The organism is Novosphingobium sp. (genome assembly GCF_037133355.1).
Classification (GTDB): domain Bacteria; phylum Pseudomonadota; class Alphaproteobacteria; order Sphingomonadales; family Sphingomonadaceae; genus Novosphingobium.
Genome location: NZ_JBAXOI010000018.1, coordinates 1 through 106,103, shown reverse-complemented (window position 1 = coordinate 106,103; position 106,103 = coordinate 1). Strand labels below are relative to the sequence as shown.

General features: G+C 65.5%; 103 protein-coding genes, 3 tRNA genes and 2 pseudogenes. 63 read left to right on the top strand and 45 right to left on the bottom strand.

All coding sequences use genetic code 11. The annotated features are described in order from the left end of the window. Positions 1–52 precede the first annotated feature (52 nt). Positions 53–1,224, bottom strand: a protein-coding gene (locus tag WCL10_RS16710) for an IS3 family transposase (protein ID WP_336896793.1) whose coding sequence is annotated in 2 segments (ribosomal slippage) — positions 53–972 and positions 972–1,224 — 1,173 coding nt in all. Because the reading frame shifts where the segments join, the coding sequence is not laid out codon by codon here. Between the two features lie 65 nt (positions 1,225–1,289). Here WCL10_RS16710 and WCL10_RS16705 point away from each other — a divergent pair. Next, positions 1,290–1,406 (top strand): annotated as a pseudogene (locus WCL10_RS16705) (IS5/IS1182 family transposase); the annotation flags it as partial. 324 nt (positions 1,407–1,730) lie between these two features. On the opposite strand, the gene WCL10_RS16700 reads toward WCL10_RS16705, so the two are convergent. Next, complete coding sequence (locus WCL10_RS16700) at positions 1,731–1,922, bottom strand: CsbD family protein (RefSeq protein ID WP_336896789.1); 192 nt, start codon at positions 1,920–1,922, stop codon at positions 1,731–1,733. Between the two features lie 119 nt (positions 1,923–2,041). Next, a complete protein-coding gene (locus WCL10_RS16695; RefSeq protein WP_336896788.1) occupies positions 2,042–3,394 on the bottom strand; it encodes an amino acid permease in 1,353 nt (450 codons plus the stop codon). A 141-nt stretch (positions 3,395–3,535) separates the two neighbouring features. Between WCL10_RS16695 and WCL10_RS16690 the strand changes: the two genes are divergently transcribed. After that, on the top strand, positions 3,536–5,179 hold the full coding sequence (locus WCL10_RS16690) for a calcium-binding protein (RefSeq protein WP_336896787.1): 1,644 nt from the start codon (positions 3,536–3,538) through the stop codon (positions 5,177–5,179). A 21-nt stretch (positions 5,180–5,200) separates the two neighbouring features. Here the strand turns inward: WCL10_RS16690 and WCL10_RS16685 are convergent, their stop codons facing one another. From WCL10_RS16685 to WCL10_RS16625, 13 genes are all read right to left on the bottom strand, one after another. Then, a complete protein-coding gene (locus WCL10_RS16685; RefSeq protein ID WP_336896786.1) occupies positions 5,201–9,043 on the bottom strand; it encodes a hypothetical protein in 3,843 nt (1,280 codons plus the stop codon). After that, positions 9,040–9,921: a hypothetical protein gene (locus WCL10_RS16680; protein ID WP_336896785.1), complete on the bottom strand. Its 882-nt coding sequence runs from the start codon at positions 9,919–9,921 to the stop codon at positions 9,040–9,042. Before WCL10_RS16680 ends, WCL10_RS16685 begins: the two co-directional genes overlap by 4 nt. 171 nt (positions 9,922–10,092) lie before the next feature. Continuing rightward, positions 10,093–10,626, bottom strand: a complete 534-nt coding sequence (locus WCL10_RS16675) for a DUF4402 domain-containing protein (RefSeq protein WP_336896784.1) — start codon at positions 10,624–10,626, stop codon at positions 10,093–10,095. Positions 10,627–10,700: 74 nt separating this feature from the next. Next, entirely contained in the window at positions 10,701–11,198 is a 498-nt protein-coding gene (locus WCL10_RS16670) for a DUF4402 domain-containing protein (RefSeq protein WP_336896783.1), read from the bottom strand. A gap of 463 nt (positions 11,199–11,661) precedes the next feature. Then, on the bottom strand, positions 11,662–12,180 hold the full coding sequence (locus WCL10_RS16665) for a DUF4402 domain-containing protein (RefSeq protein WP_336896782.1): 519 nt from the start codon (positions 12,178–12,180) through the stop codon (positions 11,662–11,664). An 85-nt stretch (positions 12,181–12,265) separates the two neighbouring features. Beyond that, positions 12,266–12,763, bottom strand: a complete 498-nt coding sequence (locus tag WCL10_RS16660) for a DUF4402 domain-containing protein (RefSeq protein WP_336896781.1) — start codon at positions 12,761–12,763, stop codon at positions 12,266–12,268. 339 nt (positions 12,764–13,102) lie between these two features. Further along, positions 13,103–13,600 carry a DUF4402 domain-containing protein gene (locus tag WCL10_RS16655; RefSeq protein WP_336896780.1) on the bottom strand — a complete coding sequence of 166 codons (498 nt, stop codon included), beginning with the start codon at positions 13,598–13,600 and terminating at the stop codon, positions 13,103–13,105. A gap of 142 nt (positions 13,601–13,742) precedes the next feature. Continuing rightward, positions 13,743–14,306, bottom strand: a complete 564-nt coding sequence (locus tag WCL10_RS16650) for a DUF4402 domain-containing protein (RefSeq protein ID WP_336896779.1) — start codon at positions 14,304–14,306, stop codon at positions 13,743–13,745. Continuing rightward, positions 14,303–14,872 (bottom strand): DUF4402 domain-containing protein, encoded by a 570-nt coding sequence (locus WCL10_RS16645; protein WP_336896778.1) that lies wholly within the window; start codon positions 14,870–14,872, stop codon positions 14,303–14,305. The genes WCL10_RS16650 and WCL10_RS16645 overlap by 4 nt, the downstream gene beginning before the upstream one ends. 127 nt (positions 14,873–14,999) lie before the next feature. Continuing rightward, on the bottom strand, positions 15,000–20,108 hold the full coding sequence (locus WCL10_RS16640; protein ID WP_336896777.1) for a hypothetical protein: 5,109 nt from the start codon (positions 20,106–20,108) through the stop codon (positions 15,000–15,002). A gap of 157 nt (positions 20,109–20,265) precedes the next feature. Then, positions 20,266–21,336, bottom strand: a complete 1,071-nt coding sequence (locus tag WCL10_RS16635) for a hypothetical protein (RefSeq protein ID WP_336896776.1) — start codon at positions 21,334–21,336, stop codon at positions 20,266–20,268. 74 nt (positions 21,337–21,410) lie between these two features. Further along, positions 21,411–21,920: a hypothetical protein gene (locus tag WCL10_RS16630; RefSeq protein ID WP_336896775.1), complete on the bottom strand. Its 510-nt coding sequence runs from the start codon at positions 21,918–21,920 to the stop codon at positions 21,411–21,413. Positions 21,921–21,939: 19 nt separating this feature from the next. Further along, on the bottom strand, positions 21,940–22,929 hold the full coding sequence (locus WCL10_RS16625; RefSeq protein ID WP_336896774.1) for a hypothetical protein: 990 nt from the start codon (positions 22,927–22,929) through the stop codon (positions 21,940–21,942). A gap of 428 nt (positions 22,930–23,357) precedes the next feature. On the opposite strand from WCL10_RS16625, the gene WCL10_RS16620 reads away from it, so the two are divergent. Both WCL10_RS16620 and WCL10_RS16615 read left to right on the top strand, forming a co-directional pair. Next, positions 23,358–24,107, top strand: coding sequence for a phosphatidylserine decarboxylase (locus WCL10_RS16620; protein WP_336896773.1), 750 nt, complete (start codon positions 23,358–23,360; stop codon positions 24,105–24,107). Continuing rightward, positions 24,104–24,940 carry a phosphatidylcholine/phosphatidylserine synthase gene (locus tag WCL10_RS16615; RefSeq protein ID WP_336896772.1) on the top strand — a complete coding sequence of 279 codons (837 nt, stop codon included), beginning with the start codon at positions 24,104–24,106 and terminating at the stop codon, positions 24,938–24,940. The genes WCL10_RS16620 and WCL10_RS16615 overlap by 4 nt, the downstream gene beginning before the upstream one ends. Here WCL10_RS16615 and WCL10_RS16610 read toward each other — a convergent pair. Continuing rightward, a complete protein-coding gene (locus WCL10_RS16610; RefSeq protein ID WP_336896771.1) occupies positions 24,885–25,187 on the bottom strand; it encodes a hypothetical protein in 303 nt (100 codons plus the stop codon). The genes WCL10_RS16615 and WCL10_RS16610 overlap by 56 nt on opposite strands. Before the next feature lie 903 nt (positions 25,188–26,090). Between WCL10_RS16610 and rpsB the strand changes: the two genes are divergently transcribed. The 26 genes from rpsB (at position 26,091) to WCL10_RS16480 (ending at position 49,755) form a co-directional block, all read left to right on the top strand. Then, a complete protein-coding gene (gene rpsB, locus WCL10_RS16605) occupies positions 26,091–26,864 on the top strand; it encodes a 30S ribosomal protein S2 (RefSeq protein WP_336896770.1) in 774 nt (257 codons plus the stop codon). A 123-nt stretch (positions 26,865–26,987) separates the two neighbouring features. Next, on the top strand, positions 26,988–27,914 hold the full coding sequence (tsf, locus tag WCL10_RS16600; protein ID WP_336896769.1) for a translation elongation factor Ts: 927 nt from the start codon (positions 26,988–26,990) through the stop codon (positions 27,912–27,914). 168 nt (positions 27,915–28,082) lie between these two features. Then, a complete protein-coding gene (gene pyrH / locus WCL10_RS16595) occupies positions 28,083–28,808 on the top strand; it encodes a UMP kinase (RefSeq protein WP_336896768.1) in 726 nt (241 codons plus the stop codon). A 15-nt stretch (positions 28,809–28,823) separates the two neighbouring features. After that, positions 28,824–29,381, top strand: a complete 558-nt coding sequence (gene frr / locus WCL10_RS16590; RefSeq protein ID WP_336896767.1) for a ribosome recycling factor — start codon at positions 28,824–28,826, stop codon at positions 29,379–29,381. Between the two features lie 89 nt (positions 29,382–29,470). Continuing rightward, positions 29,471–30,115 carry a polyprenyl diphosphate synthase gene (gene uppS, locus WCL10_RS16585; protein ID WP_336896792.1) on the top strand — a complete coding sequence of 215 codons (645 nt, stop codon included), beginning with the start codon at positions 29,471–29,473 and terminating at the stop codon, positions 30,113–30,115. Continuing rightward, positions 30,102–30,863, top strand: a complete 762-nt coding sequence (locus WCL10_RS16580) for a phosphatidate cytidylyltransferase (RefSeq protein ID WP_336896766.1) — start codon at positions 30,102–30,104, stop codon at positions 30,861–30,863. The genes uppS and WCL10_RS16580 overlap by 14 nt, the downstream gene beginning before the upstream one ends. Further along, positions 30,860–32,017, top strand: a complete 1,158-nt coding sequence (locus WCL10_RS16575) for a 1-deoxy-D-xylulose-5-phosphate reductoisomerase (RefSeq protein ID WP_336896765.1) — start codon at positions 30,860–30,862, stop codon at positions 32,015–32,017. The genes WCL10_RS16580 and WCL10_RS16575 overlap by 4 nt, the downstream gene beginning before the upstream one ends. Beyond that, positions 32,014–33,138 (top strand): RIP metalloprotease RseP, encoded by a 1,125-nt coding sequence (rseP, locus tag WCL10_RS16570; RefSeq protein WP_336896764.1) that lies wholly within the window; start codon positions 32,014–32,016, stop codon positions 33,136–33,138. Before WCL10_RS16575 ends, rseP begins: the two co-directional genes overlap by 4 nt. Positions 33,139–33,450: 312 nt before the next feature. Further along, positions 33,451–36,060, top strand: a complete 2,610-nt coding sequence (gene bamA / locus WCL10_RS16565) for an outer membrane protein assembly factor BamA (RefSeq protein ID WP_336896763.1) — start codon at positions 33,451–33,453, stop codon at positions 36,058–36,060. After that, positions 36,060–36,785: an OmpH family outer membrane protein gene (locus WCL10_RS16560; protein ID WP_336896762.1), complete on the top strand. Its 726-nt coding sequence runs from the start codon at positions 36,060–36,062 to the stop codon at positions 36,783–36,785. Before bamA ends, WCL10_RS16560 begins: the two co-directional genes overlap by 1 nt. A gap of 22 nt (positions 36,786–36,807) precedes the next feature. Then, positions 36,808–37,293, top strand: coding sequence for a 3-hydroxyacyl-ACP dehydratase FabZ (gene fabZ / locus WCL10_RS16555; RefSeq protein ID WP_336896761.1), 486 nt, complete (start codon positions 36,808–36,810; stop codon positions 37,291–37,293). 304 nt (positions 37,294–37,597) lie between these two features. Further along, entirely contained in the window at positions 37,598–37,822 is a 225-nt protein-coding gene (gene rpmE / locus WCL10_RS16550; RefSeq protein WP_336896760.1) for a 50S ribosomal protein L31, read from the top strand. Between the two features lie 106 nt (positions 37,823–37,928). Continuing rightward, the gene (locus tag WCL10_RS16545) at positions 37,929–38,369 is read left to right on the top strand and encodes a MarR family transcriptional regulator (RefSeq protein WP_336896759.1); all 441 of its coding nucleotides are present in this window, start codon (positions 37,929–37,931) and stop codon (positions 38,367–38,369) included. Positions 38,370–38,579: 210 nt separating this feature from the next. Beyond that, the gene (locus tag WCL10_RS16540) at positions 38,580–40,964 is read left to right on the top strand and encodes a TonB-dependent receptor (RefSeq protein ID WP_336896758.1); all 2,385 of its coding nucleotides are present in this window, start codon (positions 38,580–38,582) and stop codon (positions 40,962–40,964) included. A 34-nt stretch (positions 40,965–40,998) separates the two neighbouring features. Further along, entirely contained in the window at positions 40,999–41,460 is a 462-nt protein-coding gene (locus tag WCL10_RS16535; protein ID WP_336896757.1) for a type II toxin-antitoxin system RelE/ParE family toxin, read from the top strand. Further along, a complete protein-coding gene (locus tag WCL10_RS16530; RefSeq protein ID WP_336896756.1) occupies positions 41,457–41,747 on the top strand; it encodes a helix-turn-helix domain-containing protein in 291 nt (96 codons plus the stop codon). The genes WCL10_RS16535 and WCL10_RS16530 overlap by 4 nt, the downstream gene beginning before the upstream one ends. Positions 41,748–41,807: 60 nt before the next feature. Then, positions 41,808–42,125 carry a hypothetical protein gene (locus tag WCL10_RS16525; protein ID WP_336896755.1) on the top strand — a complete coding sequence of 106 codons (318 nt, stop codon included), beginning with the start codon at positions 41,808–41,810 and terminating at the stop codon, positions 42,123–42,125. 173 nt (positions 42,126–42,298) lie between these two features. Beyond that, positions 42,299–42,375: transfer RNA gene (locus WCL10_RS16520), tRNA-His, on the top strand. A 147-nt stretch (positions 42,376–42,522) separates the two neighbouring features. After that, complete coding sequence (ccmC, locus tag WCL10_RS16515) at positions 42,523–43,251, top strand: heme ABC transporter permease CcmC (protein WP_336896754.1); 729 nt, start codon at positions 42,523–42,525, stop codon at positions 43,249–43,251. 10 nt (positions 43,252–43,261) lie between these two features. Beyond that, positions 43,262–43,402, top strand: a complete 141-nt coding sequence (locus WCL10_RS16510) for a hypothetical protein (RefSeq protein ID WP_336896753.1) — start codon at positions 43,262–43,264, stop codon at positions 43,400–43,402. A 10-nt stretch (positions 43,403–43,412) separates the two neighbouring features. Then, positions 43,413–43,868, top strand: a complete 456-nt coding sequence (ccmE, locus tag WCL10_RS16505; RefSeq protein ID WP_336896752.1) for a cytochrome c maturation protein CcmE — start codon at positions 43,413–43,415, stop codon at positions 43,866–43,868. Next, positions 43,865–45,814, top strand: coding sequence for a heme lyase CcmF/NrfE family subunit (locus WCL10_RS16500; protein WP_336896751.1), 1,950 nt, complete (start codon positions 43,865–43,867; stop codon positions 45,812–45,814). The genes ccmE and WCL10_RS16500 overlap by 4 nt, the downstream gene beginning before the upstream one ends. After that, positions 45,811–46,359, top strand: a complete 549-nt coding sequence (locus tag WCL10_RS16495) for a DsbE family thiol:disulfide interchange protein (RefSeq protein WP_336896750.1) — start codon at positions 45,811–45,813, stop codon at positions 46,357–46,359. Before WCL10_RS16500 ends, WCL10_RS16495 begins: the two co-directional genes overlap by 4 nt. 191 nt (positions 46,360–46,550) lie before the next feature. Continuing rightward, a complete protein-coding gene (locus WCL10_RS16490; RefSeq protein ID WP_336896749.1) occupies positions 46,551–46,955 on the top strand; it encodes a cytochrome c-type biogenesis protein in 405 nt (134 codons plus the stop codon). Continuing rightward, a complete protein-coding gene (locus tag WCL10_RS16485; protein ID WP_336896748.1) occupies positions 46,952–47,641 on the top strand; it encodes a tetratricopeptide repeat protein in 690 nt (229 codons plus the stop codon). Before WCL10_RS16490 ends, WCL10_RS16485 begins: the two co-directional genes overlap by 4 nt. A 158-nt stretch (positions 47,642–47,799) precedes the next feature. After that, complete coding sequence (locus tag WCL10_RS16480) at positions 47,800–49,755, top strand: KUP/HAK/KT family potassium transporter (RefSeq protein WP_336896747.1); 1,956 nt, start codon at positions 47,800–47,802, stop codon at positions 49,753–49,755. 35 nt (positions 49,756–49,790) lie between these two features. Here WCL10_RS16480 and WCL10_RS16475 read toward each other — a convergent pair whose 3' ends face one another. The 7 genes from WCL10_RS16475 to WCL10_RS16445 form a co-directional block, all read right to left on the bottom strand. Further along, positions 49,791–50,072, bottom strand: a complete 282-nt coding sequence (locus tag WCL10_RS16475; RefSeq protein WP_336896746.1) for an entericidin EcnAB — start codon at positions 50,070–50,072, stop codon at positions 49,791–49,793. Positions 50,073–50,193: 121 nt separating this feature from the next. Next, complete coding sequence (locus WCL10_RS16470; RefSeq protein ID WP_336896745.1) at positions 50,194–50,766, bottom strand: urate hydroxylase PuuD; 573 nt, start codon at positions 50,764–50,766, stop codon at positions 50,194–50,196. 114 nt (positions 50,767–50,880) lie between these two features. After that, positions 50,881–51,528 (bottom strand): inner membrane-spanning protein YciB, encoded by a 648-nt coding sequence (locus WCL10_RS16465; RefSeq protein ID WP_336896744.1) that lies wholly within the window; start codon positions 51,526–51,528, stop codon positions 50,881–50,883. Then, positions 51,525–52,472, bottom strand: coding sequence for a signal recognition particle-docking protein FtsY (gene ftsY / locus WCL10_RS16460; RefSeq protein ID WP_336896743.1), 948 nt, complete (start codon positions 52,470–52,472; stop codon positions 51,525–51,527). Before ftsY ends, WCL10_RS16465 begins: the two co-directional genes overlap by 4 nt. Further along, positions 52,469–53,635 carry a MiaB/RimO family radical SAM methylthiotransferase gene (locus WCL10_RS16455; protein ID WP_336896791.1) on the bottom strand — a complete coding sequence of 389 codons (1,167 nt, stop codon included), beginning with the start codon at positions 53,633–53,635 and terminating at the stop codon, positions 52,469–52,471. Before WCL10_RS16455 ends, ftsY begins: the two co-directional genes overlap by 4 nt. Positions 53,636–53,643: 8 nt before the next feature. Then, a complete protein-coding gene (gene dapF, locus WCL10_RS16450) occupies positions 53,644–54,453 on the bottom strand; it encodes a diaminopimelate epimerase (protein WP_336896742.1) in 810 nt (269 codons plus the stop codon). Between the two features lie 40 nt (positions 54,454–54,493). Next, positions 54,494–56,164, bottom strand: a complete 1,671-nt coding sequence (locus WCL10_RS16445) for an EAL domain-containing protein (RefSeq protein ID WP_336896741.1) — start codon at positions 56,162–56,164, stop codon at positions 54,494–54,496. Positions 56,165–56,474: 310 nt separating this feature from the next. Between WCL10_RS16445 and ffh the strand changes: the two genes are divergently transcribed. The 3 genes from ffh to rimM are packed head-to-tail and all read left to right on the top strand — an operon-like array spanning position 56,475 to position 58,975. Further along, positions 56,475–57,962: a signal recognition particle protein gene (gene ffh / locus WCL10_RS16440; RefSeq protein WP_336896740.1), complete on the top strand. Its 1,488-nt coding sequence runs from the start codon at positions 56,475–56,477 to the stop codon at positions 57,960–57,962. 41 nt (positions 57,963–58,003) lie between these two features. Continuing rightward, positions 58,004–58,480, top strand: a complete 477-nt coding sequence (rpsP, locus tag WCL10_RS16435; RefSeq protein WP_336896739.1) for a 30S ribosomal protein S16 — start codon at positions 58,004–58,006, stop codon at positions 58,478–58,480. 6 nt (positions 58,481–58,486) lie between these two features. Beyond that, complete coding sequence (rimM, locus tag WCL10_RS16430; RefSeq protein WP_336896738.1) at positions 58,487–58,975, top strand: ribosome maturation factor RimM; 489 nt, start codon at positions 58,487–58,489, stop codon at positions 58,973–58,975. On the opposite strand, the gene WCL10_RS16425 is transcribed toward rimM, so the two are convergent. Then, complete coding sequence (locus tag WCL10_RS16425) at positions 58,960–59,163, bottom strand: hypothetical protein (RefSeq protein ID WP_336896737.1); 204 nt, start codon at positions 59,161–59,163, stop codon at positions 58,960–58,962. The two genes, rimM and WCL10_RS16425, sit on opposite strands and share 16 nt — an antisense overlap. Positions 59,164–59,263: 100 nt before the next feature. On the opposite strand from WCL10_RS16425, the gene WCL10_RS16420 reads away from it, so the two are divergent. From WCL10_RS16420 to WCL10_RS16365, 12 genes are all read left to right on the top strand, one after another. Continuing rightward, complete coding sequence (locus WCL10_RS16420) at positions 59,264–60,202, top strand: LysR substrate-binding domain-containing protein (protein WP_336896736.1); 939 nt, start codon at positions 59,264–59,266, stop codon at positions 60,200–60,202. Between the two features lie 26 nt (positions 60,203–60,228). Beyond that, entirely contained in the window at positions 60,229–60,792 is a 564-nt protein-coding gene (locus WCL10_RS16415) for a hypothetical protein (RefSeq protein ID WP_336896735.1), read from the top strand. Further along, positions 60,789–61,616: a TIGR04222 domain-containing membrane protein gene (locus tag WCL10_RS16410; protein WP_336896734.1), complete on the top strand. Its 828-nt coding sequence runs from the start codon at positions 60,789–60,791 to the stop codon at positions 61,614–61,616. Before WCL10_RS16415 ends, WCL10_RS16410 begins: the two co-directional genes overlap by 4 nt. 148 nt (positions 61,617–61,764) lie before the next feature. Then, positions 61,765–63,267: a serine hydrolase domain-containing protein gene (locus tag WCL10_RS16405; RefSeq protein WP_336896733.1), complete on the top strand. Its 1,503-nt coding sequence runs from the start codon at positions 61,765–61,767 to the stop codon at positions 63,265–63,267. A 47-nt stretch (positions 63,268–63,314) separates the two neighbouring features. Next, positions 63,315–63,608, top strand: coding sequence for an AbrB/MazE/SpoVT family DNA-binding domain-containing protein (locus WCL10_RS16400; RefSeq protein ID WP_336896732.1), 294 nt, complete (start codon positions 63,315–63,317; stop codon positions 63,606–63,608). Next, positions 63,605–63,979 (top strand): type II toxin-antitoxin system VapC family toxin, encoded by a 375-nt coding sequence (locus tag WCL10_RS16395; RefSeq protein ID WP_336896731.1) that lies wholly within the window; start codon positions 63,605–63,607, stop codon positions 63,977–63,979. Before WCL10_RS16400 ends, WCL10_RS16395 begins: the two co-directional genes overlap by 4 nt. Before the next feature lie 22 nt (positions 63,980–64,001). Then, positions 64,002–64,349 carry a hypothetical protein gene (locus WCL10_RS16390; protein WP_336896730.1) on the top strand — a complete coding sequence of 116 codons (348 nt, stop codon included), beginning with the start codon at positions 64,002–64,004 and terminating at the stop codon, positions 64,347–64,349. Next, positions 64,346–65,086 (top strand): tRNA (guanosine(37)-N1)-methyltransferase TrmD, encoded by a 741-nt coding sequence (trmD, locus tag WCL10_RS16385; protein WP_336896729.1) that lies wholly within the window; start codon positions 64,346–64,348, stop codon positions 65,084–65,086. Before WCL10_RS16390 ends, trmD begins: the two co-directional genes overlap by 4 nt. A gap of 3 nt (positions 65,087–65,089) precedes the next feature. Continuing rightward, complete coding sequence (gene rplS, locus WCL10_RS16380) at positions 65,090–65,470, top strand: 50S ribosomal protein L19 (protein ID WP_336896728.1); 381 nt, start codon at positions 65,090–65,092, stop codon at positions 65,468–65,470. A 122-nt stretch (positions 65,471–65,592) separates the two neighbouring features. Continuing rightward, positions 65,593–67,854 (top strand): DPP IV N-terminal domain-containing protein, encoded by a 2,262-nt coding sequence (locus tag WCL10_RS16375; protein WP_336896727.1) that lies wholly within the window; start codon positions 65,593–65,595, stop codon positions 67,852–67,854. Positions 67,855–68,028: 174 nt separating this feature from the next. Beyond that, a complete protein-coding gene (locus tag WCL10_RS16370; protein ID WP_336896726.1) occupies positions 68,029–69,054 on the top strand; it encodes an aspartate-semialdehyde dehydrogenase in 1,026 nt (341 codons plus the stop codon). Between the two features lie 14 nt (positions 69,055–69,068). Further along, entirely contained in the window at positions 69,069–69,809 is a 741-nt protein-coding gene (locus tag WCL10_RS16365; RefSeq protein ID WP_336896725.1) for an alpha/beta fold hydrolase, read from the top strand. A gap of 90 nt (positions 69,810–69,899) precedes the next feature. Here the strand turns inward: WCL10_RS16365 and WCL10_RS16360 are convergent, their stop codons facing one another. Next, positions 69,900–70,661, bottom strand: a complete 762-nt coding sequence (locus WCL10_RS16360; RefSeq protein ID WP_336896724.1) for a molybdopterin-dependent oxidoreductase — start codon at positions 70,659–70,661, stop codon at positions 69,900–69,902. Position 70,662: 1 nt separating this feature from the next. After that, the gene (locus WCL10_RS16355) at positions 70,663–71,427 is read right to left on the bottom strand and encodes a cytochrome b/b6 domain-containing protein (RefSeq protein WP_336896723.1); all 765 of its coding nucleotides are present in this window, start codon (positions 71,425–71,427) and stop codon (positions 70,663–70,665) included. A gap of 173 nt (positions 71,428–71,600) precedes the next feature. On the opposite strand from WCL10_RS16355, the gene WCL10_RS16350 reads away from it, so the two are divergent. Then, entirely contained in the window at positions 71,601–73,580 is a 1,980-nt protein-coding gene (locus tag WCL10_RS16350) for an oligopeptide transporter, OPT family (protein WP_336896722.1), read from the top strand. A 323-nt stretch (positions 73,581–73,903) separates the two neighbouring features. On the opposite strand, the pseudogene WCL10_RS16345 reads toward WCL10_RS16350, so the two are convergent. Then, positions 73,904–75,346: pseudogene (locus WCL10_RS16345) on the bottom strand (AMP nucleosidase); the annotation flags it as partial. Between the two features lie 39 nt (positions 75,347–75,385). After that, positions 75,386–77,497, bottom strand: coding sequence for a penicillin acylase family protein (locus tag WCL10_RS16340; RefSeq protein WP_336896790.1), 2,112 nt, complete (start codon positions 77,495–77,497; stop codon positions 75,386–75,388). A 258-nt stretch (positions 77,498–77,755) separates the two neighbouring features. On the opposite strand from WCL10_RS16340, the gene WCL10_RS16335 reads away from it, so the two are divergent. After that, on the top strand, positions 77,756–81,934 hold the full coding sequence (locus tag WCL10_RS16335) for a LamG-like jellyroll fold domain-containing protein (protein ID WP_336896721.1): 4,179 nt from the start codon (positions 77,756–77,758) through the stop codon (positions 81,932–81,934). Positions 81,935–82,042: 108 nt separating this feature from the next. Here the strand turns inward: WCL10_RS16335 and rplI are convergent, their stop codons facing one another. The 7 genes from rplI to aroA all read right to left on the bottom strand — a co-directional run bounded on the left by rplI (position 82,043) and on the right by aroA (position 86,919). Next, positions 82,043–82,642 carry a 50S ribosomal protein L9 gene (rplI, locus tag WCL10_RS16330; protein WP_336896720.1) on the bottom strand — a complete coding sequence of 200 codons (600 nt, stop codon included), beginning with the start codon at positions 82,640–82,642 and terminating at the stop codon, positions 82,043–82,045. 12 nt (positions 82,643–82,654) lie between these two features. After that, the gene (gene rpsR / locus WCL10_RS16325) at positions 82,655–82,879 is read right to left on the bottom strand and encodes a 30S ribosomal protein S18 (RefSeq protein WP_054121790.1); all 225 of its coding nucleotides are present in this window, start codon (positions 82,877–82,879) and stop codon (positions 82,655–82,657) included. Between the two features lie 3 nt (positions 82,880–82,882). Beyond that, positions 82,883–83,245, bottom strand: a complete 363-nt coding sequence (gene rpsF, locus WCL10_RS16320) for a 30S ribosomal protein S6 (protein ID WP_067908416.1) — start codon at positions 83,243–83,245, stop codon at positions 82,883–82,885. A 207-nt stretch (positions 83,246–83,452) separates the two neighbouring features. Continuing rightward, positions 83,453–83,857: a PilZ domain-containing protein gene (locus WCL10_RS16315; RefSeq protein WP_336896719.1), complete on the bottom strand. Its 405-nt coding sequence runs from the start codon at positions 83,855–83,857 to the stop codon at positions 83,453–83,455. Positions 83,858–83,951: 94 nt separating this feature from the next. Next, the gene (locus WCL10_RS16310; protein ID WP_336896718.1) at positions 83,952–84,890 is read right to left on the bottom strand and encodes a GNAT family N-acetyltransferase; all 939 of its coding nucleotides are present in this window, start codon (positions 84,888–84,890) and stop codon (positions 83,952–83,954) included. A gap of 50 nt (positions 84,891–84,940) precedes the next feature. Next, positions 84,941–85,573 carry a d(CMP) kinase gene (locus WCL10_RS16305; RefSeq protein WP_336896717.1) on the bottom strand — a complete coding sequence of 211 codons (633 nt, stop codon included), beginning with the start codon at positions 85,571–85,573 and terminating at the stop codon, positions 84,941–84,943. Beyond that, a complete protein-coding gene (gene aroA / locus WCL10_RS16300; RefSeq protein WP_336896716.1) occupies positions 85,570–86,919 on the bottom strand; it encodes a 3-phosphoshikimate 1-carboxyvinyltransferase in 1,350 nt (449 codons plus the stop codon). Before aroA ends, WCL10_RS16305 begins: the two co-directional genes overlap by 4 nt. A gap of 199 nt (positions 86,920–87,118) precedes the next feature. Here aroA and WCL10_RS16295 point away from each other — a divergent pair, with 199 nt between their 5' ends. From WCL10_RS16295 to WCL10_RS16270, 6 genes are all read left to right on the top strand, one after another. Then, entirely contained in the window at positions 87,119–87,436 is a 318-nt protein-coding gene (locus WCL10_RS16295) for an FYDLN acid domain-containing protein (RefSeq protein WP_336896715.1), read from the top strand. Positions 87,437–87,609: 173 nt separating this feature from the next. Further along, positions 87,610–87,685, top strand: a tRNA-Ala gene (locus WCL10_RS16290). 255 nt (positions 87,686–87,940) lie between these two features. Next, complete coding sequence (locus tag WCL10_RS16285) at positions 87,941–88,543, top strand: hypothetical protein (RefSeq protein WP_336896714.1); 603 nt, start codon at positions 87,941–87,943, stop codon at positions 88,541–88,543. A 12-nt stretch (positions 88,544–88,555) separates the two neighbouring features. Continuing rightward, positions 88,556–89,263: a hypothetical protein gene (locus tag WCL10_RS16280; protein ID WP_336896713.1), complete on the top strand. Its 708-nt coding sequence runs from the start codon at positions 88,556–88,558 to the stop codon at positions 89,261–89,263. 55 nt (positions 89,264–89,318) lie between these two features. Beyond that, positions 89,319–90,641: an Hsp70 family protein gene (locus tag WCL10_RS16275; RefSeq protein WP_336896712.1), complete on the top strand. Its 1,323-nt coding sequence runs from the start codon at positions 89,319–89,321 to the stop codon at positions 90,639–90,641. Further along, positions 90,638–91,096: a GreA/GreB family elongation factor gene (locus WCL10_RS16270; protein WP_336896711.1), complete on the top strand. Its 459-nt coding sequence runs from the start codon at positions 90,638–90,640 to the stop codon at positions 91,094–91,096. The genes WCL10_RS16275 and WCL10_RS16270 overlap by 4 nt, the downstream gene beginning before the upstream one ends. Here WCL10_RS16270 and WCL10_RS16265 read toward each other — a convergent pair. Then, positions 91,093–92,028 (bottom strand): 2-oxoglutarate and iron-dependent oxygenase domain-containing protein, encoded by a 936-nt coding sequence (locus WCL10_RS16265; protein WP_336896710.1) that lies wholly within the window; start codon positions 92,026–92,028, stop codon positions 91,093–91,095. The genes WCL10_RS16270 and WCL10_RS16265 overlap by 4 nt on opposite strands. Before the next feature lie 61 nt (positions 92,029–92,089). On the opposite strand from WCL10_RS16265, the gene WCL10_RS16260 reads away from it, so the two are divergent. Together WCL10_RS16260 and WCL10_RS16255 are read left to right on the top strand one after the other, a co-directional pair. Further along, positions 92,090–92,524, top strand: coding sequence for an EVE domain-containing protein (locus WCL10_RS16260; protein ID WP_336896709.1), 435 nt, complete (start codon positions 92,090–92,092; stop codon positions 92,522–92,524). 103 nt (positions 92,525–92,627) lie between these two features. Continuing rightward, positions 92,628–92,876: a hypothetical protein gene (locus WCL10_RS16255; RefSeq protein WP_336896708.1), complete on the top strand. Its 249-nt coding sequence runs from the start codon at positions 92,628–92,630 to the stop codon at positions 92,874–92,876. A 10-nt stretch (positions 92,877–92,886) separates the two neighbouring features. Here the strand turns inward: WCL10_RS16255 and WCL10_RS16250 are convergent, their stop codons facing one another. Beyond that, a complete protein-coding gene (locus tag WCL10_RS16250; RefSeq protein WP_336896707.1) occupies positions 92,887–94,215 on the bottom strand; it encodes an MFS transporter in 1,329 nt (442 codons plus the stop codon). A 125-nt stretch (positions 94,216–94,340) separates the two neighbouring features. On the opposite strand from WCL10_RS16250, the gene pgsA reads away from it, so the two are divergent. After that, positions 94,341–94,934, top strand: coding sequence for a CDP-diacylglycerol--glycerol-3-phosphate 3-phosphatidyltransferase (gene pgsA, locus WCL10_RS16245; RefSeq protein WP_336896706.1), 594 nt, complete (start codon positions 94,341–94,343; stop codon positions 94,932–94,934). A 6-nt stretch (positions 94,935–94,940) separates the two neighbouring features. Here pgsA and WCL10_RS16240 read toward each other — a convergent pair whose 3' ends face one another. From WCL10_RS16240 to rnd, 5 genes are read right to left on the bottom strand one after another with little or no spacing between them, the layout of a single operon-like run. After that, entirely contained in the window at positions 94,941–95,279 is a 339-nt protein-coding gene (locus tag WCL10_RS16240) for an SMR family transporter (protein WP_336896705.1), read from the bottom strand. Next, positions 95,276–95,572 carry a type II toxin-antitoxin system RelE/ParE family toxin gene (locus tag WCL10_RS16235; RefSeq protein ID WP_336896704.1) on the bottom strand — a complete coding sequence of 99 codons (297 nt, stop codon included), beginning with the start codon at positions 95,570–95,572 and terminating at the stop codon, positions 95,276–95,278. The genes WCL10_RS16240 and WCL10_RS16235 overlap by 4 nt, the downstream gene beginning before the upstream one ends. Then, complete coding sequence (locus WCL10_RS16230; RefSeq protein ID WP_336896703.1) at positions 95,569–95,826, bottom strand: type II toxin-antitoxin system ParD family antitoxin; 258 nt, start codon at positions 95,824–95,826, stop codon at positions 95,569–95,571. The genes WCL10_RS16235 and WCL10_RS16230 overlap by 4 nt, the downstream gene beginning before the upstream one ends. A 55-nt stretch (positions 95,827–95,881) precedes the next feature. Next, on the bottom strand, positions 95,882–96,778 hold the full coding sequence (locus WCL10_RS16225) for a hydrogen peroxide-inducible genes activator (protein ID WP_336896702.1): 897 nt from the start codon (positions 96,776–96,778) through the stop codon (positions 95,882–95,884). Positions 96,779–96,792: 14 nt separating this feature from the next. After that, the gene (rnd, locus tag WCL10_RS16220; protein ID WP_336896701.1) at positions 96,793–98,085 is read right to left on the bottom strand and encodes a ribonuclease D; all 1,293 of its coding nucleotides are present in this window, start codon (positions 98,083–98,085) and stop codon (positions 96,793–96,795) included. Between the two features lie 156 nt (positions 98,086–98,241). Between rnd and aspS the strand changes: the two genes are divergently transcribed. From aspS to mltG, 4 genes are all read left to right on the top strand, one after another. Beyond that, positions 98,242–100,023 (top strand): aspartate--tRNA ligase, encoded by a 1,782-nt coding sequence (aspS, locus tag WCL10_RS16215; protein WP_336896700.1) that lies wholly within the window; start codon positions 98,242–98,244, stop codon positions 100,021–100,023. A gap of 177 nt (positions 100,024–100,200) precedes the next feature. Then, a complete protein-coding gene (locus tag WCL10_RS16210; protein WP_054121351.1) occupies positions 100,201–100,437 on the top strand; it encodes an acyl carrier protein in 237 nt (78 codons plus the stop codon). Between the two features lie 187 nt (positions 100,438–100,624). Next, positions 100,625–101,881 carry a beta-ketoacyl-ACP synthase II gene (fabF, locus tag WCL10_RS16205; protein ID WP_336896699.1) on the top strand — a complete coding sequence of 419 codons (1,257 nt, stop codon included), beginning with the start codon at positions 100,625–100,627 and terminating at the stop codon, positions 101,879–101,881. Between the two features lie 26 nt (positions 101,882–101,907). Continuing rightward, positions 101,908–102,888 (top strand): endolytic transglycosylase MltG, encoded by a 981-nt coding sequence (gene mltG / locus WCL10_RS16200; protein WP_336896698.1) that lies wholly within the window; start codon positions 101,908–101,910, stop codon positions 102,886–102,888. 7 nt (positions 102,889–102,895) lie between these two features. On the opposite strand, the gene WCL10_RS16195 is transcribed toward mltG, so the two are convergent. Then, on the bottom strand, positions 102,896–103,360 hold the full coding sequence (locus tag WCL10_RS16195; RefSeq protein WP_336896697.1) for a hypothetical protein: 465 nt from the start codon (positions 103,358–103,360) through the stop codon (positions 102,896–102,898). Between the two features lie 291 nt (positions 103,361–103,651). Here WCL10_RS16195 and WCL10_RS16190 point away from each other — a divergent pair, with 291 nt between their 5' ends. From WCL10_RS16190 to WCL10_RS16180, 3 genes are all read left to right on the top strand, one after another. Then, positions 103,652–104,206 (top strand): 2'-5' RNA ligase family protein, encoded by a 555-nt coding sequence (locus tag WCL10_RS16190; protein WP_336896696.1) that lies wholly within the window; start codon positions 103,652–103,654, stop codon positions 104,204–104,206. Positions 104,207–104,325: 119 nt separating this feature from the next. Next, a tRNA-Met gene (locus WCL10_RS16185) sits at positions 104,326–104,402 on the top strand. A 217-nt stretch (positions 104,403–104,619) separates the two neighbouring features. Further along, positions 104,620–105,507, top strand: coding sequence for a hypothetical protein (locus tag WCL10_RS16180; protein ID WP_336896695.1), 888 nt, complete (start codon positions 104,620–104,622; stop codon positions 105,505–105,507). A gap of 198 nt (positions 105,508–105,705) precedes the next feature. On the opposite strand, the gene WCL10_RS16175 is transcribed toward WCL10_RS16180, so the two are convergent. Next, on the bottom strand, positions 105,706–106,103 hold a 398-nt coding region (locus WCL10_RS16175; RefSeq protein WP_336896694.1), incomplete at its 5' end, for a TIGR02391 family protein.

The following is a 106,103-nucleotide window of genomic DNA, read 5'->3' as shown; positions in this document are numbered from 1 at the left end:
TCAATGAATCACCATACCCCCACAAACGCCATCGGTTTTTGCGGGTCTCCAGCTATGAGTAGAGCCTGTGCCCGGTTTGATGCCCATGCTTGGGCGTGATGGCAACAACCGGGTTGGGGGTTAACCCCCAACCCGGTTTGCCGACTGAACCGGTTCCCAGCTCGGCCGGGGTTCTGTTCCCGAGGCTCGAGTGGGGCCGGAAGTGGTTGTAGTCGTGCCGCCAGTGAGCCAACACCTGACGGGCATGGCCGAGGCTGGTGAACAGCGTCTCATTCAGGCATTCGTCACGCAGGCGAGCGTTGAAGCTCTCGATGAAGCCGTTCTGCTGCGGCTTGCCTGGCGCGATGTAATGCCACTCGACGTCGCGATCCCGCGACCATCGCAGGATCGCCATACTGGTCAGTTCAGTGCCGTTATCGCTGACCACCATGGCTGGCTTGGCCAGGCGCTCGAGAATTGCGAGGTCGAGCTCGCGGGCAACGCGCATACCCGAGATCGAGGTGTCGGCGATGAGCGCCAAGCACTCCCTGCTGTAGTCATCGACCAAGGCGAAGATCCTGAACCGACGTCCGCAGACGAGCGCGTCCGACACGAAGTCGAGGCTCCAGCGCTGGTTCGGCCCTTGAGGGATCGCCATGGGCGCCCGCGTGCCCAATGCCCGCTTGCGACCACCGCGTCGGCGCACCTGCAGGCGCTCCTCGCGATACAGCCGCCGAAACTTCTTGTGGTTCATCGTCCATCCTTCCCGGCACAGCAGCCAGTGCAGTCGGCGATAGCCGAACCGGCAGCGCTGCCCCGCCAACTCGCGGATGCGGGTTCGTGCCTCGGCATCATCCGGCCGCCGGCTGACATAGCGCACCGTAGTTCGATCCACGCCCAGAGCCTCGCAGGCCCGGCGCTGGCTCACCTCGAAAACCTCCTGGAGATGAGCCACCGCCTGCCGCTTGGCGCCAGGCGTCAGAACTTTTTTGCGCTGATCTCCTTGAGCATGGCGTTGTCGAGCATAGCGTCAGCCAGGAGACGCTTGAGCCGAGCGTTCTCCTCCTCCAGCGACCGCAGCCGCCGGGCATCGGAGACCTCCAGGCCGCCATACTTGGCCTTCCACTTGTAAAACGTCGCTGAGCTGATCCCGTGGCGGCGGCACACATCCGCCGTCGCCATCCCGGCCTCCTGCTCCTTCAACACCGCGATGATCTGCTCCTCGCTGAACCTGCTCCGCTTCATATCCATCCGACTCCTTCATGGGCCGGACTCTACTCAAACCTGGAGGAAATCCACGGGCTCAGACCATCAAGAACGCCAGGAGGCTGGCAACCCGCTACGACAAAACCGCTGACAGTTACCTCGGCTTCATCCACATCGTCTCAATCCGCCTGTGGACCCGCCAATTTGTCAACGCCTCCTAAGATTCTACTCTGGTTTGATTTTTAGTTTCGAAATTCTCCAATTACGTGGGAGGTTGTGAGGGAGAACAGATTTTGATCCCTCGCGAAGTCCAGTGTTTCCTATTTGTTCTCATCATGGTTCGACACCAGCCCTGTCCACCACCAGAGCCCACCACGAGTCCTTCCGGGCACATCCCGAAATCCGCCGGCATCCGAGCAAATCCGGCATCGGGAACAATCGCTGTCTCGGGCGCAGTCCGCCCAGGCTCGCAGCGCAGGTCCGGTTTTCGGCGCGGGCGGAGGCACAAGTGGGCTGGTCTTGTGCCTCCGGCCCGGTTTTGAGGCTTATTTCTTCAGCGCGTCTCGTGCAGCGTCCTTGAGGCCGCCCACTGCGCTGTGCACTTTGCCGCGCACCTTGTCGGCGCGGCCTTCGGCGACCAGCTTGGCGTCACCGACGACCTTGCCGACGGTTTCCTTGATGGCGCCCTCGGCCTGCTCGAGCGAGCCGGCAATCCTGTCCTTGTCCTTAATCTGCACTCCAACTCCGGCGCGCGCAGGAAGGTGCGTGCCGAAGGTCCCGCCTATGGCAGCGCGGCATGGGTTGGCACCTGTCGGAAACTACCCAGCCTCGCCCCTCGCGCAGCGCCGCGCTTCTCTCAGTCCTTGACCGTGAGGCGCAGGCCGGTACGCACGACGAGGCCGAGCGCCAGCATGCCGAAGCTGATCAGGCAGCCCGACCAGCCGACGTAGATCACGCTGCTGACCAGAACGCCCGCGCAGGAGGCAGCGAAGAGCAGGGGGAGGAGGGGGTAGAGCGGGACCTTGTAGGGGCGTTCCACCTGAGGCTGGCGGCGGCGCAGCACGATCACGGCGAGGCCGCTCATCGTCAGGAACAGCCAGTAGATTGGCGAGAGATAATCGACCATCGTCGCGAAGCCGCGGCCGGTAGCGGCGCCCCAGGCGATGAGGGCAAGTTCCACCGCGGTCTGCACGAGGATCGCGGCGCGTGGCACGCCTCGGCCCTGATCCCATTCGGCAATGCGGGCGAGCGCGGGCTCGTCCTCGGCGGCAGTATAGAGCGTGCGGCCGCCCACGATGATCAGCGCGTTGAGCACGGAGAAAGCCGCGACCGCGACGCCGATGACGATCACCGTTTCGCCCGCCTGCCCGAAAGCGCGGGCCATGAGCGCGGCGGCGGGTGCCTCGCTTTCAGCAAGACCCGCCATCCCGAGGCCGCGCACGTAGGCCCAGTTGGCGATCATGTAGAGCGCCGTGATCATCGCCATGCCGCCCACCAGCGCGCGCGTCATGTCGCGCGGACCGCGCACTTCGGCGGAAAGCGTGGAGGCATCGTTGAAGCCCCCGTAGGCGAGCATGATGAACACCATCGACTGGCCGAAGGCGGCGAGCGTGACGGGGCTGGTGGCGGAAGGGCCGGGAAGCGCCGGAGCAATGCCGCGAAACGCCAACCACAGCGCCGCTCCGCCCAGCGCCAGAAGCGCGGCGACATCGAGCGCGACCATGGCGATCTGCGCGCGCGTTCCGGTCTGCACGCCGCGCAGGTTGAGCGCAGTGAGGAGAATGACCATGCCGCCCGCCACCAGCGCGCGCGTGAAAGTTCCCATCGGGACGAGTTCGGCGAGATAGTCGATCCCCACGAACGCCAGCAGCGCGCCTGAGGCGGAGAAGATCACGGCAAAGCGCGACCAGGCAAACAGCCAGGCGGCATCGGCGCCGAACGCCTCGCGCAGGAAGCGGTAGTCGCCGCCGGTATCGGGAAAGGCGGCGGACAACTCGGCATAGCAGAGCGCGCCGATCAGCGCGAAGACCCCGCCCAGCGCCCAGGCCATCAGCAGCGCGCTTTCCCCGCCAAGGCTTTGCGCAACAAGCTGCGGCGTGCGGAAAATGCCCGCACCGATCACCATGCCCATGACCACGGCGGCGGCGGCGGTGGTGCTTAGCATGCGCTTGGGGATGTGGTGGGGCGAGAGCTCGGGCGGAGAAGGCATCAAGCGGAACGGTAGAGAAATTTGGCGGCGGGGGAAGCCCCGACAGCGTGTGGCGTATCGGTCCGATGCGGTCGGAAATCCGCTGGCGAGCATGTCGTTCCTCAGGCACACAACAAGCATGGCGCGGAGCCTGGAGGCAAGATGACGCTCACGGCGACCTATGATGTGGTGAATACGGCCGGCGTGGATCAGAACTCCGCCGATCTGCTTGTGGGACTGTGCAACGAGGCGCTGAGGCTGTGGGGAGACCAGCTCGCGGGCAGCGCTGATGTCCTGATCCGGCTCGAGATCATCCACGGCCAAGCCACGCAGGTGCTGGCCGATGCCGGGCCGGCGGCTGGCGCTGTCATCCAAACCGATGGTGACACTAAGTATTGGGTCAGCTCCCTTGCGCTGCGGCTGCAGGGCAATGTCATCAAGCGGGGGGACAACGCGCCGGATATCCTGATCAGGGTGAATGCCGACAATCTCTCGTCGGTCTATCTCGACCCGACGCCGGCGACGCGCGGAGACCTGCCGGCGGACAAGTACGACGGCCTTTCGATCATACTGCACGAGCTTGGCCACGGGCTCGGTTTCTACGGATTTTTCGACAACAGCACCGGGACCTACGCGGACAACACGAAGTCCGCGTTTGATTACCGGGTCCTGGCGGGCGATCCCAGCGCCAGTTTCGTCGGCCCCTCGACCAAGCACATCCTCAGCAGCGTGCCCATCACCAACGGCAACTATGGCCACTACGGCAACAGCCCGGCTGATCCGCGTGAAGGCAATATCCTGCTGGGCCTGATGACAGGGCTCGGCGCGGTGCAGGGATACGCTTATGGTATCAGCGCGCTCGATATCGCGATGCTGGCCGATACGGGCCTTGGCACGAACGGGGACGATGTGCTCGATCTCCCGTTCCTGCCCTCGATGCGCGGCGGTCCCGGCGATGACAGCATCACCGGCGGGGACGGCAACAACACCCTGATGGGCGAAAGCGGGCGCGACGTGCTTGTTGGCGGCGGGGGGAACGACCGTCTCTTTGGCGGGACCGAAAACGACAACCTGACCGGAGGGGCGGGCAACGATATCCTGAATGGTGGACGCGGCGCGGATGTCATGGCGGGCGCGGCGGGCAACGACACCTACTACGTCGATGACGTGAAGGACCTCATATACGAGACGGATTCGCAAACGGGGATCACGGTCGATCCTGGCGGAACGGACCTCATTCGCTCGACGGTTTCCTGCGATCTCACCGTCTATGGCCAGCAGTTCATCGATAACGTGATCCTGATAGGCCCGGCCGCAGCGGATGTAACCGGCAATGCGCTGGCCAACCGTATCGTTGGCAACGCGGCCGCGAACGTTCTTGTTGGCGGGGACGGCGGCGATGTCTTGGCGGGCGGTGCGGGCGGCGACACGCTGGATGGCGGAGCAGGGCGGGATGTCCTGACGGGCGGCGGCGGAGCGGACAGCTTCGTGTTCAGCACCGCGCCGATGCGGGGCCAGTCGCTCGACGTGGTCAAGGACTTCCACGCGGCCGATGCCGACTCCATTGCCCTGAAGCTGGCTGTCTTCGGCGCTGCCGGCCCAGCCGGCATGCTCGCGGAAGAGGCGTTTTACGCGGCTGCCGGCGCCAATCGGGGCCACGATGCCTCCGACCGGATCATCTACAACACCGACACCGGGCGGCTGTCCTACGATCCGGACGGCAGCGGCCCGCTGGCCAGCATCGCGTTTGCGCAGCTGCGCGGCGCACCGGCCCTTGCGGCGCATGATATCTGGCTGGTTGCCTGAACCCCGGTGCGGGCAGGTGCACTACTGCGCTGATTTCACATAGATCGACTGGCGCAGCACGCTGCTCTTTCCGCCGAGGGTGAGGGTGATCGGTCCTTCGAGCCGGATCTTGAGCGTGGCGGCTTGCTGCGGATCGAGTTCGAGGCGGTATTCGCCCGCGGGCAGACGCTCGAACAGGAAGAAGCCGTCGGATTCGCTGCGGGCGCGGGCGGCGATGGTGCCGTCGGGGCGCAGCAGGCGCAGCTGGAGGCGCGAGACCGCATGGGTGCCGGTGGCGGCGCGGAAATAGGCGGTGCCCTCGATGTCGCTCAGGGTCACGATCGCAAAGTCGCTGGTGTGGATGCGGCCCGGACGGGGCACGACCTCGATCCCCGGCCGCGCGGGCGCAAGCGCGATATCGGGCATCGAATCGGCATCGACGCGGACCGAGGCGCGGTTGCCATCGCCGAGATTGCCGATGAAGGCCTGACCCTTTGCATCGGTGCGGGCCTCCTCGGTGCCCGAGAGGAAGGTGACGCCCTCGACCGGTGTCTCGCCCGGATCGCGGCGGCCGTTGGCATTGGCATCGGCAAAGGCGCTGACTGCGACCGCGCCGCCGCTGGTGAGGCCCGGACGCGCGATGAAGCCGCGACCGACCACCGGATTACGCCCGAAGCTGAAGCCCACGCGCAGCGCGAGCGAGAAGTTGCGGTTGGGAAAGCCGTAAGACCCGTCAAAAGCGACATTGACCGGGCCGATGCGGCGCACCGCCGAAAGACCGAGCGTGGTCTGATGATCGTCAAGAGTGTGCGTCACCCCGGCGCGCACCAGCGTGCTCTGGCCGAAGCGGCGGTCGGCCTCGACCGTCACCGATTGCAGGTTGACCGTTGGGGCGAGGCCATAACCGATGCCGGCGCGGTAACGCGTGCGCGAGCCGGAAATCGTGGCAAGATCGAAAGTGCCGAGCAGGCGGCTGGTGGTCGGCGTGCCGGGCGCACTGGTGCGGTTGTAGTCGAAGGTGTTCGACAGGAGCACGCCGCCCAGCGGCAGGGTAGTGCGCAGCGCCGCACCCGTCTGGCGGCGACCATCGGCGAACTCGATGCGGCGGACCTGGCTGGTGATCGGCAAGATCCGTGCGCTGGGCCCGCTGCCGAGATGGAGCGTGGCGTTGAGGTTGAGCTCGCTGGCGCGGCGCAGCGGATCATTGGTGAAGGCGCGTACTTCGTCGCTGGCGCCGCCGCCGTATTCGGCGTGGTTGAGGCTGTAGGCCAGCCTGAAGAGCTTGCCGCCGAGGCCCAGCTCGACCGTACTGCCGCCGCCGTCCTGCAGGCCGAGATCGAGCCGCAGCGCGGTGGAGCCGATGCCGCTCCTGAGACCCGTGGCAGCCAGCCAGTGGCGGCGCCCGCCGCTGTCCCACAAGGCCCCGCCGAGCGTGGCGGTGACCATGCGCGAAATGCCGTAGCCCAGTTCCGCTGTGGCGCGCCAGGCGCCGTAGTCGGCGGCCGGGCTGAACTGGGGCCCGCGCACCCCGAACAGGTTCACGTCCTTCTGCGCCGCGCCAACGCTGTAGATGAACTGTCCGGGCGTTAGGCGGCCGTCGCCTACGCTGATCCGCCGCACCACTTCACGCCGCTGCCCCTGCGGCCCGTAGAACACGAGGCGGAACACGTTGAGCCCGAAATCCACCGGCACCTGGAGGAAGGCATACTGTCCGTTCACCGGCGTGCGGGTCGATCCGATCAGCGCATTGTTGCGATAGAGTTCGACCTCATAACCATCGAGCAGATCGCCGCGCAGATCGACCGCATCGAAGATCGAGGCCTGTTCGAGCGGGGCATTGGTGACAAAGGCGCCGCGCCCGCTGACCCCGCGCAGGCCGATCGGCAGTGCGCCAGTGGCAACGTCGCCGAGCTGGAATTCGGTGGCCTTCAAAGGGCCGAGCAGATCGCCATCGGGATCGCGGCGGCCAAGCTCGAGCCGGGCGGCGGTGAGCCCGTCGCGCGTGGAAAGGCTGGCATAGGCGCGCGCGGTCATGAAGGCGACATCGCCGGCGAGGCGCAAGTCCGCCTCCAGCCGCGTACCCATGTCATCGTCGGTCAGCGCGCGCAGTTCGGTTTCGCCTACTGGCAGCGAGAGCGCGCGCCATGGCGTTTCCTCGCGCGGGAAGCGAGCGGCGGGTTGGCCGGAATCGCGCGCGGCGCGGGCGCCGAGCTGTTCGCGGCTGGCCTCGCGGACCATGCGTTCCTCGAACGGGAAGGGCTCGTGGGTTTTTACCGCAATGGTCTGGGCGCGCAGATCGACCTTGAGATCGAGCGGGAACAGATCGGAAAAGCGCTCGGCGCGTACGTAGAGTTCGCCCTCATAGGCGACGGCATCGCCGCGTCCCAGCGCAACCGGGCGGCCCGCCACCACCAGCGTCCCGTCGCGCAAGTTGAGCGTGAGCGTGCGCTTTTCATCGAGGAACCAGCCGCTGGCATAATGGCCCTCATCGCTGACCGCGATGGGCAGATCGAGGAAGCGGGTCAGCGCGCCGAGCGGGAGATAGACGCCCTGGCGCAGGCCGTAGGCGACGATGGTGTCGCTCATTTCGCCTTGCGCGGTCTCGATCTGGAGAATGAGTTCATCATCCTCGCTGATTACCGGAACACGGGTGGCCGCACCGAGGCCGGACTGACCGTTGCCGTTGGCCTGCACTGGACTGGTGGTGAGTGCGGCGCGCGGTGCGGGCGCCGGGGGCTGGCCGAAGGCGGGTTCTGGGAGTGCGCGGTTGCTGTCCCCGAAACTGCGTGAGGCGAGGCGGGCGGAGGCGGCCTCCGGTGGCGCAGCGGCAACGGGCGGCGCGAACCGTGCGGGCACGGCGGCGGCCGAGGCGAGCAGAGTGGGGCGGGAAGCGGCGGGCGCTGCCCGCATTGGCGCCGGCGCGGGTGGTGCCGCTTTGGGTGCGGTACTAGCGGGCGCGGGCACGCTGGATGCGGGTGCGGCCGCCGGGGACGGGCCGCCGAAAGCCGGGCGAGGGAGCGCCTCGGCGAGGTTGGCAGCGGGCGCAGCGGGCTTAGCAGTTGGCGGTGTGGGCGCGGTGGGAGCTGAGGGCGCTGCCTCGGGCGCTGCCATTGCGGGGGCAACGGTGTCGGGCTCTGCCGCAGCGGGCGCGGGTTCGGCCTCGCGCACGGGCGGTGGCGGTGCGGTCTTGGGCGGCGATGCGTCGGCCAGGACGACGGAGGGTGGTGGCGGTGCCGGCTCTGCCGCGAAGGCCGGGGCTGCTGGTGGCGGCTGGGCGGCGGCAGGCGCAGGCGCGGCGGCTGGCGAGCTTGCGGCAGGCAGCGGCGCTTGCGTGGCGGCCGGTACGGCCGCAGGCGCGGGCGCTGCTTCGGACATGGGGGCGGGAGCCACCTCGCCGGGCACCGCCTCGGCAAAAACGCGCTGAAAGGTGGGGGAGGGCTGGTGCGCCGCCGGTACCGGTTGAACCAGCGCCGCAGGAGCGGGGATGCTCTCTGACGGCGCGGCGGGCGGCGTGAGCTGCGGGGCCGGCTTGACCGCCTCTTCTTCGGAATACGCGGGGACCGGCGCTGAGGGCGGAGCGGCGCTGCTGGCAAGCGCCGAGGCAAAGTCGGGCTCCGACGGCGGCGTCTGCCCGGTTTTGCGGCGCTTGCGGGCAGGCGCCGGGGCCTCGGGCGCGGGGCTCTCCACCGCAAAGCGCGGCTCGGGCAGCTTTTCGGGGCGGCGGGCCTTGCGCGCCTCGCGCTGGGGGGCAGGATCGGGAGCGTCGCCTTCAGGTGCGGTCAGCTCGCGGCGCGCGGCATCACCCGCGAGCGCGAGGGTGGCGCCCAGCACGACCCGCAAGCGACCGGAGGATCCGCGTGGCTGGTCCCCCTCGCGGCGTTTCACGGCACGACGAATTCCTGCCGGGCGAGGACTTTGCCGGGCGAGACATCGTCATCGACGTAGCTCACCGTCCAGCGGGTCCCCCGCGCGAGGAAGCGCGGTTCGGTGGCCGGATCAATCAGCACCTGCACCGCACGCTCGGGAATTTCGGTGTAGACGCCGATACCCTTGACTTCGGCCACCGGCTTCTTCGCGCCCGGTGCGGTGATCACGATATCACCGAAGGCCGAGCGCGTGCCCTCGCGCGTGATGGTCAGCGCCAGCGCCACCGGGGCGCCGGGCGATGCATTGAGCCGCAAGTCCTTGAGCCCTGCGGTCAGCGTCGTCTCGCCCACGCGCACGATCACCGGGATAGAGATGCCGAAGCGCGGCACGATACGCACGCCGATGCCCTGTCCGGTCTCACCGCCCGCAGCCTCGTCGATGCTGGTGCCGCCGGTTTCGGGCGGGACCGAGATCACGGTGAAGTGCGAGCGGTACTCGCCCGGCGGCAGATCGGGCGCGACGCGGGCCATGATCCGCACCATTTGCGCCTCGCTTGCGGGCAGGGTGACATGGCGCGGCGACCAGCGCAGGAATCCGCTCGCTGCATGGACTGCGGCGCGCGCGGCGGGGTCCTCGACCGTGGCGAGATCGACCAGCCGCCCGTCGCGCTGCATCGCCATGTCGGAAACCGTGATCTCGTACTCGCCCGAAGCGGCGGCGCGGTTGTAGAGCCCGACGCTGGCGATCCGTGCGCGGTCGTCGATCACCACGCGTTTGGGGAAGAGATTGATGTCGCCCATGCCGCCCACGGCGCCTGCAGGCAGCGCGGCGGGGCCAGGCGGTGCGGCGGCGGGGTCTTCGGCCGGAGCGGGGGCCGAGCCTGCCGAAATGGCCATGGGGGCGGTTTGGGCCGGGGCACTGCCGGGCAAGGCCAAGGCCAGCAATGCGGCACTCGTCAGCGTCGCTGCGAAGCCAACGGGTCTGGTGGTCTGCAAAGGAAACGTCCCGATCAAGCGAACTAGGTTAATCTCCTTATGGAGTCTCCCGGATTCGCTGGCAATCGCGGACTACTGATAAGTCACAGTTACGGCATATGTGCCAGTGTAGGTGCCCACCGTCTGGTTCGCCAGGACATTGAGCGTGGCCCCGACCGAAAGCGTGAAAGTGCCCGCGGCGCTGAATGCAGTGCCCGAGGTCCAGTTGCTGCGGAAGGCGCTGAGGCGCATGTTGCGCGCGCCCTGGCGCAGGATCGCAACTGTGGGCAGGTCGACCGTGAAGAGGCGGCCCGGATCGCCGTTGACCGCGAAGGTGCCGGGGCCGCGTGCGATGGTTTGGGTGATCGCGGTGCTGGTGAGCACGCCGCCGGTCGTCGAGATGGTGCCGGCAGGATCGAGCACGACCGTTCCCGCCGCAGTCGGGCGCGTCAGCTGCCCGAAGGAAAGGGTATTCACCGCTACGATGGTCAGCGGCTTGATGACGGCCGCCTGCGCCGCGCCGTTCACTGTGGAACTGCTCGGGGCTGCGAATGCGGTGCCGGGGGTGAACGACATGGCAAGCGCCATGATCGCCATCCCGGACAGGAATCGCGGGCGGAGGAACATCGGGGGTATCCGGAAAATGGTCAGAATGTGACCGGGGGCTGCCCGCCTTGGGCGCCCCCGGTCTGGTCAGGCGATCAGTTGTAGGTGACGGTCGCCGAGTACGAGCCCGTGTAGGCGCCCGCAGCTTCGGTACCGGCCAGGGTCAGCGTGCCGCCGACAGTGAAGCTGCCGGTGCCGGTTCCGCTCAGCGTGCTGCTGGAGGCCGAAGCGGTGGTGGTGAAGTTGATGGAGGTGGTGCCGTTCGACACGGTGCCCGCGCCGGTCGCGATCGAGAACGAGCGCGCGGCATCGCCGGTCACGCTGAACGCGTCGGCCGAGTTGGACGAGCCGGGCACGAAACCGACATCGCCGCCGACCGAGCCGACGCCGGCGACCGAGACGGTGACAGTGCCGCCGGTGCCGGTGGTGAAGCGGCCGAAGCCAAGGGCGGCGCCCGAGTCATGGGTCAGGACGATCGGCGAAACGATCGTGGCGGTGGCGCTACCATTGGCGGACGAGGTGTTGCCCGAAGCAGCGAAAGCAGGGGTCGCCGAGACCATGGCGATGACCGAAGCGAGGATGATCTTCTTCACGTGTATGCTCCCGAAAGGTAGTCCTGGCGCCTCCCCCCTGGGCTGCGACAGGATCACGAAACTGCCGTACTGCGAACTCGGGTCGAACAGCCCTTATCCGGTACGTAAATCTACCTATTCGGGGCGAGTTAATGGGTAGTTATTCAGCGATTTACTGATTATATGTCCCAGAATGGGAATATAAATATCTATTTAATCAGTCTTTATTGGCCGTTAACCATGCAAGTGGCCGAGCTATAGTCGTAAAAGTGGCTTTGATGCCGGCGCGCTGCATCGCCTCCAGATCCGTCCGATGACGCCCAGGTGCCGGAAAAATCGATGAAATTTTTTTTGGCTCAGGCTGATCCGCGGCAAGAATCGGTGTTTACCGGTCGCGCGGACGCAAAAAAGCCCGCGACCGGTGCGGTGCGGGCGGACTTTGGGGGCTGAGCCTTAAGGCCCCCTGGGACGTCTCAGCGAGGCGTCAGTTGTAGGAAGCGGTGATCTGGTAGGTGCCGGTGTAGGTGCCAACCGGCTGCGCGCCGCCCACGGCCAGCGTTCCGCCCACTGCGATATCGAGCGTGCCTACGGGCGAGCCGGTCAACGCACCGACAGTGAACAGCGTGATCGTCATCGAGGCGCCGGTGCGGGTGACCGTGGCGGCCAGCGGCAGGGTGACGAAGAATTGCCGGCCCGGATCGCCGCTGACGCGGAAGGTGCCGGCCTGTGGCCCCGCGCCGCCTTGGGCGATCGCGGTATTTCCGACCATGCCGCCGCTGGTGGACACAGCGCCGGTGGTGCTGACAGTAACCGTGCCCGCTGCGGTCGGCTGTGCCATCAGGCCGAAGCGAAGGGGCGCTGTGGCGGCAATGGTGATCGGCTGGATCAGCGTGGCGCTGGCCGTTCCGGTCATCGTCGCCGAGCCGCCGGGCGCAGCAAGCGCCGGGAGCGGCGCCGCGAGTGCGGCAAGCGCGATCAGGGAAGAGCGGATGGGGCCGGCCACGGACATGCCTTGTTTGGCGGAGATAGACGCTGGGGCGAGTGCCCGGCTGCCACCCGGGGGGAGCGGCAGCCGGGCAAACCCGGGCTCAGTTGTAGGTGACGGTAGCGCTGTAGGTGCCGGTATAGGCGCCAGCAGCCGCCGTGCCGGTCACGGTCAGCGTGCCGCCGACCGTGAAGCTGGCGGTGCCGGTGGTGCTCAGCGTGGCCGTCGCGGCCGAAGCTGCAGTGGTGAACGCGAGGCTCGTGCCGCCCGAGGTCACGTTGCCGCCGGTGGTCGAGATCGAGAACGAGCGGCTGGCATCGCCAGCGACGGTGAACGAGTCAGCCGAAGTGGTCGAGCCGGGCACGAAAGTGACATCGCTGCCGACCGAGCCGACGCCCGCCGAAGTGATCGTCACGCTGCCGCCGGTGCCGGTGGTGAAGCGGCCGAAGTTGAGGCTGGCAGAGGCCGGGTGCGTCAGCACGATCGGGGCGACGATCGTGGCCGTCGCGGTACCGGTGGCGGTGGAGGTGTTGCCCGAGCCGGCGAAGGCGGGGGTCGCGGTCGCGAGGACCAGGGTGGAAGCGAGAATGATCTTCTTCACGTGGATGCTCCTGATTGCTGTGTCGCCCCGCAACGTCCCGGTCTTGGAGCTGGTAAATGTCTGTTCATCAGGGCCCGTTGTTCCCGTGCTCTGATAGGTAAAAGTCCTAAGTGAATATGGTTAACAAAGGGTTCTCGGTCGGAAACCTTTTGCAAAGAACTGGCCGTAATTTAGTCCGTTTCGGACTTCATTCTCAGCAATCAACCAGATGAAATAGAAGGGTAATAGTCGAGACCCGGCGCGCGTGGCGCAAAGCGGGAAGGGCGGTCACGCATCGCGTACCGCCCTGTCTGATGTTGTGCCTGACGTTAACCAAATGCGGCGCCGTGCGCCGTCCTGTCAGTTGTAGGAGACAGTCGCCGTGTAGGTGCCGGAATAGGCGCCGGTCGGGGCCGTGGCCGTGACCGTGAGCGTGCCGCCGACAGTGAAGCTGCCAGTGCCGGTTGCGCTGAGCGTCGCCGTGCTGGCCGAAGCGGCTGTGGTGAAGGCAAGGTTGGTCGCGCCCGAGGTCACGTTGCCGCCGCTGGTCGCGATCGAGTACGAACGGTTGGCATCGCCCGCCACGGTGAAGCTGTCAGCCGCAGTGGTCGAGCCCGGAACGAAGGTGACATCGCTGCCGACCGAGCCCACGCCCGTGGCGGTGACGGTTACCGTGCCGCCGGTGCCGCGCGTGAAGCGGCCAAAATTGAGACTGGCGCTGGCCGGGTGGGTCAGGACGATAGGGGCGACGATCGTTGCTGTAGCCGTGCCTGTCGCGGTCGAGGTGTTGCCCGTTCCCGCTAGGGCCGGGCTTGCCACGGTCAGCGCGATCAGCACTGCGGGAAAAAACTTCTTCACCGGTTTGCTCCTGGTCCCGTTCGCCCCGCACCGGAGAGTTGGCGGAACTGGAGAGACCGGGCCTTCCGGCGTCCTCCTATGTATTTTTCCTAAGTAGAAATGGTTAACGGAAGGTTAGGACCCGGGAAAGAGGCGATCGATGCTAGCTGTACGTTACGAGAATGGTCAGCGTTGCGTGGTAGTGGGCCGCGCTCGTCCCGGCGGGAACGTTGAGCCTGCCGCCGATGGTGATCTGGTCCTGGCCCTTGGTATCGAGCTTGCCGGAGGTGGTATCGCCGCCCGTGTGGCTGTCGAGGTGGACCAGGAGCGCATCGATGGCCAGATCGGGTGCGGTCGCGCCTGAACCGATGAGCGTGCCGGTCGCGGTGATCGCTGCGGGTGCGTTCACACGGTAGCTGCGGCTGGCCTCGCCGCGCACGGCAAAGCGCGCGGGTGCGATCCCGGCGCAGCTGCCGCCCGGACAAGCAGGCGCTGCACCTCCGGCATAGCTTGCGCCGCCGCCCGGATCGACGGTCACCGAGCCGCTGGCCGTTGCCGATGCCGTGAGCGAGCCGAAATCGAGATCGTTGAGCGCGACGGCCACGATGGGTTCGACCACGACCGCTTCGGCCTGCCCTTGCGCCGTGGCGCTCTGGCCGCTCGCGGCCATGGCCGGGGCTGCGAGCGCGGCGGTGCTCGCGGCAAGGAGAAGGCGGGGCAGGATCACAGCTCGGCCAGCACGGTGACGACAATTGGCAATGCAATGGCAAGTTCGGCGCCGCCTGCCGTGCGCGTGACCTGCAGCGTGCCGCCCACGCGGAACGAGCGGCTGCAGATGCGCCGCTGGCAGCCGGTTATGGTGATTTGAGCGGTCTGGCCGGGGACAAGCTCCGAAATTCCGGGCAGATCGGTATCGAAGCGGGCGATCGTTCCGGTAACTCCGCCGCTTACCTGGCTTGCCACGCCTGGCACGAGCACGGCGATCAGCAGCGAGTAGTTGGTATTGGCATTATTGCCGCGATCATAGGTGAAGGTGAATTGTGCCGGCCCCGGCGCGGAACCGGTGAGCGGCACAATTGCTGAACCTGAAACCGATCCGGTTGCAGAAACAGTCCGAGTACCTGCTGTATCGGTGAAAAAACTGCCAAAGCGCAGCGCCTGGTCTGCGGAGACACTGACCGAAGGCGCGGCGGCATGAGCAGGGGGGCTGATGCCCGCGATGGCCATGCCCAGCAAGGCCGCAGCGATCGAGCGGCTCCAACGGGTCGAGGAAGCGGGGTAAACCCGGTGCACTGGCCATCCCTGCGCAAGCGACAAAGTGAATGGTGAAGTGATAGGCCCCGCCGTGGGCGGCGGCAAGTGTGCGTCGGCGCGTCGTCCCGCACCGGCACGAGCCAGCCACAGACCTTAATGGTTGTGCTTACCGTCCGATGCCGAGGAAGCCGAGGCTCTTGCTGTCGAACTTCATGCGCATTGTCGCAAACACGCCCTTGGTGGTCGAGCGCGCGGCGGCAAAATCGCGGTCGCGGAAGCCGGTTATGTTGTAGCCGATCACGACCATCACGTTGTCCGCCGGGACAATGCCGATCTGCGGGCCGACCGCGAAAGAGGTCGTGCCGTCCGAGAGACTGCGCCGCACGGTAGCGCTGCCGCCCACTTCGACCCGCTTGCCAATCCCGATGCGCGCGTCGATCCCGCCCAGCACGGTCGTGCCGGCAAGGTCAAAGCCTTGATAACGATCGAGATTGTGCCGCGCGGCCACGAACACACCCACTTCGGTGCGCTGGACCATCTGGCCATCGACACGGCCCGTGGGCGCCCAGTCCCCTGAGAAACTCGCGACAATGCGGCGCGAGCGGGCATCGCCGTTCACGCTGAGCGCGGTTCCTGTACTGGCCCCGGTCTGACCGCCCGCTCCGGGGGCCAGGCCGGTAACCCGGTCGCTGCGGTATTCAAGCTTGGCAAGGAATGCGAAGGCCGAGGTCGCGGGCCTGTGCGCGATCGAGAGCGCGGCGCTGCCGACCTCGCTCGCCGCGCCGCTTACGTCGCGCATCGACGCCCAGGTCACGCCGCCGCCGACGACGCTGCCTTCGCCCATCTGGCGGATCATGCCGAATGTGATCCCCTTGCGCCGCGTCAGTTCGCCCTGGCGCAGCTCGCCTCGCGCGGTCGCGCTCCAGCGGCCCGAGCGCCAGGTGGCGCCGAGGGTATAGGCGGTGAAGTCCTCTGCAATGGTGGTCTGGCTGCTTGCGCCGACCACGGCAGTGCCGCCGTTGGTGGCCAGTGCGCTCTTGCCGCCGATCACCTTGTTGCCATCGATCGTCGCGTCGATTGTCACCGACTTGCTGATCGGCAGCGACTGGGCAAGGCCATAGGAGGCAAAGGCGCGCTTGCCCTGTTCGGTGATGGCGGGCGCGGTGCCTGTCTGGTCGGCTGTGGCGGGGCCGCCCTGCGTCGTCTGCTGGCCGATCACCGTGGCGATCTTGGCGCCCGTCCACGGCGCAAGCTCGATCCCGCCGCGCAGTGTGCGCGTCTGGCCCTGACCGCCATTGCCGATCTCGTAGTCGGTGATGACACGGATGTCGGACGTGATCGCATACCGGGCGCCAAGCCTGTAGCGCGGCGCTTGATAGGAGGTCGCATCGCTGCGGCCGATCGAAATCGAACCGGCCGCGCTCAGTTCCAGCTTGTTGTCGAATAGGCGCTTGGTCGTGCCCGCCTCGATCAGCGTGGTGCTGCCGCCCGTGGCGCCATTGGGACCAGTCGCCGCGCCGGCCGCCAGTGTTTCGCTGTAGCGCGCGATGCCAAGCCGCATTTCGGTGCCGCGGGTGGTCCACGTCGTGCCGAGCTGGATCGCGCTGCGGTGCGAGCCGTCGACCAGCGAGGTATCGTGCCACGCCGTCGCGCTGACCAGCCAGCGCTCGGTCAGGCGGTAGCGCGTATCGACGCCGATCTTGCGGCGGCCAAGCTCGCCGATGCTGACCTGACCCACGCCGAAATTGGCATCGAGCGAGCGGATGTAGGCCAGCACGTCGAGCCGGGCATCGTGGCGCTCGGCCTCGATCAGCCAGGCCGCCTTGGTGCCGCTGCCGGCTGGGCTGCCGCCGGTCGCGTGGCTGAGGGCCGCCTCGGCGCGGATCTCGGTCTTTTTCCCGATATAGACCTTGGCATCGACCGCGCCGAGATTGGTGCGCGTGACCGCCGCACCCGCATTGGCGGATGCATCGCTGATTGCGGTCGCGCCGAGGCGCACCTTTTCCGATTTGCTCCGCCATTCACCGCGCACGCCGGCATTCCATGCGCCGCCGTTCAGCGTGTCTATTTCGTAGTCCACGACGATGGTCTGCGGATTGAGATCGGCATCGCGGCTCAGCACGGGTTCCTTGAAGGTGATCGTCCCGGCCAGAAGGTCGATGTCGTAATCGAGGAAGCGGGTGAGCGACCTGCTCGAGACCACCAGCTCCGAACGGAAGCGGTCACGCACTTCGATCGTCACGGTCTCGCTGTTGGGCACGATCGCGCGGCTGGAAAGCTGATAGGGCCCGCTGATGCCACTGCCGGGGATCTGGTCGCGCCGGTGCGTGGTGGCGACCTTGGCGGCATAGGCCTCGGCGCGCAGCTTGCCCGCGCGGCCTTCTGCCTTCAAACCGGTCATGGTGCGCTGGTAGCGGCCGAGCTGGGTGTGATCGAAGCCGGTATCGAAATCGCCGAACATCGCCCGCACTTTTGCGCTTTCGATGCGCACGTAGAGCTTGTTCACGCTCGCCGCATCGAAGCGGCGGTCCGAGCCGTCCGCAAACACGGTGTAGTAGGCCTTGGGATCGAGCCCTCCGAGCAGGCGCTGCTCGGCGCGCTGCTTGGCGCTGTCGTAAGCGACCGTGGTCAGCCATTTGCCCTTGATCCGACCCTTCGCGTAGAACGCAACGCGAGCATGATCTCCAAGATCGCTGTCAAAGCGGCCGCTGCGCTGCATGTGGTCGGCAATGGTCTTTGCCCCCACCGCGCCTTCGGCAAGGCCGACGAGCGTCCATTTCGCCTCGCCCGGCACGACCCAGGTTTCGAGCACCTGGTTGCGCTTCACCTCGCGGTCGGTGAACTGGAATGTAAGGTCGAGGCTGCCGCTGACCATCGTCGGGGCAAGTTCGATCAGCGCGACGCCGTCGTCGCCCTTGACGATCCATGTTGGCGGCGAGCGGTCGAGGCCCGACAGCACGCGGGTCTGCATGAGATCGAGCGCCTGCGCGCTCTCGTAAGGCGCGGAGAGCGTGATCGGCCCGGAAATGCCGGCGTGGACCGGGCGGCCGCTGCGATCGAGCACTCGGATCGCGACAACGGGCCGCGTCGCGCCATCGGCGACGAGGCGCGTGCGTTCGGGCACAAGCTCGACCCGCGCCGGGGTCGCGCCGAAATGGACGGTGCGGGTGAGTGTCTGCACCACGGCGCCCGCAGCATCGCGGATCTCGGCATCGAAGCGGGTGTCTTCGCCATTGAGCGGCAGGCCGCGCCATACGCTCACGGCAAAGCCATCGGGCGAGCTCTGCGCGCCGTCGAAGGCCAGCTTGTCGACCGGCTTGCCGTCGATCTTCAGCTGCGCGGTCTGCCCCTTGCGGTGGCGGATGACGACGCGGGTAGTGGGCGCCCGCGGATTGTAGTCGGCGGTGGGGAACAGGAATTCGCTCGGACCGTCGCCCTTGGCCAGCCAGTCGGTATCACCGCCAGCTGCGGCACGGTCGCTGGCCGCTGTGGGGGCGGCGGCGGCAGCAGCTGCCTTTGCGGCGGCGAGCGTTTCAGGCGGTACTGTGGCGGCGAAGTTGGCAACGACAAGACTGCCCCCCTGGCCGATCACGAAGCGCGAGGACGCGCTGCCGGCGCTGCGGGTGGAGCGCGTGCAATCGACGAACCTGCCCCCCTTGGGAAGCGTAACCTCTTGTGCTTCAACGACATGCGTGCCGGGCATCAGCCCTTCGAAGTGGTAGCGGCCTTCCGCGTCGGTAACCGCGAAACTGCCATCCTCGAGCACCAGACGCACCCCGGCAAGGCCCGGGCGCGGCGCCTTGCGCGTATTCGGCACCGAGCAATCGCCCAGCGTGATCCTGCCGATCAGCGTCATCGTCGCGGCGAGGTTGTCGCGTTCGATACGCACGGCTGCACTCGCCGTTGCGGTTAGTCCGCGTGCATCAACTGCGTCAATTCGGTTAACCGCCTGACCCGCAGGCGCTTCCGGTCGGACCGTCATGGCATAAGTCACGGTGCGCGTCGCGCCGGGATTGATTGTGCCGATGGCAATGCTCAGGGTGCGGCCGTCCGGTGCGACGGTAACCGTGCCTTTGGGCGCCTTCACCCCGTCGAGACGGACCGTGCCGCTACGCAATCGCAATGCCGTGGATGGCCGGTCGGTGAGGACGACGCCGCGTTTGGCTCTGCCTGGATCGGTGTTGCGCACGGTCACTGTGTAAAACACTGCGTCGCCCGGTTGGGCGACTTGGCGTGAGGCAACTTTTGACAGCGCGACCGCGATGGGTGGTCGGTCGACCGGAATATCCACGCGCACCGGGGATGGGTTCGACAGCGCAAGCGGTTCGCCGTAGGAGGCGGGTAGAATCACCAGATCGCCCCCATCGGGACGAACCAATCCGGCGAAATTCTTGGGTGTAAGCGCCGATGGCGCGGTATAGGGATCGGGTGGATCGACGACCAGTCGATAGGTGCCTAGCGGCGCGAGCGGGAAGCGGTATTCGCCCGCCGGCATTTGCCAGATTCTGCCCGAACCATCGGTGACGGCCGAGCCGGTCACGATCGTCGATGGCCACGGCGTAACCCCGTCATCGGCAAAGACGCGCGCCGCCTGGCCGGTAGCGGTGTCGATCAGAGTGACCCGTGCCCCATCGATCGGCGCGGCATCTTCGCTATCAAAAACAAGGCCATAGGGGTCGGCGAGGACGTCCACGTCGGTCTTGAGCACCGAGCCGTCGCCGGTTGCGCCGTTGTACTCGACGGTGACCTTGTCACCGCCGGAAACGCTGAGGTGGCAATCGCCGCGCGTAGGCTGCGGCGGAATCGCGCTGGTTGGAATGGCGCCATAGAACACGCCGCTGTCCGGGGCCGTTTCGGAGACGGTGACCTGCTCCTGATCGCCGCTGGCCGAGGTGATCGTGACCCTGACGGTGTCGACCCGGCCGGGATCAAGCGCGGCGTGCGCCAGAACGAGCCGGAAAACGACCGGCTGGCCCACGGTTATGCTGGAGATCGTCGAGGGGGCGTTGGGATCGGCGCCGGCAGGGTCGATCTCGACCCCGGGCAGCAGCTTCCCGCCGCAATGGCCGCCGTCCACGCCAAGCGATTGATTGCCGCTTGGCAGGGGAAGGACCGAAATCGTGGCGTTCTCGGACAGCACATCGAACGAGACGACGTTCGATGCGGTTGTCAGCACATCGTCGCCTTGGTTCCAGCGGGCGATGGCGGTGTTGGTGATGGTTTTCGCCGCGGCGGGAACGCTGGCCGCGACAAGCAGTGCTGCAAAAAGCAGCAAGGCTGTCGCCCAGATCCTGTTCCGCACTGCCGCCATGGCGTTGTTTTCTTTGTATTCAGGGCAATAGGAGGGTGGGGCGGCCGCATCCCCCCGGGGTTGCCGCCGCCTGCCAGTCCTTCATCCGCGATGTATTGAGCGGTGGCCTCCTAGGCCGCGCTCAATTAATCGTGGCTTGGAACACCACCGTCTTGGTTTCGCCGCCGGCGACTGTGGCCAGCGTGCCGCTGACCGTGTTCGAGGCCATCGAGCCGGTGCCGGTCGTGTCAGCCGCGCAGGTTGCGACGCCGCTCAGGATCGTCGCGGTGCCGCCCGTCTTCACGCCGAAGGCTGAATCGTAGGTCAGGTTGGTCGGGATAGGGTCGTTCACGGTAACCGAGGTTGCCGTGGCACTGCCCGATGCGTTGCTGATCGCGATGCAGTACTGGATCGTTGCGCCCGGGATCATCTTCGGGTTGGTACCGCCGTTGATCGGGTCGCTGATGATGCGCGAGGACTTGATCGCGCTCAGCGTGGCGGCCGAAACGGTGTAGTCGTCCTTGGCCGAGAACGATGCGTCGCGCGCCGAATCGGTCGCACCTGCACCGTCGGCGAAGACGGTATCCATGCCTGCGGTGTTGGCACCCGAGGTCTGGACCAGCGCCGCACCCTGGCTGCCCACGCCGCCGGCTTCGCGGCCCGTGGCGGTCAGCGTCACGGCAGCAACCGCGTTGTTGGCCTGGGCGAGCGGCACGTCGGCCACGATGAGCACCTGAACCGAGGCATCGGCGGCGACTTCATCGAGGTACGTCACCGCGGTGTCGGTCGCCGATTCGTAGGTGCCGTTGTTGTTCACGTCGCGGAAGATGCGAACGTTGGTCACGTCGAACGTGTCCGTGTTCGAGTGTGCGCCGGCGCTGCCCGTCTGCTGAGCTGCGGCGAGCGCGAGATCGAGCGGCGCGTTCGAGGTGTTGACCACGGTGAACGCGGTCACCTGATTGACCGCGCCCGGCGTCACCGTCGTTGTGGTCGTGCCCACTTCGGCCACGGTCAGCTGGACACGGCGGTCGACCGTGAGCGTATCGGAGGCGCTCGTGCCGGTCTGCGAGATGCTGTTGACGGAGAAGGTCACCGACACCGTGTTGGTGATCGTCGAGCCTGCGGTTGTCCCGGCCGCGTGAGCCGGATTTGCGCCGAGAACGGCAAGGGCGCAAACGCCCGCCGCGCCCAGCAGTCTGCTGCGATACGTCATTTCAAAGTGCTCCACTGGGTTGCCTGCGATTATTCTGGTCGCTCACAGGCTGTGCGACCCCCCGTTCCGCCATGTCAGCGAACGATGCCGTGATACTGGACCTCGCCCGAGCCGCCCGGGGCGATCTGTGCGATGGTCCAGCGAATATGAGTGACGTCGGCGGGCGCCGCGGCGCGTTCGGCGCCTTGGCTGTCGGCCACCTTGAGCGTGCCGAGCTGGCCCCAGGTCTTGCCGCCATCGACCGAAACCTCGGTGCCGGGCGAACCTTCGGCGGAAAGCGCGACTGCCTGGGGCAGCGGATTGGTGACCACGAAATTGGTGACCGGCTGCGCGCCGTCGTTGCGATAGCGCGTGGTGAACAGCAGATGATCGCCGGGAATGACGACCTTGGGCTCGACCAGCTGGATCTTGGTCACGCCGTTCTCGGTCACGCTCTTTTCGAGCATGACATCACCCTTGAGCGTGACGGGCGAGGGCGCGGGGGCCGCGGCAGGCGCGGATTGCGCTGAGGCGAGAACCGGAACCGCCACCGCCATCAAGGCCGCAGCGCCGGCGAAGGACTTGACAAGAAAGGAGACTTTCATGGTTGGCTTCCCTGGTTGATCAGTTGATCTTGACGGCGAAAACGACCGTGCGTGTGGTGCCTCCGGCAACCTTGCCGAGCGTGACGTCGATTCCGCCGGTGCCGCCCGTGCCTGCATCGCTGTCGGCGCCATCGGTGAGCGCGGCGGCATCGAGCTTCAGCGAACCGGGCACGTAGGTCGTGCCGTCGGGGATGGTGTCGATCACGTGGAGCCCGTCGAGCTCGCCGCTGCCGGTGACCTTGGCGGCAAGTGAATAGGTCACGACCGCGCCGGGAACGGGCTTGGCCGTGCCGAAGGGATCTAGAATCGAGGCCGACTTGGTCAGCGTGATGTTGGCAAGGCTGGCAATCAGCGCGGCGAGCGAGTTGGCCGATGCGGTGGTGATACCGACGACCGCATCGCCGCCGCCTTCGCCCTTGCCGGTAAAGCTGGTGCCGGGCGTGCCGGCGCCGGTCTGTGCGGTGGCGGTGAGGCGCACCTGGCTGGTCTGCGCATCGGTCGCGCCGGCGGGCAGAGTGACGAGGATGAAGACCTTGACGCTCTTGTCCGGTCCAAGCTCCGGCGTAGCCGCCGCGCCTGCGGTGAGAACCGTATCGACGCCGGGATCGTAGACCCCGTTGCCGTTGCTATCGAGGACAAGCGACTTCACCGCGCCGTCGAAGGCGTTGCCCGAAACTTTCGGATCGGCGGCGAGATTGAAGGCTTCGGGGCCATTGCCGCTGTTGGTGACCGAGTAGATCAGCACGGCCGGCGCGCTGGTGGCCGTTGCCGGCGCGGTGCTCAGCGTCGCCACCGCGACATCGAGCAGTTCGTCGACCTTGACCGTCACCTTGTTCGAGGTGACCGACCCGCTGCCCGCGCCTGTCTGGTAGGTCGCGGTCGCGGTGTTTTCGATCAGAGTGCCTGCGAGCACGCCTGTGGCGTGCGCGGGTGAGGCGAGGCAAAGGGCAACGAGCGAGCATCCAGCGATGCCCGCGACCCGGCGGAAAGGGGTGAGGTACGTATTCATACGTGGCCCTTTCCACCCGATGTGGTTAACAAGCCGTAAGGGCATGCCTGCAGCGCCGCCCGAAAACGGCTTGAAACGGCCCATGTCCTTCCTTCTGGGCATTAACCAACTTTGGTTAGAATGATTGGCAAAGCAGGGGTAAAAACCCTCGATTCATCCAAATCCGGCAACCTTGGCGGCACCTGCCAAGCACAAAGGTTACCAGCGGATGGGGCCTGAACGCACATCTGAGAGACTGAAATTTTTTTTGTTCGTGACCCGAACCACCTTGAGTTCCTGCGATTAGTGAAGGCGCTTAATGATGATCGGCAGGATTGGGCTACCCACAGGTCCTTGTAAGCAGCGTTTCAGGTGTTGCGCGATCGGGCCTGCGCGGCTGTGCCCGCACGGCGCTTGTCGCGGCGCACGCCAGGGCCTAGAGGAATGGCATGCCGGGAGACATTCTTGACAATCGTGGGCGCGGCTCGGCCGGGTTCACATGGCCCGCCATCCACCCCGAAGGCCGCACCTTCGGCGCGATCGCTGCGGCGTTGTGCCTCGCAGGCGCCTTGCTCGGCGGGTCTCTGCTGGGCTGGCCGCTGGCCATGCTCACGCTTGGGGTGCTGGCCTTTTTTCGTGATCCCGAGCGCGTCACACCGCGCGATGACAGCTTCATCGTGGCGCCGGCAGATGGCCTGATCACGCTGATCTGCACCGTTGTGCCCCCGCGCGAGATGACCGCCGACGATGGTACGGGCCTGCTGGGCCTGCCTGAAACGCCGGTTACGCGCGTATCGATCTTCATGTCGGTGTTCGACGTTCACGTGAACCGCACTCCGATCGGCGGCACGATCCGGCGCGTGGTCTATATCCCTGGCAAGTTCCTCAACGCTGATCTCGACAAGGCGAGCGAGGAGAACGAGCGCCAGCACTTCGTGGTCGAGCGCGGGGACGGGGTGCGTGTGGGCTTCACCCAGATCGCCGGGCTCGTCGCGCGGCGCATCATTCCCTTCGTCAAGGCGGGCGACATTGTCGCGGGTGGTCAGCGGGTTGGCCTGATCCGGTTCGGCAGCCGCGTGGATGTCTACTTGCCGGCAGGCACCGAGCCGCGCGTGCTGATCGGCCAGCGCATAGTCGCGGGAGAGACTGTGCTCGCGGTGCTTGGCGAGAGCCCGGTCATCGAGGGCGTGCGCCAGTGACCCCACCGGGGCGGGACGGGGCAGACCATGTCTACTCCGGTGAGGATTTCGGGCGGCGGCGCCTCCCGCGGGGCCTCACGCTGCGGGCATTGGTGCCCAATGCGATCACTTCGGCGGCGCTGTGCAGTGGGCTTACCGGTATTCGCTTTGCAATCGGCGGCGATTTCCATGCTGCCGTTCTGGCGGTCCTGCTCGCAGGGTTGCTCGACGGGATCGACGGGCGGGTAGCGCGGCTGATGAAGGCACAGTCGCGCTTTGGTGCCGAACTCGACAGCCTGTCCGACGCTATCGCCTTCGGCGTGGCCCCGGCGCTGATCCTCTATCTCTGGTCGCTGAGCGCGGTGCCGCGCTTCGGCTGGTTCGCGGCGTTGGCATTGGCAGTGTGCTGCGCACTGCGGCTCGCGCGGTTCAACGCCTCGATCGACCTGCCGGGCCAGCCGCACAAGTCCGCTGGGTTCATGACCGGTGTTCCTGCGCCGGCGGGCGCGGGCCTTGCCTTTCTGCCGCTTTATCTGTGGTTTGCGAGTGGATGGGAGCTCTTGCGCGCACCGCTGCTGGTCGGGCCGTGGGCGCTTTTGATCGCGTTCCTGATGATATCGAACCTGCCGACGCTTGGCTGGGGGTCGCTGCGGCCGCGCCGGGCGATCCGGCTGGAGGTGATCGCGCTGGCCGGCATGGTCACCGTAGCCTTGCTGACCGAGCCCTGGTTTACCCTGGTGGGGATCTGCGCCAGCTACCTCGCACTTATCCCGCTTGGCCTCTGGCGCTATCGCCGGATCAGGCTGCAGCGCGCAGCGGGCGCCCAGGCCCGGTCGTCGCCGGACCCTGCCTGACGAGGCGCACGGGGCCACGGCGCGGCGCGGCTGCGGGCAGGACCAGAGCGGTGATGCGCGGCGCGGCCGGGGCGGAAACCGCGGTGATCTGCACGAGGAATTCGCGGTCCCGCGCGATCGCGCGCGAATCCGCCAGAAGGCGATAGACTGCAGGCAGCTGGGCGCGCAGCGTGACCACGATTGCCGAGACCGCCATGCAGCCAGCGCCAATCATGACAAGCGAGGCGAGGAGCGAGACCATCGACATGCGAACTGCCTTTCGAACCTTGGGCTGCCCTGCCGGCGAGGCGAACTGCGCCTTGACAATCAGGGGAAACCCTGTGGATAACTTGGGGAGAGAATCGGGAAAACCAAGTCCCTCCCGCTGATGAGGACAATGTTCTCTTTTTGTTCCGGCCTGTCAACTGATTCGTTGCCACCTCGTCGGCGCACCTTCAAAAAGTTGGTCTCGCATGGGCATAACAGCCGCGCGCTTGCGTTGGCCTGAATGGATGGCGCGGCGGTGTGCGCAGGTGTTCTCGCGCGAAAATGTGGATAGGTTGCGTGAGCCGGGTAGCGGTCCCCGCGCGTTTGGGGGCGCGGGGACCGCGGCGGCGGCCGGGAGGTGCCTGGTCGGGCTCGGCCGCCATGGCCGCCAGGGTGCGCGGCCAAACCGATGAAACGCGTTCGTATTCGGGCGGAACCGCATCGCTGCGGCTCGGGATCGGCAATTGACATCCGGCGGCGAACCGGTTGGCGCCCCGCAAGATCCATTTGCAGGGTTTGAAAGCCAGGATAAGCCGCGTTCTATCCGGGGGCCCGGAAAGTACCGGTGATGTCATGACCGGCAAAATTGCCCGTCACCGACAATCTGCATCTGTAAAATCTTTTTGACAAGTATTCGGAGTCGCACTTTGGACATTTTTGGTTGGTGTCAGGTGCGATGGACACTTGGACGACCCGCCGCTGCGTCGGCCTTCGCGGCCAATTGCCTGTAGACGCTGCGGGAAACTGCGGCTAACGGCCCAATCGCAGCGATAACGATTCGGGCATGGTGTCCGGATCAAGTCGCGGCAATCCACATGGAATGCGCTCATACCGGTGCCGCGCTGGGGTTCCTCCCGACAAGCGGTTCCTGCATTCCAGAGGCCTAACCGGAAAGGAACGTATTATGGCGGCTCCCGTCGTCACCATGTCGCAGCTCATTGAAGCCGGCGCACACTTCGGTCACCAGACCCACCGCTGGAACCCGCGCATGAAGCCTTATATCTTCGGCGCGCGCAACGGCATCCACATCCTCGACCTCTCGCAGACCGTGCCGCTTTTCGCCCGCGCACTCGAGTTCGTTTCGGCGACTGTCCAGGGCGGCGGCAAGGTGCTGTTCGTCGGCACCAAGCGGCAGGCGCAGGAGCCGATCGCCCAGGCCGCGCGCGCTTCGGGGCAGCATTATGTCAACCACCGCTGGCTGGGCGGCATGCTCACCAACTGGAAGACGATCTCGGGCTCGATCAAGCGCTTCAAGGCGCTGGAAGAGCAGCTTTCGGGCGACACGACCGGCCTCACCAAGAAGGAAGTGCTCCAGCTCACCCGCGAGCGTGACAAGTTCGAGCTCTCGCTCGGCGGCATCCGCGACATGGGCGGCATTCCCGACGTGATGTTCGTTATCGACGCCAACAAGGAAGAGCTGGCGATCAAGGAAGCCAACGTGCTGGGTATCCCGGTCGTGGCGATCCTCGATTCGAACGTTTCGCCCGATGGCATCGCGTTCCCGGTCCCGGCGAACGACGACGCCAGCCGCGCGATCCGCCTCTACTGCGAGGCCATTGCCGCTGCCGCCACGCGCGGCGGCCGTGATGCCGCGATCGCTTCGGGCGCGGATCTCGGTGCGATGGCTGAGCCGCTTCCCGAGGAAGCCGTCGAAGTCGCCGAGCCGACCGACGCCTGATTCCGTCAGATCCGGTGACGGATGCTGTCAAGGCACCGTCACCGAACTGACCCGGACGGGCCTTACGGGCCGCAGCAGTGCTGCGGCCTAACCCCTATTCACGAACCAAGAAGGATCACCGCGATGGCCTATACCGCCGCTGACGTGAAGAACCTGCGCGAGCGCACTGGCGCGGGCATGATGGATTGCAAGAAGGCGCTGGACGAGGCCGGCGGCGATATCGAAGTCGCAGTCGACGCCCTGCGTGCGAAGGGCCTTGCGGCTGTCGCCAAGAAGTCGAGCCGCACCGCTGCCGAAGGCCTTGTCGGCATCGCCGTTTCGGGCACCCGGGGCGTTGCCGTCGAGGTGAACTCGGAAACCGACTTTGTTGCCAAGAACGAGCAGTTCCAGGACTTCGTGCGCAAGACCACCGAAGTCGCGCTGGGCCTCGTTGCTGACGACATCGATGCGCTGAAGGCTGCCGACTATCCCGATGGCGGCACCGTGACGGACAAGCTGACCAACAACGTCGCCACGATCGGCGAGAACCAGCAGGTCCGCCGCATGAAGACCGTTTCGGTTTCGTCGGGCCTTGTCGTGCCCTACATGCACAACGCCGCTGCCCCGAACATGGGCAAGATCGGCGTGCTGGTCGCGCTCGAATCGGAAGCCGGTGCCGATGTGCTCGAGCCGCTCGGCAAGCAGATCGCGATGCACATCGCTGCGGCGTTCCCGCAGGCGCTGAACGCGGACGGCCTCGACCCCGAAATGATCGCACGCGAGCGCAAGATCGCTGCGGAAAAGGCTGCCGAAAGCGGCAAGCCCGCCGAAGTGCAGGCCAAGATGGTCGACGGCGCGATTGCCAAGTTCGCCAAGGACAACGCCCTGCTCTCGCAACTCTTCGTGATGGACAACAAGACCCCCGTCGCGCAGGTCGTCGAGGCTGCCGGCAAGGCTGCCGGAACCAAGATCGCGCTGGTCGACTATGTTCGCTTCCAGCTCGGTGAAGGCATCGAAAAGGAAGCCACCGACTTCGCCGCCGAAGTGGCGGCAGCGGCCGGTATCAAGTAAACCTCTGGCGGCCATGGTGTCCCTGCCTGCGGCGGGGATGCCATGGCCCCGTCATGCGCCGGCGCAGGGCCCGCGCAAGGCCTTCGACAAAGCGTATCCGCGCCCTTGGCACGCGCCGCCCCTCGCGTATAAGGGCGGCGCCTTAGCCATAACGAGTGCCCCAGACCGATGAGCCTGCCCCCCCTCAAGCGCGTTCTCCTAAAGCTTTCGGGCGAAGTGTTGATGGGAAGCCAGCCCTTCGGCATCGACACCGATTTCGTCGCGCAGATGGCCGAGGAGTTGAAGGCCGCGCGCGACACGGGGCTTGAGCTGTGTCTGGTGATCGGCGGCGGCAACATCTTTCGCGGCATGGCTGGCGCGGCCAAGGGCATGGACCGCGCGCAGGCCGATTATATGGGCATGCTCGCCACGATCATGAACGCGCTGGCGATGCAGAGCGCGCTCGAAAAGATCGGTGTCGAGACCCGCGTGCAGTCGGCTATCCAGATGGACGAGGTCTGCGAGCCGGTGATCCGCCGCCGCGCCGAGCGCCACCTGCAAAAGGGCCGCATCGTGATCTTCGCGGCCGGCGTGGGCGCCCCCTATTTCACCACTGATTCCGGCGCGGCGCTGCGGGCCGCCGAGATGAAGTGCGATGCGCTGTTCAAGGGCACCAGCGTCGACGGCGTCTATGACGACGATCCGAAGAAGAACGCGGCCGCCATGCGCTACGACATCGTCGATTTCGACACGGTGCTGGCCGACAATCTCAAGGTGATGGACGCCTCGGCCGTGGCGCTGTGCCGCGACAATGCCATTCCCATCGTGGTGTTCTCGATCCGCGAGCAGGGCAACCTTGCCCGCGTGCTGGCGGGACAGGGCACGCAGACCATCGTCCAGAAAATAAGCGCTTAAAAGGAAGGCTGATCCATGGCCAAGTTCGACAAGGCTGACCTCGAGCGCCGCATGAAGGGTGCGGTGGAATCGCTGCGAAGCGATCTGTCCGGCCTGCGTACGGGCCGCGCCAACACCGCGCTGCTCGATCCGATCATGGTCACCGTTTACGGTGCGAACACCCCGCTCAACCAGGTGGCGACGGTCTCCGCGCCCGAGCCGCGCATGCTGACGGTGCAGGTCTGGGACAAGTCCAACATCGGACCCGTCGAAAAGGCGATCCGTTCGGCCGGCCTGGGGCTCAATCCGATCAACGACGGCAACACGCTGCGCCTGCCGATCCCCGATCTCACCGAGGATCGCCGGAAGGAACTGGCCAAGCTTGCCTCCGGCTATTCCGAGAAGGCCAAGATCGCCATCCGCAACGTGCGCCGCGATGGGATGGATGCGCTGAAGGCCGATGAGAACAAGAAGGAAATCTCGGAGGACGACCGCAAGCGGCTGGAGACCGAGCTGCAGAAGCTGACCGACGAGCAGATCAAGGCGGCCGACGAAGTCACCGCGCAGAAGGAAAAGGAAATCCTCGGCAAGTGAACGCAGCCTCGGCGCCTCGACCCGACGCGGAAGCCACCGGCCAGCAGGCCGGCGGCTACACGGGTCCTGCGCGCCATGTCGCGATCATCATGGATGGCAATGGGCGCTGGGCGAAAAAGCGCTTCCTGCCGCGCGCGATAGGGCACAAGCGCGGTGTCGATGCGGTGCGCGAAGTGGTGCGCTCGGCGCGGCATATGGGGCTGGAGGCGCTCACGCTCTACGCCTTCTCCTCGGAGAACTGGAAGCGGCCCGAGGACGAGATTGCCGATCTCATGTGCCTGCTGCGCGCCTTCATCCGCAGCGATATCGACGAATTCGTCGCCAACGATGTGCGGCTGAAAATCATCGGCGATTACAAGGTTCTGCCCACCGATATCGTCGACCTGATCGACGACGCACTGGCGCGCACCGCACACAATTCGCGCACCACGCTCGCCATCGCGCTCAACTATGGCTCGCAGCAGGAAATCGCCCGCGCGGCGGCGGCGGCAGCGGCCAAGGGTGATGTGACGGTGGCCTCGATCGAGGCCGAACTCGATACGGCCGATCTGCCGCCGCTCGATCTCCTCATCCGCACCTCGGGTGAAGTCCGCCTCTCGAACTTCCTGCTGTGGCAGGCGGCCTATGCCGAGATGTGGTTTACCGACGTGCTCTGGCCCGATTTCACCCCCGGCCACCTGCGCGAGGCGCTGGACCATTATGCCACCCGCGAGCGCCGCTATGGAGGGCGCTGAGTCCGCGCAATTGCCGGCCGCGCCGACACCGGCTCCTCCGGCGCGCAGTGACCTGCCGGTTCGCGTTGCCTCGGCGGTCGTCATGCTGGTCATTGCCGGAGTTGCGCTGTGGCAGGGCGACATCGTGCTCAAGGTGTTCATCGCGCTCGTGGCATTGGGCGTGTTTGCCGAGTATACTGCGCTTGCCGCGAAGATCGCACCTGATCCCGCGCGTATGGTGACAGCGGTGGTGACGGGCGCGGTCTACATCGGCTGGGCAGGACTGGCGCTGAGCGTGATGCCCAGGATCATGCTGGTCGGCGTGCTGGGCCTCGTGATCTGCACGGATACCGGCGCCTATTTCACCGGCCGCGCGCTGGGCGGACCCAAGATCGCGCCGAGCATCAGCCCGTCCAAGACCTGGTCTGGTCTTGTCGGCGGCATGCTGGCCGCCGCCGTCTGGACCAGCCTTTATGCTCTGTCGTTCGGCTATCTCCTTTCGGGCTTGTCGCCCATGGGCCCGAGTTTGATCGAGGCCGTGCGCACGACTCATCTGGGCACCGCCGCGCTTGTCGGCGCGGGGCTGGCGGTGGCGGCGCAGGTGGGGGATTTCTACGAAAGCTGGCTCAAGCGCCGCGCCGGAGTCAAGGACAGCGGCCGCCTCATTCCGGGGCATGGCGGCTTGTTCGACCGGGTTGACGGATTGCTGCCGGTCGCGATCATTGCAGGAACCGCCTGGGCGGCGGCTGGGGGAGCAGGCGGCGCATGACGCGCACGATTACAATTCTGGGCGCAACGGGTTCGGTCGGCGCTTCCACACTCGATCTGGTTCGGCGCAACCGCGACATGTTTCGTGTCATCGCGCTCACCGCCAACGGCAATGCCGCGCAGCTTGCCACGCTTGCGCGGGAATTCGGCGCGGAAGTTGCCGTTGTGGCTGATGAAAGCGCGCTGCCCGAACTGCGCGAGGCGCTCGCGGGGAGCGGCGTCGAGGCGGCCGGCGGCGCGGCAGCGGTCATCGAGGTGGCGGCGCGGGGAGCGGATATCACCATGGCCGCGATTGTCGGCTGCGCTGGGCTTGCTCCCACCATGGCGGCGATCGAATGCGGCAAGGCGGTTGCGCTTGCCAACAAGGAAGCGCTGGTCTCGGCTGGCGAGGTCATGACCGCCGCCGTGGCGCGCACCGGGGCGACCCTTCTGCCGGTCGACAGTGAGCACAACGCGATCTTCCAGTGCCTTGCCGGCAACGATCCGGCGCATGTCCACGCGATCACCCTGACGGCGAGTGGTGGCCCGTTCCGCGAATGGGACATGGAGCGCATCCACCGCGCGAGCCCCGCCGAAGCGGTCAAGCATCCCACCTGGTCTATGGGCGCCAAGATCAGCGTCGATTCGGCGACGATGATGAACAAGGGCCTTGAATTTATCGAGGCTTATCATCTCTTTCCGGTAGGTGTGGAGCGGCTGCGCATCGTCATCCACCCCCAGTCGATCGTCCACTCGATGGTCGAATACCGCGATGGTTCAACGCTGGCGCAGCTCGGTCCTTCAGACATGCGCGTGCCGATTGCCTCCGCGCTCGCCTGGCCCGCGCGGATGGATACGCCCTGCGCGCCGCTCGATCTCGCCGCGATCGGAAGCCTCAGCTTTTTCAAGCCCGACGAGGCGCGTTTCCCCGCAACCCGCGTTGCGCGTGAGGCGGTGATTGCGGGCGGTGCTGCGCCTGCGGTGCTCAATGCCGCCAACGAGATCGCGGTGGCTGCCTTCCTCGCCGGTCAGATCGGGTTCACCCGCATCGTGCAATGTGCCGAGGACGTGCTGGCGCGCGGCCTGCCGACCCCGCCTGCGACCCTCGACGAGGTGATCGCGGTGGACCGGGAGGCCCGCGTGCGGGCCCGTGAAACCATGGAGTTTGTGCCTTGAGTCCCGCCATTCACAGCCCTGGGCTGCTGATCACGCTGCTCGCCTTCGTGCTGGTGCTGGGGCCGCTGGTGTTCATTCACGAGATGGGCCACTACCTCGTCGGTCGCTGGTTCGGTGTGAAGGCGGACAGCTTTTCCATAGGCTTCGGCAAGGAAGTGGCCGGCTGGACCGACAAGCGCGGCACCCGCTGGCGGCTCTCGGCGCTGCCCTTGGGCGGCTATGTCCAGTTCGCGGGCGACATGAACCCGGCAAGCGTCCCGAGCCCCGAATGGCTCTCGCTCCCCGCCGAGGAACGCGAGCGTACCTTTCAGGCCAAGCCCGTGTGGCAGCGTGCCCTCATTGTGCTGGCGGGGCCCTTGACCAACCTTCTGCTCGCGGTCCTGATCCTTGCTGGCTTCTCGCTTGCATACGGCAAGATCGTGGTGCCGCCCGTCGTCGGCTATGTCGAGCCGGGCTCGGCTGCCGCCAAGGCAGGAATTCAGCCGGGCGACCGGGTCGTATCGATCCGGGGTGCGTCGGTTTCGAGCTTCCTCGACGTGTCGCTGGCCATCAAGCTGCACCCGGGTGAACCGCTCGATCTGGTCGTCGAGCGCGGCGGCAAGGCGCTTCCCCTGGCGGCGGTAGCTTCGGTCCGGGAGGATCCGGACAGATTCGGCAACAAGGAACGCCTGGGCTTCCTCGGCATCCGTCCAGCCGGTGCCAAGCTGGAGAAGGTAGGACCCGTTGCCGCCATAGGCGATGCGCTGGATCAGACCCGGACTGTGATCGGCGTCGAGGTAACGGCCATCACGCAGATTCTGACCGGCACGCGCGACGTCAAGTCGCTCGGCGGGCCGATCAAGATCGCCAAGACCTCAGGCGAACAGTTCGTTTCAGGCTGGGCCAGCTTCGTGTTCTTCATCGCCATGATCTCGATTAACCTCGGGTTCATCAACCTCTTGCCAATTCCCGTCCTCGATGGTGGCCACCTCGCGTTCTATGCAATCGAGGCGGTGCGCCGCAAACCGGTCAGCCCGAGCGGACAGGAATGGGCCTTCCGCACCGGCTTTGCGCTCGTGGTGGCGCTGATGCTGTTCGTGACCTTCAACGACGTGGCCTCGCTGCGCGTTTTCGGAGGCTGAGGATGGTACTGCCCGCTGGTCTTGCCCCTGCTTTGCGCATGGGCGGCGGGGGGGGCCGGCAGCGGCTCCGGGGGGAGCCGGATTTTCCACAAAATGCGGGGCAAATACGGTCTGCTGCGGCCTGCTTGCTTGATTGGCAGGCGCGCATCGGGCAGGGAGCGGCATCGCGGTCCATGTCTGAACATGTCCGCCGTGGTCCGCAGTGCTAGCAATTGGGTGCCGGGGTTTCCGGTTCCGGCAGGCTGGCTGCACGAATAGACGGGATGGCGCTTGGTGATGAATGCTTGGAACTCGCCCCGGACCGCAGGCGGCATGACACGGTCAGCAACGCTGGCGGCGCTCGCCGCCACGTCTAGCCTTGCCGGGATGCCGATGACGGCGGCGGCACAGGCCCAGCCCCAGCCCGTGGCTGCGGCGCCTGCGGCAGTGCCCGCTGCGGCACCCGCGCCCGCCCCGGTCGAGATCGTTCGCACGATCACCATTTCCGGCGCGCAGCGGCTCGAGCCTGATACGATCCGCTCCTACATCCGCCTGAAAGAAGGCGACAAGTACAGCCAGGCTGCGGCCGACCAGGTGCTGAAGGACCTCTACGCGACCGAGCTTTTCGCCGACGTGCAGCTGCGCGACAACGGCGGCGACGTGGTGATCGAGGTGAAGGAAAACCCGGTCGTCAACCGCATCATCCTGGAAGGCAACAAGCGCCTCAAGGAGGACAAGATCCTCCCCGAGATCAAGCTTGCGGCGCGGCAGATCTTCACGCGTTCCAAGGTGCGCGCCGACGTTGCCCGGATCATCGAGCTCTACAAGCGGCAGGGCCGCTTTGCCGCATCGATCGAGCCCAAGATGGTGATGCTCGACCAGAACCGCGTCGATATCGTGTTCGAGATCAACGAGGGCCCGAAGTCGCGCGTCCGCCAGATCAACGTCATCGGCAACGAGAAGTTCTCCGCCAGCCAGCTGCGCGGCGAGATGGTGACCAAGCAGGCGCGCGTGTTCCGCGCGTTCTCGAGCGGCACCAGCTACGATCCGGATCGCCTCGCCTTCGACCAGCAGAAGCTGCGCCAGTTCTACCTGACGAACGGCTATGCCGACTTCCGCGTCGTCTCGGCTGTCGCCGAACTGACGCCGGACAAGCGCGATTTCATCATCACCTACGTGGTGGAGGAAGGGCAGCGCTACAAGTTCGGCGACGTGAAGGTCGACAGCCAGCTGCGCGATTTCGACGGCGATGCGCTGGCCAAGCGCCTGCCGCTCAAGCCCGCGCAGTGGTACAACGCCAAGCTGGTCGAGGACACGGTCGACAGCCTGACCGAGACCGCCGGCAGCTTCGGCTATGCCTTTGCCGACGTTCGGCCCGACTTCAACCGCAACAAGGATGACCTGACGATGTCGGTCACCTTCCGCATCGCCGAGGCGCCGCGCGTCTATGTCGAGCGGGTTGACGTCAACGGCAATACGCTGACGCAGGACAAGGTCGTGCGCCGCGAGTTCCGCATTGCCGAGGGCGACGCGTTCAACTCGTTCCAGATCAAGCGCTCGTCGAACCGCATCAAGTCGCTGGGCTACTTCCAGGAAAAGTTCGAGGTCGAGCAGAAGCCGGGCTCGGCGCAGGACCGCATCCTGCTCGAAGCCAACGTCGAGGAAAAGCCCACCGGACAGCTTCAGCTTTCGGCCGGTTTCTCCAGCCTTGAAAGCTTCATTTTCCAGGCCTCGATCCAGCAGAACAACTTCCGCGGCCGCGGCCAGACGGTGGGCGCCAGCGTCGACTATTCGCGCTATTCGCGCTCGGTCCAGTTGAGCTTCACCGAGCCCTACCTGTTCGATCGCAACGTCTCACTCGGCGTTGACATTTATCGCCGCGATTTCAATAGCTTCAACTTCTTCAACGCCAACCGCAACACCACCTACAAGCAGTCCACCACCGGCTTCCAGGTGCGCGCGGGCCTGCCGCTGACCGAGTATATGTCGCTGATCGGGCGCTACACGCTCAATCTCGAGAACGTGACGCTCGACCAGAACACCTATTATCTTCCCGATGCGAACGGCGTGCAGCGCTGCTCGATCTATCTCGCCGGTCGCTATCTGTGCGATGCGATCGGCAAGCGCACCAGCTCGATCCTGGGCGCAAGCGTAGTCTATGACACGCTCGACAACCGCCTGCGCCCGACGAGCGGTTCGCAGGTCGTGGTCGGCGCGGATTTTGCCGGGCTTGGCGGCTCCGTGCGCTATGCCCGCATCAGTGCCAATGCTTCGCGCTACTTCTCCATCGGCAAGGGCTTCGTGTTCTCGCTGCGCGGCGAGGGCGGCGCGATCAAGGCGCTCAGCAACCGCACCAACGATCCCACGATCGACGACGTGCGCCTGACCGACCGTTTCTTCCTTGGCCAGCCGCAGCTGCGCGGTTTCGACATTCGCGGCGTTGGCCCGCGCGTGCTGCGCAAGTTCTACAGCGGGTTCGATCCCAAGGACGGCACCGGCGGCGTGACCAGCACCGATCGCAACCAGTGGGTCGACGACGCCTTGGGCGGCAAGTACTACTACCTCGGCCACGCCGAGCTCGAGATCCCGCTGGGTTCGGGCGCGCGCGAACTGGGCCTGAGGCCCTCGATCTTCCTCGATGCGGGCGCGGCGTTCAGCGTGGCACGGCCCGCCACCTTCGGCACGACCCTGCTCTATCAGGACAATGTCACCGGCCGCCTCACCACCTCTGCCGCCGATTCCACCGGCAAGGCAAACAATGTGGCCCAGAAGTTCGACGAGTCTTTCCTTGGCGACAGCCCGAAGCCGCGCATTTCGCTCGGGTTCGGTGTCAACTGGAACTCGCCGTTCGGACCATTCCGCATCGACGTCGCCAAAGTCCTCAGCAAGGTCGACGGCGACGATCCCCAGACAGTCAACTTCAACGTAGGAACCCAGTTCTGATGAACAAGTATCTTCTCTCCGCTGCGACTGCGGCGGTCCTCGCGCTTGGCGCCGCCGGTGCCGCCCATGCCCAGCAGCGGGCGGCCGCTCCGGCACCGGCACCGGCAGGCGCCGCGGTTGCGGGCATCGGCTGGGCCGATATCGAGCAGGCCGAAGCAGGTTCGGCAGCCTACAAGACCGCAGAGGCCCAGCGCCCGGTCCAGTACAAGCAGTACTACGACCAGGCCGAAACGCGCCGTCAGCAGCTCGCCGCGCAGCTCAAGCCGCTCTACGACAAGATCAAGGCCGACAGCGCGCTGCCAAACCCCAACCAGGCTTCGCTGCAGCAGCAGGCCGCCGCGATCCAGCAGATCGAGAACGCCGGCCGGACCGAACTTCAGCGCATCCTGCTCCCCGTCGGCTATTCGCAGGCCTATGTGGCCGAGCAGATCGAGGGCAAGCTGCAGCAGGCGGTCAACACCGCCATGGCCAAGCGCGGCGTGACCCTGCTGTTCAAGCCCGACGCGCTGCACCAGGTCAATGGCGCGGCCTACAACATCACGGGTGACATTGTCACCGAACTCAACGTGCTGATCCCGGCTGCGGTGCTGAGCCCGCCGGCGGGCTGGGAACCGGCGCAGGTGCGCGAAGCCAGGGCCCGCGAGGCTGCTGCTGCCGGCGGCCAGCCGGCGGCGGCCGCTCCGGCGCCCGCACCGGTCGGCCGGAACCAGCCGGACGGTCGCTAAGGCCAGACGGCGGGGCTGACGCATGGCTGAGACCGAGGCTGAAACTGCGGGCGGCGCTGCTGCCGCGCCGCTGAGCATGGACATCCGAGGGGTGATGGCGGCGCTGCCGCACCGCTATCCCCTCCTTCTGGTTGACCGCGTGGTCGAACTGGTGGCGGGGGAGCGCATCCACGCCATCAAGGCCGTCTCGATGAACGAGCAGTTCTTCCAGGGGCATTTCCCGGGCCGTCCGATCATGCCCGGCGTGCTCCAGATCGAGGCGCTGGCGCAGGCCGCCGGCGTTCTCGCGGTGGAAACGCTCGGTCTCGCGGGCACGGGCAAGCTCGTCTACTTCATGGCGATCGAGGAAGCCAAGTTCCGCACACCGGTCGAACCCGGCTGCCTCCTCGATCTCCACGCCGAGTTCACCCAGAAGCGCGCGCGGGTGTGCAAGTTCGCGGCGCGCGCGATGCTGGGTAACAAGATCGCGACCGAGTGCAGCTTCACCGCGATGATCGCGGACAGCTGAGCGACTTTCACCTCGGTGCGAGGAATTTGTTTCCCGCAGAGACGCAGAGGAAGCAAAGATCGCAGAGATGTAGCGTCGAGCCGCAGGCTCATTTGTCGCTGCTAAGGTCTTGTATGCGGCAAGTGGTTCATTCGTTGAGCGGCTTTGCCGCAATCACAACCTCTTCGAGTTCTCTGCATCCTCTGCGTCTCTGCGAGAAACGCCCCTTCAACCTTGCCTTTCCGGCGCGAACCGCTTAAGGGCGCGCCTTTCCGAGATTCCCTGAGGCCGGTCGGAACCGGCTTCGCATTGTGGAGCGAGACCCATGAAAGCCAATATCCACCCCGACTACCACATGATCAAGGTGCAGATGACCGACGGCACCGTGTTCGAGACGCGTTCGACCTGGGGCAAGGAAGGCGATACCATGGCGCTCGAAATCGATCCGCTGTCGCACCCCGCGTGGACCGGCGGCACCCGCCAGCTCGATCAGGGCGGCCGCGTCGCGCAGTTCAACAAGCGCTTCGGCGGGCTCACGCTCAAGAAGTGAGGGCAGAGGCCGGATCCGGGACAAGGGCGGCTTCGGTCGCCTTTTCTCGCGAAACGCGGCCCGGCGAGCCGTTGCTTTTGCGCCGGCTGGCCCTGAAAGTGTGCCCATGGCAGTTCTGACCTCCGCGCTCGACAAGCTGCTCGGTTACCAGATGCGCCGCGCGACTGCGGTGCTCATGGCCGATTTCGTGCGCACGCTGGCTGATTTCGACATGCGGCCCGCAGAAGTGACCACGCTACTGGTCATCTCCGAAAACCCCGATTGCTCGCAGAGCGAGGTGGGCGAGGCGCTGGCGATCAAGCGCGCCAATATGGTGCCGATCATTGCCCGCCTGATCGAGCGCGAGCTTGTCGCGCGCACCCGTGTCGACGGGCGCAGCCTCGCGCTCCGGGTCACGCCCGAAGGCGCGGCGCTGGCGGCGGAGGCCTGGCGGCGCATCGCCGTGCACGAGGCGCGATTCCGCGATCGGCTTGCCCCGGCCAGTCTCGAAACCGTGCTGGATGTCCTGCCGGTGCTGCGTTCCGCGGTGGACGACAGCGCCGCCTAGAGGGCGGGGCGGTTTCCTTTGCACAAGGCGTGCTCCTGGCAATCGACACTGTAACCTGAAAACACGTTCGCGGCGGAATCGTCGGCGGCCTCTCATTTTTGGTGGTTGTCCCTGTTCGGACCGCTGCCGCACCTTCCAGCACGAAGCCGGGAACTAGCACTGCAGGTAAACCGCAGGCCCCGGCCGTCCACTGGATGAGAGGATGATGCCATGCGGTATACGCGTGTTCTGGGCTTTACGTCGATTGCTGCAGTTGCGGTTGCTCTGGCCGTTCCGGCCCACGCTGCGGAGGCGGCGGATGGTGGCGCTGCGGCGGATGCGCCGGGCAAAGATGATATCATCGTCACTGCAACGCGCCAGGCGTCCGACAAGCAGAAGGTTGGCGTTGCGCTGACTGCGATCACCGTCGAGGACCTCGCGCTCCTCGCCCCGCGCACCTTGCAGGATATCCAGGGCTCGGCGCCCAACGTGTTCATCGGCAGCGGCACGGCCGCGCCGGGCCAGAGCGCCATCTTCATCCGCGGGCAGGGCTATGCCGACGTCGAAAAGACGCAGAGCCCGCCGGTCGGCGTGATCCAGGACGGTGTGTTCTTTGGCAACAACACCGGCCAGCTGCTCGACATGTTCAACGTCTGCTCGGTCGAAGTCGACCGCGGCCCGCAGGGCATCTTCTACGGCAAGAACACCACCGCCGGCCTCATCAACCTCACACGCTGCGCCCCCACGCGCAAGCTGGGTGCGAGCCTGGAGGCGGGCTACGGCTCGTTCAACGAGTTCTACGGTCGCGGCGTGCTCAATGCGCCGCTCGGGGCGAACGGCGGCATCGCCTTCTCCGGCCAGTATCGCCGGATCGACGGCATCTTGAACAACGTCTTCACCAAGCAGCGCGCAGGCAATTCGGAATACCGGGCCTTCAACCTCAAGATCAATTACGACCTCGCCGAGTGGCTGAACGCCGACCTCAGCCTCGATCACATCCACGAAACCGGCGGCGGCACGCCCGTCCAGTTTGGCAACATCCTCACGGCCAATATCCTCTCCGGCGGCAACCCGAAGGCGATCTGGCCCAACTATAATCCTGAAACGGGCAGCCCCGATGGCCTGAAGCCCCGCGAGATCGGCAACAACCTCGGTGCCGACACGGATCGCCTCAACACCAATATCGCCAGTCTCTCACTCAAGGCGAAGACGCCGATCGGCGATCTGGTCTCGCAGACAGTGTACATGTCCTCCGGCGATACGGTGAATCAGGACTTCGACGGCACCTGCAAAGGCGCGACGGGCTGCACCAGCGTAGGCAACCCGCTGCTCGCCGCCACCGGCAGCCAGCTCCTGACCAACCGCGACCAGACCTACAAGCAGTTCACCCAGGAAGTCCGCCTGCAGGGCAAGGCCGCCAATGGCCTGATCGATTACATTGTCGGCGCGTTCTACTACGATCACAAGATCACCCTGCACCAGAACACCAACAAGGCGATCGACCAGTACTCGGCCGAGAAGGACCACAGCTGGTCGTTCTTCGGCAACATCGACCTTAACCCGACCTCCACGATCAAGATCTCGGGCGGCGTGCGCAACATCTTCGAGGCCAAGCGCTTCGACACGCGCTATATCCTGCTCGGCTCGATCCCGCTGGTGGGGCCGCTCAACGATCGCCGCAGCTGGCAGAAGCTGATCACCCGCTTCAACGTGCAGTGGCAGGCAACGCCCGACGTGCTGCTCTATGTGAACCGCTCGGAAGGCTTCCGCTCGGGCGGCTTCTCGATCCGCGGTACGCTTTCGGAACAGCAGGCCAGCCAAACCAACTGTGGTGCGGCTTCCTCGGGATCCGAGGACCGCGTTGCGGCGGCCGCTGCCGCTGGCTGCCCGGGCAACAACTTCCTCTCGTTCCTGCCCGAAACCAACACGACCTATGAAGCCGGACTCAAGACCCGCTTCCTGAACCGCGCGATCACCTTCAACGCGGCCGGGTTCATCAACGACATCACGAACTTCCAGCAGTCGCAGGTCGTCGTGACCCCCGGCTTCGGCCCCGGTACCAACACTTATGTCGTGAGCCTCCCCAAGGTCCAGATCAAGGGCCTCGAGTTCGAGCTCGATTTCGATTTCGGCAAAATGACCGAATCGATGAAGGGCCTCTCGCTCTCGGGCACCCTCGGCATCCAGGATGCCAAGGTGAAGAACGGCAAGGTCAACGGCCAGACGTCCTCGATCGGCCCCGGGGCGCAGGCCGGCGCCCCGGGCACGACCGCCGATTTCACCGGCGTCCAGCTCCAGCGCGTGCCGAGCAACAACTTCACCGTGCGCGGCAGCTATGTCCGCGATCTTACGGATGATGCGAAGCTCTCGCTGACCGCCGGGTACTCATGGATCGACAGCTTCTCGCTCGGAACTTTCGGCACGCTCAACGACATTCAGCCCAGCTACGGCCTGCTCGATGCCTCGGCCGCGCTGAACTACAAGGGCTATTTCCTGCGCGTTGCCGGCAAGAACCTGACCAACAAGGCCTACCGCACCCAGTCGCTGCCTACCGTGTTCTTCCAGGGCTGGGCGGCCCCGGCGACGGTGACGGTTTCGGTCGGCGCGAAGTTCTGATTTGACGCGGTGCTGAAAAAGGAAACCCCGGCGGATGGCCTCCGCCGGGGTTTTTTTGTGCGACGAGGAAGGGTTCTCGCGCTTGCAGCCTGGATCCCGGCTGGATGGATTATGCGCCATTGACTTATGCGCCTTTGGCGTATATCTAACCAAAATGCCGAGACTTCAGACTGTTGTCGAACTGGAGTCGTTCCTGAAGCGCGCCAGAGCAATCATGTCGGATGAGGAGCGCATGGGGATCGTCACCTTTCTGGCGGCCAATCCGGAGGCAGGCATCTCGCTGGGCGGAGGACTGCGCAAGGTCCGCATTGCCCGCGAGGGTGGCGGCAAAAGCGGCGGCTATCGTACGCTCTATGTGTTTGGTGGTGAGGCAATGCCGCTGTTCCTGCTGACTGTCTTCGCCAAGAACGAAAAAGACAACCTCACCAAGGCCGAACAGGCCGCAGCGGTCGCGCTGAGCAAGGCTTTGCTGGAAACCTATGGAGCAAGGGCATGAGTGAAGTCTATGAGAGCCTGATGGAAGGCCTTAATGAGGCACTGGCCTTCGGCCGCGGCGAAGCGACTGGTGCGATTGTCCACGAAGTCGCCGTACCCGAAGTCGATGTCGCAGCGATCCGCGCCAGCACAGGCCTTTCCCAAAGCGCTTTCGCGCGCAGCATCGGCGTTGCCAAAGGTACGCTGCTCAACTGGGAACAAGGCCGCCGCCGCCCTACCGGCCCCGCGCAAGTGCTTCTCGCCGTGATTGCGAAGCGGCCTTCATTGGTAAGCGAGTTGCTGCGGTGATGCAGGCCTCGGCATCAGGTGATTGCGCCCTCCGGGTCTTGTCGGACCTATGGAGTCTCGATGAAGATTGAAGATCTGAACCGGCTTGAAGCGCTTCGCGCCGTGGCGACCCCGGGGCCATGGCATGTGTGTAGACTCGATGATCAATTGTGTCAGGGCGCCATTGCGATTTCGAACCATCCGCAAAGCCAACGTGTCCTCTCGATGCACGCCGGTGATTGGCCGGGACACGACATCATCGCGGCATGTCTGATTCAGGATCCGCCCTACGCCGTCATCGCCGACAACAGATTTGAGGAAAATGCCGCGCTGATCGCAGCGGTGCGGAATCATCTTCCGGAACTCCTTCGTTTGGCGAAACTGGCGCTGGAGCCTTAGGCGCCGGTCGATTGCCAAGGTGGCGGGGCGATCCAGCCATTGAACTTGGGGGCCGCAGGGGTGATAACCGGTGTGCGTCGTAGGCCCCACAAGATTCCGCTTCCCAATCCGCGCACATTCTGCAAAAGCGCTCGCCCGCGCCGCCGATGCTTTTGGCGGCCGCGCGCTGTGTGGCGATCGTAGCTCAGTTGGTTAGAGCGCCGGTTTGTGGTACCGGAGGTCGTGGGTTCGAACCCCATCGGTCGCCCCATTTGTCCCCATCTTGAGACATCCCGGCGCACCTGCACCTTCGTCCAGACGCGCTAACCCCTTGCCCCCTATGCGGGCAGGTGGCAGAGGAAGGCCCTGAGGACAGTATCGACTGTCCCGACAGCCTTACGGACGTACCTGCCTCCCCATGCACGGCTTTGCCAATCCTGCCCGGTTCCTGCGCATGGCGCGCTGGCTTATGCCGCTGATGCTGGTGCCGGGGCTGCTGCTTGCCTTCGGAGCGCTCGCCTGGGGCATGTTCATGGTCCCGCCTGACCGGCTCATGGGCCAGACGGTGCGCATTCTCTTCATCCATGTGCCCTCGGCGTGGCTCGGTATGGCCGGCTGGTCGACGATCGCGATCGCGAGCCTTGTCGAGCTTGTCTGGCGCCATCCGCTTGCCGGGATCGCGGCGCGCGCGGCGGCGGTGCCCGGCGCGGCCTTTACCGCGATCTGTCTCGCCACGGGCTCGATATGGGCCCGGCCTACCTGGGGCACGTGGTGGGTATGGGACGGGCGGCTGACGAGCTTCCTCATCCTGCTCTTCCTCTACTTCGGCTATATCGCGCTCGCCGGCGCGGCGCAGCGCGATGCCGCAGCGGGCGAGGGCGCGAGTCGGATCACGGCGATCTTCGGCCTTGTCGGCGCGGTCAATATCCCGATCATCAACCGGTCGGTGGTGTGGTGGAACAGCCTGCACCAGCCGCCTTCGATCACTGCGGGCAAGTCCTCGATCGACGGTACGTTCCTGTGGCCGCTGCTGATCGCAGCGATTGGCTTCACCCTGATCTTCGGCGGCGTCGTGCTGGCGCGCATGCGCATGCTGCTCGCCGATATCCAGACCGAGGCGCGTCTGCGCCGCAAGGCGATGGCGTAAGCGGCAAGAGATGCACGAGAGGCTTGATCAATGGCAGTTCGTTGTCGCCGCTCTGGTGATCGGCGTGGTCGGCACCCTTGTTCTGGTGGGCTGGACCCTCTTGGCGATGAAGCGCGCCGAAACGCGCCGCGACAAGGCGCGCGGGAAATGAGCGCAAAGTCATGAGTACGATTATCAAGGCCAAGCACCAGCGCCTCGTGCTGATCGTCTTCGCGCTGGTCGCGCTGATCGGAGCGGGGCTGCTCGCGGCCTATGCACTGAAGAACCAGGCGGCCTATTTCTATCTGCCGAGCGAACTCGCGGCGAAGCCTCCCGAAGCGGGCCGCGCGGTGCGGCTGGGCGGCATGGTCGAAAAGGGTTCGATCAAGACAATGCCCGATGGCGTGACGATCAACTTCTTCGTCAAGGACGACAAGGCCCGCGTGCCGGTACGCTTCTCTGGCATCACGCCGGACCTCTTCGTCGAAGGCTCGGGCGTGGTCGCCGAAGGCCGCATGGAAGGCACCACATTCGTTGCCGACAATCTCCTGGCCAAGCATGACGAGAAGTACGTGCCGCGCGAGATGAAGGACATGACCTCGCAGCAGGCCAAGGCCGTGATCGCGGAGACGAAATGATAGCCGAACTCGGCCTTGCCATGCTGTGGATGGCGGCGGCCCTTGCCGTGCTGCAACTCGTCGCCGGTGCGCTGGCGCTGCGGCCGGGAACCGCGCAGCTGGCGGGCGTGGTCCGCCCGGTGGCGATCCTGCAGGGCGTGCTGGTCGCCTTCGCGTTCGCGTCGCTGATCTGGCTGTTTCTCAGCACCGATCTCTCGGTCAAGCTCGTCGCGGAAAACAGCCATTCGGCCAAGCCCTTCATCTTCAAGCTGGCGGGCACCTGGGGCAACCACGAAGGCTCGATGCTGATGTGGGTGACGATCATGAGCCTGGCCGGCGGCTTCGTCGCGCTCATCGAAAAGCGCCTGCGCGAGGAAACGCTGATCGCGACGCTGGCAGGGCAGGCTTTTGTCAGCCTCGGCTTCTATGCCTTCCTCCTGCTCGCATCGAACCCGTTTGAACGCCTGCCAGAGCCCGCGCCGGAGGGCCTCGGGCTCAATCCGCTGCTGCAGGACATCGGCCTCGCCTTCCATCCGCCCACGCTCTACGTCGGCTATGTCGGGCTCTCGATCGCCTTCAGCTTCGCGGTCGGCGCGCTTGTCACGCGCGACGTCGGCCCGGCTTTTGCCCGCGCGATGCGGCCCTGGGTGCTGGGGGCGTGGATTTTCCTCACGCTCGGCATCACCGCCGGCTCGTACTGGGCCTATTACACGCTGGGCTGGGGTGGCTGGTGGTTCTGGGACCCGGTCGAAAACGCCTCGCTGATGCCCTGGCTTGCCGCCACCGCGCTGCTGCATTCATGCAGCGTGCTCGCCTCGCGCAATGCGCTGCGCACCTGGACGGTGATGCTCGGCGTGATCGCCTTTTCGATGTCGATGGTCGGCACGTTCCTCGTGCGTTCGGGCATCCTGACTTCGGTTCACGCCTTCGCGGTCGATCCGACGCGCGGCTCGTTCATCCTTGCGCTGCTCGCCATCTACATCGGCGGTGCGCTGCTGCTCTTCGCCCTGCGCGCCAGCACAGTGACCGAAGGGGCTCGGTTTGCGGTGCTTAGCCGCGAATCCGCGCTGGTGTTCAACAACGTCATGCTCTGCGGCATTCTCGGCATCGTGCTGATCGGCACGCTCTATCCGCTGCTGACGGAAGCGATGGGCGTCAAAGTCTCGGTCGGCCCGCCGTATTTCAACCCGGTCTCGGCAGTCTTCGCGATTCCGATGTTCCTCGTCATGGCGGTCGGCCCGGTGCTGCGCTGGCGCGAGGACAAGGGCGGGCGCATCACCTGGCCCGTGGCGATCCCGGCTCTGGTTTCGGCGGCGGCCCTGCTCGTTGTCGAACTGCTGTTCGCGCCGATCAATCTCCTGCCCGCGCTCGGCCTCGCTCTCGCGCCGGGGCTTGCTGTGGCCTCGGTCATGCCGCTGCGGGGGCGCAACCTCGCGCGCACGCCTCTGCCGATCTACGGCATGGTCATCGGCCACCTCGGTATTGCCGTCGCGCTGTTCGGCATGGCGAGCGAGGGCGCGTTTTCGACGGAGAAGCTCGCGGCCATGAACCCCGGCGACAGCCAGCAGGTCGGCCCCTTCAAGGTGAGCCTGCAGGCGATCGACCCGGTGGCGGGCCCTAACTGGACGGCGCTCGAGGCGACAGTTGCGGCAAGCTATGCCGGGGGCGCGGCCACCGTGCTCCACCCGCAGGCGCGCACCTTCGCCAATCCTCCGGGCAACCGCACCGAAAGCGCGCTGCTTACCCGCTGGAACGGCCAGCTGTACGCCGTGCTCGGCGAAGAGGGTGAAGACGGGCGCTGGCAGATGCGGTTCTGGTGGAAGCCGTTTGTGCCGATGATCTGGTATGGCGGCGCGCTCGTTGCGCTGGGCGGCCTGCTCGCGCTGCTCGGCCGCGTCGCGCGCGATGTGAAGCGGCTCGTGGCGGTCGACAAGATCGCCTACCGCCGCGAAAGGCAGGGTCGATGAGCACCGAAACCGCCAAGCGTCCCGGAATTGCGGTTTGGCTGCCGCTCGGGCTCTTCGCCGCATTTTTCGCCCTCGTCATCTGGGGGCTGTACAAGCCGGCCGACCGCGAAGTGGCCAGCGCCTTCATCGGCAAGCCACTTCCGGCCTTCGACCTGCCGCCCGCGACCGACGACCGCCCGGGCCTCGCCACGGCGCAGTTCAAGGCAGGCAAACCGCGCCTGCTCAATGTCTTTGCCAGCTGGTGCGTCCCCTGCGCAGTCGAAGCCCCGCAGCTCGGCGCGCTGGCGCAGCAAGGCGTGGAAATCGACGGCGTCGCCATCCGCGATCGCAAGGAGGACGTCGCGCGCTTCCTCGCGCAATATGGCAATCCTTTCAAGCGCATCGGCAAGGATGACCTCAGCCAGGTGCAGCTCGCCATCGGCTCGTCCGGCGTGCCGGAGACTTTCGTGGTCGATGGCAAGGGGATCATCCGCTACCAGCACATCGGCGATATCCGCGCCGAAGACGTGCCCATGATCCTGCGCAAGCTGGCGGAGGCGGAGTGATGGTCTGCCTCAACGCACCCCAGCTGTCCCGCCCCCTTCCTGATCGCATGCCCCGTCGTCCCGCCACCACGCTTCGTCATCCCTGCGGAGGCGGGGATCCAGTGCAACCGAGCGCCACGCCGCCCTTGGTCCCCGCCTTCGCAGGGATGACGAGGCTGTGGGCGGTTGGACTGCCAAAGGTCCTTTTGGTGATGCTGGTGGCGCTCGCGGCGTTCGCGCTCACCGCCCCCCTCGCCGCGCAGGACATGCTCCCGCCCGCGCCCTATGCCTACAAGCAGCTCGCCGATCCGGCGCAGGAGGCCAAGGCGCAGGCACTGATGGAAACGCTGCGCTGCCTCAAGTGCCAGAGCCAGTCGATCGCCGACTCCGATGCGCCGATGGCGGGGGACATGCGCCATCAGGTGCGCACGCGCATTGCCGCGGGCGAGGACCCTGAGGCAATCCGCCAATGGCTCATCGAGCGCTACGGCGATTATGTGAGCTATACGCCGCAAGTGAAGCCGATCACCTGGCCGCTATTCGCCGCGCCATTGGTGTTCCTCGCCCTCGCAGCCTTCCTGCTGCGCGGGCGGTTCCGCCGGGGGAAGCGCGCATGACCTGGGTACTGATCCTCCTCAGCGCCGTTGTAGCATTCGGCATCATGGCTTTCCTCCTGAAGCTGCCTCGCAGCGGCTGGGAGATCACCGGCGCGGCGCTGCTCTTCGGCATTTCAGGTTATGCGCTGCAGGGCCATCCCGGGCAGGCGGGCGCGCCGCAGGCGCCGGTGGAGAATGCCAGGCTTGCGGACCAGACCCTGCTCAAGCAGCGCCAGCAGATGGGCGCGGCGTTCGGGCAAGGGCAATCGTGGATGGTACTGGCCGATGCGCTCACGCGGCAAGGGCAGTACGGCGCCGCAGCCGATGTTCTGCGCAGCGCCATTGCCAAGTCGCCGAAGGATGCAGACCTGTGGGTCGCGCTCGGCAATGCGCTCGTCGGCCATACCGACGGCGTGATTACGCCGGCCGCGCAGTTCGCTTTCCAGAAGGCGGCCAACATCGCGCCCGATCATCCGGGACCGCCATTCTTCATGGGACTCGCGCTCGCGCAGACCGGGCGGCTGGCCGAGGCGCGCGCGCTTTGGGCCGAACTCCTCACCCGCTCGCCCGCCGATGCGCCCTACCGCGCAGACCTTCAGGAGCGGCTTTCGCGGCTCGACTCGATGCTAGCCGAGCAGGCCCAGATGCAGGGGGGCATGCCGGGGGCGCCCGCCGCTCCGCCCGCCGCCCGCCCGACCCAGCAATAGGATTTTATTTCATAGAGTTATGCAAAGCGCGCAGCCACCGCTGTGCGTTGTGCGATGCCATTGCGGGGCCCAAGCGCCGGTGCTAAAGCGCGCCGCCGCCCGGGGCATTTGTGCTATGCTTCCGCCGGTTGGGGCCTTGGCCCGGGGACTTGCCAGCGATGAACGAAGCCTTGGTTGATGCCGCACCGGATGCCGGAGCGCAGGGCGCTGCGCCGCCCCCGTGCGCGTCCGATGCATCGGCACCGGTCCGCCAGGCCGGCGCGCTCAGCCTCGCCGTCGGCGCAATCGGCGTGGTCTTCGGCGATATCGGCACCAGCCCGCTCTATGCCTTGCGCGATACGTTCGCCGGGCACCACGCGCTCCCGCTCGACAAGCTCCATGTCTACGGCATCGTCAGCCTGATGTTCTGGTCGATGATGCTGATCGTCACGCTCAAGTACGTGACGGTGATCATGCGCGCGGACAACAAGGGCTCGGGTGGCAGCCTTGCGCTCCTTGCTCTCATCAACCAGCACACCTCCGGGCGGCGCTGGGGCAAGGGCATCGTGCTGCTCGGCGTGCTCGCCACCGCCCTGTTCTACAGCGATTCGATGCTGACTCCGGCGGTCTCGATCATGAGCGCGGTGGAAGGCATCGCGATTTATCACCCGCAGACGCATGGACTGGTGGTGCCGCTCGTTGTCGCGATCCTCATCGGCCTGTTCGTGATGAAGAGCCAGGGCACCGGCTCCACGATCAACTGGGCGGCAAGCTGGGCCGGGCCGATCATGCTCGTCTATTTCGCCACGATCTCGGCGCTCGGGCTGCGTAGCATTGCGGGCGATCCACTCGTGATCGGCGCGCTTTCGCCGCAATGGGCGTATGCCATGTTCACCGCCGATCCGTGGCACGGTTTCCTCGCCATGGGCACCGCCGTGCTCGCGGTGACCGGCGCCGAGGCGCTCTATGCCGATATGGGCCAGTTTGGCCGCTCGCCGATCCGCGTGTCGTGGCTGGTCTTCGTCCTGCCGGCGCTGGTGCTCAATTATCTGGGTCAGGCCGCGCTGTTGCTGCGCGATCCTGCCGCGATCCACAGTCCGTTCTACCTCCTCGCTCCTCCGGGCCTCGAGATTCCGCTGCTGATCATTGCGACCATGGCGGCGGTGATTGCGGCAAAAGCGGTGATATCCGGCGCGTTTCTTGTCACGCAGCAGGCGATCCAGCTTGGATTTATCCCGCGCATGACGATCCGCCACACCTCGGCCAGCGGGGGGCAGATCTACATCCCGGCGATCAACTGGGCGCTGATGATCGCGGTGATTCTGCTCGTGCTGGTGTTCGAACGCTCACGCAATCTCACCGCCGCCTATGGCATTGCCGTCACGGGCGCGATGCTGATCGACAACCTGCTGCTCGCCGTTGTGCTGTTCAAACTGTGGCAGTGGAAGCCGGTCTTCGCGCTGCCGCTGCTTGGGCTGTTCTTCGCGATCGATGCGACCTACCTCGGCGCCAATCTTGCCAAGATACCCGATGGCGGCTGGGTGCCGCTGCTGATGGGCCTTGCCATCTTTACCCTGCTCACCACCTGGTCGCGCGGCCGCACCCTGATGCGCCAGCATATGGCCGAAGGGGCCTTGCCGCTCGAGGTCTTCACCCGTTCCGCACACACCAGCGCCGCGCGTGTGCCGGGTACTGCGGTGTTCATGGCATCGGCGGCGGCGGGCGTCCCGTCCGCGCTGCTCCACAACATCAAGCACAATAAGGTGCTGCACGAGCGCGTGGTCGTGCTCACGGTGCAGATCGCCGACGTGCCCACGGTCGAGCCGGCCGAGCGCGTGTTGGTGAAGGCCATGGGGCAGGGTTTCTACCGCCTCATCCTGCGCTTCGGCTTCATGGAGGAGACCGATGTACCCGCCGCGCTCTGCGGCGTCTCGGTCTGCGGCGAGCCGTTCGACATGATGCGCACCAGCTTCTTCCTCTCGCGCCAGACGCTGATCCCGGCGGACGTACCGGGCATGGCGCTGTGGCGCGAGATGCTGTTCGCGTGGATGCTGCGCAATGCGGCGGATGCCATGGGCTTCTTCCGCCTGCCGACCAACCGCGTGGTCGAACTGGGCAGTCAGCTCAAGATCTGAGACGGGTTGAGGGGGAAAGGGCTCCCCCTCGCGGATCAGTGCGGCGTTTCGGAGGGCTTCGTCTTCAGCGCTTCCTTGGCCTCGCCCGCGCCCTGCTTGATCCGCGAGCCCATCCGGTCGGCGGCTTCCTCCGCGCGGCCCATCGCAGCACCGGCTTTCTCAGCGCCTTCGCTCGCGGCGTCGCGCGTATCGGTGGCGGCGGCCGAGATATCCTCGCCGGCAGATGTCACGGCATCGGCGGCGCTGTCCTTGGTCTTTTGCGAGCAGGCTGAAAGCGCAAGGGCTGCGGCAAAGGCCGTCATGGAAACTGTACGCATGATTGGGGAAACCTTTTCTGGCGAGGACTTTCGTCCGGAGCGCGCGGTTCCCCCCACAAACGCAAACGGCGCGGCGTCCACCGGGGACGCCGCGCCGCTGTGCGCGCTAAAGCTCAGGCGATCAAGCGAAGTTGGCGCCGGCCATGCAATAGAGCATCGGGATCGACAGCAGCAGGTTGGTGCGGCTGGCGAAGAGGGCGCGCGGCGCGGCCGCCGCCTTCTCCTCGGCCGTCGCCTCGACGATGCCGAGGATCTTCTTCTGCGCCGGCCAAATGATGAACCACACGTTGAAGGCCATGATGATCGCGAGCCACATGCCGACGCCAATCAACTTGACCTTGCCTTCGCCCGTGAAAGTCAGCGCCTCATGGCCATAGCCGCCGAGCGCTGCGGCCACGAGGCCGGTGATGAGCGTCAGCAGTGCGCCATAACGGAAGAAGAAGAACACCTTCGGCGCGATGTGCCCGGTGATCGCGCCCTTCTGCTCGGCGGGGATCTTGGGCATGGTCGGCACCTGCACGAAGTTCAGGTAGTAAAGCAGGCCGATCCACACGATGCCGAAAAACACGTGCAGCCACAGCGTGGCCGAGTAGCTTGTCACCGGCACGCTGCTATGGAAGCTGAACATCAGGATAAGCGCGGCTGCAAAGCCGACGCTGAGCACGAGATGCAGATTTCCGAAAAACTTTGCCATTTCTTGTTTCCCCCGAAGAGATGTTGTCTTGATGGCAGTCCGGCCACCCAGCCGGTCCGTTGTGGTTCATATGCGCGATGAGCTGCGCTTGTCATTGCATTTTAGGGCGATTCGTCAACCGGCAGGCGGGTTTTGCTCCACTTCGGTCTGGGCTTCCTCACCCAGCCCATGGCGCAGCAGCATCGGAATCTGCGCGAACGTGAACAGGAATGAGAGCGCCGTCACGCCCCAGAGCTTGGCCAGCAGCCAGGTTTCGAACGACAGGGTATGGCGCAGCACCTCGTTGAGGCCGGCAAGGAACAGGAAGAACCACGCCCAATTGCGCGAAAGCTTAAGCCAGCCTTCGTCCGAAAGCCCGTCGAAGGCGCTCTTCAGCAAGGTGCGCAGCATCGCCTTGCCGCGCAGGAGTCCGCCGAACAGCACCCCGGCGAAGAGCAGGTAAATCGCGGTCGGCTTGATCTGGATCCACACCGGATCATTGAGGAACACGGTCAGCGAGCCGAAACCTATGATCATGATCGTCGAAAGCCAAAGCATCGGCGAAATGCGGCCCAGCCGCCATTTCGAGATGACCAGAGCAGCGACCGTGGCGATCATGAACACCACGGTCGATTTGGTCACTGCGACAACCGCACCAAGGCTCTGGTCGCCGCCGTCTTTCGGGCTGAACCAGCGATAGGCGAGGAAGAACACGAGCAGCGGCCCGTAATCGACCGCAAGGTTGATCCAGGAGGATTTGGGCTGGTCCTTTTCGTCGCTCACCGCACCACTCCTGCAATTACCCGCGCGACGAGATCGGGGTCGAAGGGCCTCAGGTCATCAATCTTCTCGCCGACGCCGATGGCGTGTATCGGCAGGCCGTACTGCTCCGCCGCCGCGACCAGAACGCCGCCGCGCGCGGTGCCGTCAAGCTTGGTCATGATGAGACCGGTCACACCCGCCACTTCCTTGAAGATTTCGATCTGCTGCAGCGCGTTCTGCCCGTTCGTCGCATCGAGCACGAGCACCACGTCATGCGGTGCCGCCGGATTCAGCCGGCCGAGCACGCGGCGTACCTTGGCAAGTTCGTCCATCAGCTCGCGCTTGTTCTGCAGCCGCCCGGCGGTATCGACAATCAGCGCGTCGATGCCCTTGTCGGTCGCGGCCTTAACCGCGTCGAACACGATGGAGGCCGGATCGCCGCCTTCCGCGCCCGAAACGATTTCGATGCCGAGCCGGTCCGCCCAGACCCTGAGCTGGCCGATCGCGGCGGCGCGGAAGGTATCGCCTGCCGCGAGCATCACCGAATAGTCCTGCTCCTGGAACAAGTGCGCCAGCTTGGCGATGGTCGTGGTCTTGCCCGATCCATTGACGCCGATCACGAGGATCACCTGCGGGCGCGGGAAGGCGACAATCTCGAGCGGCTTTGCCACCGGGCGCAGGATTGCCGCGATCTCTTCGGCGACAGCTTCGGCCAGCGCGGCCTCGTCCACACCCTTTTCGAAGCGCGCGGCGGCGAGCTTGACGCGGATTCGTGCAGCAGCGCGCGGGCCGAGGTCGGAGAGGATCAGCGCGTCCTCGAGGTCGTCGAGCTGCACATCGCTCAGCCGGGTTCCCCCGGTGAGGCCGGCGAGATTTTCGGTCAGGCGCTCGGAAGTCTTGCGCAGGCCGCCCAGCAGGCGGTCGGTCCAGCCGCCTTCGCTGGTTGCGCTCTCTTCAGGGGTCATTCGAGCAGGCCTTCGCGGATACGAATCGGGGTGAGCGTGACGATCTGCCCCGGCGCGGTACCCTCGGGCAGCCGGTAGGGGGCGAATTCGGGGGAATGGCCGGTTCCGTCGCGCTCGGCAAGCACTTCGCGCGGGGTGCCGATCAGGCTCTCCAGCCATGCGGCCCGGGTTCTGGCGACAGCAGCGCGGACTTCGGCGGCCCGCTCGCGCACCAGCGGCGGCGGCACTTGCGGCATGCGCGCGGCGGGGGTGCCGGGACGGGGGGAGTAGGGGAAGACGTGGCCGTGGACGATCCAGCAGTCCTCCACGATCGCGACACCCGCTGCGTGCATCGCCGCGTCCTCGGTCGGGAACCCGGCGATCAGGTCCGCCCCGATGGCGATCTGCGGCCGGGCGGCGCGTAGCCGCTGCGCGAGCGCCACCGCCTGTGCGCGGGTGTGACGGCGCTTCATGCGCTTCAAGATCATGTCGTGACCCGCCTGGAGCGAGAGGTGGACATGCGGCATGACCCGCGCCTCTCCGGTGATCAGCTCGAACAGCAGCCCGTCGATTTCCACCCCGTCGAGCGAGGAGAGCCGGAGCCGGTGCAATGCCGGGAAGGCGGCGAGAAGCGCGGCGACGAGATCGCCGAGGCGCGGCGTGCCGGGCAAGTCCGCGCCCCAGCCGGTCACGTCCACCCCGGTCAGCACCACTTCGCGCGCGCCAGCCGCAAGGTGGCCTTCGACCACGCGCAGCACTTCCGCCACTGGCAGCGAGACGCTGACCCCGCGCCCTGCAGGGATGATGCAGAATGTGCAGGCATGGTCGCAGCCCGTCTGCACCGGCACGAAAGCGCGGGTGCGCTGCTTGGGCGAGGCAGGGGCGACAACCGGGCGGGCCTGCCATGCAACCGGATCGAGCTTTGCCGGATTGGCAACCACCCCGTCGACTTCCGGCATCGCGGTGAAATCGCCGGGCGCAATCGTCGCCGCGCAGCCTGTTACCAGCAACCGTGCCTCGGGGTGCGCAGCCCGCAGCCGCCGCACCGCGCGGCGCGACTGGCGCACGGCCTCCGCCGTCACCGCGCAGGAATTGACGACCACCGTCTGCCGTTCGGCCCCCGCTATCAGGCCGCGGATAGTCTCGCTCTCGGCGAGGTTGAGCCGGCAGCCGAGCGTCACCACCCCATCACTCACAGCGGATAGTCGTCCGCATCGAAGCTGCCCGAAAAGCTGTGCGCGGCAGGGCCGGTCATGCGGATCGAGCCGCCTTCGGTCCAGGCGATCTCCAGCGGACCGCCGGGCAGATCGACGCGCACGGGTCCTGTCACCAGCCTGCGCCGGATTGCCAACACCGCCGCCGCGCAGGCGCCTGTGCCGCAGGCCCGCGTCAGGCCGACGCCGCGTTCCCACACGCGCAGCTTGATCTGGTTCGGCCCCATGACCGATGCGACGCCGACGTTGACCTTCTCGGGAAACAGCGGATCAGTCTCGATCACTGGCCCCAGCCGTGCCAGGTCGATGGCATCGGCGTCTGCCACGAAGAACACCACATGCGGATTGCCGACATTCACAGCTGCCGGGTTTTCGAGGTCTTCCCAGCCCACCGGCATGGCCAGCGTATCCATCGCATAGGCCAGCGGGATTTCGCTCCACCCGAAGCGCGCCCGGCCCATATCGACCGAAACGCCGCCCTCGACCGCTTCAGAGGCGAGCGTGCCGCCCAAGGTTTCGATCCGCTGCGCCCCGCCCAGCAGCAGGCCCACCGCGCGCGTAGCGTTGCCGCAGGCTTCCACTTCGCTGCCATCCGCATTGAAAATGCGCATGCGCACATCGGCGGCTTCGGAAGGTTCGAGTACGATGAGCTGGTCGCAGCCGATCCCGGTGCGCCGGTCGGCCAGCGCGGCGGCGCGGGCGGCGGACATCGCCACCGGCACCGTGCGCGCATCGATCACGATGAAATCGTTGCCGAGGCCGTGCATCTTGCGAAAAGCGATAGGCATGGCGCCCGTCTAGGGACCAGCGGCGCGCTCCGCAATGATTTCAGGCGCAGCGCGCCGATGTAGATTCGTCTGACGGGCCGTCCGGCGCCAAGGTCGCGGCTCTGTCCGGATTGAGCAGGCCCTGCGCGGCGAGATCGCGGATGACCTCCTCGCTCGAAGCCGGCTGGCCATAGAGATAGCCCTGACCCTTGAACTGACCATATTGGCGCAGCGCGTCGAGCACTTCGGACGTCTCGATCCCCTCGGCGGTGATCGGCAGTGCCATGCCGCGACCGAGCGAGGAAATCGCTTCTACGATCGAGGCGCTGTCGGCGCTGCTTCCCAGCGAGGAAACGAAGCTGCGGTCGATCTTGATCCGGTCGAATGGCAGCGTGCGCAGCTGCGCGAGGCTGGAATAGCCGGTGCCGAAATCATCGAGGCTGATGCGGATGCCCTGATTCTTGAGGCTGGCGATCAGCGAGCGCACCACGCCGATGTTCTCGTGCAGGCACGTCTCGGTGATCTCGATCTCAAGCCGTGTCGGCGGGAAATTGGCCGCGACGAGCAGCTTGAGCAGCCGCTGCGCAAACCACGGATCGCGCAACTGCAGCGGCGAAATGTTGACCGCGAGCGTCAGGCGCGGGTCCCAGGCCTTGGCATCTTCCAGCGCCATGGTGATGAGCGCTTCCGAAAGCTCGGCAATCAGGCCGATTTCCTCGGCCACGGGGATGAAAATTTCCGGGCTTATCAGGCCATAACGCGGCGATTTCCACCGCGCCAGCATCTCGAAGCCGGTGATCTCGCCGGTCTCGAGATCGATCTGCTTTTCGTAATAGGGCATGAACTCGCCGCACGGCAGTCCGTCGCGAATGCCCTGCTCCAGCTCGCCGCGAAAGCGCAGCTCCTTTTCCATGCTCGGCTCGAACCAGGCGAAGCGGTTTCGTCCGCGGCGCTTGGCCTGATACATCGCAAGGTCCGCGCGATGCAGCAGTTCGCGCGCCACGTGGTCCGCCTTGTGCACCGAACCGCGCGCGCCAATGGCAACGCCGATCGACGCGGTGACTTCCGCGCGAAGGCCGCCCGTGACGATCGGCACCGCGAGCGCCTCGTTGATGCGCAGGGCAAGAAGCTCGATCTTCGCCTCGCTGCCGGGCGCATAGACCGCGCAGCAGATGAACTCGTCGCCGCCCAGCCGCGCCACCAGTGCGCGTTCGGGCAGCAGCGCCTCGAGCCGGCGCGCGGTCTCGATCAGCACCGCATCGCCCACCTGGTGGCCGTGCAGGTCGTTGGAGCGCTTGAACTTGTCGAGATCGACCATGAACACGACGACCTGTTCACCGGTCTCCTCGGCGCTGTCGACAAGCCCGGCAAGTGCGGCATCGAGGCTGCGGCGATTGAGGCAGCCGGTCAGCGCGTCGGTCTGGGCGAGGCGCTGCGCGGTCTCCTCGGCGCGGCGGCGCTCGGCGATTTCCTGATTGAGCTCGACATAGCGGCGCCAGCCGAAGATCAGCAGGGCGATATTGAGGATGAGCGCATTGGCAAGCAGCACGTCCGGGCTGCCCACGCCATAGACCCAGCTGCGGACAATGCCGGTGAGCACGGTGGAACCGGTGCCGATGAACAGGAAAATGGCCGCGACAAGGATACCCAGCGCGACCAGATCGCGCTCGGCGCGTTCGAGCGGGGCTTCCGTCCCCCTCCCGTCTGCATTGCCTTCCCGAGCCTTCGCCATGGGACTTGCCTATTCCTTTCGGATCCGATGGGGACTCTTAGGCAATTGCCCTGAAGTTTTGGTTAAGCTCCTCTTGCCGCGCGGGGCTTTTGATCGCTTTTGTCGGGGGACTTGCGCGGGCGCGGAGTTTGGCGTAAGCGCCCCAGACTGGCTGCTAGTCTCGTGCTGGCGGCAGGGTATTCTGGTATCCGGTTTCCGTGATGGACGCCATACGCTGGTCGGCGAGGTTTCGCCCACCGGCGTTTTTCGCGTTTCGCCCATGGGCGGCATGGCAATCGGGCAGGTGCCTGGTTTTGAGGAGCGTTGCTGCGTGTTCGATAGTCTGTCAGACCGGCTTGGCGGCGTATTCGACCGTCTGCGCGGCCGCGGCGCACTGCGCGAGGAAGACGTGCAGGCCGCAATGCGCGAAGTGCGCATCGCGCTGCTCGAGGCCGACGTCGCGCTCCCCGTGGTCCGCCGCTTCATCGATTCGGTGACCGAAGCCGCCACCGGCCAGCAGGTTCTGCGCTCGGTCACGCCCGGCCAGCAGGTCGTCAAGATCGTCAACGACGCGCTCGTTGAAATGCTCGGCTCCGAAACCGCGGAGCTCGATCTTGCCGCGACGCCGCCGGTCGTCATCATGATGGTCGGCCTCCAGGGCTCGGGCAAGACGACGACGACCGCCAAGATCGGCAAGCTGCTCAAGGAAAAGCAGGGCAAGAAGGTTCTGATGGCCTCGCTGGACGTCAATCGTCCGGCGGCGCAGGAACAGCTCGCAGTCCTCGGTACGCAGGCCGGCGTTGCCACGCTTCCTATCGTGCCGGGCCAGGCGCCGGTCGATATCGCCCGCCGTGCGGTCCATGCCGCCAGGCTCCAGGCGGTCGACGTGCTGATGCTCGATACCGCGGGCCGCCTCCACGTCGATAAGGCGCTGATGGACGAGATGAAGGCCGTGGCCGAAGTCTCCGCCCCGCGCGAAACGCTGCTGGTGGTCGACTCGCTGACGGGTCAGGACGCGGTCAACGTTGCGCAGAATTTTGCGGGCGAGGTTGATCTCACCGGCGTTGTGCTTACCCGAATGGACGGCGATGCGCGCGGCGGCGCGGCGCTTTCGATGCGCGCCGTCACCGGCAAGCCGATCAAGTTCGCCGCTACCGGCGAAAAGCTCGATGCGATCGAGCCGTTCAATCCCGAGCGGGTTGCCGGCCGCATCCTCGGCATGGGCGATATCGTCTCGATCGTCGAGAAGGCGGCCGCCACGGTCAAGGCCGACGAGGCCGAGAAGCTCGCGCAGCGCATGGCCAAGGGCCAGTTCGACATGAACGACCTGCGCACCCAGCTGCAACAGATGCAGCGCATGGGCGGGCTCGGCGTGCTGGCGGGCCTGATGCCGGGCATGAAGAAGGCCAAGCAGGCCATGGCCGCCTCGGGCATGGACGACCGGGTGCTGCTCCACATGGACGCGATCATCGGCTCGATGACGCCCAAGGAGCGCGAGCGCCCCGAACTGCTCAACGCCAAGCGCAAGATCCGCGTCGCGAAGGGCTCCGGCACGCAGGTGCAGGACGTCAACAAGCTCATCAAGATGCACATGGAAATGGCGAAAGCCATGAAGCAGATCCGCAAGATGGGCGGGCTCAAGGGCCTTGCTGCCATGTTCGGCGGCGGCGGGATGGGCGGCCTCGGCGGCGGCGATGGCGGCCCCGGTCAGCTTCCCGGTGGCGGCATGGGTGCCGGAATGGGCGGCATGCCCGGTCTTCCCGGCCTGGGCGGCGGCAACATGCCCGCCAACCTCGGCGATCTTCTGCGTAAAAAGTGATTTCGGTTTCAGTTTTGGTTTTAGTTGGAAAGGTTTGAAGTATGTCGGTTTCCCTTCGTCTTTCGCGTGGCGGCTCGAAGAAGCGCCCTTATTACAAGGTCGTTGTGGCCAACAGCCGCAGCCCCCGCGACGGCGCCTATCTCGAGCAGGTCGGCACCTACAACCCGCTCCTCGCCAAGGACGATGAAAACCGCGTCCGCCTGACCGAAGATCGCGTGCGCTACTGGCTCGGCGTCGGCGCGCAGCCGACCGACCGCGTCGCCCGCATGCTCGACAAGGCCGGGATCAAGGAGCGTACTGCTACCGTGAACCCCGCTAAGGGCGAGCCGGGCAAGAAGGCCAAGGAGCGCGCTGAAGACCGCGCCAAGAAGATCGCCGAGGCCGAAGAAGCCAAGCGTGAGGCTGAAGAGGCCGCCGCCGCTGCTGCTGCCGAAGCGGCTGCTGCTCCGGCTGCTGAAGAGCCCGCCGCCGAGGAAGCGCCCGCTGAGGAAGCCGCTGCCGAGCAGGCCGAGGGCTAAGCGCTCATGCTCGATCGCCCCGTCACGCTCGCTGCTGTCAGCGGCGCGCATGGCGTGGGCGGCGATGTGCGCTTGAAGCTGTTCGGCGAAGGGGTGGCGAGCCTCAAGGCGCACCGCGCCTTCAACGGCGGCAGCCTCACGCTCGAAAAGCTGAAAGACGACGGCAAGGGCGGCGCCATCGCTCGCTTTGCCGAAGTCACCGACCGCACCGCGGCAGAAAAGCTGCGCGGCACCGCCTTGACGGTGCCGCGCGCCAGCCTGCCGCCGCTGGCGGAAGGCGAATACTATTACACCGACCTTATCGGCCTTCCCGCGGTCTCGACCACGGGCGAGGTACTTGGCACCTGCGTCGCGGTCGAGAATTTCGGCGCGGGCGATGTGATCGAGATCGAGCGCCCCGACAGGAAGCGCTTCATGGTGCCCATGCGCGCCGAAGCCGTGCCCGAGTGGGACGGCGAGCGGCTGGTGATCGAAGCCGCCTACGCGGCGGACTGACGGGCCTCCGCATCGCAGCACCGGCCTTCGCTCTGCCGCTGCGGCGGTGTGATCAGATCGCGGACCAGCATGCGCAAATCGTCCCACAACGTTGGCACCGGGAGGCCTTCGCGCGCCACGGTCTCGCGCGCCTGCAAGGCAGCCTTGTGGGCTTCGCTCCACCCACGGCTCCACATTTCATCCATCATCGCTCGTCTCCTTGGCTGATGGCGCCATTTTGCCTGAGCGGCACCGGCCCGGCCAACAAAAGGTCTGGCATGTTTCATAAGGTGGCCCTATCAATTGAGGATGCCCGAGCTGCCGCCCCTGTCCGCCGTCCGCGTGTTCGAAGCCGCAGCCCGGCTTGAGAATTTCAGCCGCGCGGCGGAGGAACTGGGCATGACCCAGGCGGCCGTCAGCTATCAGGTGCGCCAATTGGAAGACCGCGTCGGCCGCCCGCTGTTCGTGCGTGAGCGCGGGCGCGTGCGGCTCTCCGATGCGGGGCGGCGCCTCGCCCCCGCTGTCTCCTCTGCGCTCGCCGATATCGCCGCCGCCTTTGCCGATTTGAGGTCGGATGATAGCGGCGTGCTGGCGATCAGCACGATACCCTCGTTCGGCGCGACATGGCTCAGCGCGCGGATCGGGCGGTTTCAGGTGGCGATGCCCGATCTCGCCTTGCGGCTGCAGACCACCGGGCGGATCACCGATTTCACGCGTGACGGGATCGACGTGGCGATCCGGTCTGGCATGGGGCCGTGGAGCGGGCTCAGCGCCGAGTTCCTCATGCGCTATCATGTAACGCCGATCTGCTCGCCCGCCTTTGTCCGGGAACATGACATCCGCGAGCCGGCCGATCTCCTGCGGGTGCAGCGCCTGGCGCAGGACGATCCGTGGTGGGCAGGCTGGTTCGCCGCCGCCGGGGTAGAGCCGCCGCCGGGTGCGGGGCAGGCCAGTGTCCTGTTCGACAGCCAGCTCGAGGAAGCGCGCATGGCCGGTGCAGGCTTCGGCACGGCGTTGATGACGCCGCTGTTCTGGCGCGAGGAAATCGCGGCGGGACGTCTGGTCCAGCCTTTTCCAACCGTGTTCTATCCGCCGTTTTCGCTCTGGCTGGTGCGGCCCGAAGGGCGGCACGGTGTGCGCAAGATCGAGCGGTTTCGCGAATGGCTCCTCGCCGAAATGGCCGCCGAACGCGCGCGGGGGGGGGCGCCGACCGAAGTCTGGACAGTGCCGCCGGTAACAATCCGGTAACGCCCCGGCGCTATACCCTCTTTCAGATGAACGCGCCTTTCGCTTCGTCGATCACGGCAACAGCAGACCCGCTGTGGCCGACCCTTTCGGCCTATGAAGTCGGCCCGGTCGACGCCGCGCTCTCCTTCACCCGGCGCCTCGCGCGTGAAAACGGCTGGACCGAGGCCCATGCCGCGCGGGTGTTCGAGGAATACCGCCGCTTCCTGTTTCTGGCGGTGACGGCGGGGCACGAAGTCACGCCATCCGATGCGGTCGATCAGGCCTGGCACCTCCACCTCACCTACACGCGCGATTACTGGGAGCGGCTTTGCCCCGAAGTGCTTGGGGTGCCGCTCCACCACGGTCCCACCAAAGGCGGCCCGGCCGAAGGGACGCGCTTCTTCGAGCAATACGCGCTCACCTTGCGCAGCTATGAAGCCGCGTTCGGTCCCGCGCCTGCAGATATCTGGCCCGATGTGCGGCAGCGTCTCAACATCGATCCCCTGGCGCGCCGCGTCCATCCGCATGAGGCGCTGATTCTGCCTTACCGCTGGCTCTTCGGCGGCGGGTTGATCGCGCTTGTGGCCTATGCTCTCTGGAGTTTTCTATGACCGGCCTTGGCCCTTTCGACCTGCATGGCTCCGAATTCCTCCTGCTCTATGGCGAACTCGCGCTGGTCGCTCTGGCCGCCAGCCTGATCATCCCCCGCTACCTGCGCCCCGAAGGCCGCCGCGCCCGGACCTCGGACCCGGATGAGCTTGCCCTGCTCGCAGGCGGACGCGAGCGCTTTGCCGAAGCGGTGGCAGTGCGTCTGCTCGCGGCGGGCGCGGCCATTGTCGAGGCAGGTGGCAAGCTTCAGATCCGCGATCCGCGCGGCGGCCAGTCGCTCGCCGAACGGCGCATTGCGGCGCTGAGCTCGCCCGTCAGTTGGCGGGACGTCCACCTAGCGCTCGCCGATCCGGCCGAGACCGGCGAGCGGCGGCTGGAGAACAAGGGCCTGCTTATTGACAAGGCCACCGCGCTGCAGATGCGCCTCATCCAGACCGTACCGCTCGCGCTGCTCTTCGCTTTCGGCCTTGCGAAGTGGGTTATCGGCACCATGCGCGACAAGCCCGTCGGCTTTCTCACCGCGCTTCTCGTCGTCACCTTCATCGCCGCGCTGCTGCGTTTCGGCGTGGTCGACCGCCGCAGCCGGGCAGGGCACGCGGCGCTCGCCGATGCCCGCTTCGAAGCCGCCCGCCTGCGCCGCGCCATGCCAAGCGACGAGGCCCCGCTCGCCGTCGCCCTGTTCGGCACGAGCGTGCTGGCGGGCTCCTGGCTCTCCGACTTCCACAGGATGCGCACTGCGAGCAGCGGCGACGGCGGCGGCGGGGATAGCGGCAGCAGCGGCGGCAGCGGCTGCGGCGGAGGCGGCTGCGGGGGCTGCGGGAGCTGACGCCAACCTCCTGTTCCTGACGGCGAGCCCAGCCAAGCAATTCAGAGCTTCACGCGAACCACTCTGGATTGCGTACTCTGCTTCGCCTCCTCGCAATGAAGAGGAAAAGGTGCAAAGCTGCGTGCTTTCGAAACGAGGGGGACGTGGCATGCGGTTCAAGGCAATTCTTCTGGCAATGCTGGCCACGGGCATGCCGCTTCCCGCGCTGGCACAGACGGCCGATCCCGCCGCGCTCGATGCGGACATCGGCACGATCCTCACCAAGTGGATGGCCGAAAACCACATCCCCGGTCTGGTCCTCGGCGTCGTCAAGGATGGCCGCCTTGTCTACGTGAAGAGCGAAGGCGTGCAGGACGTTACGGCCAAGCGCCCGGTAACGCCCGACACCCTCTTCCGCATCGCGTCGATGACCAAGGCCTTCACGGCCATGTCAATCCTCAAGCTGCGCTATGAGGGGCGGCTGGCGCTTGATGATCCGGCGGATCGCTATGTCCCCGAAATGCGCGGCTGGACTTATCCCACCAGCGATTCCCCGCGCATCACGATCCGCGATCTGCTCACCCACAGCGCCGGATTCGTCACCGACGACCCGTGGGGGGACCGGCAGACGGTCATGCCGCAGACCGCCTTCACCGCCTACCTGCGCGCGGGTGTTCCCTTCACCCGCGCCCCCGAAATGCGCCACGAATACGCCAACCTGGGCTACGCGATCCTTGGCCGCGTGATCGCGAATATCACCAAAGCGCCCTACCGCACTTTCGTCGAGACACGCATCCTTACGCCGCTTGGCATGAGCGCCAGCGGCTTCGACGTCTTCTCCCACCCCAAGGACAAGCGCGCCGTCGGGTACCGCTGGGAGAACGACGCCTGGGCCGAGGAGCCCACGATGAAGGACGGCGCCTTCAACGCCATGGGCGGCCTCGAGGTCAGCGCCACCGACTATGCCAAATGGCTCGGCTTCGTTGTCTCTGCCTGGCCCCCGCGCGATGGCGCAGATAGCGGGCTCGTCAAGCGCGGCACCGTCCGCCAGATCATGCGCGGCGCGAACAATGCCGCCGTGTTCCACCGCCCCGCGACCGATGGCGACAAGCAGTGCCCCGGCGCGATCGCTTATGGCATGGGCTGGCGCGTGATCACCGACTGCGACTACGGAACCGTCCTCGCCCATGGCGGCGGTTACCCCGGTTATGGCAGCCACGTGATGCTGCTCCCCGAATACGGCGCCGCGCTCTTCGCGCTCACGAACAAGACCTACGCCGGCCCCAGCCAGCCGGTGTGGGATGTGGCCGCGCTCCTCCGCGCCAAGGGCGTGCTGGTGAAACGGGTGGAGCCGGTCTCGGCCGATCTCGCCAGCTTCTACAGCGCTGCGCAGACCGTCTGGGCGGCAGGCACCATCGACGCGCTGAAAGGCCGCGCCGCGATGAACTTCCCGATGGACCGGACGGCGGCGAATTGGGCCAAGGTGTTGGCGGAGACCAAGGCCAAGGCAGGCGCTTGCGATACCACCACGCCGATCATCGCCGAGGGCGCCATGAGCGGCACCTTCGCTTGGAAATGCGAGAAGGGCAGCATCAAGGGTACCGTTCTGCTGGCCCCGACCAAGCCGATCACGCTGCAATCGCTGGAGTTTGCGTTTGAGGGCAAGGATTGAAACAGCACTCAAGTTCGTATATACAAGACGTATATACGGAGGCTGGCATGGGCAAGGAATACACCACCAAAAGCTTCAAGTCCGGCAACTCGGTGGCAATCCGGATCCCCGCAACGCTCGGTATCGAACCTGATCGCGAATGGAGCGTAGAGGAAAAGGACGGCGAGCTGATCCTGCGTCCGAAAGACAAGCCCAAGCGCAAGTTCAACATCGACAAGGTTTGGGGCTGCGCCGCTGGTTCAGGCCTGCAGTTCATCAAGCCGGAGGACCGGGTGTTCGAAGAGCGACCGCTGCTCTGGGACGATCCCGAATGGCGCGCGAAGCACATGCCTGACGCATGAAGTTCATGCTCGACAGCAACATCGTGATCGCCGTCGCTCTGGCGGCGGGCGAACCGGTGCGCCAGCGCATGGCTGAACACGAGGAGGGCGATTTCGTCGTTTCCTCGATCTCCTTTGCCGAGATCGTCCATGGCTCGATGAAAGGTAAACCGCCTCCAATCGAGCAGTTGGAGACGCTGATTGAAGAGGTTCCGGTGCTCGCTTTCGATGAAAGGGCTGCGCGAGCCTATGCGACGATCCCCTTCAAGCGCGCCAGCTACGACCGGCTTATCGCGGCGCACGCCTTGTCGCTGGGGCTCACGGTGGTGACGAACAACGAGGCGGATTTCGCCGATGTGCCGGGGCTCAAGGTCGAGAACTGGACGGTATAGTCCCGATAGCAGGGTAAGAATTATGGTTGTTTTTGCAGTCTTTGCGGTCTTCGCTTCCGGCATGTTGGCAATTGGCCTCGCTCGGCTCTTTTCGCGTTGGGGCGCATGGCTGCCCGTCATTATTACGACCGTCCTTCCGCCGCTCGTGTTCGTCCCTTTTGGCGTGTTCCAGCAGCTTGTCGCAATCGGCGCCGAGGCTGAAACGACCGAGCGAACACCACCGCACGCTGTTGATGATTTTGTGTCAGGTTTGTCGAATGTTCTTGCGATGGCTGGCATCTGGCTTGTGGTCGGGTTTGCGGTCTCAATTTTCGATGTCCGCAAATATCGATCTGCAAACCCGATGAAAAAGACCGATATCTTCAAATGACCTTCCACGCCACCGTCCTCACGCTCTACCCGGAAATGTTCCCCGGCCCTCTCGGCATCAGCCTTGCGGGCCGCGCGATGGTGGAAGGCAAGTGGGCCGTCGATACCGTCCAGATCCGCGACTTCGCTGCCGACAAGCACCGCACCGTGGATGACACGCCAGCAGGCGGCGGCGCGGGCATGGTCCTGCGGGTCGATGTGCTCGCCAAAGCCATCGACCATGCGCGGGAATGGGCGGAAGAACGCCCCGTCATCGCGCTCACCCCCCGCGGCCAGCCCCTCACGCAGGCCCGCGTCCGCGAGCTTGCGCAAGGCCCCGGCGTCATCCTCCTCTGCGGCCGGTTCGAAGGTTTCGACGAACGCATCTTCGAAGGCCGCGCCGTCGAGGAAGTTTCCGTCGGCGATATCGTGCTCTCGGGCGGCGAACCGGCGGCGCTTATGCTTCTCGATGCTTGCATTCGGCTGCTTCCCGGCGTAATGGGCGCGCCTTCCAGTGGGTCCGAAGAGTCGTTCGAGAACGGCCTCCTCGAGTACCCGCACTATACCCGACCCCAGGAATGGGAAGGGCGCACGATCCCTGAAGTGCTGCGATCGGGGGATCATGCGAAAATCGCTTCATGGCGGAAACGCCGGTCTGAAGACGATACCCGGTCACGCAGGCCGGACCTTTGGGAGCGCCACACCGGCGTTCGGGTCCAGTCTGCCTCTGGCGCGCAGCGTGAAGTGCAGGACGATTGAGTCATGAACATCATTCAGCAGATCGAAGCTGAAGCCATCGCCGAATTCAAGGCGAAGAAGACCATCCCCGAATTCCGCGCCGGCGATACGCTGCGCGTTGGCGTGCGCGTCGTCGAAGGTGAGCGTACCCGTGTCCAGGCCTACGAAGGCGTGTGCATCGCGCGTTCGAACCGTGGCCTTGGCTCGAACTTCACCGTTCGCAAGATCTCCTTCGGCGAAGGCGTGGAGCGCGTGTTCCCGCTCTACTCGCCCAACATCGACAGCATCACCGTGGTCCGCCGCGGCGTCGTGCGTCGTGCCAAGCTCTATTACCTGCGTGGCCGCACCGGCAAGTCGGCGCGTATTGCCGAGCGCAAGACGATTAAAACCACTACGGAAAGCTGACCGGGGCGGGCTAGATAGCCCACCGCCTGGGGCACCGCAGCGTGCTTCAAGAGGCGCCCCGGCAACCAGGCCGGGGCGCCTCTTTTCGTTTTGCCATAGCTCCAGCAAGGACCATCGCACTCATGCGAATGCTGACCCGCCTGCTCGCCGCGAGCGCTCTTGTCTTTGTCGCCACACCCGTCCTAGCCGCCGCGCCGAAGGAAATCGCCGTGACCGCACCGCAAGCTGCACCATCGCTCAGCCTTGAGCGCGTCTTTGCCAGCCCCAGCCTTGCCGGCCCGGTGCCGCGTGCGGTCAAGCTCTCGCCCGATGGCCGTTATGTCACCGTGCTGCGGGGGCGGCCCGACGACCGCGAGCGCTACGACCTCTGGGGCTTTGACCGCAAGGCGGGCGAATGGCGCATGCTGGTCGATTCGCTGAAGCTGTCGTCGGGCCGCGAACTCTCCGAGGCCGAGAAGATGCAGCGCGAGCGCCAGCGCATCGGCGATCTCAAGGGCATCGTCAGCTACGAATGGACGGCGGACAGCAAGGCCGTGCTCGTTCCCATCGATGGCGACCTTTACCTCGCCGGGCTCGACGGCTCGGTGCGCAAGATCGCGGGAACCAAAGGCGGCGAGCTTGACCCTTCGCTCAGCCCCAAGGGCTCCCGCGTGGCCTTCGTGCGCGACCAGCGGCTCTTCGTCGGGCCGGTTGACGGCAAGACCGAGCCGCAGGCCGTGACGCCCGCCGAAACCGCCGCCACGGTCCACTGGGCGGAGGCGGAATTCGCCGCACAGGAGGAAATGAACCGCTTCAAGGGCTACTGGTGGTCGCCTGATGACAGCCGCCTTGCTGTCGAGCGCTTCGACGAGGCCGGGGTCGGCACCGTCACACGCGCGGCGATCGGTGCTGAGGGCACCAAGACCTTCGAGCAGCGCTATCCGGTGGCGGGCAGCCCCAATGCCGAGGTTTCGCTCTGGGTGATCGGCGCGGATGGCGCCACCAAGGTGCAGGTCGATCTCGGGCCTGACAAGGACATCTACCTCGCCCGTGTGGACTGGGCCCCCGACGGCAAGACGCTTTACGTCCAGCGCGAGGACCGCGCGCAGAGCCGGCTGGACATGCTCAAGGTTGATCCCGCCACGGGCAAGGCGGAGATCCTGTTCACCGAGACGGCGGCCAAGGGCAGCTGGATCAACCTGTCGGACGCCTACCGCTTCCTCGCCGATGGCAGCCTGATCTGGTTGTCGGAGCGCGACGGCTTCGGTCACCTCTACCACTATAAGGCTGGCGCCTGGCAGCAGCTTACCAAGGGACCTTGGGTCGTCACCGATCTTGTCGGCGTGGACGAAAAGGCGGGCCGCGTGACGATCGTCGGCACACGGGACGATGTGCTCGCCCCGCAGGTCTATGCGTTCGACTTGAAGGCACCCGACAAGCTCGACCGGTTGACCGATCTTGCTTTCCACAACAGCGCCGCGATGGACCGCAAGGGCCAGACGCTGGTGGTGAGCCGCAGCGCCGATATGCAGCCGCCGCAGTCCTATCTCGCGGACGCCTCAGGCAAGCGCCTGGCCTGGATCGAGGAAAACCGCGTTGAGGGCGCGCATCCTTACGCGCCCTATCTGGCGAGCCACCGCACGACCGAATACGGCACGATCGCTGCCGGCGACGGCACGCCGCTCCACTGGATGATGATCACCCCGCCGCTGGAGCCCGGCAAGCGCTATCCCGTGTTCTCCTACCACTACGGCGGCCCGCACGCGCAAGTCGTGAGCAAGGGTTGGCAGGGCCCTCTCGCGCAGGCGATAGTCGACAAGGGCTACATCTACTTCGCCATCGACGGGCGCGGCTCTGACAATCGCGGCGTGAAGTTCGAAAGCGCGATCAATCGCGCGATGGGCTCGGTCGAAGTGGCGGACCAGCTCGCCGGAGCGCGCTATCTCAAGAGCCTGGCCTTCGTCGATCCCGCAAGGGTCAACACCTTCGGCTGGTCCTACGGCGGCTACATGACCTTGAAGATGCTGGAAGCCCATCCCGGCGTCTGGGCAGCGGGCATCGCAGTCGCCCCGGTCACGCGCTGGGAGCTTTACGACACGCATTACACCGAGCGCTATCTCGGCGATCCGAACAAGGAACCCAAGGTTTACGAAACCTCAGGTGCACTTGAGGAAGCGGCAAAGATTGCCGATCCGCTGCTCGTCATCCACGGCATGGCCGACGACAACGTCGTGTTCGAAAACTCGACCGCGCTGATCGCCAGGTTGCAGGCCGAGGCCGTGCCCTTCGAAATGATGCTATACCCCGGCTACACGCACCGCATCAGCGGGCCGAAAGTCAGCAAGCATCTCTATGAAACCATGTTCCGCTTCCTCGACCGCAACGGCGTGGGTAGCGGGCAGTAACGCCGCTCTCTCCCCTTGAGGGGAGAGATACGAAGGCTTGCGAGCTTGCTCGCTAGCCGAAGTTGAGAGGGGCAGGGGGCAGCGCAGCGCTTGTTTCCCCTCTCCCAACCCTCTCCCCTGACGGGGGAGAGGGCTAACCGGATGGGGCCGCAGGGCCGCCGCAAGGAGAGTACAATGGGTTACCGGGTAGTGGTCGCGGGCGCGACCGGCAATGTCGGGCGCGAGATGCTCAACATCCTCGCCGAGCGTGAGTTTCCGATCGACGAGATCGCGGCGCTCGCCTCGGGCCGTTCGCAGGGCACCGAGGTCGAGTTCGGCGATACGGGGCGCATGATCAAGGTGCAGAACATCGAGCACTTCGACTTCACCGGCTGGGACATCGCGCTCTTCGCGATCGGTTCGGGCCCGACCAAAACGCACGCCCCGCGCGCGGCGGCGGCGGGCTGCACGGTGATCGACAATTCCTCGCTCTACCGCATGGATCCGGACGTGCCGCTGATCGTGCCCGAGGTGAACCCCGATGCGATCGACGGCTACAAGGCCCGCAACATCATCGCCAACCCCAACTGCTCGACCGCGCAGATGGTCGTGGCGCTGAAGCCGCTCCACGATGCGGCGAAGATCAAGCGCGTCGTCGTCGCGACCTACCAGTCGGTTTCGGGCGCGGGCAAGGAAGGCATGGACGAGCTGTTCGAGCAGAGCCGCGCGATCTTCGTCGGCGATCCCATCGAGCCGCGCAAGTTCACCCGCCAGATCGCCTTCAACGTCATTCCGCACATCGACAGCTTCCTTGATGACGGCTCGACCAAGGAAGAGTGGAAGATGGTCGCCGAGACCAAGAAGATCCTCGACCCGAAGATCAAGGTGACCGCGACTTGTGTGCGCGTGCCCGTGTTCGTCGGCCACTCCGAGGCGATCAACATTGAGTTCGAGGACGAGATCTCGGCGAAGCAGGCCCAGGATATCCTGCGCGAGTCCCCCGGCGTCATGCTGATCGACAAGCGCGAGGACGGCGGATACATCACGCCCATCGAATGCGTCGGCGATTACGCCACATTCGTCAGCCGCGTGCGCGAGGACCCGACCGTCGACAGCGGCCTCTCGCTGTGGTGCGTCTCGGACAACCTGCGCAAGGGCGCCGCGCTCAACGCAGTGCAGATCGCCGAGCTGCTCGGCCGCCGGCACCTCAAGAAGGGCTGAGGGAGGCACGGGCCATGGAGACCTTCCCCGGCTACGGCGGCACCCCGCTCGCGCTTCACCGCATGGGCACGGGCCGCCCGGTCGTGCTGCTCCACGGCCTGTTCTCCTCGGCCGAGGTGAACTGGATCAAGTTCGGCACGGCGGCGCAGCTCGCCGCCGCCGGGTTCGAATGCCTGATGCCGGACCTGCGCGCCCATGGTCGCAGCGCCGCACCGCACGATCCCGCCGCCTATCCGGGGGACGTGCTGGTGCGCGATCTGGAGGCGCTCATCGCGCACTTTGGCCTCACCGATTTCGACCTCGCCGGCTTCTCGCTCGGCTCGCGCACCTCGGCCCGCGCGGTGATCGCCGGGGCTCGTCCTCGGCGTCTGGTGCTGGGAGGCATGGGGCTTGAAGGCCTTGCAGGCTGGGCGCGGCGGCAGCAGTTCTTCCTCGATATGCTGGACCGCTTCGGCACGATCCGCCCCGGCGATCCCGCCTATGCCGCGCAGCAGTTCCTGAAAACCATGGGCACCGACCCCGCAGCCGCGCGCCTCCTCCTTGGCACGATGGAAGACACCGCACCTGAGGCACTTGCGGCGATCACCATGCCCACGCTCGTCCTGTGCGGCGACAAGGACAACGACAACGGCAGCGCCGACCGCCTCGCCGCCGCGCTCCCCGATGCACGCCGCGCGGTCATCCCCGGCACGCACATGTCGAGCGTGACCGAGGCGGCGATGGGGGCGGAAATGGTGGCATTTCTGACCGCCTGATGCGCGGCTGCGGACGATTATCCCCTGTGCGCCGCGCCGCCGCACCCGGCGATGCGCAAGACGCCGCATCGGACAAAACCTGCGCCGTACTCAGATCCCGTTGTACCAGGCCCAGCCCGATTTGATGTTGCCCAGATCGTTGAACCTGTCCGTAACGACGATCCGCCGCAGATACTTCACGCTCTTGTAGCCGATCTGGCGCTCGGTCCGCAGGCGCAGCGGCGCGCCGTGACCGATCGGCAGGGCGCGTCCGTTCATGCCGTAGGCGAGGATGGTCTGGGGATGCAGCGCATCGATCATGTCGAGGCTGTCGGCAATCTTGTCGAACGTATAGAATTCGACGTAGCGCGCCGAAGGCCGCATGCCGACCGCCTCCAGCACGGCCCGCAGCGGCACACCGGTCCACTCGGCAATCGCGGACCAGCCTTCTTCGCAGGAGTGCTTGGTGATCTGGGTGCGGCGCTGCATCCGGCCGAGATCCGCGAGCGAGAAGCTGCCGGGCCGCTCGACCTCGCCTTCCACCACCAGCCGCCAATCGGCAAATTCGCCTTTGCGCATAACCGCATAGTCGCGTCCGCCCTGCGGGTCATGATTGCCGAGGTCGGTGCGCGCCGGGTCGTATGTCCCCGTCGCCGGCATCGAAGTGATCTCCGAGCGGTCGTATTCGCGCACCAGCGCAGCGGATGAAAGCAGCGTACGCTGCATCGCATAAGTGAGGTTGTCGCCCATGCGCAGTATGTTGCCATAGGTCGGCGGCTGGCTTTCGCCGCATCCGGTCAGCATCAGCGCGCTGGTTGAACCCAATCCGCCGATCAGGCCGCGCCGCGAAATCACAAGGCCCTTGCGGTTCATGTCATGCTCCCAGCGTCATGGCGCGCAGCTGCCGCAAGGGTCCGGTGAGGACGATCATCACAAGATGGACCAGCAGGAACAGCGCAAGGAAGGAAAACGTGAAGAAATGGATCGTCCGCGCCGATTGCGCGCCGCCGAACACATCGAGCAGGACCGGATAGCCCGCCGTGATCGCGGGCGACATCGTGATACCGGTCAGGAACATCAGCGGAAGGGCGACGAACGCAACCATAGCATAGGCCAGCTTCTGCAGGATCGCATAAGGCGGCCCGGGCAGCGCCGCCGGCATCGGCAGGCGAAGATGCGCCTTGATGTCCTGCCCCAGATTGCTCGCCGTAAGTTCTTCGCGGCGCGGCAGCAGTGCGCGGCGGGCATGGCCGGTCAGCATGCCCAGCGCCAGATAGACCGCCAGCCCGAGCAGAAACGCCCACGCGGCAAGAAAATGCATGCTGCGCGCCCAGCCGTTCCCGTTCCAAGGCTCCGCAAGCCGGTCCGCCGTCGCGGGGCCGTCTGCGGGGCCGAAAAAGGGCGTAGCCGGAGACCAGCGCATGGCGTGGTAATTGGGCCCCACCGGCACTTCGAAGATCGGCTTCATCAGATCGTTGCCGACAGCGCCCCAATAAAGGCGCGGATGGACCATCAGGATGGCCACGCCGGAATAGATCAGCACCAGCACCGCAAGCGCGATCAGCCAGTGGGTGAGGCGCACCCAGGGGCGGTGGCGGCGGGCGAGCATTTCTCCGGCAGCTTCTTGCGCTTGGCCCATGTCGCGCCCTCCATGGCGGGAAGGTACCATTGCGAGGTTGCTTGTAAAGTGCGGTGGAGAGCGGGGGATTGGGCCCCATCCTCGCTCCGGTAGTTCGTGGCATGGGGTTTCCCGATCCCATTTCGCATGTCACACAGAGTCCCAGCCTCTCCGGGCCAGCTACAGGGATGCGCATGGCCGCCACCGATCCAAAACCAGCACGGGAACTCACGCTGCGCGGGATCATCCTCGGTGCAGTCCTGACGGTGGTGTTCACCGCCGCCAATGTCTATCTCGGCCTGCGCATTGGTCTCACGTTCGCCACTTCAATTCCGGCAGCGGTGATCTCCATGGCCGTGCTGCGCCTGTTTCCCGGGGCCACGATCCAGGAAAACAACATCGTCCAGACCATCGCGAGCGCGGCGGGGACGCTTTCGGCCATCGTCTTCGTCCTGCCGGGTCTGGTGATGGTGGGCTGGTGGAGCGGCTTTCCCTATTGGCAATCGGTGGCGGTGATCGCCATCGGGGGCATTCTCGGCGTGATGTATTCAGTGCCCTTGCGCCGGGCGCTAGTTACCGGATCGGACTTGCCCTACCCTGAAGGCGTCGCAGCCGCTGAAGTGCTCAAGGTCGGCGCTGGCGTCGGCGGGGTTGAGGAAAATCGCAAGGGGCTGAGCGCGGTCATCACCGGCAGCCTGCTAGCGGTGATCTTTCCCGCGCTCGCCAAGATGAAGCTGGTGGCCGAAGAAGCCTCGATCATCCTCCCGGTCGGCGCGGGCGGCACTTCGTTTTCAGCGGGTCTTTCGCTGGCGCTGGTCGGCGTGGGCCATCTTGTCGGTCTTGCCGTGGGTGTTGGCATGTTGACAGGCCTTGTCATCGGCTTCGGCGTGATCTTGCCGGTCTTTACCGCAGGCGGCCCGCCTGCTGGCACCGATCTTGCCGATTTCATCTCCACTGTGTTCCGTTCAAAAGTCCGTTTTGTCGGTGCAGGCACGATTGGCATCGCTGCGATTTTGACCCTGCTGCGTGTGATCGGCCCGGTTGTGCGCGGGATTGGCAGCGCGCTTGCCACCAGCCGCGCACGAGAGGGCGGCGGCTTCGAAAATATCGCGCTTACCGAGCGGGATCTGCCCATCGGGCTGGTCGGCGCGGTGGTCCTTGCGCTGATGATCCCCATCGCTGTGCTGCTCTCGGGCTTTGTCACCGGCGGGCCAATTGCTGCCGCGCCCGCGCTAGGTATCGGTTCAGCGGTGCTCTATGTGCTTGTTGCCGGTGTCGTGATCGCTTCGGTCTGTGGTTACATGGCGGGCCTTATGGGCGCGTCGAACAGCCCGATTTCGGGCGTCGGCATTCTTGCCGCGCTTGGCATCTCGCTCTTGCTCGCCGTGCTGTTCGGGCAGGGCAACGGCGTGGCGGATACCAAGGCTCTCGTGGCATTCGCGCTCTTCGTCACCGCCGTCGTCTTCGGCGTCGCCACCATTTCCAACGACAATCTGCAGGATCTGAAGACCGGCCAGCTCGTGGGCGCAACGCCGTGGAAACAGCAGATCGCGCTGGTGCTTGGCGTGGTGTTCGGCGCGATTGTCATCCCGCCGATCCTCGATCTGCTCAACCAGACCTTCGGTTTCGCCGGAGCACTGGGCGCGGGCAAGGACGCGCTCGCCGCACCGCAGGCCGCGCTGATCACTGCCATCGCGCAAGGCGTACTGGGAGGAAGCCTCGATTGGGGCCTGATCGGGATCGGCGCGGCCATCGGCCTCGCCGCCGTTGCGCTCGATGCCGCCTTGCGCGCCGCCAAGCGCGGCGCCATGCCGCCGCTCGCCGTCGGCATGGGCATCTACCTGCCGATGCAGGTCACCCTGCTGATGATCGTCGGCGCGTTCCTAGGCCACTTCTACAAGGGCTGGGCTGCACGCCAGTCCTCTCCCGATTTCGCCGAACGGATGGGGGTGCTGACCGTGACCGGCCTGATCGTGGGCGACGGCCTGTTCAACATTGCCTATGCGGCCATGGTGGGGGCCACCAACAATCCCGATATCTTCGCCGTCATCCACGAAGGCCCCTGGACCATGCCGCTGGGCCTCGCGGTGTTCGCGGGTGTGGTGGCCTATGCCTATATGCGGATGCGGGCCAGCAGCGTGGCCGGACCGGGCGGGGATGCGCTTCAAGATTAGCGCTGATGCTTGGCCTGATCGCATTCCCCTTCGCAGTGCCAGCCAAAACCACTTCCCTACATATCCCCGGTTCGGGCATGGTCCTCACTGCTCTTTGAACCGTGGTTCCCTCAAGGCCGCACCCGTCCCCCTTCCGCGCGCGTCAGGCTGCGTCACCAGCCCGCCCTGGGACCGGGTCCGTGTGCCATGCAGGCCATTTCCAACAGGGCGCTTTTTCTGCCGCTCGCCTGCAGCGGTGCAAAACGGCCGAAAAGTCTTGAAATTCAGCAGGGAAGCCGCCCGGTCCGGGGCTGACACATTTCCCTCTGGACCGTGTCAACCTCTCACCGAAACGGCGGCTCGTTGAAGGCGCGCAGCTTGCGGCTGTGGAGGCGGGCGCCCTCGGCCCGCAGCAGCGCACAAGCGGTCGTGCCGATGGCGAGGTGGCTCGAGATCGCCTCTTCATAGAAGCGGTTGGCCTGCCCGGGCAGCTTGAGCTCGCCGTGCAGCGGCTTGTCCGAAACGCACAGCAGCGTGCCGTAAGGCACGCGGAAGCGGTAGCCCTGTGCGGCGATGGTCGCGCTTTCCATGTCGATGCCGACCGCGCGGCTGAGGCTCAGGCGGCGGGCGGAGTGCGAGTAGCGCAGTTCCCAGTTGCGGTCGTCGGTGGTGACGACCGTGCCGGTGCGCATCCGCCGCTTGAGGTCCGATCCGCCCGCGCCGCTGACGATCTCCGCCGCGCGCGCCAAGGCGACTTGCACTTCGGCAATCGCCGGGATCGGGATCTCGGGCGGCAGCACCGGATCGAGTACGTGGTCGTCGCGCAAGTAGGCGTGCGCCAATACATAGTCGCCGATCTTCTGCGTGGGGCGCAGGCCGCCGCAGTGGCCGATCATCAGCCATGCCTCGGGCCTGAGGACGGCAAGGTGGTCGCAGATCGTCTTGGCGTTGGAGGGGCCGACGCCGATGTTGACGAGCGTGATCCCGCTGCGGTCCGGCGCGACGAGGTGGTACGCTGGCATCTGGTGCCGCCGCCACGCCGTGTCCGACATGCGCTCGCGCGCATTGTCGGTGGGTTCGGTCAGGTTGAGCCCGCCCGCGCCCGAGAGCGCGACGTATTCGCCGGTGCCGAGCTGCTTGCCCGCCCAGTCCACGAACTCGTCCACATAGCGGTGGTAGTTGGTGAAGAGGATGTAGCGCTGGAAGTCCTCGGCTGGGGTGCCGGTATAGTGCGTCAGGCGGGCGAGGCTGAAATCGGTGCGCAGGCCATCGAACAGCGAGAGCGGCATTGGCCCGTCGCCCGCGATGTATTCGCCGTCCGCGATCTCGTCGCCGATGTGCGAAAGCTCGGCATTGGGGAAGTGCCGCGCCAGCTCTTGCGGCCCCACGCTGCCCATCTGCGCGCCGAGGCTGCCGTCGAGCACATAGGCGAAGGGGATTTCCTGGCGAGAGACGGCGGCTTCCACCGTCACGTCGAAGCCCTGCAGGATGATCGCGAGCTGCTCGGAAAGGTAGTCGGCGAACAGTACCGGCCGCGTCACCGTGCAGGCATATGTGCCCTTCTGGCTGAGGCGGCCAAAGGAATGTCCGGTCGGCTCGATGCTCGGCTCGCCGCCGAAGTGGATGCGCAGTTCGGGATAGCAGTAGCTGCCATCGTGGCGCCGTTCCTCCGGCGGCAGGGCGCCCGTCGCGGCGAAGGCCATGACATCCTCGCGCAGGCGGGCGACAGAGGCGGTGTAGATGCGCGAAAGCTCGTCGAGCACGGAGGCGATATGGTCCATCCCTTCAGGTGTAACCGCCTCGCGTGACCTTTGGAAGTCGGGGTATCAGCGCATTCGTTTGAGCACCTTGGTCGAGACCACGTGGCCCTTGAGGTCCTCGGGGTAAAACCACACGGGGCGCAGGTCCCCGCTGGCGTAGCGGCCCACCTGATCGGCAAAGTGGGGCGAGGCGGGATCGGCGCTGGTGCCGCCGATGCTCACCGCACGGGCGCGCACTTTCGGCCCGAACTCGACCACCGCAACGAAGCTGTTGCCGCTGGTGCCGTACATCCGCTTGGTGCCCGGAAAGCGCGAGGCCCCGAACGAGGCGAGGCTGCCCCAGTTCCCGCTGGCGAAGGGGATCGGCGTGCTGGGCCGGGCGTCGTCGAAGCTCTGCTTGATCGCGCCGTCATTGCGCTGATACCGATTGAGCGCACCCCACTGCACTTGCCACGAGCCGAAATCGGAAACGAGCCGGTTCACCGCATCATCGAGCGCGGCGAGGCGCTGGGCGTCGGTGATGCGATTGTTCATCCGCTCCCACAGGCTCTCCTCGTCGCCATCATCCATCGTGGCAACCCGCGCCCACAGCGCCTCGGCATAGCCGACGGCGAGGCTGGTGGCGGTGGAGGAAAGCGCCCACTTGTGGTCCCAGCCTTGCAGCAACGCGATCGGGCCCTCGCGCCTGGCATCGGGCGCTGCGGCGTGCGCTGCGAAGAGCGCGGGCAGCAGGCGGTCGAAGGCCGGGAGCGCGGGATCGTAGGCGGCCGCCATAAGGCTTTCGAGCGTGAAGTCGCGCTTGTCCCCCAGCACAGCCCGCGCATGGGCATCACGCGCATTCTGGCCCGCCTCGTCCATGTAGCGCGGAAAGTCGGCCGCTTTCGGGCTGTCGGGCCCCGCGGCAGTCCAAGGTGCGTTGTTCACGTTGAACACCCAGCCGTTCGCGGGGCTGAGTACATTGGGCAGGCTGGCGAAGGAGTGGATCCCTTGCCACCGCGCCGCCGGGTTGCTGCCATCGACGGGCTTGCGCCAATCGAGGCTGTTGTCGCGGATCGGAATGAACTGCGGGTGCAGATACGCGATCTCGCCCCTGGCATCGGCAAACAGCGTGTTGTTGCTGGAATTGGCCTGCAGGGCGGCCACCTTGAGGAAGCTCTTGAGATCGCTGGTCTTCGTGCGCAGGAAGCTTTGCTGCAGCGCCGGGACCGGCCGGTTCATCAGCCCATAAGCGATCCACTTGCCCCCCTCCTCGCGCACAACGGGGCCATGCTCGCTCGCCCACGTGGTAAAGCTGCGCTGCGCCATGGTGCCATCGCTCTGACGAACCGACAGCGTGACGATCCTGGTCTGGAAAGGCTTCACCGCGTCGCCCACCTTGTAGGCAGGCGCCTGACCAGGCTGCTGCACCACGGTCTCGGCGAATTCGTCGACCCGGTCGGCTCCTGTGGTGGTGTGCATCCATCCGGCATTCTGGTTGAAGCCCTGATAGATGAAGAATTGCCCCCAGGTCGCCGCGCCATAGGCATTGAGCCCCTCGCCGCTGGTAACCTGCTGTTCGGCGCGGAAATAGAAGCTGGTGTGCGGGTTGATGAGCAGCAGCGCATGGCCCCCGGCGGTGCGCGAAGGCGCGATGGCGATGCCGTTGGACCCCTGCGGCTCCTTGAGGCGCCGCCCCAACTCGTCGTCGGTCATGGCGACCTTGCGGCTGCCGTAGAACGCCTCGATCTGCGAGAGCGGCACGCGCTCGATATCGCCGCCGATGCTGCCTTCGGTGAAGCTCAGCGCCATCCAGGGTTCGAACCGGGTAAGCACTTTCGGTTTTACCTCGGGATGATCTGCGAGATAGGCATTGAGCCCGGCCGCCCATGCATCCATCAGCTTGCGCAGCCATGCGGGGCTCTTTGCGTAGTCTGCCTTGAGCGTTTCGGGGTCGATCCACAGCCGCTGGCGCAGATCCTGCCAAACCGCGCCTGGTCCCTCGGCCTCGGCAAGCCTGCCCAGGCTGACAAGGTAGTTGCGCTCGATTCGCGGGAAGTCATCCTCGGCCTGCGCATAGATCATGCCGTAGACAGCATCGGCATCGGTCTTGCCCGAGACATGGGCGATACCCCATTCATCCCGTTCGATTTTCGCTTCACCGATTATTTCGGAAGTTTTCCCGGCTGAGTTAACCGGCATGGCCCCGACGAAGAGTGCCGCAACTGCGACGGTGTGTGCGAGCTTCATGGCATCCTCTCTGACAATTGCTCGCAGCATAAATTCGCAAATGCTTGGGATCAAATGGTGTTTTGATCGCGATCAGAAAAAATGAGGCGTCGGTCCCTGCCGATTTTTTAAGCTTCGAGGTTAACGTCTTAGGGGTGTTGCGCAGCCATTGTACTTAAAACCTCCTTGGGCATGCTCCTCACATACGGGTCGAAACCAAGGAGATGCGCGATGGGGATCGTAGGTACAACCGGAACTGGGCTCGATCGGGCAATCGATCTGATCGCCAATGATTACGGGCTCAACATGGGCCTTTCCGGCGCAGCGATTCGTGAAGGTGCCGCCGCTGCGGACGCGATGAACGGGCTCATCATCAGCGCGATCAGGACGCTTGGCCTCGCCAACGACGGCGAGATCACGACATCCGACATCTACTCCCTCAATTCCTACCTGCGCGGCTCGGCGCTGGCCAAGTTCACCACGCTTCACGGCAGCGAGACCAACGGGGTCGCCAGCGGGTTCGAGCAGGTTGCGGGCGAGGGAGCGGTGACGCGGCTGTTCGGCGAGGCCGGGGTCGACCGCGTGCTCGAGGGCATCTACGACATGGCCTTCGAGATCAAGGACGGCCATTTCGTCACGCCGAGCAACTACTGGGGCCCTGGTGTCGATGACGTGGCGCACTGGCTCAATTCGTTGCTTGCGCCCGAACTGGCTGGTGGAACGCTGAAGAGCACCAAGGGTGATCCGCAGGCGCACGGTACCACGGGCACGGGTCTCGACCTTATCACCGAACGCCTGCTCGACGATATCGGCCTCAATCACCGCATATCGCAAAAGCAGATCAACGATGCCGCCAAGGCCGCCGACGGCATGGCCAAGATCATGCTGCAGGCGATCAAGGAAACCGGGGTTGCCGATGACAACAAGCTCGACCCGATGGACATGGTCGATCTGAACCGCTGGATCATCGTCAACAAGCTCGACGAGTGGACCAAGCTTCACGGCGACGACGAGGGCGCGTTCGAAAGCGGCCTGCATTACGCCCAGGGCGATGGCGGGCGCGACTACATCTATGGCGACCTTTCGGTCGATACGGTGGCCGACGGCATCTATCACATCGGCTTCAAGATCAGCGGCGACCGCTTCGAGAACGAGGATGGCAACGCCAACCAGCGGATCACCGACACATCGGACTGGATCAGCCTGCTGTTGGCGAAGGACCTTGCCTCGGGTTCACTCCATTCGAACCATGCCCCGGTCGATGCCGCTTCGCTCCAGCCCAATCTGGTATTCAGCCGGGCCGGCCTCGTGACTAACGACGGAACCAAGGGCGTGGCCGAACTCGGCAAGCTGCCGGTGACAAGCGTTTCCGAGGGCACGATCGCGGTCGATTTCGTGGCCAACCATGCCGACGATGGCCGCACCCATGTGGTGTTCTCCAAGGATGGCGCCACGAATGCGGACGGCGACATCACCACATTCATTCGTGATGGCGAACTCTATGTGGTGCTGCAGGACGGCAGCCGCGACTGGTGGCTCAAGGCCGAAGGTGTGACGATCGATAGCGGGCGGCAGTATTCGCTGGCGATCACGTTCGGTCAGGACGGGCTGGGCCTGTTCCTCGACGGCAAGCGCGTTGCCGCCGATGTCGACGCAACGAGCGGCCTTGGGCCCAATACCCGCAGCCTGGTGCTCGGAGCCGGGACATGGGGCCGGGATGCGAACCATCTGGGCCAACTGGACAGCCACCTCGATGGCAAGGTCGGCAATCTCGCGATCTATGACCGCATTCTCGATCCCTTCGAACTGCGCGCGATCAATCATTCGGGCGAACTGCCCGACCAGTGGATTGGCGTCGCAGCGTTCGAAGGCGACCAGCCTGCGGTGCGCGCGGGTACGGGCCTGACGGGCGAAGTGTTCGACCGTGGCACCAGCTTCGATTCGATTGACGATCTGATCGCACAGACAGCGACCAAGACCGCCAATTTCCACCTCACGGCCAAGACCGTGAACTTCGGCGGTTTCAAGGAAGTCGCGACGCTGGGCCAGTTCCTCGACGGCAAGGGGGCAATGACCGACGGCGGCGCGGACAGCGCCATGAACACGATCGGCATGCGGCTGCAGGGCTACATCTGGCTCGAGAAGGGCCAGCACCTGATCAATGTGCGCTCGGACGATGGCTTCCTGCTCAAGCTGGGCGGCGACGAGCTTTCCAGCTACGCCTACGGCCGCAGCTTCACCGGCACGAGCGAAACGATCGATATTGCCAAGTCCGGCCTCTATGCGATCGACCTCTATTACTATGACAACAACGGCGCCGAAGGCCTGCGGCTGGAACTCGACGGCGATCCGGTCGGTGCGGACCGGCTCTATGCCTCGATCGACGACTACAAGGCCGCACTCGCCGCGAACGGTTCGATGCCGGCGGGCGGGCTGCCCTATGCCTACGATGGGCCGGTCGGCACCACCGGAACCGGGCTCGACCAGCTGATCCAGATGATCGGCGAGGATGTCGGCCTCAGGAACAACATCTCCGCCGCGCAGATCCGCGAGGGCGCTGCGGCCGCCGACAAGCTCAATCACATCATCATTGATGCGATCAACGCCACTGGCGCAATGGACGACGGGCACCTGACGGTGGCCGAAACCTACGACCTCTCGGCCTGGATCCGCGCCAACCAGTCGGCAGCCTTCCTTGCCGCCCATGGCAATGACGAGAACATGGTCGAAACCGGCTTTCATCAGGTCCAGGGCGATCACGGCGCCAGCTATCTGCTGGGCGACAGCGCGATCGATACGGTGATGGACGGCATCTACCATATCGGCTTCGACACCAAGTGGGACCGGTTTCTCAACGAGGATGGCAATGCCAACGCGCGCGTGGAGACCGTTACCTACTGGCTCAACGAACTGCTCGGCACGACGCCGCTGCCCGCGCCTGGTCCAGGCACCGCGCCGCTGGTCGGCAGCGCCGCTGCACCCAATGTCGTCGTCAAGGAAGGGCTCAACGTCAAGCTGGCGGCCGAAGCCAAGACCCTCACGTTGGCTGGAATCGCGGTCAACGGTGCCGGCAACAACAACGACAACAAGATCTCCGGCAATGATCAGGCGAACATACTCGAGGGCGGTGCCGGCAACGACACGCTGGTCGGCAATGGCGGCAGCGACACGCTGATCGGCGGTCTCGGCACGGACACGATGACGGGCGGGGCCGGCGATGACACTTACTGGGTGGACAATCCCGGCGATATCGTGCGGGAATCGTCTGATCCAAAGGGCGGGATCGATACGGTCCGCATCACGACCAACGCGATCACCAGCTATACCCTGTCCGCCTACGTCGAGAACCTTGGCGACGACAGCGGCGCGGGCATGACGATCACCGGCAACTGGCTTGCCAATACAATCTCCGGCAACGGTGGGGCGGATACGATTTCCGGGCTTGAAGGCGATGACACGCTCAACGGCGGCAACGGCAACGATACGCTCAACGGCAATTCGGGCAACGACTGGCTCGATGGCGGTACTGGCGCCAATATCATGGTCGGCGGAACGGGGAGCGACACGTACGTTACAAGCAGCAATGCCGACAAGATTGTCGAGAATGCTGGCGAAGGCACCGACACGGTCCGTTCCTCCGCCGTCAACACCGCGCTTGTCGCCAATGTCGAGAACCTCGTGCTCATCGGGGCCGCCGTCAACGGCACCGGAAATGAACTTGCCAACACGATCACCGGCAACGGCAAAGCCAACTATATCGATGGCAAGACCGGGATCGATACGATGATGGGCAAGGACGGCAACGACACCTATGTTGTTGACAACACGGGCGACAGGGTGATCGAGGAAGCCAACCAGGGTCTCGATACGGTGAACTCTGCGGTCAGCTTCACGCTTGGTGCCAATGTCGAAAACCTGCAGCTCGGGGGTAGCGCAGCCATTTCGGGCACCGGCAACGACGGTCTCAACTGGTTGGGCGGAAACGATGCCGGTAACGTGCTCGATGCCCGGGGCGGCGACGACATCCTGCTCGGCAAGGGCGGCAACGACACGCTGCGCGGCGGCGGAGGTGCGGACAAGCTGACTGGCGGCACCGGCGCCGACAAGTTCGTCTACGGCAGTATCTGGGATTCGACTGTCGATGCCAAGGGCCGCGACATGATCCTGGACTTCAGCCACGCCGAACAGGATCTCATCGACCTTTCGAAGATCGATGCGAACGGAAGTGATGCTGGCGAGGGCGTATTCAAGCTGATGGCGGCGTTCGATGGGACCCACGGCGCGCTGAAGGTTGAGGCGCAAGGCAGCCAGTGGCTCGTCTCGGGCGACTACAACGGCGACAAGATCGCCGACTTCGCGATCCTGGTGACGAGCGCAACCGCGCTGGTGGTGGACGACTTCGTCTTGTGAGGGCTGAGGGGGTACGGCGGGGGTTCCCGCTGCACCCCGGCCAGCAAAAAGGGGGCGCTTCCAGCCTGGAAGCGCCCCCTTTTTTCATTCGGCCGAGGCCGTCCTCGCTCAGGCTTCGGCGCCCTCGGCGCGGTCCTCGAGCAGGTCGGCCGGGATTTCGCCCGGTTCGGCATTGGGATCGTATTCCTCGGTGAAGCCGCCGACCTCGGTATCGAACATCGCGTCGATGACGTCGACGCCCTGCGACTGCAGTGCGGCTTCGTCAGGCGAACGGGCTACGTTGACCTTGACCGTCACGCTCACTTCGGGGTGCAGCGAAACCTTTACGGTCGAGATGCCGATGGCCTTGATCGGGCGTTCCAGCACGACCATGGACTTCGTCACCTTGGCGCCCTGTTCGACCAGTGCGTCGACGATGTCGCGCACCGAAACCGAGCCATAGAGCTGGCCAGCGTTGGACGAGGCGCGGATCAGCACCACTTCGCGGCCTTCGACGTTGCCGGCTTCGTTCTGAGCGGCTTCGCGGCGAGTGGCGTTGTCGGCCTCGATCCGGGCGCGGTTGGATTCGAAGACCTTGCGGTTGGCTTCGTTGGCGCGAAGCGCCTTCTTGTTAGGCAGCAGGAAGTTGCGCGCGTAGCCGTCCTTTACAGTGACGACATCGCCGATGGAGCCCAGCTTCTCGATGCGCTCGAGCAGGATGATCTGCATGGTCTGCGCTCCTTACTTGACGATGTAGGGAAGCAGGCCGATGTGCCGGGCGCGCTTGATCGCCTGGCCCAGCTCACGCTGCTTCTTTGCCGAAACGGCGGTGATACGCGAAGGCACGATCTTGCCACGCTCGGACATGAAGCCCTGAAGCAGGCGCACGTCCTTGTAGTCGATGACAGGAGCGCCCTTGCCCGAGAACGGGCACGACTTGCGGCGACGGAAAAACGGACGAGCCATGGCTTATTCCCCTTCGCGTTCGCGGCGGCGAGTGCGCTCGCGGTCGTTCTTGCGCATCATCACCGAGGGGCCGGCTTCGTGTTCGTCGACGCGAACGGTCATGAAGCGGATCACATCCTCGTTGATCGCGGTCTGGCGCTCGAGCTCGGCGACAACGCCGGCGGGGGCGTCGATGTCGAGCAGCACGAAGTGCGCCTTGCGGTTCTTCTGGATCTTGTAAGCCAGCGAGCGAAGACCCCAGGTCTCGGTCTTGACGACCTTCCCGTTGTTGGTCTCGACGATTTCGGTGGCGGTGGCAGCAAGCGCGTCAACCTGAGCCTGGCTCAGATCCTGACGCGCAAGGAAGACATGCTCGTAAAGCGGCATGGGCCCTCTTGTCCTTCATCAATCTAACCGATCGCTGGCTGATCCGCGGTATTGCGGGGCCCCTCCGGCTTTCTTCGAGTTCCCGCGACGAGGCCGTCACCCCGCCGCGGAAGCGCTGGCCCTTAGCGGGAATCGGCGAAGATGCAAGGTGGAATCGCGGGGAAGGGCCCCGCCGGAAAAATAGGGACAGTCCCCATTTTTCGGATTTCAGGCCGCATGGCGCGTATGCGATCCCTCGCGTTTGGCTTGAAGGGCGGCGTCGGGTTCGGGGCGGCCCATCTCGAGCCGCTTCAGGTGCCCGATGGCGAATTCGGCGACGAGGTTGGCGAAGACGTTCTCGTGCAGCGGATGCTCGAATTCGAGGCCCGAAGTCTTGTCCTCCGACCAGACCACAAAGGCTGTCTTCGGCGCGAGTTCGGGCAGGAACAGCGTGACCGATTCGCCGATGCGCTGGCGGGCAATCCCCTCGATCCGCGCGCCGTGCGTGGTCATGTCCTTAAGCATGACCGTTGACCGGGTAAGCCCGTGCTTGCAGCGCACCGGAAGCTCGAAACCGACACGGCGCGCGCGCCGGTGGTTGATGTGCTCCACCCCATCGAACTCGTCGAACATCGGCCCGCTCCTGCGTCACACGTTTACCACATGCATTGAGAACGGCAGTGGAGGGCGGTGCTTCAGGCCTTACGCATTGATGCGGGGGCAGGGCTCAGGGAACGTAACGCATTGCCACGTCGCAGCGGGCATAGCGCGCGCCGTATTCGGCCATGATCCCGGCGTCGTGGCGGAAGCCCAGTTTCTCGTAGAGGTGGATCGCCGCAGCACAGGTGCGGTTGGTGAGGAGGTAGAGCGGATCCGCTCCAATCTGCACTGCCCGCGCGATAACCGCTTCGAGCAGGAAAGCCCCCGCGCCGCTTCCGCGTGCGCTTTCCCGCACGCCCATCTTGGTCAGTTCGTAGCTCGTGCCGCCGGTTGGCTTGAGGGCGCAGGCGCCCACCACGCCCAGCCCCTCGGCCTCGACGAACAGGATCACACCGCCCGGCGTGATGATCTTTTCGCGCGGGTTTTCCAGCACCTCGCGGTCGACCGGTTCAAGCCGGAACATCGCCTCGATCCACTCGGCGTTGATGTCGTGGAAAGCCTGCGCGAGGTCATCGGTGAATTCGTGGATGACAAGCCCGGGCCTGGCCGCGCGGGCCAGCAACGTACGGGCGGCGAGGGCATCTTCGATCTGGCTGACCGAGGCAAGGAAATCGCCGGGGACCTCGGCCAGCAGCGATTCAACGCCCGAGCGCATCCGCGGCCAGACCGCCCGCTGCGCGGCGGCATGGGCCGCTTCGCCCGCCGCAGTCAACGAAACGAGCCGCTGGCGCTGATCCCGGCCCTGCACCGCCTCGACAAGGCCGAGCCGGGTCAGCTGGCCAAGTGCGCGTGTAACCCCCGGCTGGCTGGTGCCGACCGCAGCGACAAGCTGGGTGACGCTGCGGGCCCCTTGCGAAAGCGCGGCCAGCAGCGCCATGTGCCCCGGCTGGCATGGCAAACCGGCTTCCGCAATCGCCGTGGCCGCTTCGGCCTGCATTCGCTCGGCAAGGCGCTTCAGGCGGGTGCCCAGAAACACCGGGCCCATGTCGCGCACGATATCGGTCATCGGCTTGTCTCCCATAACGCGTTATATATCGCGGTATGAAGATCGCTCTGTCAAGCCCTGTGCGCCGCGATCTGCCGTTCCACCAGCGCGATGGCCGCCGCGATGGCCGCCTCGATCGGCAGCCCAGAGGTATCGAGCAGGGCTGCGCCTTCGGCCTGGCGCAAGGGGGCGGCGGCGCGGTTGCGGTCACGTTCGTCGCGCGCGGCAAGGTCGGCCTCGATCTCCTCCCGCGTCGCCGCCTCGCCGCGGTTCTGCATCTCCAGCCAGCGGCGCAGCGCGCGTGCGGCGACGCTGGCGGTAATGAAGAGCTTGGCTTCTGCCTCGGGCGCGATCACGGTGGCAATGTCGCGCCCGTCGAGCACTGCGCCGCCGGGCTGGCGGGCGAAGGCCTGCTGGCGGGCCAGGAGCGCGGCGCGCACCGCCTTGTGGATCGAGACCCTGCTGGCCAGCGCGCCGGTATCCTCGCTGCGCAGCGCCTCGTCAGCGAGCAGGCTTTCCGGAAAATCGGCGGCGGCGAGGGCATCGGCCGGATCGTCGGGATTGCCGCCAGTGAGGAACACCTGCCGCCCCACCGCGCGATAGAGGAGGCCGGTGTCGAGATGCGGCAGGCCGTAATGTGCGGCCAGTGCCTTGGCGATGGTGCCCTTGCCCGATGCGGTGGGCCCGTCGATGGCAATGATCATCGGCTGCTGGCATCCGCGAGCAGGGTTTCAAAGACGGGGAAACTGGTCGCGATGGGGCGGGTGTCGTCCACTTGCACCCCGTCGCGGCTGGCAAGCCCCGCCACGGCCATGCTCATGGCTATGCGGTGGTCGAGGTGCGTGGCGACCGCTGCGCCCTCAGGCGTGCCCCGGAGCGGCTCTCCGGCGGTGCCGTCGATGGTGAGGCCGTCCTCGGTCTCGATCACGCGTGCCCCGGCCAGTTCCAGCGCGGCGCGCATGACCGCGATGCGATCACTCTCCTTGACGCGCAGTTCCTCGAGGCCGGTAGTGACCGTGCGGCCCGAGGCCAGCGCGGCGGCAACGAAGAGCACCGGAAACTCGTCGACCATGCTCGGCACCACGGCCGGATCGACGTGGATGCCAACGAGTGCTGAGTGCCGCACGCGCAGGTCCGCCACCGGCTCGCCGCCCACTTCGCGCCGGTCGAGTTCGTCGATCTGCCCGCCCATCGCGCGCAGCACGTCAAACAGCGCGGCGCGGGTGGGATTAAGGCCGACATTCTCGATAACTAGGTCAGACCCCGGCACGATGAGCGCAGCCACCACGAAAAACGCCGCCGATGATGGATCGCCCGGCACCACGATGGTCTGCGGCTTCAGTTCCGCCTCGCCGACCAGATGGATGGTGCGCGTACCATCCGCCGCGAGTTCGACTGAAAGGTCGGCGCCGAAGCCCCGCAGCATGCGTTCGGAATGGTCGCGCGTGGGGACGGGTTCGATCACCGTGGTCACGCCCGGGGTGTTGAGCCCGGCGAGCAGAACCGCGCTCTTCACCTGGGCCGAGGCCACGGGAAGGCGGTACGCGATGGGGACGGCGGGCGAAATCCCGCGCAAGGTGAGCGGCAGGCGCCCGCCGGGCGCGGCAGTGAAATCGGCGCCCATTTGCGACAACGGCTCGATCACCCGGCCCATCGGGCGTTTCGAGAGGCTGGCATCGCCGATGAACGTGGCGGTGACCGGGTGGCTGGAAACCAGGCCCATGAGGAGGCGCGTCGATGTGCCGGAATTGCCCATGTCCAGCGCGGTGCGCGGCTGCATGAGGCCGCCGACGCCGACGCCGTCGATCACCCATTCGCCGGTCTCAAGGCGCTCGATGCTCGCGCCCATTGCCCGCATCGCCGCGGCGGTCGCCATCACGTCCTCGCCTTCGAGCAGCCCCGTCACTCGCGTGCGGCCAACCGCGAGCGCGCCGAGCATGATCGAGCGGTGGCTGATCGACTTGTCGCCCGGCACCCGGATCCGGCCCGTTAGCGGCCCGGCGTCGGCAAAGCGGCGGGGACGCGGGGCGGAGGCATCGGCAGAATGCACGGGCAGGCACTTTCTTCAGGCGCTGGCGGCATCTTCGCCACGAGCGGAAACCGGGTGAAATCCGGGCGGCTTTTGACAGCGCCCCGCGCCTATGGCAAGGCGCGCCCCGCGCTTGATTCCCGGCCGATGGGCCCCCATCAAGCAAAATACATTGACGCCCACGCATCCTGCCGCGGGCGCGAGTTTTTAAGGATTACGCATGGTCAAGCCTGAATGGGGCGCTAAGCACGGCTGCCCGAAGTGCGGCACCCGCTTTTACGACATGGGCAAGGACGAGCCGGTCACCTGCGTGGAATGCAAGTATTCCTGGACGCCTGAGCCGGTGCTCAAGTCCAAGCAGCCGATCCCTTATGAGGAAATCCAGAAGGAGAAGGCCGAGGTCGTGCCCGACGTCGATCTGGCCGACGAGGATCTCGACATCGACGAGGATTCCGATTCGCCCGACAACGACGTCGATCTTGGCGGCGACGATGATCTGGGCGTTCCCGGCCACGACGGCGAGGACGAGGAAGTCTGATCGTTTCGCGCCGCAGCGCCCGGGGCCTTCGGCTTCCGCGCGCTGCGGCGGCGAATTCCCGCCGGCGGTCAAAAAGTCTATTGCCAGCGCGCTGGGCCTCGCATAAAGGCCCGGTCCTCCGGCGCGCCAGTGCCGGTCGCGATGCTTCCCGCAGCATCGCCTGAAAGTGGTACGGGGCCTTAGCTCAGCTGGGAGAGCGCCTGCATGGCATGCAGGAGGTCAGCGGTTCGATCCCGCTAGGCTCCACCATTTTTCCGATCCGTCACGCCCTGCTGCCCTGTCCGCACGATAAGGCGTGCCTGCGATCCGGGGCCGGACCCATCGTCTGATTGACGCACATCACACCCCTGCCTAGTTTCCCGCGCTAACGGGTTCATCGGCGCGTCACGTCCCGGGGAGCAATGATCCTGAAGGGTAGCTGGGCGCCGCAGACAGAAAACAGATGGGGGGCAGGGCACACCATGGGTGCACGGCCGGGCCGCCTGAACCAAGGATCCGGGTGTGATGACCATGAATGTGCCGTTTTTTCGCCGCTGGCCGAGCGCGGCCATTGGCGTGCTGGCTTGCGGCTGCCTCGTCGCGACGAGTGCGCATGCGCAGTTCGGCGGGTTCAGCCTGCCTTCGTTGCCCAGCGTGCCCTCCAGCTCATCGAAGAGTTCCGACGGCTGCCCCAAGGGCAAGAGCAAGAGTCAGGGCTCCTCGGTGCTCGGCGGCCTGATCGGGCAGGGGCTCGGCCGCGCGGCCAGTTCCGCCGGGGTATCGAGCTACTTTCCGATTTCCGAAGTGTCGGGCACGCTGACCAATGCCATTGCCTGCAAGCTCGATCCTGTCGAGCAGAAGCAGGCCGCCGCCGCCACGATCGAGGCAACGCGCGGCGAACAGGGCGATGCGGCGCCGCCGCCGGTCGGCGCCTCTTCCTCATGGACTTCGGAAACCCGCGAGAACGTGTCGGGCACCTCCACGGTGGTCGCGCGCAATGACAACGACCAGAGCGGGATGCAGTGCATCACCGTCAGCGACGTGATCATCGTCAACGGCGAGGAGACCACCGCCAACAAGCGCATGTGCCGCAAGCCCGGCTCGGCGCGCTATTCGCTGATGGCCTGAGCCGTGGGCCGCTTGCGCATAGTCGCCCTCGGCGCAGCGGCCATCGCGCTTGTCGCGGCAAGGCCCGTGGCGATCGCGATGGACAAGGATAACCCCTCGTGCCCCGCCGCGCCGGATTGGGGCCAGGCCAAGGCGATTTCGCTCGCCGCCGCCGACATGGGCGGCAAGCATGTGCTGATTGCCGACGGGATCATTGATTCGACGCTGCCAAAGCGCCTTAAGGCCATGCTCGACGCCGACGAGCGGATCGAGGAGATCTGGATCAAGTCGCGCGGCGGCGATGCGCGCGCGGGCAATCTCGCCGGCAAAGTGATCCGCAGCTATCCCGGCATGGTCACGCGCATTCCCAAGGGCTGGACCTGCTTTTCGGCGTGCAACTTCGTGTTCATGGGCGGCGACCGGCGCTTCGTCGATCCGGGCGGTGTGTTCATGGTGCACATGTTCACCCACACCGGCGACCGCGACACGATCGAGATCTCGGTCGAGGAAGGCAGCGCCGAGACCACGCGCCTCATCGGCCAGATCGAGCAGGACAGTGCGCTGCTTGCCAGCGAAGACAATGATTTCCTGATCCGCATGGGCATTTCGCGCAAGTTGCTGACCGAGGTGATGTACCGCCAGCAGGCCGTCGCGACCGCGCAAAACAAGACCACGCGGTATTGCCTGAGCCAGGACGAAGTGCGCAAATACAACGTGGTGCCGAGGGAGACGGCAGGCTAAGGGCTCGCTCCCCCCTTCGTCCGGTCCGTGCCGGCTCCACGAAAGCCTTCCGTCCATGCCCGCCTCTCAATCCCCAGTGCCTGCGGTCGGCATCGACTTCGGCACGACCAATTCGGTCGTTGCGCGCGCGGGCGAGGTCGGCGTGCCACGGCTCGCGACTTTCGATGCCCCCGATGGCGCCAGCGCGGTGTTCCGTTCGGCGCTCTGCTTCTGGCAGGACGATGCTGCGCGGGGCGGGCTGGCGCATGAGGCTGGTCCCTGGGCCATCGCCGAATTCCTTGGCTTTCCGCAAGGCTCGCGCTTCATCCAGTCGTTCAAGTCGGTCGCCGCCAGCACCACGTTCGAACACGCGCAGATCTTCACCAAGCGGCTGCGCTTCGAGGATCTGGGCCGCGTGTTCATGGAACATCTGGCAGCCCACGCCGGCGATGCGCTGCAGGCGCTGCCCGAGCGGATCGTGGTGGGCCGCCCGGTGCGCTATGTCGGCGCGCGGCCCGATGCGGTGCTGGCCCGCACCCGCTACGATGCCATGTTCGCCGGGCTGAAGCGCGAGATCCACTATGTCTACGAACCGCTCGGCGCGGCCTATGGCTTTGCCTCGCGGCTGAGCGAGCCGGCGACATTGCTGGTGGCCGATTTCGGCGGCGGCACGAGCGACTTCTCGATCGTCCGCGTCGCCGCACCCGATGCCGCGCGGCGCTGCGTGCCACTCGCCTCGGCCGGTGTGGGGATAGCGGGAGACCGCTTCGACTACCGCATCATGGATCAGCTCGTCCTGCCGCTGCTCGGCAAGGGCGGCACTTATCGCTCGTTCGACAAGGTGCTCGAAATCCCCGCCGGGCATTTCGCCGATTTCGGCGACTGGTCGCGGCTCGCGCTTATGCGCAACAAACGCACGCTTGATCAGCTCGCCAAGCTGCGCCACGCGGCGACTGACCCGGCAGCGATCGACCGGATGATCGCTGTGGTCGAGAACGAGCTGGGCTACGGGCTTTACGAGGCGATCGGTGCGGTTAAGCGCTCACTGTCCAGCGACACCCATGCAGAGTTCCGCTTCGAGGGTGAGGGGCTGACGATCACCGCCGAAGTGGCCCGCGCCGATTTCGAACGCTGGATTGCACCAGACCTTGCCGAACTCGAAGCAGGCGTCGACCGCGTGCTGGCCCGGGCCGGGCTTGATGCGGGGCAGATTGACCATGTCTTCGTGACCGGCGGCTCCTCGCTCATCCCCGCCGTGCGCGCGCTGTTCGAGCGGCGGTTCGGCGAAAGGCGCATTGCCAGCGGCGATGAATTGACCTCTATTGCCCATGGCCTCGCCATGATCGGCAGCGCGCCCGATCTGGCCGAGTGGACCATAGCCGAAGAGGACGAAGCATGAGCGTCGCCTTCCGCCGCGAAGGCGATGACGAACATCTCGAGCCCAAGTTCGAGCTGCCGATCCCGCCGGGCCCGAACCTCGTGACCGAGCGCGGCCTTTCGCTGATCGCGGCGCGAGTGGCGGAGCTGGAGACGCAACTGGCCGGTCTTGTCGATGAAGACGCCATCAAGAAAGTCCGCCGCGACTTGCGCTACTGGTTGACCCGCCAGGCCACCGCGCAAGTTGTGCCGACACCGGATGGCGCAGCTGTGTCCTTTGGCTCCACCGTAACGTTCCGGCTGAACGGCAAGGCGCGCTCCATCACGCTGGTGGGCGACGACGAGGCAGACCCCGCCGCAGGTCTGCTCTCCTTCACCGCGCCGCTCAGCCGTGCCTTGCTGGGGGCGGAAGCGGGAGACGAAATCGACTTTGGCGGCAAGACAGCCGCGATCGAAGTCCTGACAGTGAACGCCTAAACCTTCAGCCCGATTTCGCGCAGCCGTTCGTGGAGATAGGTGTCCGCGGTGATCGGCACAGGGTAGCGGTCGGGATTGTCTGCGCTGACGCAGCCGGGCAGCGTGGCAATGCTGAAATCGCTGCGCAGGTGCAGGAAGAACGGCATCGAATAGCGGCTGTGTCCAGCCCGCGCCCCGTCCGGATTGCGCACGCGGTGCGTGGTTGATGGCAGCACATGGTTGGTGAGGCGCTGCAGCATGTCACCGATGTTGACCACCAGCGCGCCCGGCGGGGGCGAGGCGGGGATCCAGCGGCCCTCGCGCGTCAGCAGTTCCAGCCCCGCTTCCTCGGCGCCCAGCAGGAGGGTGATGAGATTGATGTCCTCATGCGCGCCCGCGCGGATCGCGCCGCCTGTGTCGCCGGGCAGGGGCGGATAGTGCAGCAGGCGCAGGATCGAATTGCCCCCGGCAATGGCAGGATCGAACCAGTTGGGCGCAAGGCCCAGCCAGGCCGCGATATGCGAAAGGATCTGCGCGCCGATCCGGTCAAACTCGGCAAAGAGCGCGGTGAAGGTCTCGCGGAAATGTGCTGGTGCATCGGGCCAGACATTGGCGGGCATGCTCGCCGCCAGCGGATCGCCAGCCGCAAGCTCGCGCCCCACGTGCCAGAATTCCTTGAGATCGTGCACCGCCGCGCCCTTGGCGATTTCGGTGCCGAAGGGGGTATAGCCGCGCTGCCCGCCGCCGCCCGCCACGTGCCAGCGCCGCTTCTCCGCCTCGGGCAGCGCGAAGAATGCCGCAGTCATTTCCCACCCGCGCGCCACCAGCGCCGGATCGAGACCATGGTCCCTGACCAGCGCGAAGCCGAATCGCTGGAAACTGGCGCCAAGATCCCGCGCCAGATCGCCCGATGGGGCAGCGAGCGAGAGCACGGGAAGGGTATCGAGGTTCATGGCTTGCACGGCATCCGATTGCAGGTAAGAGCCCCCAATAGCCCCATCACGGAACGCATGCATGACCAAAATCGCGCTCACCGAGCAGCTCTGGCTGATGAAGTCGGAGCCCGACGTCTACGGCTGGGATGACCTTGTCGCTGAGGGCGAGGGGACCTGGGACGGCGTGCGCAACCACCTTGCCGCGCGTAACCTGCGCACCATGGCGGTGGGCGACCTGGCGTTCTTCTATCACTCGAATATCGGCAAGGAGATCGTTGGAATCGCCCGCATCAGCGTGGCGGGCCTGATCGATCCCACCGATCCCGAAGGCAAGTGGGCGGCGGTAAAGGTCAAGCCGGTGGCCAAGCTCAAGGCCCCGATCACACTGGCAACGATCAAGGCCACCCCGGCGCTGGCGGAGATGGATCTGCTGCGGCTGTCGCGCCTCTCCGTCTCGGCGGTCCGCGCGGCGGAATGGGAACTCATTCTGGAAATGGCGGGCGGCGCGGCCTGACCCTGACGCAAGACTGTCCCGGTTCGGAACTGTCCCGCTTTGGGCCCTCGAGGCCATGCGCCAGCCCCTCCCCGAATGGTTAGCATCGGGTTAACAAGGGGTCATGCTCAAACGGCCCGCACGCAATCCGGAACTTGCCGGACATCCATTCCGCCGCACCCTGCCCGCGCATGTGCTGCGACCGTTGCCGATGCTGGAGCCTGAGGTCGAGGCGGCGCTGGCCCGGCTGCAGATGCCTGAAGGCCTCCGGTCGCCCCCGGTCGACCCCAAGCGAATCACGTTGCAGGACTTGAAGGATTTCCTGCTCGCCTATTGCGCCTGCTTCCTCGCCATCTCGGTGTTCATCTTCTGACGCCGAAGGCTTATTCGAAGGTGTGTTCGATTTCGCCCAGGTGCGCGAGCTCGGCGCGGTAGAGCACACGGCCAAGCCAGGCGGCGACGAGGCACATGGCCGCGCCCAGCAGCAGCTGATCCGCCAGCGCCACGCCCGCCGCGCTGAGGCCCACCGCTATCAGCGAGCCCACCACCATGGCGCCCGCATTGACGATATTGTTCGCCGCGATCGTGCGCGCGGTTTCCGCCTTGTCGACCACCGTCGTCAGGAAGGCATAGAGCGGTACCACGAACATGCCGCCCGAAATCGCGATGCCGAGCAGGCTGAGTAGCAGCGGCACGGCCAGCGGCTCCATCACGAACTGCGGCACGTTGAGCAGCGCCGAGCCCGGAGCATGCTGCCACATCTTGCACACGACGTGGAAGGCAATCACGAACAGGCCCATCACGATCACCGACACCGGGCCATATTTCGCCGAGACGGTGCCCTTGAGCAGATGGTTGATCGAGACCGAGCCGATCGAGACGCCGATCGAGAACACCACGAGGAACAGGCTGGCGACTTCCTTGCTCGCCGAAAGCACGTTCTTGGCCAGCGGCGGGAACTGGATGAAGAGCACCGCGCCGATCGTCCAGAAGAAGCTGATTGCAGCAATCGCAAGGAACACGCGCGGGTGGCGCGTCGTCATGCGCACGAGCGTGATCGAGGAGCGGATCACGTGGAAATCGAGCGGTACAGGCTCCATCTGCGGCGGCGCGGGCGGAACGAACTGCGCGGTGCAAAAGCCGATCAGCGCGGTCAGGATGCAGATCACCGCAGCCCACTCGACCGGGATCCAGCCGGCAAAGATTGTGCCTGCCAGGATCGAGATATAGGTCCCCGCTTCGACCAGCCCGGTGCCCGCAAGCACTTCGTTCGGCTGGAGGTGCTGCGGCAGGATCGCGTACTTGATCGGGCCGAAGAAGGTGGAATGCACGCCCATCGCAAGCAGCGCCGCCAGCATCAGCGGAATAGCCACCAAATGCACCGCTATGCCGCGCCAGGCCATGTAGAGCCCGGCCGCGCCGACCAGCATGATCGCGATTTCCGCCGCCTTCACGAAGCGGATGATCCGCGCCTTGTCGCGCATGTCGGCCAATTGGCCGGAAAGCGCGGAAAGCAGGAAGAAGGGCAGGATGAACACCGCCGAGGCGATCGCCGAGAAGCGCGCTTCGGCCGCTTCCGAGCTGTACACGGTATACACCACGTACAGGATCATCGCGTTCTTGTAGAGATTGTCGTTGAACGCGCCGAGCAACTGCGTGGCAAAAAGAGGCAGAAAGCGGCGTTTCCGGATGAGCAGCGCAGTGGTTGTCATTCGGTCCTTGCCAGCATTCGCATGTGTGTTTCGACCCATAGCGCCGTGTGCGTTACGGGCAAGAGGGCATCTGGGTGCCAACTTGCGGTTTCTTCCCTTCACCATCCTGCCTATGGTGCGGCTCGATGCTGACTCTTCCCAATCTGCTCACGCTCTCGCGCATCGTCACCGTGCCGCTTCTCGCCGGGCTGCTGTGGTGGCCCGAATGGCACATGGGCTATGCCATCGGCTTTGCGGTCTACGCCCTGATGGGGGTGACCGACTACTTCGACGGCTACCTCGCCCGCGCGCAGGGCACGGTGTCCAAGCTCGGCATTTTCCTCGATCCGATCGCAGACAAGATCATGGTGGCGGCGGTGATTCTGGTGCTGACCGCGCAGGGCGTGCTGACCGGCCCCTATGTCGGCGATCTGCACGTCATCGCGGGCCTGATCATCCTGATCCGCGAGATCGCGGTTTCGGGTCTGCGTGAGTTTCTGGGCGGCATCCAGGTCTCGGTCCCGGTGTCGAGGCTCGCCAAGTGGAAGACGACGTTCCAATTCTTTGCCCTCGGCGCGCTGATTCTGGGCGAGGCCGCGCCTGAGTGGACCGCGCCGGTCATGGGCATCACCGCGAATGTGCCGCACACGCTCGGCCTCATCACGCTTTGGGCCGCGGCGGCGCTGACGGTGATCACCGGCTGGGATTACCTGCGCGTCGGTTTGAAGCACATGGATTGAGGCGGCTCAGCCCGCGCCGGCCTTCGAGAACAGGTTCAGCACCAGTACCCCGGCCATGATCAGGCCGATCCCCGCCAGCGCCGGCGCATCGAGCCGCTGTCCGTGCACCGCCCACGCCAGCGCCGTGATCAGCACGATGCCCACGCCCGACCAGATTGCATAAGCAACGCCGGTCGGAATGCGCTCTAGCGTCAGCGACAGGAAGAACAGCGCGATAGCGTAGCCCGCCATGCTGACCGCCAGAGGCAAGAGCTTGCTGAAACCCGCCGATTGCTTGAGCGCGGTCGTCGCGATGACTTCGGCGACAATGGCAATGGTGAGCGAGAGATAGGGCGGAAGGTTCATGGTGCCGGGAACCTCACTTCATAGTCGGTGGCGCCGTGGAGGATATGGATCACGTAGATCGTCTCCTCTTCGATCTTGAAGAATATCAGATAGTTGCCGTACAGAGCCTTGCGGACCTCACCGCGTTTGTCCTGATGAGCCACTGGGAACCGTCGTGGGAACGTCGTGAGGCTCTCACAGGCTTCACGCAGTTCAGCAATAAACCGGAGCGCTTGCTGGAGGCTGTCCCGCGCGATGAACGCGGCAATGGCTTCGAGATCGGCTTCGGCTTCCGCCGCGAACTCTAGTTTCACTTCGCGCTTTCGATCATCGCGCGGTATTTTTGCTCGAGGCGATCAAGCACCTCGGCAGCGGGTTTCGTTCGCCCTGCCTCCACGTCATCGAGGCCGCGCTGAATCGCCGCATTATACGCCGCCAGCCGCGCCTCGCGATCCTGAATCAGCCGCACGCCTTCGCGCAGGACTTCGCTCTTCGAGTTGTAGCGGCCGTTCGCGACCAGTTCGGTCACAAATTCCTCAAGCTTGGGTCCAAGATCGGCGCTGATCATGCTCACCTCGGGAGGTCAAATGGTGAGCCTAGATTACCTCTTTTATCAACTATTATCAACCCGCCGCTAGTTCGCTCGCCAGCAAGCGAAACTCCTCCGCGCGCGGGGAGTTCTTGCGCCAGACCAGCGCGATCTCGCGGCTGGCGTGGGCGGATTCGAGGGGGCGGGCGACGATCTGGGTATCGCGCAGGATGCCCGCGTTCACCGCCATTTCGGGCAGCATGGTAAGCCCGAGGCCATTGTCGACCATCTGGACCAGCGTGTGCAGGCTGGTGCCGATCATCGTTGCACTGGCCCGCAGTTCGGGGCGATTGCAGGCGGCAAGCACGTGGTCCTTGAGGCAATGCCCGTCTTCCAGCAGCAAGAGCCGTGCCTCGTCGATCAGCGCAGGCGCGATGCTGGCAGGCGGGTCGCGCGGATCGTCCTTGGGGAAGGCGACGAGCAGCCGGTCGTGGAACAGGTGCGCGGCCTCCACCTCGCCGGTTGCGAAGGGCAGCGCGAGCAGCACGCAGTCCGCCCGCCCGTGATGCAACGATTCGACCGCTCCCGCGCTCGGCTCCTCGCGCAGGAACAGCTTCAGTTGCGGCCGCTCGCGGCGCAGGCGCGGCAGGATGCGGGGCAGGAGAAAGGGCGCGATCGTCGGGATCACGCTCATTCTGAGTTCGCCCGAAAGCGGTGCGCCGTGCGCCTGGACCAGTGCGGCCAGTTCCTCGCCCTCGCGCAGCAGGCGGTGCGCCTTTGCCACCACCTGATCGCCCAATGCCGTAAAACGCACGACCCGCCGCGTACGCTCGACCAGCGTGACGCCGAGCAGTGTCTCCAGTTCGCGCAGGCCCGCCGAAAGCGTCGACTGCGAGACGAAGCAGGTCTCCGCGGCGCGGCCAAAATGGCCGTGCTCGTGCAGCGCGACGAGATATTGCAGCTGCTTGAGTGTGGGAAGGTAGGTGGCCATGCAGCGTGGTGCTCTCAGTCGGCCCCGCGCTCTGCGGCCTGATCGTCGTCCCAGTTGCGGCCGTCGCCTTCATCGGTGGTCAGCAGGATCGCGTCCTCGTCCGTCACCGGATCGGCCTCGTCGTTATTCCCGCCGGCAATGGCATCGATATGCGCCATCTTCAGCTTGCCCTTGACCACGGCGAAAGCGAGCTTGCCCTCGACCAGTTCGAGCGCATCCCGCCCGAACTGCTCGAAACGCCAGCCTTCGAGGATTTGCAGGCCCTTGCGCTGCCCGGCGGCCAGCGCTTCGAGATCGTCGCTGCGTGCCAGCAATCGTGCCGCTATATCAATCTCGCGGCTACGGATCTTGAGCAGCAGTTTCAGGAGATCGGCGACCAGCGCACCTTCCTTGCCCAGCGGCGCACCGCGCGGCGCGCGCGGGGGCATCTCGGCGTCGGTCATCGGCTTGGCATCGGCAATCGCCTGCATCAGGCGCTTCCCTATGTCGTTGTCCTTCCACCCGGCGGAAAGCCCGCGCACTTTGGCGAGTTCGTGCTGCTCGCGCGGCGGATGGCTGGCGATATCGGCGAGGGTCTCGTCGCGCATGATCCGGCCGCGCGGGATGTTCTTGTCCATCGCCTCGACCTCGCGCCAGGCGGCAACGGCCTTGAGGCGGCCGAGCACCGCCGGGTTGCGGCTGGGCGCACGTATCTTCTGCCACACCGCCTGAGGATCGGACCGGTAGTTCTCGGGATCGGCGAGCTTTTCCATCTCCGCATCAAGCCATTCGCCGCGCCCGGTCTTGATCAGCCGCTTGAGCATGCGCGGGAAGATTTTCGAAAGATGCGTGACGTCGCCGATGGCATATTCGATCTGGCGCTCGGTCAGCGGGCGGCGCGACCAGTCGGTGAAGCGGGCGCCCTTGTCGACCGTGAAGCCGAGCCAGCTTTCGACGAGGTTCGAATAGCCGATCTGTTCGGACTGGCTGATCGCCATCATCGCGATCTGGGTGTCGAAGATCGGGTGAGGGGTGCGCCCGGTCAAGTTGTAGATGATTTCCACATCCTGCCCGCCGGCGTGGAACACCTTGAGCACGTCCTCGTTGTCGACCAGCAGCTCGAGCATCGGGGCAAGGTCGAGCCCGGGCGCGAGCGGGTCGATCGCGGCGGCTTCCTTGTCGTCGGCGATCTGCACCAGGCACAGCTCGGGCCAATAGGTGTTCTCGCGCATGAACTCGGTGTCGACCGTGATGAAATCGGCCGTGGCGAGGCGGCTGCACAGTGCGGCGAGGGCCTCGGTGGTGGTGATCAGCGGGTGTATCTTCATCGTGCTTTTCTGTATGGGCTCCATCACGGCCCAAGCAGGTCCGGTCCGGAACTGGTGGTGGCCCCGTCCGGGGCCTGCGGCTTGACAAATACGCGGCCATCGCCTCTTGGCCGCAGCCATTCCCTGCCCGAATGCAGCCCGATTGGAAAGACCTCGATGCACCCTTATCGTTCCCACACCTGCGGCGCGCTCGCACTGGAGCAAGTCGGGCAGAACGTGCGCCTTTCGGGTTGGGTGCACCGCAAGCGCGACCATGGCGGCGTGCTCTTCGTCGACTTGCGCGACCACTACGGCATCACCCAGATCGTGGCAGACAGCGACAGCCCTGCGCTAGCGATCCTTGAATCCACGCGCGTCGAAAGCGTTGTGACGATCGAGGGCGAGGTCAAGGCGCGCAGCGAAAGCACGGTGAACCCGGCGCTCGCGACCGGCGCAATCGAAGTCTATGCCCGCGCCGCGACGGTGCTTTCGGCGGCGGAAGAGCTGCCCATGCCGGTCGCCGGCGAGCAGGAGTATCCCGAAGATATCCGCCTGCGCTACCGCTTCCTCGATCTGCGCCGCGAGACGCTGCACGCCAACATCGTTACGCGCACCAAGGTGATCCGCGACATGCGCCGCCGCATGGAAGATGCCGGGTTCACCGAATACTCGACCCCGATCCTCACCGCCTCGAGCCCCGAAGGCGCGCGCGACTTCCTCGTGCCGAGCCGCATCCACGCGGGCAAGTTCTATGCGCTGCCGCAGGCGCCGCAGCAGTACAAGCAGCTGCTGATGGTGGCGGGCTTCGATCGGTACTTCCAGATCGCCCCCTGCTTCCGCGACGAGGACCCGCGCGCCGACCGCCTGCCGGGCGAGTTCTACCAGCTCGATCTCGAGATGAGCTTCGTGACCCAGGAAGAAGTCTGGGAAACGATGGAACCCGTGATCGGCGGGGTGTTCGAAGCTTTCGCGCAGGGCAAGCCGGTGACGCCTTCGGGCAGCTTCCCGCGCATCGCCTATGATGAGGCGATCCTCAAGTACGGTTCGGACAAGCCGGACCTGCGCAACCCGCTGATCATCAGTGACGTTGCCTCGCACTTCACCACCTCGGGCTTCGGCCTGTTCGAGAAGATCGTCGCGGGTGGCGGCACCGTGCGCGCGATCCCCGCGCCGGGTACGGCAGACAAGAGCCGCAAGTTCTTCGACGACATGAACGAGTGGGCACGCAGCGAAGGCCATGCCGGCCTCGGCTATGTCACGCGCAAGGGCGGCGAGTTCGGCGGACCGATCGCCAAGAACCATGGCACCGAAGGCATGGAAACGCTCTACGCCGCGCTCGGCCTTGGCCCGGACGATGGCTTGTTCTTCGCCGCTGGCAAGCCCGAGCAGGCCGCAAAGCTCGCCGGCCTTGCCCGCACGCGCGTTGCCGATCAGCTCGGCCTGATCGACAAGGACCGGTTCGACTTGTGCTGGATCGTCGATTTCCCGTTCTACGAGTGGGACGAGGACGCCAAGAAGGTCGAGTTCGCGCACAACCCGTTCTCGATGCCGCAGGGCGGCATGGCCGCGCTCGAGGGCCAGGACCCGCTGACGATCAAGGCCTTCCAGTACGATCTTGTCTGCAACGGCTACGAAATCGCCTCGGGCTCGATCCGCAACCAGTCGCCCGAATTGATGGTCAAGGCGTTCGAACTCGTCGGCCTCTCGAAGGCAGACGTCGAGGAGCGCTTCGGCGGGCTTTACCGCGCGTTCCAGTACGGCGCGCCGCCGCACGGCGGCATGGCGGCGGGCGTGGATCGCATCGTCATGCTGGTCTGCGGCGCACAGAACCTGCGCGAGATCACGCTGTTCCCGATGAACCAGCGCGCCGAGGACCTACTCATGGGCGCGCCTTCGCCGGCGGCCCCGGTGCAGCTGCGTGAGCTGCATCTGCGAACGGTGGAGCAGCCGAAAGGGTGAGGGCGGACTGGCCTGCGGCGGGCACCATCAGTCACAGGATTCACCGCTCGTCACGCATTCTGCACATCTCGTCCACACCGATCGTTTGCATCGGGCCACTTGCCAGCCTGCAATCCGGACATTAGGGCGATGGCCAGATTTGATGATACCAACCCAGTTCCTTGAAGGGGCAAAAGAATGAGCGATACCGCCGACCGCGTGAAGAAGATCGTTGTCGAGCACCTCGGGGTAGAGGCCGACAAGGTCACCGAAGACGCGAGCTTCATCGACGATCTCGGTGCCGACAGCCTCGACATCGTCGAGTTGGTCATGGCGTTCGAGGAAGAATTCGGTGTTGAGATCCCCGACGACGCGGCCGAGAAGATCGCCACCGTCTCGGACGCGATCAAGTACATCGACGACAACAAGGGCTGATCCTTTCGGATTGCCAACCCGTCCGCGGTTCCCCGTCCGGTTTGCCTTGGTGCAGGCCTGATGGGGCAGCGGTCGTGCCCCGGCGGCAAGCGCCGGGGCTTCGACAGGCTCGGCCCCCAAAGGGTCTGGGCCTGTTGTGCTTCATGGTCCGTTTTCGGCTAGGCTGGCGGACGTTTCGGAGACTGCAATGCGCCGTGTCGTGATCACCGGACTTGGCCTCGTCACCCCGCTCGGGGCCGATGTCGAAACCGTTTGGGCCAACCTTATCGCCGGTAAATCAGGTGCGGGGCGGATCACCCGCTTCGATACCCAGGGGCAGAAATGTCTGATCGCCTGCGAAGTGAAGCCTGCCGACCACCCCTATGGTTTCGACCCGAACAAGCGTGTCGATTTCAAGGTGCAGCGCCAGGTTGATCCGTTCATCATCTATGGCATCGATGCCGCCGGGCAGGCGCTCGAAGACGCTGGCCTTGTCGATATGGACGAGGCTCTCAAGCTGCGCACCGGCTGTTCGATCGGTTCTGGCATCGGCGGTCTGCCGGGGATCGAGAGCGAATCGATTGTCCTGCATGAAAAGGGCCCGGGCCGCGTCTCGCCGCACTTCGTCCACGGCCGCCTGATCAATCTCATCTCGGGCCAGGTCTCGATCAAGTATGGCCTGATGGGACCCAACCATGCGGTCGTCACTGCCTGCTCGACCGGCGCACACTCGATCGGCGATGCCGCGCGCATGATCCGCGATGATGATGCCGATATCATGCTGGCGGGCGGCGCTGAGGGCACAATCAACCCCCTGGGCGTGGCCGGCTTTGCTCAGGCACGTGCGCTCAACTGCAGCTTCAATGACCGGCCCGAACAGGCCAGCCGGCCCTATGACAAGGGCCGCGACGGCTTTGTCATGGGCGAGGGTGCAGGCGTCGTCGTGCTCGAGGAATACGAACATGCCAAGGCGCGCGGCGCGAAAATCTACGCCGAAGTCGTAGGCTATGGCCTTTCTGGCGATGCCTACCACGTCACCGCGCCGCACCCCGAAGGCAAGGGCGCCGAACTGGCCATGCGCATGGCGCTGCGCAAGGCCGGCATGGGCCCTGGCGATATCGACTACATCAACGCGCACGGCACTTCGACCATGGCGGACACGATCGAGCTTGCCGCGATCAAGCGCGTGCTTGGTTCCGATCTCGCCGGCGCCTCGATGAGCAGCACCAAGTCCGCCATCGGCCACTTGCTCGGCGGTGCAGGCGCGGTCGAGACGATCTTCTGCGTGCTCGCGATCCGCGATCAAGTCGTGCCGCCCACGCTCAATCTCGATGATCCGGACGAAGGCTGCGAGGGCGTCGATCTCGTGCCCAAGGTGGCGAGGAAGCGCGTCGTGCGCGCCGCGCTGAACAATTCGTTCGGCTTTGGCGGCACCAACGCCAGCGTCATCGTGAAGGCGATCTGAGCCGGCGCGGAAGGAGGCGGCAGTCCATGCTCAAGGCAGGTCGTCTCCGGATCATCGCGCTGGCTGTGCTGCTTGTGGTGGGTGCCTACAGCGTCCACTTCCTCTATGGCTGGTACGGCAGCGGTCCCCTGGTCAAGGACACGACGTTCGCCGTGCCCGAGGGCGCCAGCCTTGCGAGCGTTGCGGAAAAGCTGGAAGCCGAAGGTATCGTCGCCTCGGCGAGCACCTTCCGCACCCGGGCACGTCTGCTTGGCGGCGGCGAACCGCTCAAGGCGGGCGAATACGCGGTCCCGGCCCACGCCAGCGGCGCCGCGGTGCTCGCGATCCTGCAGGGGGTCGGGGGCGAGGTGCGCCGCATGGTCACGATCCCCGAAGGCATGCCATCGATCATGGTGCAGGAACGGCTCATGGCGCAGTCCATGCTCACCGGGCCGGTCACCGCGCCTGCCGAGGGTTCGGTCCTCCCGGATACCTACGCCTTCCAGCGCGGGGAGAGCCGCAGCGCCGTGGTCGCGCGGATGCAGGAAGCCATGGCGCGCACGCTGGCGAAGCTCTGGGCCGAGCGTGCGAGCGATGCCGTGCCGAGGAGCGCCGAGGAAGCCGTGATCCTCGCCTCGATCGTCGAGAAGGAAACCGGCAAGCCATCCGAGCGCCGCATGGTCGCCGGGCTCTACTCCAACCGGTTGCGCCAGGGCATGATGCTCCAGGCCGATCCCACGATCATCTACCCGATCACGCGCGGCAAGCCGCTGGGCCGGCGCATCCGCCAGTCGGAAATCCAGGCGGTCAACGCCTACAACACCTATACCATGGTCGGCTTGCCATCGGCGCCGATCACCAATCCGGGCAAGGCCTCGATCGAGGCGGCGCTGCATCCGGCGCGGACCAATGCGCTCTTTATGGTGGCCGATGGAAAGGGCGGGCATGTCTTCGCCCCTACCCTGCAGGAGCACAACGCCAACGTCGCGCGCTGGTTCGCCATACGCAAGGCGCGCGGCGAACTCTAAGCCGGTTTCAGCGCCCGCTGGCGCTGACGTTCGTGGAGATCTGCTGGGTCGTGACCGTGCTGGTCGGGCTTGAAACAGCCTCGGCGCGCAGCGGCACCGAGTTCGACGAAGCGCCGACGATAACAGTGCTGCTCTGGTTGCTGACCATCACCGAAACAGCGCTCGTCGCGCTCACCGAAATCGCCCCGCGCCCATTGCCGACCGCCGAGACGAAACGCCCGAGGGAGGGATCGTAGACCGCAGGAACTATCGAAGGCTGGTTCTCGACCGAGGCCGGTGCAATGCTGAGTATCGCGGGACGTGTGCGCCCGTCCAACCCGCCCTGACCGATCGAGGCCGGGCTGATCGACCGCAACGCACTCTCGTAAGCCTGCGCATGGGCAACCGGTGCGGTCAGCGCGGCAGCACCGACAAGTATTACTGCGGCGGCAAAGCGCTGAAAAGTCGGCGTGGATTGACGAAGTTGTTTCACCTGACCTGGTCCCCGGCCCTGGAGGGATAACTTTGACTTCATACGAAGATGAATATGCCGCAACGCCTCCATTTTGGCAATTGATTGGCCATCAGCCATTTCCCTCTGCGCCAAGGATAGGTAAGCCACGGATAGTCTATAAGTATCAATATTTTGGGGTATCCCTAAGGGGAGCTCCGGCTTGACAGCCCGAAAAAAACGAATCGTCTTTCCACCGCATTTCCGAACATACCGCGCCGTGCCATGGTCGCGTCCTGGGGCGCTGATTCGCCCGGTTCTGCTGGAAAAGGAGTGCGTGCGCTGGACGAGGTTGACGAGGCGCAGCCCGCCGCCGCCGCCCTCGTGGTGACGGCCGAACTGCCTCAGCCGTTGCAGGCCCGTGCCGAAGGTCTGCGCCGTGCGCACTATCCGGCCACGCGCAACCGCGTGCCCGCGCATGTCACCCTGCTGCGCGCGCTGCCGCCGCGCGTGGAGCACGAGGCCCGCGGCCTCCTCGCGGCGCTTGCCGCCGAACTGCCGCCGCCGCCTGCCCGGCTGACCGGGATCATGGACCTTGGCACCGGAACCGCGCTGGCGATCGAAAGCCCGGCGCTGCTTGATTGCCGCGAGATGATCGCCGCGCGGTTCCACGGCATGCTCACGCTGCAGGACGAGGCCGCCCCGCGCCTCCACGTTACGGTCCAGAACAAGGTCGCGCGCGCGGAGGCAAAGGCCCTGCAGGCCATGCTTGGCGGCGATCTGCAGGCAGAACGCTTCACCTTCGCCGCGCTCGCGCTCCACCGCTACCGGGCCGGGCTGTGGGAACCCGCTGGCCGCTGGCCCTTCCGCGGGCGGGCCAGACGATGACGGCGCGGGTATGAGCTCACCAGCACCGCAATTCCCCGGTTGACCGCGCCCGATGCCCCGCCTAATAGGCCCGCCTGCCCTGCCGCCAGCCCGCCTGGCGCCAGCACGCAACCCTTCGGGGCGGAGTAGCTCAGCCGGTTAGAGCAGCGGAATCATAATCCGCGTGTCGGGGGTTCGAGTCCCTCCTCCGCTACCACTGAACTCAGTGATATCAATAATTTAACCCCTGCGGGGAAGTGCAAAACCATTCACACGGTTTATCGCACGGTCTTGGGCTGTGCAGGACGGTGTAGGCACGGTGCTTTGGCACGGTTTCGAATGGTCGTGTCACACGACTGATTGGCGACAATTGACGGCGGTGGGATGGTGCAGCCAAACAGAGCGAATGTGTAAGTGCATGGAGGGGCGTGCCAATGACGTATCATCACGCTTTCGTTAATACGAATGTGCCAGACGGTAATTATGTAGCCCAGTTCGTTCGAGCGTATAAATTTAAAGATGGCGCAGTTGTGGATCTAATTATAACTACAGGTATTTTAAAAGGAAATATCGTAAGGCATCTAATCACATCAAAGTTAGCAAAAAAATATCGTCCTGATTGTGGTCGAGATATTATCACATGGCTTGCGAATTTTCGCGACGCAAAAGCTTCACGAATTGAAGACGCTATTACAAATCATGTGGACAACAAGCTTATCGTTCAGATGGAGGGCGGGTTTGTTAAATCCATCAAATCAGCCACGCAAAGTGAGAGGACGTACAACTCCTTCATGCGTATGCTCTCCGTAGAATGGGTTATTAATTCCGGCCTGGCTGCTCAAGAAGGCAATCTCAACTCGTGTAAGGCCTTCTACAAGCAAACAGATCATCTTCCGAGGCTATCGTGGTTCGAAATATTGCCGAACGAAAAAGAGCTCCGTCGGTGGTTGGATGCAGCCATCGACCCAGAGAGAGACTCTTACTTTCACGATGCAAGTCTCTGGGTGAACAGCCTTTTCCAATCTCTCGCGAAATCGTGCAGCTATGATGCAGGCAAAGGGTGGCCGGTGCTTCTACTGAACAAGGGCTTTGAAAGCCCACCTCCTAAGCCACAAGTGATTCTCGCTCCTGCGCTGACGGTTGCATCAAGAGTTTCGGTTGCCTCAGCGCAGTCAGCTGTACCCAGTACGGTTGTTTCTGGAATGACTAGCGAGCCAATCGGCCTAGCGGACACCCAGCCAGCCGCTGTGAAGGCGGAAAAAGCTAAGATTTCCCGAGGTCTTCGCGCAGCCTTGCGATCTTGGTTTGGGTTAAGGCCCTAACATGCCGCTACTTAACGCACGGTTTTGGGCTGGGCAGGCACAGCGCGGACGCGGTGGTTTCGCACGGTTGCGGATTGGTTGTGAGACACGACTGTTTGGCATCAGCTGGAAATCAGGGTTTTGACCGTGGCTACAGCGTGAGGTCGCTGGGGTGAGCTATCCTTGAAGCTGGTCTGCGGTCTGGGCGCTGCGCGGTTGTCATTTGCCCTGTTTTGCGAGACGGCCGTCGACAATTCGCAGCAGCAGATTGGCTAGCATCACAATCTCTGCCGCTTCGGCCGGATCAGTGAGGTCCACGTCACGGTGAGAATGAGGATTTTTGTATAAGCCAATCGCGCCAGCAAAGAGTGCAGAAAGAGCTTCCTTCTCTGCCTCCTCAGCTCCCCCATCTGTCAGCGGTCCAGTATCTTTGTGGAATGCACGCCGGATCATTGGAACACCGTGGTCGCCCTTTGGATATCCTGAAGCCTCTCGAACTGAAACTTCGACTGCCTTCATGGCCTGAAAAGCGGCAACGTCGAACTCGTTGCGCATGAATGCCATTGACCTGCCCCCCGGCAGTCCCTCAGTCATAACGAGAGTCCAGCGGTTAAATA

Coding starts and splice junctions, on each gene's coding strand:
- WCL10_RS16575 (WP_336896765.1), top strand. CDS start 30,860: ATGACGCGCACGATTACAATTCTGGGCGCAACGGGTTCGGTCGGCGCT.
- WCL10_RS16315 (WP_336896719.1), bottom strand. CDS start 83,857: ATGTTCGACGAGTTCGATGGGGTGGAGCACATCAACCACCGGCGCGCG.
- WCL10_RS16425 (WP_336896737.1), bottom strand. CDS start 59,163: ATGATGGATGAAATGTGGAGCCGTGGGTGGAGCGAAGCCCACAAGGCT.
- WCL10_RS16445 (WP_336896741.1), bottom strand. CDS start 56,164: ATGGCGAAGGCTCGGGAAGGCAATGCAGACGGGAGGGGGACGGAAGCC.
- WCL10_RS16260 (WP_336896709.1), top strand. CDS start 92,090: ATGACCAAAATCGCGCTCACCGAGCAGCTCTGGCTGATGAAGTCGGAG.
- ccmE (WP_336896752.1), top strand. CDS start 43,413: ATGAGTACGATTATCAAGGCCAAGCACCAGCGCCTCGTGCTGATCGTC.
- WCL10_RS16540 (WP_336896758.1), top strand. CDS start 38,580: ATGCGGTATACGCGTGTTCTGGGCTTTACGTCGATTGCTGCAGTTGCG.
- frr (WP_336896767.1), top strand. CDS start 28,824: ATGGCCAAGTTCGACAAGGCTGACCTCGAGCGCCGCATGAAGGGTGCG.
- rpsF (WP_067908416.1), bottom strand. CDS start 83,245: ATGCCGCTTTACGAGCATGTCTTCCTTGCGCGTCAGGATCTGAGCCAG.
- WCL10_RS16560 (WP_336896762.1), top strand. CDS start 36,060: ATGAACAAGTATCTTCTCTCCGCTGCGACTGCGGCGGTCCTCGCGCTT.
- WCL10_RS16295 (WP_336896715.1), top strand. CDS start 87,119: ATGGTCAAGCCTGAATGGGGCGCTAAGCACGGCTGCCCGAAGTGCGGC.
- WCL10_RS16405 (WP_336896733.1), top strand. CDS start 61,765: ATGCGGTTCAAGGCAATTCTTCTGGCAATGCTGGCCACGGGCATGCCG.
- WCL10_RS16580 (WP_336896766.1), top strand. CDS start 30,102: ATGGAGGGCGCTGAGTCCGCGCAATTGCCGGCCGCGCCGACACCGGCT.
- WCL10_RS16370 (WP_336896726.1), top strand. CDS start 68,029: ATGGGTTACCGGGTAGTGGTCGCGGGCGCGACCGGCAATGTCGGGCGC.
- WCL10_RS16225 (WP_336896702.1), bottom strand. CDS start 96,778: ATGGCCACCTACCTTCCCACACTCAAGCAGCTGCAATATCTCGTCGCG.
- WCL10_RS16310 (WP_336896718.1), bottom strand. CDS start 84,890: ATGACCGATATCGTGCGCGACATGGGCCCGGTGTTTCTGGGCACCCGC.
- WCL10_RS16180 (WP_336896695.1), top strand. CDS start 104,620: ATGACGTATCATCACGCTTTCGTTAATACGAATGTGCCAGACGGTAAT.
- WCL10_RS16335 (WP_336896721.1), top strand. CDS start 77,756: ATGGGGATCGTAGGTACAACCGGAACTGGGCTCGATCGGGCAATCGAT.
- WCL10_RS16275 (WP_336896712.1), top strand. CDS start 89,319: ATGCCCGCCTCTCAATCCCCAGTGCCTGCGGTCGGCATCGACTTCGGC.
- rplS (WP_336896728.1), top strand. CDS start 65,090: ATGAACATCATTCAGCAGATCGAAGCTGAAGCCATCGCCGAATTCAAG.
- bamA (WP_336896763.1), top strand. CDS start 33,451: ATGACACGGTCAGCAACGCTGGCGGCGCTCGCCGCCACGTCTAGCCTT.
- WCL10_RS16395 (WP_336896731.1), top strand. CDS start 63,605: ATGAAGTTCATGCTCGACAGCAACATCGTGATCGCCGTCGCTCTGGCG.
- rpmE (WP_336896760.1), top strand. CDS start 37,598: ATGAAAGCCAATATCCACCCCGACTACCACATGATCAAGGTGCAGATG.
- rpsR (WP_054121790.1), bottom strand. CDS start 82,879: ATGGCTCGTCCGTTTTTCCGTCGCCGCAAGTCGTGCCCGTTCTCGGGC.
- rpsB (WP_336896770.1), top strand. CDS start 26,091: ATGGCGGCTCCCGTCGTCACCATGTCGCAGCTCATTGAAGCCGGCGCA.
- trmD (WP_336896729.1), top strand. CDS start 64,346: ATGACCTTCCACGCCACCGTCCTCACGCTCTACCCGGAAATGTTCCCC.
- rnd (WP_336896701.1), bottom strand. CDS start 98,085: ATGAAGATACACCCGCTGATCACCACCACCGAGGCCCTCGCCGCACTG.
- WCL10_RS16360 (WP_336896724.1), bottom strand. CDS start 70,661: ATGAACCGCAAGGGCCTTGTGATTTCGCGGCGCGGCCTGATCGGCGGA.
- aspS (WP_336896700.1), top strand. CDS start 98,242: ATGCACCCTTATCGTTCCCACACCTGCGGCGCGCTCGCACTGGAGCAA.
- WCL10_RS16285 (WP_336896714.1), top strand. CDS start 87,941: ATGACCATGAATGTGCCGTTTTTTCGCCGCTGGCCGAGCGCGGCCATT.
- WCL10_RS16240 (WP_336896705.1), bottom strand. CDS start 95,279: ATGAACCTTCCGCCCTATCTCTCGCTCACCATTGCCATTGTCGCCGAA.
- WCL10_RS16695 (WP_336896788.1), bottom strand. CDS start 3,394: ATGCCTTCTCCGCCCGAGCTCTCGCCCCACCACATCCCCAAGCGCATG.
- WCL10_RS16630 (WP_336896775.1), bottom strand. CDS start 21,920: ATGAAAGTCTCCTTTCTTGTCAAGTCCTTCGCCGGCGCTGCGGCCTTG.
- tsf (WP_336896769.1), top strand. CDS start 26,988: ATGGCCTATACCGCCGCTGACGTGAAGAACCTGCGCGAGCGCACTGGC.
- WCL10_RS16365 (WP_336896725.1), top strand. CDS start 69,069: ATGGAGACCTTCCCCGGCTACGGCGGCACCCCGCTCGCGCTTCACCGC.
- WCL10_RS16675 (WP_336896784.1), bottom strand. CDS start 10,626: ATGTTCCTCCGCCCGCGATTCCTGTCCGGGATGGCGATCATGGCGCTT.
- fabZ (WP_336896761.1), top strand. CDS start 36,808: ATGGCTGAGACCGAGGCTGAAACTGCGGGCGGCGCTGCTGCCGCGCCG.
- WCL10_RS16475 (WP_336896746.1), bottom strand. CDS start 50,072: ATGCGTACAGTTTCCATGACGGCCTTTGCCGCAGCCCTTGCGCTTTCA.
- WCL10_RS16350 (WP_336896722.1), top strand. CDS start 71,601: ATGGCCGCCACCGATCCAAAACCAGCACGGGAACTCACGCTGCGCGGG.
- WCL10_RS16480 (WP_336896747.1), top strand. CDS start 47,800: ATGAACGAAGCCTTGGTTGATGCCGCACCGGATGCCGGAGCGCAGGGC.
- WCL10_RS16340 (WP_336896790.1), bottom strand. CDS start 77,497: ATGCCGGTTAACTCAGCCGGGAAAACTTCCGAAATAATCGGTGAAGCG.
- WCL10_RS16355 (WP_336896723.1), bottom strand. CDS start 71,427: ATGGGCCAAGCGCAAGAAGCTGCCGGAGAAATGCTCGCCCGCCGCCAC.
- WCL10_RS16545 (WP_336896759.1), top strand. CDS start 37,929: ATGGCAGTTCTGACCTCCGCGCTCGACAAGCTGCTCGGTTACCAGATG.
- pyrH (WP_336896768.1), top strand. CDS start 28,083: ATGAGCCTGCCCCCCCTCAAGCGCGTTCTCCTAAAGCTTTCGGGCGAA.
- WCL10_RS16415 (WP_336896735.1), top strand. CDS start 60,229: ATGAACGCGCCTTTCGCTTCGTCGATCACGGCAACAGCAGACCCGCTG.
- WCL10_RS16690 (WP_336896787.1), top strand. CDS start 3,536: ATGACGCTCACGGCGACCTATGATGTGGTGAATACGGCCGGCGTGGAT.
- fabF (WP_336896699.1), top strand. CDS start 100,625: ATGCGCCGTGTCGTGATCACCGGACTTGGCCTCGTCACCCCGCTCGGG.
- WCL10_RS16490 (WP_336896749.1), top strand. CDS start 46,551: ATGCTGGTGGCGCTCGCGGCGTTCGCGCTCACCGCCCCCCTCGCCGCG.
- WCL10_RS16375 (WP_336896727.1), top strand. CDS start 65,593: ATGCGAATGCTGACCCGCCTGCTCGCCGCGAGCGCTCTTGTCTTTGTC.
- WCL10_RS16305 (WP_336896717.1), bottom strand. CDS start 85,573: ATGATCATTGCCATCGACGGGCCCACCGCATCGGGCAAGGGCACCATC.
- WCL10_RS16270 (WP_336896711.1), top strand. CDS start 90,638: ATGAGCGTCGCCTTCCGCCGCGAAGGCGATGACGAACATCTCGAGCCC.
- WCL10_RS16510 (WP_336896753.1), top strand. CDS start 43,262: ATGCACGAGAGGCTTGATCAATGGCAGTTCGTTGTCGCCGCTCTGGTG.
- pgsA (WP_336896706.1), top strand. CDS start 94,341: ATGCTGACTCTTCCCAATCTGCTCACGCTCTCGCGCATCGTCACCGTG.
- ftsY (WP_336896743.1), bottom strand. CDS start 52,472: ATGACCCCTGAAGAGAGCGCAACCAGCGAAGGCGGCTGGACCGACCGC.
- WCL10_RS16230 (WP_336896703.1), bottom strand. CDS start 95,826: ATGATCAGCGCCGATCTTGGACCCAAGCTTGAGGAATTTGTGACCGAA.
- WCL10_RS16530 (WP_336896756.1), top strand. CDS start 41,457: ATGAGTGAAGTCTATGAGAGCCTGATGGAAGGCCTTAATGAGGCACTG.
- WCL10_RS16620 (WP_336896773.1), top strand. CDS start 23,358: ATGCCGGGAGACATTCTTGACAATCGTGGGCGCGGCTCGGCCGGGTTC.
- rpsP (WP_336896739.1), top strand. CDS start 58,004: ATGTCGGTTTCCCTTCGTCTTTCGCGTGGCGGCTCGAAGAAGCGCCCT.
- WCL10_RS16255 (WP_336896708.1), top strand. CDS start 92,628: ATGCTCAAACGGCCCGCACGCAATCCGGAACTTGCCGGACATCCATTC.
- WCL10_RS16535 (WP_336896757.1), top strand. CDS start 40,999: ATGGCCTCCGCCGGGGTTTTTTTGTGCGACGAGGAAGGGTTCTCGCGC.
- WCL10_RS16470 (WP_336896745.1), bottom strand. CDS start 50,766: ATGGCAAAGTTTTTCGGAAATCTGCATCTCGTGCTCAGCGTCGGCTTT.
- WCL10_RS16495 (WP_336896750.1), top strand. CDS start 45,811: ATGAGCACCGAAACCGCCAAGCGTCCCGGAATTGCGGTTTGGCTGCCG.
- WCL10_RS16485 (WP_336896748.1), top strand. CDS start 46,952: ATGACCTGGGTACTGATCCTCCTCAGCGCCGTTGTAGCATTCGGCATC.
- WCL10_RS16410 (WP_336896734.1), top strand. CDS start 60,789: ATGACCGGCCTTGGCCCTTTCGACCTGCATGGCTCCGAATTCCTCCTG.
- WCL10_RS16680 (WP_336896785.1), bottom strand. CDS start 9,921: ATGGCCATTTCGGCAGGCTCGGCCCCCGCTCCGGCCGAAGACCCCGCC.
- ccmC (WP_336896754.1), top strand. CDS start 42,523: ATGCACGGCTTTGCCAATCCTGCCCGGTTCCTGCGCATGGCGCGCTGG.
- WCL10_RS16400 (WP_336896732.1), top strand. CDS start 63,315: ATGGGCAAGGAATACACCACCAAAAGCTTCAAGTCCGGCAACTCGGTG.
- WCL10_RS16210 (WP_054121351.1), top strand. CDS start 100,201: ATGAGCGATACCGCCGACCGCGTGAAGAAGATCGTTGTCGAGCACCTC.
- WCL10_RS16610 (WP_336896771.1), bottom strand. CDS start 25,187: ATGTCGATGGTCTCGCTCCTCGCCTCGCTTGTCATGATTGGCGCTGGC.
- WCL10_RS16500 (WP_336896751.1), top strand. CDS start 43,865: ATGATAGCCGAACTCGGCCTTGCCATGCTGTGGATGGCGGCGGCCCTT.
- mltG (WP_336896698.1), top strand. CDS start 101,908: ATGCTCAAGGCAGGTCGTCTCCGGATCATCGCGCTGGCTGTGCTGCTT.
- uppS (WP_336896792.1), top strand. CDS start 29,471: ATGGATGGCAATGGGCGCTGGGCGAAAAAGCGCTTCCTGCCGCGCGCG.
- WCL10_RS16390 (WP_336896730.1), top strand. CDS start 64,002: ATGGTTGTTTTTGCAGTCTTTGCGGTCTTCGCTTCCGGCATGTTGGCA.
- WCL10_RS16265 (WP_336896710.1), bottom strand. CDS start 92,028: ATGAACCTCGATACCCTTCCCGTGCTCTCGCTCGCTGCCCCATCGGGC.
- rimM (WP_336896738.1), top strand. CDS start 58,487: ATGCTCGATCGCCCCGTCACGCTCGCTGCTGTCAGCGGCGCGCATGGC.
- dapF (WP_336896742.1), bottom strand. CDS start 54,453: ATGCCTATCGCTTTTCGCAAGATGCACGGCCTCGGCAACGATTTCATC.
- WCL10_RS16250 (WP_336896707.1), bottom strand. CDS start 94,215: ATGACAACCACTGCGCTGCTCATCCGGAAACGCCGCTTTCTGCCTCTT.
- rplI (WP_336896720.1), bottom strand. CDS start 82,642: ATGCAGATCATCCTGCTCGAGCGCATCGAGAAGCTGGGCTCCATCGGC.
- WCL10_RS16420 (WP_336896736.1), top strand. CDS start 59,264: ATGCCCGAGCTGCCGCCCCTGTCCGCCGTCCGCGTGTTCGAAGCCGCA.
- WCL10_RS16525 (WP_336896755.1), top strand. CDS start 41,808: ATGAAGATTGAAGATCTGAACCGGCTTGAAGCGCTTCGCGCCGTGGCG.
- WCL10_RS16625 (WP_336896774.1), bottom strand. CDS start 22,929: ATGAATACGTACCTCACCCCTTTCCGCCGGGTCGCGGGCATCGCTGGA.
- WCL10_RS16635 (WP_336896776.1), bottom strand. CDS start 21,336: ATGACGTATCGCAGCAGACTGCTGGGCGCGGCGGGCGTTTGCGCCCTT.